97 protein-coding genes, 1 tRNA gene, 1 pseudogene and 1 riboswitch (2 of these 100 cut by a window edge) are annotated in these 115,343 nt (G+C 65.7%); of the genes and pseudogenes, 45 read left to right on the forward strand and 54 right to left on the reverse strand.

Annotated elements, in window-relative coordinates:
* The 8 genes from HWX03_RS12490 to HWX03_RS12525 form a co-directional block, all read right to left on the reverse strand.
* Positions 1-239 carry the 5' portion of a DUF1571 domain-containing protein gene (locus tag HWX03_RS12490; RefSeq protein WP_175820422.1) on the reverse strand. The gene continues 394 nt to the left of window position 1, outside the view, so 239 of the gene's 633 nt are visible here — the first part of the coding sequence; the start codon lies at positions 237-239; the stop codon falls past the left edge of the window.
* A complete protein-coding gene (locus tag HWX03_RS12495) occupies positions 236-655 on the reverse strand; it encodes a quinol oxidase (protein WP_175820423.1) in 420 nt (139 codons plus the stop codon). Before HWX03_RS12495 ends, HWX03_RS12490 begins: the two co-directional genes overlap by 4 nt.
* A gap of 26 nt (positions 656-681) precedes the next feature.
* Positions 682-1,464: an anti-sigma factor gene (locus HWX03_RS12500; RefSeq protein ID WP_175871430.1), complete on the reverse strand. Its 783-nt coding sequence runs from the start codon at positions 1,462-1,464 to the stop codon at positions 682-684.
* A complete protein-coding gene (locus HWX03_RS12505; protein ID WP_175820425.1) occupies positions 1,461-1,976 on the reverse strand; it encodes a sigma-70 family RNA polymerase sigma factor in 516 nt (171 codons plus the stop codon). Before HWX03_RS12505 ends, HWX03_RS12500 begins: the two co-directional genes overlap by 4 nt.
* Before the next feature lie 27 nt (positions 1,977-2,003).
* Positions 2,004-2,363 (reverse strand): hypothetical protein, encoded by a 360-nt coding sequence (locus tag HWX03_RS12510; protein WP_175871431.1) that lies wholly within the window; start codon positions 2,361-2,363, stop codon positions 2,004-2,006.
* Between the two features lie 323 nt (positions 2,364-2,686).
* Positions 2,687-4,522 carry a hypothetical protein gene (locus HWX03_RS12515; protein WP_175871432.1) on the reverse strand — a complete coding sequence of 612 codons (1,836 nt, stop codon included), beginning with the start codon at positions 4,520-4,522 and terminating at the stop codon, positions 2,687-2,689.
* Between the two features lie 511 nt (positions 4,523-5,033).
* The gene (locus tag HWX03_RS12520) at positions 5,034-6,278 is read right to left on the reverse strand and encodes an FAD-binding oxidoreductase (protein WP_175871433.1); all 1,245 of its coding nucleotides are present in this window, start codon (positions 6,276-6,278) and stop codon (positions 5,034-5,036) included.
* A gap of 67 nt (positions 6,279-6,345) precedes the next feature.
* The gene (locus HWX03_RS12525) at positions 6,346-7,125 is read right to left on the reverse strand and encodes an ABC transporter substrate-binding protein (RefSeq protein WP_175871434.1); all 780 of its coding nucleotides are present in this window, start codon (positions 7,123-7,125) and stop codon (positions 6,346-6,348) included.
* Between the two features lie 379 nt (positions 7,126-7,504).
* On the opposite strand from HWX03_RS12525, the gene HWX03_RS12530 reads away from it, so the two are divergent.
* The 5 genes from HWX03_RS12530 (at position 7,505) to HWX03_RS12550 (ending at position 12,843) form a co-directional block, all read left to right on the forward strand.
* On the forward strand, positions 7,505-8,479 hold the full coding sequence (locus tag HWX03_RS12530) for an ornithine cyclodeaminase family protein (protein WP_175871435.1): 975 nt from the start codon (positions 7,505-7,507) through the stop codon (positions 8,477-8,479).
* The gene (locus HWX03_RS12535) at positions 8,476-9,270 is read left to right on the forward strand and encodes a PAS domain-containing protein (RefSeq protein ID WP_175871436.1); all 795 of its coding nucleotides are present in this window, start codon (positions 8,476-8,478) and stop codon (positions 9,268-9,270) included. The genes HWX03_RS12530 and HWX03_RS12535 overlap by 4 nt, the downstream gene beginning before the upstream one ends.
* 172 nt (positions 9,271-9,442) lie before the next feature.
* On the forward strand, positions 9,443-10,174 hold the full coding sequence (locus HWX03_RS12540) for a DsbA family oxidoreductase (RefSeq protein WP_175871437.1): 732 nt from the start codon (positions 9,443-9,445) through the stop codon (positions 10,172-10,174).
* A 131-nt stretch (positions 10,175-10,305) separates the two neighbouring features.
* Positions 10,306-11,745, forward strand: a complete 1,440-nt coding sequence (locus tag HWX03_RS12545; protein ID WP_175871438.1) for a DHA2 family efflux MFS transporter permease subunit — start codon at positions 10,306-10,308, stop codon at positions 11,743-11,745.
* 309 nt (positions 11,746-12,054) lie between these two features.
* A complete protein-coding gene (locus HWX03_RS12550; RefSeq protein WP_174386917.1) occupies positions 12,055-12,843 on the forward strand; it encodes a sulfite exporter TauE/SafE family protein in 789 nt (262 codons plus the stop codon).
* A 295-nt stretch (positions 12,844-13,138) separates the two neighbouring features.
* Here the strand turns inward: HWX03_RS12550 and HWX03_RS12555 are convergent, their stop codons facing one another.
* From HWX03_RS12555 to HWX03_RS12565, 3 genes are all read right to left on the reverse strand, one after another.
* The gene (locus HWX03_RS12555; protein ID WP_175871439.1) at positions 13,139-14,974 is read right to left on the reverse strand and encodes a peptidase S1; all 1,836 of its coding nucleotides are present in this window, start codon (positions 14,972-14,974) and stop codon (positions 13,139-13,141) included.
* Between the two features lie 614 nt (positions 14,975-15,588).
* On the reverse strand, positions 15,589-17,679 hold the full coding sequence (locus tag HWX03_RS12560; protein WP_175871440.1) for a D-(-)-3-hydroxybutyrate oligomer hydrolase: 2,091 nt from the start codon (positions 17,677-17,679) through the stop codon (positions 15,589-15,591).
* A gap of 138 nt (positions 17,680-17,817) precedes the next feature.
* Entirely contained in the window at positions 17,818-18,183 is a 366-nt protein-coding gene (locus HWX03_RS12565) for a BON domain-containing protein (RefSeq protein ID WP_175871441.1), read from the reverse strand.
* 432 nt (positions 18,184-18,615) lie between these two features.
* On the opposite strand from HWX03_RS12565, the gene HWX03_RS12570 reads away from it, so the two are divergent.
* The 3 genes from HWX03_RS12570 (at position 18,616) to HWX03_RS12580 (ending at position 22,132) form a co-directional block, all read left to right on the forward strand.
* Positions 18,616-20,058 (forward strand): TAXI family TRAP transporter solute-binding subunit, encoded by a 1,443-nt coding sequence (locus tag HWX03_RS12570; RefSeq protein WP_175871442.1) that lies wholly within the window; start codon positions 18,616-18,618, stop codon positions 20,056-20,058.
* A 94-nt stretch (positions 20,059-20,152) separates the two neighbouring features.
* On the forward strand, positions 20,153-20,791 hold the full coding sequence (locus HWX03_RS12575) for a 2-hydroxychromene-2-carboxylate isomerase (protein ID WP_175871443.1): 639 nt from the start codon (positions 20,153-20,155) through the stop codon (positions 20,789-20,791).
* Between the two features lie 393 nt (positions 20,792-21,184).
* Complete coding sequence (locus HWX03_RS12580) at positions 21,185-22,132, forward strand: LysR family transcriptional regulator (protein WP_174389456.1); 948 nt, start codon at positions 21,185-21,187, stop codon at positions 22,130-22,132.
* A 78-nt stretch (positions 22,133-22,210) separates the two neighbouring features.
* Here the strand turns inward: HWX03_RS12580 and HWX03_RS12585 are convergent, their stop codons facing one another.
* The 4 genes from HWX03_RS12585 to xdhA all read right to left on the reverse strand — a co-directional run bounded on the left by HWX03_RS12585 (position 22,211) and on the right by xdhA (position 27,424).
* Positions 22,211-22,612: a nuclear transport factor 2 family protein gene (locus HWX03_RS12585; RefSeq protein WP_175871444.1), complete on the reverse strand. Its 402-nt coding sequence runs from the start codon at positions 22,610-22,612 to the stop codon at positions 22,211-22,213.
* Positions 22,613-22,714: 102 nt separating this feature from the next.
* Positions 22,715-23,383, reverse strand: coding sequence for a xanthine dehydrogenase accessory protein XdhC (xdhC, locus tag HWX03_RS12590; RefSeq protein WP_175871445.1), 669 nt, complete (start codon positions 23,381-23,383; stop codon positions 22,715-22,717).
* A 69-nt stretch (positions 23,384-23,452) separates the two neighbouring features.
* Positions 23,453-25,816, reverse strand: a complete 2,364-nt coding sequence (gene xdhB, locus HWX03_RS12595; RefSeq protein WP_175871446.1) for a xanthine dehydrogenase molybdopterin binding subunit — start codon at positions 25,814-25,816, stop codon at positions 23,453-23,455.
* Positions 25,817-25,834: 18 nt separating this feature from the next.
* Positions 25,835-27,424: a xanthine dehydrogenase small subunit gene (xdhA, locus tag HWX03_RS12600; RefSeq protein ID WP_175871447.1), complete on the reverse strand. Its 1,590-nt coding sequence runs from the start codon at positions 27,422-27,424 to the stop codon at positions 25,835-25,837.
* Positions 27,425-27,759: 335 nt separating this feature from the next.
* Here xdhA and HWX03_RS12605 point away from each other — a divergent pair, with 335 nt between their 5' ends.
* Entirely contained in the window at positions 27,760-28,974 is a 1,215-nt protein-coding gene (locus HWX03_RS12605; protein ID WP_175871448.1) for an MFS transporter, read from the forward strand.
* A gap of 38 nt (positions 28,975-29,012) precedes the next feature.
* Here HWX03_RS12605 and HWX03_RS12610 read toward each other — a convergent pair whose 3' ends face one another.
* The 3 genes from HWX03_RS12610 to HWX03_RS12620 form a co-directional block, all read right to left on the reverse strand.
* Positions 29,013-29,606 (reverse strand): RES family NAD+ phosphorylase, encoded by a 594-nt coding sequence (locus tag HWX03_RS12610; RefSeq protein ID WP_175871449.1) that lies wholly within the window; start codon positions 29,604-29,606, stop codon positions 29,013-29,015.
* Positions 29,607-29,615: 9 nt separating this feature from the next.
* Positions 29,616-30,281 carry a hypothetical protein gene (locus HWX03_RS12615; protein WP_175871450.1) on the reverse strand — a complete coding sequence of 222 codons (666 nt, stop codon included), beginning with the start codon at positions 30,279-30,281 and terminating at the stop codon, positions 29,616-29,618.
* A 115-nt stretch (positions 30,282-30,396) separates the two neighbouring features.
* A complete protein-coding gene (locus tag HWX03_RS12620) occupies positions 30,397-31,287 on the reverse strand; it encodes an EamA family transporter (RefSeq protein WP_175820447.1) in 891 nt (296 codons plus the stop codon).
* Between the two features lie 134 nt (positions 31,288-31,421).
* Between HWX03_RS12620 and HWX03_RS12625 the strand changes: the two genes are divergently transcribed.
* On the forward strand, positions 31,422-32,357 hold the full coding sequence (locus HWX03_RS12625; protein ID WP_175871451.1) for an AraC family transcriptional regulator: 936 nt from the start codon (positions 31,422-31,424) through the stop codon (positions 32,355-32,357).
* A 28-nt stretch (positions 32,358-32,385) separates the two neighbouring features.
* On the opposite strand, the gene HWX03_RS12630 is transcribed toward HWX03_RS12625, so the two are convergent.
* The gene (locus tag HWX03_RS12630) at positions 32,386-33,597 is read right to left on the reverse strand and encodes an alanine--glyoxylate aminotransferase family protein (RefSeq protein WP_175820449.1); all 1,212 of its coding nucleotides are present in this window, start codon (positions 33,595-33,597) and stop codon (positions 32,386-32,388) included.
* A 775-nt stretch (positions 33,598-34,372) separates the two neighbouring features.
* Between HWX03_RS12630 and HWX03_RS12635 the strand changes: the two genes are divergently transcribed.
* The 5 genes from HWX03_RS12635 (at position 34,373) to HWX03_RS12655 (ending at position 40,011) form a co-directional block, all read left to right on the forward strand.
* Positions 34,373-35,356, forward strand: a complete 984-nt coding sequence (locus HWX03_RS12635; RefSeq protein ID WP_175871452.1) for a LysR family transcriptional regulator — start codon at positions 34,373-34,375, stop codon at positions 35,354-35,356.
* Positions 35,357-35,386: 30 nt separating this feature from the next.
* The gene (locus HWX03_RS12640) at positions 35,387-36,385 is read left to right on the forward strand and encodes a 2-hydroxyacid dehydrogenase (RefSeq protein ID WP_175871453.1); all 999 of its coding nucleotides are present in this window, start codon (positions 35,387-35,389) and stop codon (positions 36,383-36,385) included.
* Positions 36,386-36,558: 173 nt separating this feature from the next.
* On the forward strand, positions 36,559-37,344 hold the full coding sequence (bluB, locus tag HWX03_RS12645) for a 5,6-dimethylbenzimidazole synthase (protein ID WP_175871454.1): 786 nt from the start codon (positions 36,559-36,561) through the stop codon (positions 37,342-37,344).
* A 243-nt stretch (positions 37,345-37,587) separates the two neighbouring features.
* A complete protein-coding gene (locus HWX03_RS12650; protein ID WP_174431844.1) occupies positions 37,588-38,757 on the forward strand; it encodes an MFS transporter in 1,170 nt (389 codons plus the stop codon).
* Positions 38,758-38,850: 93 nt separating this feature from the next.
* A complete protein-coding gene (locus tag HWX03_RS12655) occupies positions 38,851-40,011 on the forward strand; it encodes an MFS transporter (protein WP_175871455.1) in 1,161 nt (386 codons plus the stop codon).
* Between the two features lie 231 nt (positions 40,012-40,242).
* On the opposite strand, the gene fahA is transcribed toward HWX03_RS12655, so the two are convergent.
* From fahA to HWX03_RS12680, 5 genes are read right to left on the reverse strand one after another with little or no spacing between them, the layout of a single operon-like run.
* On the reverse strand, positions 40,243-41,547 hold the full coding sequence (fahA, locus tag HWX03_RS12660) for a fumarylacetoacetase (protein WP_175871456.1): 1,305 nt from the start codon (positions 41,545-41,547) through the stop codon (positions 40,243-40,245).
* Entirely contained in the window at positions 41,544-42,878 is a 1,335-nt protein-coding gene (hmgA, locus tag HWX03_RS12665; protein WP_175871457.1) for a homogentisate 1,2-dioxygenase, read from the reverse strand. Before hmgA ends, fahA begins: the two co-directional genes overlap by 4 nt.
* A 15-nt stretch (positions 42,879-42,893) precedes the next feature.
* Positions 42,894-44,255 (reverse strand): MFS transporter, encoded by a 1,362-nt coding sequence (locus tag HWX03_RS12670; RefSeq protein ID WP_175871458.1) that lies wholly within the window; start codon positions 44,253-44,255, stop codon positions 42,894-42,896.
* Complete coding sequence (locus HWX03_RS12675) at positions 44,252-44,482, reverse strand: DUF2783 domain-containing protein (protein WP_034206533.1); 231 nt, start codon at positions 44,480-44,482, stop codon at positions 44,252-44,254. The genes HWX03_RS12670 and HWX03_RS12675 overlap by 4 nt, the downstream gene beginning before the upstream one ends.
* 28 nt (positions 44,483-44,510) lie before the next feature.
* Positions 44,511-46,172, reverse strand: coding sequence for an FAD-dependent oxidoreductase (locus tag HWX03_RS12680; protein WP_175871459.1), 1,662 nt, complete (start codon positions 46,170-46,172; stop codon positions 44,511-44,513).
* 354 nt (positions 46,173-46,526) lie between these two features.
* On the opposite strand from HWX03_RS12680, the gene HWX03_RS12685 reads away from it, so the two are divergent.
* Positions 46,527-47,330 (forward strand): EAL domain-containing protein, encoded by an 804-nt coding sequence (locus HWX03_RS12685; RefSeq protein WP_175871460.1) that lies wholly within the window; start codon positions 46,527-46,529, stop codon positions 47,328-47,330.
* A gap of 108 nt (positions 47,331-47,438) precedes the next feature.
* Here the strand turns inward: HWX03_RS12685 and HWX03_RS12690 are convergent, their stop codons facing one another.
* Positions 47,439-47,849 carry a GFA family protein gene (locus tag HWX03_RS12690; protein ID WP_175871461.1) on the reverse strand — a complete coding sequence of 137 codons (411 nt, stop codon included), beginning with the start codon at positions 47,847-47,849 and terminating at the stop codon, positions 47,439-47,441.
* 147 nt (positions 47,850-47,996) lie between these two features.
* A complete protein-coding gene (locus HWX03_RS12695; protein ID WP_174389434.1) occupies positions 47,997-48,788 on the reverse strand; it encodes an IclR family transcriptional regulator in 792 nt (263 codons plus the stop codon).
* Between the two features lie 265 nt (positions 48,789-49,053).
* On the opposite strand from HWX03_RS12695, the gene HWX03_RS12700 reads away from it, so the two are divergent.
* A complete protein-coding gene (locus HWX03_RS12700) occupies positions 49,054-50,241 on the forward strand; it encodes an acyl-CoA dehydrogenase (protein WP_059779344.1) in 1,188 nt (395 codons plus the stop codon).
* A gap of 126 nt (positions 50,242-50,367) precedes the next feature.
* Here the strand turns inward: HWX03_RS12700 and HWX03_RS12705 are convergent, their stop codons facing one another.
* Positions 50,368-51,006 carry a peroxiredoxin gene (locus HWX03_RS12705; protein ID WP_006476788.1) on the reverse strand — a complete coding sequence of 213 codons (639 nt, stop codon included), beginning with the start codon at positions 51,004-51,006 and terminating at the stop codon, positions 50,368-50,370.
* Between the two features lie 317 nt (positions 51,007-51,323).
* On the opposite strand from HWX03_RS12705, the gene HWX03_RS12710 reads away from it, so the two are divergent.
* The 3 genes from HWX03_RS12710 (at position 51,324) to HWX03_RS12720 (ending at position 52,622) form a co-directional block, all read left to right on the forward strand.
* Positions 51,324-51,626: a YqjD family protein gene (locus HWX03_RS12710; RefSeq protein ID WP_006494044.1), complete on the forward strand. Its 303-nt coding sequence runs from the start codon at positions 51,324-51,326 to the stop codon at positions 51,624-51,626.
* A gap of 119 nt (positions 51,627-51,745) precedes the next feature.
* On the forward strand, positions 51,746-52,135 hold the full coding sequence (locus HWX03_RS12715) for a phage holin family protein (protein ID WP_175871462.1): 390 nt from the start codon (positions 51,746-51,748) through the stop codon (positions 52,133-52,135).
* A gap of 43 nt (positions 52,136-52,178) precedes the next feature.
* On the forward strand, positions 52,179-52,622 hold the full coding sequence (locus tag HWX03_RS12720) for a DUF3318 domain-containing protein (RefSeq protein WP_175820462.1): 444 nt from the start codon (positions 52,179-52,181) through the stop codon (positions 52,620-52,622).
* Positions 52,623-52,681: 59 nt separating this feature from the next.
* Here the strand turns inward: HWX03_RS12720 and HWX03_RS12725 are convergent, their stop codons facing one another.
* The 7 genes from HWX03_RS12725 to glyA form a co-directional block, all read right to left on the reverse strand.
* Positions 52,682-53,128 (reverse strand): type IV pilin protein, encoded by a 447-nt coding sequence (locus tag HWX03_RS12725; protein ID WP_175871463.1) that lies wholly within the window; start codon positions 53,126-53,128, stop codon positions 52,682-52,684.
* Positions 53,125-53,652 carry a hypothetical protein gene (locus HWX03_RS12730; protein WP_175871464.1) on the reverse strand — a complete coding sequence of 176 codons (528 nt, stop codon included), beginning with the start codon at positions 53,650-53,652 and terminating at the stop codon, positions 53,125-53,127. The genes HWX03_RS12725 and HWX03_RS12730 overlap by 4 nt, the downstream gene beginning before the upstream one ends.
* Before the next feature lie 143 nt (positions 53,653-53,795).
* Positions 53,796-54,629, reverse strand: coding sequence for a PilW family protein (locus HWX03_RS12735; RefSeq protein ID WP_175871465.1), 834 nt, complete (start codon positions 54,627-54,629; stop codon positions 53,796-53,798).
* Positions 54,619-55,020 carry a hypothetical protein gene (locus HWX03_RS12740; protein WP_175871620.1) on the reverse strand — a complete coding sequence of 134 codons (402 nt, stop codon included), beginning with the start codon at positions 55,018-55,020 and terminating at the stop codon, positions 54,619-54,621. The genes HWX03_RS12735 and HWX03_RS12740 overlap by 11 nt, the downstream gene beginning before the upstream one ends.
* Positions 55,021-55,025: 5 nt before the next feature.
* Positions 55,026-55,589 carry a GspH/FimT family pseudopilin gene (locus HWX03_RS12745; RefSeq protein ID WP_175871466.1) on the reverse strand — a complete coding sequence of 188 codons (564 nt, stop codon included), beginning with the start codon at positions 55,587-55,589 and terminating at the stop codon, positions 55,026-55,028.
* Positions 55,590-55,742: 153 nt separating this feature from the next.
* Positions 55,743-56,222 (reverse strand): transcriptional regulator NrdR, encoded by a 480-nt coding sequence (gene nrdR / locus HWX03_RS12750; RefSeq protein WP_050011738.1) that lies wholly within the window; start codon positions 56,220-56,222, stop codon positions 55,743-55,745.
* Positions 56,223-56,228: 6 nt separating this feature from the next.
* The gene (gene glyA, locus HWX03_RS12755) at positions 56,229-57,476 is read right to left on the reverse strand and encodes a serine hydroxymethyltransferase (RefSeq protein ID WP_174431851.1); all 1,248 of its coding nucleotides are present in this window, start codon (positions 57,474-57,476) and stop codon (positions 56,229-56,231) included.
* Positions 57,477-57,613: 137 nt separating this feature from the next.
* A riboswitch (ZMP/ZTP riboswitch) is annotated at positions 57,614-57,714 on the reverse strand.
* 180 nt (positions 57,715-57,894) lie between these two features.
* Here glyA and HWX03_RS12760 point away from each other — a divergent pair.
* From HWX03_RS12760 to HWX03_RS12800, 9 genes are all read left to right on the forward strand, one after another.
* Positions 57,895-58,641 (forward strand): SDR family NAD(P)-dependent oxidoreductase, encoded by a 747-nt coding sequence (locus tag HWX03_RS12760; protein ID WP_175871467.1) that lies wholly within the window; start codon positions 57,895-57,897, stop codon positions 58,639-58,641.
* Positions 58,642-58,740: 99 nt separating this feature from the next.
* Entirely contained in the window at positions 58,741-59,226 is a 486-nt protein-coding gene (gene ybgC / locus HWX03_RS12765; RefSeq protein WP_174431853.1) for a tol-pal system-associated acyl-CoA thioesterase, read from the forward strand.
* Positions 59,227-59,370: 144 nt separating this feature from the next.
* Positions 59,371-60,048 (forward strand): protein TolQ, encoded by a 678-nt coding sequence (gene tolQ / locus HWX03_RS12770; protein ID WP_027783647.1) that lies wholly within the window; start codon positions 59,371-59,373, stop codon positions 60,046-60,048.
* A gap of 10 nt (positions 60,049-60,058) precedes the next feature.
* Positions 60,059-60,508, forward strand: coding sequence for a protein TolR (gene tolR, locus HWX03_RS12775; protein WP_175871468.1), 450 nt, complete (start codon positions 60,059-60,061; stop codon positions 60,506-60,508).
* On the forward strand, positions 60,505-61,560 hold the full coding sequence (gene tolA, locus HWX03_RS12780) for a cell envelope integrity protein TolA (protein WP_175871469.1): 1,056 nt from the start codon (positions 60,505-60,507) through the stop codon (positions 61,558-61,560). The genes tolR and tolA overlap by 4 nt, the downstream gene beginning before the upstream one ends.
* Positions 61,561-61,669: 109 nt before the next feature.
* Positions 61,670-62,965, forward strand: a complete 1,296-nt coding sequence (gene tolB, locus HWX03_RS12785; protein WP_175871470.1) for a Tol-Pal system beta propeller repeat protein TolB — start codon at positions 61,670-61,672, stop codon at positions 62,963-62,965.
* 17 nt (positions 62,966-62,982) lie between these two features.
* Positions 62,983-63,495, forward strand: coding sequence for a peptidoglycan-associated lipoprotein Pal (pal, locus tag HWX03_RS12790; RefSeq protein ID WP_174389422.1), 513 nt, complete (start codon positions 62,983-62,985; stop codon positions 63,493-63,495).
* Positions 63,496-63,514: 19 nt separating this feature from the next.
* Positions 63,515-64,264: a tol-pal system protein YbgF gene (ybgF, locus tag HWX03_RS12795; RefSeq protein ID WP_085041826.1), complete on the forward strand. Its 750-nt coding sequence runs from the start codon at positions 63,515-63,517 to the stop codon at positions 64,262-64,264.
* Between the two features lie 108 nt (positions 64,265-64,372).
* Positions 64,373-64,449 (forward strand) — tRNA-Lys (locus HWX03_RS12800).
* 129 nt (positions 64,450-64,578) lie between these two features.
* On the opposite strand, the gene HWX03_RS12805 is transcribed toward HWX03_RS12800, so the two are convergent.
* The 8 genes from HWX03_RS12805 to HWX03_RS12840 form a co-directional block, all read right to left on the reverse strand.
* Positions 64,579-65,526 carry a fatty acid desaturase family protein gene (locus tag HWX03_RS12805; RefSeq protein ID WP_175871471.1) on the reverse strand — a complete coding sequence of 316 codons (948 nt, stop codon included), beginning with the start codon at positions 65,524-65,526 and terminating at the stop codon, positions 64,579-64,581.
* A complete protein-coding gene (locus HWX03_RS12810) occupies positions 65,523-66,128 on the reverse strand; it encodes a phosphatase PAP2 family protein (RefSeq protein WP_244132632.1) in 606 nt (201 codons plus the stop codon). The genes HWX03_RS12805 and HWX03_RS12810 overlap by 4 nt, the downstream gene beginning before the upstream one ends.
* A gap of 8 nt (positions 66,129-66,136) precedes the next feature.
* Positions 66,137-67,294, reverse strand: coding sequence for a hypothetical protein (locus HWX03_RS12815; RefSeq protein WP_175871621.1), 1,158 nt, complete (start codon positions 67,292-67,294; stop codon positions 66,137-66,139).
* Complete coding sequence (locus tag HWX03_RS12820; protein WP_175871473.1) at positions 67,291-68,040, reverse strand: hypothetical protein; 750 nt, start codon at positions 68,038-68,040, stop codon at positions 67,291-67,293. The genes HWX03_RS12815 and HWX03_RS12820 overlap by 4 nt, the downstream gene beginning before the upstream one ends.
* Positions 68,037-69,053 carry a hypothetical protein gene (locus tag HWX03_RS12825; protein ID WP_175871474.1) on the reverse strand — a complete coding sequence of 339 codons (1,017 nt, stop codon included), beginning with the start codon at positions 69,051-69,053 and terminating at the stop codon, positions 68,037-68,039. The genes HWX03_RS12820 and HWX03_RS12825 overlap by 4 nt, the downstream gene beginning before the upstream one ends.
* Positions 69,054-69,122: 69 nt before the next feature.
* Positions 69,123-70,187 carry a glycosyltransferase family 2 protein gene (locus tag HWX03_RS12830; protein ID WP_175871475.1) on the reverse strand — a complete coding sequence of 355 codons (1,065 nt, stop codon included), beginning with the start codon at positions 70,185-70,187 and terminating at the stop codon, positions 69,123-69,125.
* Positions 70,188-70,323: 136 nt separating this feature from the next.
* Positions 70,324-70,767: an inner membrane protein YiaA gene (gene yiaA, locus HWX03_RS12835; RefSeq protein WP_059642197.1), complete on the reverse strand. Its 444-nt coding sequence runs from the start codon at positions 70,765-70,767 to the stop codon at positions 70,324-70,326.
* Between the two features lie 103 nt (positions 70,768-70,870).
* Positions 70,871-71,818 (reverse strand): AraC family transcriptional regulator, encoded by a 948-nt coding sequence (locus HWX03_RS12840; protein WP_175871476.1) that lies wholly within the window; start codon positions 71,816-71,818, stop codon positions 70,871-70,873.
* Between the two features lie 128 nt (positions 71,819-71,946).
* Between HWX03_RS12840 and HWX03_RS12845 the strand changes: the two genes are divergently transcribed.
* The 3 genes from HWX03_RS12845 to cysC all read left to right on the forward strand — a co-directional run bounded on the left by HWX03_RS12845 (position 71,947) and on the right by cysC (position 74,613).
* Positions 71,947-72,276, forward strand: coding sequence for a carboxymuconolactone decarboxylase family protein (locus tag HWX03_RS12845; protein WP_114176220.1), 330 nt, complete (start codon positions 71,947-71,949; stop codon positions 72,274-72,276).
* A gap of 198 nt (positions 72,277-72,474) precedes the next feature.
* The gene (locus tag HWX03_RS12850; protein WP_175871622.1) at positions 72,475-73,308 is read left to right on the forward strand and encodes a class II glutamine amidotransferase; all 834 of its coding nucleotides are present in this window, start codon (positions 72,475-72,477) and stop codon (positions 73,306-73,308) included.
* A 741-nt stretch (positions 73,309-74,049) separates the two neighbouring features.
* Positions 74,050-74,613, forward strand: a complete 564-nt coding sequence (gene cysC / locus HWX03_RS12855) for an adenylyl-sulfate kinase (RefSeq protein ID WP_175871623.1) — start codon at positions 74,050-74,052, stop codon at positions 74,611-74,613.
* Between the two features lie 111 nt (positions 74,614-74,724).
* Here cysC and HWX03_RS12860 read toward each other — a convergent pair whose 3' ends face one another.
* The 7 genes from HWX03_RS12860 to HWX03_RS12890 all read right to left on the reverse strand — a co-directional run bounded on the left by HWX03_RS12860 (position 74,725) and on the right by HWX03_RS12890 (position 88,876).
* On the reverse strand, positions 74,725-75,405 hold the full coding sequence (locus HWX03_RS12860; protein WP_175871477.1) for a GNAT family N-acetyltransferase: 681 nt from the start codon (positions 75,403-75,405) through the stop codon (positions 74,725-74,727).
* Positions 75,402-76,730: an aminotransferase class I/II-fold pyridoxal phosphate-dependent enzyme gene (locus tag HWX03_RS12865; RefSeq protein WP_175871478.1), complete on the reverse strand. Its 1,329-nt coding sequence runs from the start codon at positions 76,728-76,730 to the stop codon at positions 75,402-75,404. The genes HWX03_RS12860 and HWX03_RS12865 overlap by 4 nt, the downstream gene beginning before the upstream one ends.
* 64 nt (positions 76,731-76,794) lie before the next feature.
* Positions 76,795-77,712 carry a UDP-3-O-acyl N-acetylglycosamine deacetylase gene (locus HWX03_RS12870; protein ID WP_175871479.1) on the reverse strand — a complete coding sequence of 306 codons (918 nt, stop codon included), beginning with the start codon at positions 77,710-77,712 and terminating at the stop codon, positions 76,795-76,797.
* The gene (locus HWX03_RS12875; protein ID WP_175871480.1) at positions 77,709-85,358 is read right to left on the reverse strand and encodes a type I polyketide synthase; all 7,650 of its coding nucleotides are present in this window, start codon (positions 85,356-85,358) and stop codon (positions 77,709-77,711) included. The genes HWX03_RS12870 and HWX03_RS12875 overlap by 4 nt, the downstream gene beginning before the upstream one ends.
* A 3-nt stretch (positions 85,359-85,361) precedes the next feature.
* Positions 85,362-86,888 carry an LTA synthase family protein gene (locus HWX03_RS12880; RefSeq protein ID WP_175871481.1) on the reverse strand — a complete coding sequence of 509 codons (1,527 nt, stop codon included), beginning with the start codon at positions 86,886-86,888 and terminating at the stop codon, positions 85,362-85,364.
* On the reverse strand, positions 86,889-87,674 hold the full coding sequence (locus HWX03_RS12885) for an SDR family NAD(P)-dependent oxidoreductase (RefSeq protein WP_175871482.1): 786 nt from the start codon (positions 87,672-87,674) through the stop codon (positions 86,889-86,891).
* Positions 87,675-87,676: 2 nt separating this feature from the next.
* A complete protein-coding gene (locus HWX03_RS12890) occupies positions 87,677-88,876 on the reverse strand; it encodes a capsular biosynthesis protein (RefSeq protein WP_175871483.1) in 1,200 nt (399 codons plus the stop codon).
* 630 nt (positions 88,877-89,506) lie between these two features.
* Here HWX03_RS12890 and HWX03_RS12895 point away from each other — a divergent pair.
* The 5 genes from HWX03_RS12895 (at position 89,507) to HWX03_RS12915 (ending at position 99,284) form a co-directional block, all read left to right on the forward strand.
* Entirely contained in the window at positions 89,507-90,658 is a 1,152-nt protein-coding gene (locus HWX03_RS12895; RefSeq protein ID WP_175871484.1) for a hypothetical protein, read from the forward strand.
* Between the two features lie 4 nt (positions 90,659-90,662).
* Complete coding sequence (locus HWX03_RS12900; RefSeq protein ID WP_175871485.1) at positions 90,663-91,463, forward strand: ABC transporter permease; 801 nt, start codon at positions 90,663-90,665, stop codon at positions 91,461-91,463.
* On the forward strand, positions 91,463-92,131 hold the full coding sequence (locus HWX03_RS12905; protein WP_175871486.1) for an ABC transporter ATP-binding protein: 669 nt from the start codon (positions 91,463-91,465) through the stop codon (positions 92,129-92,131). Before HWX03_RS12900 ends, HWX03_RS12905 begins: the two co-directional genes overlap by 1 nt.
* 159 nt (positions 92,132-92,290) lie before the next feature.
* Complete coding sequence (locus tag HWX03_RS12910) at positions 92,291-97,291, forward strand: glycosyltransferase (protein ID WP_175871487.1); 5,001 nt, start codon at positions 92,291-92,293, stop codon at positions 97,289-97,291.
* 79 nt (positions 97,292-97,370) lie between these two features.
* The gene (locus HWX03_RS12915) at positions 97,371-99,284 is read left to right on the forward strand and encodes an FkbM family methyltransferase (RefSeq protein ID WP_244132634.1); all 1,914 of its coding nucleotides are present in this window, start codon (positions 97,371-97,373) and stop codon (positions 99,282-99,284) included.
* A gap of 21 nt (positions 99,285-99,305) precedes the next feature.
* Here the strand turns inward: HWX03_RS12915 and HWX03_RS12920 are convergent, their stop codons facing one another.
* The 3 genes from HWX03_RS12920 to HWX03_RS12930 all read right to left on the reverse strand — a co-directional run bounded on the left by HWX03_RS12920 (position 99,306) and on the right by HWX03_RS12930 (position 103,325).
* Positions 99,306-100,688 carry a hypothetical protein gene (locus tag HWX03_RS12920; protein WP_175871488.1) on the reverse strand — a complete coding sequence of 461 codons (1,383 nt, stop codon included), beginning with the start codon at positions 100,686-100,688 and terminating at the stop codon, positions 99,306-99,308.
* A 54-nt stretch (positions 100,689-100,742) separates the two neighbouring features.
* A complete protein-coding gene (locus HWX03_RS12925; protein ID WP_175871489.1) occupies positions 100,743-102,050 on the reverse strand; it encodes a glycosyltransferase family 1 protein in 1,308 nt (435 codons plus the stop codon).
* 102 nt (positions 102,051-102,152) lie between these two features.
* The gene (locus HWX03_RS12930; protein ID WP_175871490.1) at positions 102,153-103,325 is read right to left on the reverse strand and encodes a polysaccharide biosynthesis/export family protein; all 1,173 of its coding nucleotides are present in this window, start codon (positions 103,323-103,325) and stop codon (positions 102,153-102,155) included.
* Positions 103,326-103,454: 129 nt separating this feature from the next.
* Here HWX03_RS12930 and HWX03_RS12935 point away from each other — a divergent pair, with 129 nt between their 5' ends.
* The 5 genes and pseudogenes from HWX03_RS12935 to HWX03_RS12955 all read left to right on the forward strand — a co-directional run.
* Positions 103,455-104,612, forward strand: coding sequence for a glycosyltransferase family 1 protein (locus HWX03_RS12935; RefSeq protein ID WP_175871491.1), 1,158 nt, complete (start codon positions 103,455-103,457; stop codon positions 104,610-104,612).
* 642 nt (positions 104,613-105,254) lie between these two features.
* Positions 105,255-106,655 carry a capsular biosynthesis protein gene (locus HWX03_RS12940; protein WP_347879528.1) on the forward strand — a complete coding sequence of 467 codons (1,401 nt, stop codon included), beginning with the start codon at positions 105,255-105,257 and terminating at the stop codon, positions 106,653-106,655.
* A gap of 97 nt (positions 106,656-106,752) precedes the next feature.
* Positions 106,753-108,177: a mannose-1-phosphate guanylyltransferase/mannose-6-phosphate isomerase gene (locus tag HWX03_RS12945; protein ID WP_175871493.1), complete on the forward strand. Its 1,425-nt coding sequence runs from the start codon at positions 106,753-106,755 to the stop codon at positions 108,175-108,177.
* 190 nt (positions 108,178-108,367) lie between these two features.
* Positions 108,368-109,180 carry a mechanosensitive ion channel family protein gene (locus HWX03_RS12950; RefSeq protein ID WP_175871494.1) on the forward strand — a complete coding sequence of 271 codons (813 nt, stop codon included), beginning with the start codon at positions 108,368-108,370 and terminating at the stop codon, positions 109,178-109,180.
* A 92-nt stretch (positions 109,181-109,272) separates the two neighbouring features.
* A pseudogene (locus HWX03_RS12955) lies at positions 109,273-110,630 on the forward strand (IS3 family transposase); the annotation flags it as partial.
* An 81-nt stretch (positions 110,631-110,711) separates the two neighbouring features.
* On the opposite strand, the gene HWX03_RS12960 reads toward HWX03_RS12955, so the two are convergent.
* A complete protein-coding gene (locus HWX03_RS12960; protein WP_175820499.1) occupies positions 110,712-111,395 on the reverse strand; it encodes a DedA family protein in 684 nt (227 codons plus the stop codon).
* Between the two features lie 183 nt (positions 111,396-111,578).
* Between HWX03_RS12960 and mutL the strand changes: the two genes are divergently transcribed.
* Entirely contained in the window at positions 111,579-113,591 is a 2,013-nt protein-coding gene (mutL, locus tag HWX03_RS12965; RefSeq protein ID WP_175871495.1) for a DNA mismatch repair endonuclease MutL, read from the forward strand.
* Entirely contained in the window at positions 113,588-114,562 is a 975-nt protein-coding gene (gene miaA / locus HWX03_RS12970) for a tRNA (adenosine(37)-N6)-dimethylallyltransferase MiaA (protein ID WP_175871496.1), read from the forward strand. Before mutL ends, miaA begins: the two co-directional genes overlap by 4 nt.
* Before the next feature lie 4 nt (positions 114,563-114,566).
* On the opposite strand, the gene tetR is transcribed toward miaA, so the two are convergent.
* Positions 114,567-115,199, reverse strand: a complete 633-nt coding sequence (gene tetR / locus HWX03_RS12975) for a tetracycline resistance transcriptional repressor TetR (protein WP_175871497.1) — start codon at positions 115,197-115,199, stop codon at positions 114,567-114,569.
* A 56-nt stretch (positions 115,200-115,255) separates the two neighbouring features.
* Here tetR and tet point away from each other — a divergent pair, with 56 nt between their 5' ends.
* Positions 115,256-115,343, forward strand: partial view of a Tet(A)/Tet(B)/Tet(C) family tetracycline efflux MFS transporter gene (gene tet / locus HWX03_RS12980; RefSeq protein ID WP_175871498.1) — the 5' end (the start) only. The gene runs 1,112 nt beyond the window's last position; the window shows 88 of its 1,200 coding nt (coding positions 1-88); its start codon is at positions 115,256-115,258; its stop codon lies off the right edge, out of view.

The raw sequence follows: 115,343 nt of genomic DNA on the forward strand, positions 1-115,343 counted from the left end.
TTGCCGTCGCCGGGATCGTACGCGAGCACCGCGCCGCGATGCGGCGACACGAAATCCATCCGGACGAAGCCGGGTTTCAGGTATGCGTAGCGGATTTCGGTGTGCTCGCCGTCGCGCGCCGACGACCGGATCGTCGCGCGGTACGAGCGGACGTGGTCGAAATGCGCCTGCGCGACGGTCACGGGATCGGCTGTCATGCTCGCTCCTATCAGGCTCGCGGCCAGCAACGCGGCGATCACGGCGCCGCCTCGACATCGAGCACGCCTTCCATCCCGCGCTCGCGATGGCTCCTGAAAAACAGCAGCCGGTGCGTGCAATAGTAGGCGAATCGCCCCGGCTGCATCGGCGTGAAACGAAACGTCCTCGGCGTCGTGGCGAGCTCGGTGCGTACCGTGATGCCGGCCTGCGGCGCGTCGATTTCGAAACTGTGCGGCACCACGCCGGCCTCGGCCGACACGGTCAGCTCGACCGGCGCGTGCGCGCGGACGATCACGTGGTTCGGCCGGAAGAAATAGCTGCCGCCGACGATCGCCACGCGCTGCACACCGTCCGCGTCGACCGGCACGCGCACGGGCGGGTCGCCGTCCGCTCGCGCAAGCATCGTGCCCGTGAGGAACGCCGCCAGTACGAGCCCCTTCATCATCGCCGTCTTCATCGCCTGCTCCTTGCGAGCGCCGCGCGTCATCCCTTCCACGCGTCGGTCGGGCCGCCCAGCGCACCGCATGCGTCGATCGCGAGCTCGCGCAGACGCCGTTCGTCGCCACGGCCGGACAACGCATAACCCATGCCGCGATCCGACCAGAAATACGTGTAGCGGCCATCGGCCGACATCGCCTGCGGCGCGAGGCGCCGCGTATCGTATGCGGTCATGTAAAGCGTCACGCGCGCGCCGTCCGCGCGCTGGTACATGAGCTGCGCGGCCGGCCCCGCGTCGCCGGGCAGCAACCGGCCGCCCAGCAGCGCGTAACCGTATTCGTCGAGCGACGGTGCGCGCACCGGCCGGCCGACGCGCGCCGACAGCCACGCGGCGAGATGCGCGGGATCGTTCGCACCGACTTCCACCGGATGCTCGCGGTCGGCGGCGTACACCGCGTATGCGACATCGGCGCGCGCGGCGAACGCCGGTTCGCGGCCGAACGCCGCCCACCCCGCATGCAGCGCGACACCGATCAGCAGCCCGGCCGCGAGCCCCGCGAACGCATGCGCAACGGCGCGCCAGCGCGGCGCGCGGCGCTGCACGAACAACGCGGGCGCGGCCCCCGGCAACGGAAACAGCGCCTTCAGCGCATCGCGCTGCGCGCGGTAATGCGCGAATCGTTCGGCTTCCTGCGGATCGGACTGCAGGCGCTCGAGCATCTCGCGGCGCTCGCGCCCGGACAGTTCGCCATCCAGCAACGCGGACAGCAGCTGCGCCGACGCATCGTCGTCCTGCTGGTTCGAAGGCTTGCGCGGATCGTCCATCATGGCTTCCCGATCACCCGTAACGTGGCCGTGCCGTGCGCCGACGGCGCGTCCGACAGCAAGGCGCGCATCTGCGCGCGCGCCCGCGCGAGTCGCGACATCACCGTGCCCACCGGCACGCCGAGCACCTGCGCGGCATCGCGATAGCTCAACTCCTCGAGCGCGACCAGCAGCAGCACCTCGCGCTGTTCGACCGGCAGCCGGTACAGCGCGCGCTGCACGTCCCGCAACTCCAGCCCGCCGACCTCGCCTGCCGGCGCGGCCATCGTCTGCCACGGCGCCGTCGCGTCGTCGACCGCGATCTCGTGCCGTGCGCGCAACTGGTCGATGAAGCGGTGCCGCAACAGCGTCAGCAGCCACGCGCGCAGGTTGCCGCCGTCGCGCGGCGGCCGGTTCAGCGCACGCTCGAGCGTGTCCTGCACGAGATCGTCGGCCCACGCGCGCTCGCCCGTCAGCGCACGCGCATAGCGCGTGAGATGCGGAAGCCACACCAGCAGGTCCGATTCATAGCTCATCGGGGTGCCTCGCGCGTCGCCGCGCGATCACGGCCGCGCGACGTGCCACATGCCGCCGATCCCGTCGCCGCCCGCGTCACCGGCCTTGTGGTCCATCTTCCAGCGATACAGCGGGCGGCCGCGGTACGCCCATTGCTTTTTGCCGTCGTCGCGGGCGACGAGGCTCAGCGCGCCCGACGCCTTGTCGTACGCGTCGGCGAGCGCGGGCGGCCAGTTGGCTGCGCACGCGCTGTCGCACATGCTCTTGCCCGGCGCATCGCGATCGAACACGTACAGCGTCATGTGCGCTTCGTCGACCAGTTTCCCGTCGCCCACCTGCGGCGGTTCCGCGGCCGCCGGCCGCACGATCGCCGCCGTCAGCGCGGCGGCGAACAGCATCCGTTTCATTCCCGTTCTCCTTGGCGTCGTGTCGCGACACGGTGCCGCCGGACGGGACGATCGGCTGCGTCGCGATCATTATCCCGCCGGCCGGCTGTGCCGGAACTCGGTATGTAAACGGACGGCGACGGCCGGTTATTCCATGCAGCGCCATGCCATGCCGCGACGAGCGGCCGCGATCATTCCTGCGACGAAGGAAAACGGGAAGCCCGCAATGACAACGCGGCATGACATCGCTGTCATGCTGCGTTGCGCGACCCGGGTTACACGATCCGTATTGCGCGACCGTCCGCACGACGGCCGATGCGGCGCCGTCGTGCGGTTTCGGCCGGTTACCTCGGCAGGGCGCCGGTCAGCGACTGGAGCAGCGTCGTCACCGGTGCGAGCGGGTTGTTCGGCGAACTGCTGCCCGAATGCGGCGTCACCGACAGGCTCGGCGCGGAACCGAGCGACGTGCCCACCGACGTGCCCACCGCATTGACGACCGTCGCCGTCGAGTTGGCACCCGTCGTCAGCAGCGAACCGACCGCGCCGGCCGTGCCGCCGGCCGCGTTCGCGCCCGAGCCGAGCAGGCTGCCGCCTGCCGCTGCCGTCGAACCGGCCGCACCCGACAGCGCGCCGGCCGCCTGGCCGAGCGCCGCCGGACCGGACGCGAGGGCGCCCGTCACCGAACCGAGCGCACCGGTCAGTGCGCCGGCCGGGTTGCCGCCGCCCGTCAGGCCGTTCACGAGGTTCGTGATCGGCGCGATCGGGTTGTTGCCGGCGGCGCCGGACAGCGTGCCGATCACCTGGTTCACGACGCCTTGCACCGGCGCCAGCGGGTTGGAGCCGCCGAGATTGCCGAGGGCACCCGTCACCGAGTTCAGCGCGCCCGTCAGTGCCCCGGCCGGATTGCCGCTGCCGAGCGTACCGACGACCTGGTTCACGACGCCCTGCACCGGCGCCAACGGATTCGTGCCGCCCAGTGCGCCGAGCGCGCCCGCCACCGAGCCGACCGCGTTGCCGAGGGCGCCCGTGGCCGTCCCGACCGCGTTGCTCAGCGTGCCGGCCGGGTTGCTGCCGCCGAGCGTGCCGACGACCTGGTTCACGACGCCTTGCACCGGCCCCAGCGGGGTCGTCCCGCCGAGGTTGCCGAGCGCGCCCGTCACCGAGCCGAGTGCGCCGGTCAGCGCGCCGGCCGGATTGCCGCCCGGCAGCGCGTTCTGCAGACCGTTGACGAGGTTCGTGATCGGCGTGATCGGGCTGCCGCCGCCGGCACCCGACAGCGTGCCGACGACCTGGTTCACGACGCCCTGCACCGGCGCCAGCGGGTTCGCGCCGCTGAGCGTGCCCGTCACCGAGTTCAGCGCGTTCGTCAGCGCACCGGCGGGATCGCCGTTGCCGAGCGTGCCGGCGAGCTGCGTGACGGCGCCTTGCACCGGCGCGAGCGGGCTCCCTGCACCGCCGACGTTGCCGAGCATGCCGGTGATCGTGTTGACCGCGTTGCTCAGTGCGCCGGCCGGGTTGCCGCTGCCGAGCGTGCCCGTGACCTGGTTCACGACGTTCTGGATCGGGGTGATCGGGTTCGCGCCGCCGCCGAGGTTGCCCAGGGCGCCGGTTACCGTGCCCACTGCGCCAGTCAGCGCACCCGCCGGGTTACCGCCACCGAGCGCGCCCGTTACTTGGTTCACCACACCCTGCACCGGCGCCAGCGGATTCGCGCCGCCGCCGATACCACCCAGTGCCCCCGTTGCCGTGCCAACCGCATGACTCAGCGTCCCCGTCGCCGTATTCAACGCACCGGTCAGCGCGCCTGCGGGGTTGCCGCCACCGAGCGCCCCCGTCACCTGATTCACCACGCCCTGCAACGGCGCGAGCGGCTGCACGGTGCCGCCGCCACCGCCGAGTGTGCCCGTCACCGCCCCCACGGCGCCCGACAGCACTTGCCCCGGCTCGCCGAGCGACGTCTGGATCGCCCCCGACCCGCCTGCCGTCACGGTGACCGAGCCCAGCGGCGACGTGCCCGTCGCGACCAGCCCGACCGACACGCTGTTCGTCGGCGGATTGACGATCACTTGCGGGATCGGCAGCGAATCGAGGGCCGCCGCCATCGCGGAACCCGAAGCCAGCACCCCGAACACCGTCGCGACCGACAGCGCCACACCCGTCAATTTAAAATTCTGTCCCATCGTTATTTTCCCCATCTCGGTTGGCACAACGTTGACAAAGCATGGGGACGGATTGCACGAAGCGTGCCAATTCCAGAGACCGGATTGATTCGTCCGTCCATTGACGGGCAATAACGCTTTTTTAATCGATTTCAGGCGAAATTCGCGGATTAGGGAGCTCGAATCGTCTGACGAAAAAGGTGATCGAAACGCGGATGTAACGTAACGTTTGCGAGCCCCGCGGTGACGTGTTCCGGTACATTCCGCGTAACGCCGGAACACATGGCCGGCGATGAGGCCTATGCCGTCAAAACCGCTGCCCATTACGCATTTCAGCAATATGAAAATGCATTGATAAATCGCGACTTTTCTGATTTTCTTTTATCGCGCAATTTTCTTTCTTATCGATTACGCAGATCATTTCCGATTGCATGGATTTCGATAATCCGGACAGCGGAATGAAAAACTGTGAAGAACACGCATGGCCACCGGCGCGTGCCGGTGGCCGAAACCGCATCTGCGCGCCGCAGGTTCAACCGAAGCGTGCGGGCCGGTACGGATGGGGATCGATATAGGTCGGCGCGCCCGTCATCATTTCGGCGAGCAGGCGGCCGGTCGCGGGCCCAAGCGTGAGCCCGTGATGGCAGTGGCCGAATGCGAACCACAAATGACGGTGGCGCGGCGCGGGCCCGATCACCGGACGCATGTCGGGCGTGCACGGCCGCATCCCGAGCCAGGGCTCCGGATCGAGCCGCTCGCCGAGGCCGAACGCGTCGCGCGCCAGCGGTTCGGCGCGCTCGAGTTGCACGCCGGTCGGCGGCGCGTCGCGCGGCGCGATCTCGACACCGGTCGTGAGCCGCAGGCGCCCGCCCTCCATCGGCGCGACGACGAAGCCTGCCTCGGTATCGCACACGGGCACGTTCAGCGGCGTGCGCGTCGGCCGGTAATGCATGTGATAGCCGCGCTTTGCGCGCAGCGGAATCCGGTAGCCGAGCGGCGCGAACACATGATCGGACCACGGCCCGAGCGCGACCACGGCCGAGCGCGCCGAGATCGGCCCGTGCTCGGACCCGACCTGCCAGCCGTCATCCACCTGCACGAGCGTCGTCGCGTCGCCGCGCACGAACGTGCCGCCGTCGCGCTCGAACAGCCGCGCATAGGCCTTGGTCAGCCCGCCCGGGCTCGACACGGTCTTCGGGTCCTGCCAGTGGAAGGCGCCGCAGAATGCGTCGCCGATACCGGGCTCGCGCGCGCGCAGCGCAGGCGCGTCGAGCACGGTCATCCGCAGCCCGTGCGCGTCGGCCACGCGCTGCTGCGCGCGCGCTTCCGCGTCGAACAGCGCAGGCGAACGAAACGCCTCGATCCATCCGCCGTCGTGCACGAGCGGCTGCGCGTCGGTGCGCGCGAGCAGCGCATCGTGCTCGACGACGCTCGCCGCGACGAGCGGCAGCAGGTCGCGCGCGGCGGCGGCGAGCCGCTGCGGCGACGATTCGCGCCAGAAGCGCGCGAGCCAGCCCGCATACTCGGGCAGCGCGCGGTAGTCCCAATAGAGATCGACCGAACGGTTGCACGCGTAGCGCAGCAGCGTGCCGAGCCGGCGCGGAAACGCATACGGCACGACCGACGAGCGCTCGATCAGCCCCGCATTGCCGTGGCTGGTTTCCTCGCCGGGCGCGCGCCGGTCGACGAGCGCGACGCGCAGCCCGCGATCCTGCAGATGCAGCGCCGACGACACGCCGACGATGCCGGCCCCCAGAACGATGACGTCGAAATCCATGGCTCCCCGCACTGTGTCGAGATGGGATACGCCGTGCGCCAGCCCCGCGGCCGGCACGCGGCGGCGCTTACTTCGCGATGATGTCGCGCTTGAAGTACTTCCGCGACAGCGCGCTCAGCGTGCCGTCCTGCTTCAGCGCGTCAAGCGCGCCGACGATCTTCGCCTGCAGCGCCTTGTCGTTCTTGCGCGTCCCGAAGCCGGTGCCTTCGCCGAGCGTCGCCGGATCCTTCAGCGGCTCGCCGACGATCCGGTAGTCGCGGCCGGCCGGCTTGTCGAGGAACCCGTCCTGCGCGGTCTGCGCTTCCTGCACGGCCGCGTCGAGACGCCCCGCGACGAGATCGGCGTAGATCTGGTCCTGATCCGGGTACGACACGACGGCCACGCCCGCACTGGCCCAGTGCGCCTTCAGGAAATCCTCCTGCGACGAGCCCTGCAGCACGCCGACGTGCTTGCCGCGCAGGCTCGCGACGTCGGGCTTCAGCGGCGAGCCGTGCTTCGCGACCATCACGATCGGCACCACGTAGATCGCCGGCGTGAAATCGATGCTCTGCTTGCGCTTCGCGGTGATGTTCATCGCCGAGTTGATCGCGTCGAACTTGCGCGCCTGCAGCGCCGGGATCAGCCCGTCGAACGCATTCTCGACCCACACGCACTTCATGTTCAGCTTCGCGCACACCGCGTTGCCGATGTCGACGTCGAAACCCTGCAACTGACCGGCCGGCGTCTTGCTCTCGAACGGCGGATAGGCGGCTTCGATCCCGAAGCGCAACGTGGTCTGTTCCGCATGGGCCGTGACGGCCACGCACGCGAGCGCCGCGGCGGCGCAGAGGGAAAGTTTCCAGTTCATGACGGTCCTTCTGTTCTGGATTGAGGCGATGAAGATCGGTCGCACGACGCCCTCGACCGGGCGCCGGGTTGGCATTCGATGCAGGCGGCCGCCGCATGGCGGCGTGGCGGGTTCTGCACGCGAAAATATAGACTCAAAGTCTACTATAGACTATAGGGGATACGAGGAGGTTACCCTGTTACACGACGTCGGAATTTCGTCTCTAGCTAAAAATAGCGTTGATTTCATGACGTTTTTCATGAACCCGGCAACGACACAACGTCTCGAAAAGAAAAATTCTCCCGATTTAGTTTGTCTATATTAGACTTTTCGTCCATAACAAACCCCGCCGGACATCGTCTTTCGAGACTTTCTGTCCAGCCCGAACCGGAGATGTCCGATGACGCAAACCGTCCCCACCGTGCCGCTGACCGTCGACGAAGCCGCGGTGCGCGCGGCGCTGCCGTCGCTCGACGTGCTCGGCACGCTGCGCCGCATGTTCGCGTCGCTCGCCGCGGCGCGCGCGGTGCAGCCGCCGCAGACGCTCACGCTGTTTCCCGACCAGGCCGGCGACTTCATCACGTATCTCGGCGCGCTCGCCGACGAGCAGGTGTTCGGCGCGAAGCTGTCGCCGTACGTCGTGACGGGCGGCAAACCCGACGGGAGACCTGTCGTCACCGCGTGGACCGCGCTGATGTCGATGCAGACCGGCCAGCCGCTGATGTGGTGCGACGCCGGGCTGCTGACCGTCGAACGCACGGCCGGCACGACGGCGCTCGCGGTCGACTGCCTCGCGCCGCGCGACGCGCGCCATCTCGCGATCGTCGGCGCGGGCGCGGTCGGCCTCGCGCACCTGCGGCACACGGCGGCGCTGCGCAACTGGGACACGATCCGCGTGTATTCGCCCACGCTGGCCGGCGACGCAACGCAGCAGGCGACCCTCGCCGGGCTCGACCCACGCGCACGCGCGGCGGCAAGCGTCGAAGCCTGCGTGCGCGACGCGGACGTGGTGATGCTGTGCACGTCGTCGGGCACGCCCGTACTCGGCGACGGGATGCTCACGCGCCCCGCGCTCGTCACGTCGATCAGCACGAACGTCGCGCGCGCGCACGAAATCCCGCCCGCGTGGCTGCCGGACATGGACGTCTACTGCGACTACCGGCACACGACGCCCGCGAGCGCCGGCGAGATGCAGATCGCGACGGCCGAGCACGGCTGGGATGCCGGCCGGATCGTCGGCGACCTGCCCGCGCTCGTCGCTGGCACCTGCGCGGCGCCGTCGCGCACGCGTCACGCGTTGTTCCGCTCGATCGGCCTCGGGCTCGAGGACATCGCGATCGCGCACGCGCTGTACACGCATCTGACGCGCGCATGAGCGGCACGCGCACGCGGGGCCGATACAATGGCGCAACCGCCGCGGCGGCCGCGCGCGGGCGCACGGGCATGCCGGCCCACGGTGCGCCGGCTCGCCGGCCCGACATGCCGCCCGGCTCCCGCCCACCCGAGATCGCGACACCGATGCGCAAGAAGAAATCTCCCGTCAAAGACCTGCTGCTCACCCGCTATGCGCCGATCGCCGACGGTATCGCCGCGCTGTTCTTCCCGTACGCGGAAGTCGTGATCCACGACCTGCACGACCAGACCGTGCTGTATCTCGCGAACAACCTGTCGAAGCGCGAGGTCGGCGACGATTCCGCGCTCGAGGAAATCGATCATTCCGCGCGCGAGCGCGTGATCGGCCCGTACGAGAAGCTGAACTGGGACGGCCGGCGGATGCGCTGCGTCAGCAACGTGTTGTTCGACGACGAAGGCCGGCCGGCCGGGATGATGTGCATCAACTTCAACATCGCGGTGTTCGACGAGGTGCGCGCGACGCTCGACCTGTTCATCAAGGGCGCGGGCATCGTCGCGCAGCCCGACGAGCTGTTCCGCGACGACTGGCAGGAGCGCATCAACACGTTCCTGCACGGCTGGCTGCGCGAGCGGCAGGTCGGGCTGAACGGGCTCACGCGCGAGCACCGGCGCGAGCTCGTCGAGGCGCTGTACGCGGAAGGCGCGTTCCGCGGCAAGAGCGCGGCGAACTACGTCGCGAACGTCCTCGGGATGGGGCGCGCGACGGTCTACAAGCACCTCAAGCACCTGAAGGAAACGCAGGGCGACGCGTGAGCGCGGCGCGGCGGGCGCAATCACGGTAGCCCGGTCATCGGTACCGGGCCGCCGGTTCCGCGCCCATGCTTCGCGACACGCGGCCCCTTCCGCACGGTTCCGTGGACGACGAAGCGTCGAAACATAAAGTGATATAGTCTCGGTTACACTTTTTTTGCCGCCCGGACCGCCCATGACGACCGCTCCCGCCCCGACTGCCCGCCCGACCCTGACCGTCGAAATCTGGTCCGACCTGATCTGCCCGTGGTGCTGGATCGGCAAGCGCCGCTTCGACGAGGCGCTGGCCGCGTTCGCGCACGCCGACCGCGTCGACGTCGCGCTGCGCGCGTACCGGCTGATGCCCGGCCAGCCGGTCGAGCCGGTCGAGGCGATGCTGGCTGGCAAATACCGGATGGCGCCCGCGCAGGTCGACCAGATGCTGCGCCAGGTGACCGATGCGGCCGCGAGCGTCGGGCTGCGCTACGACCTGCCGGGCACGCTCGTCGGCGACACGCTCGACGGCCACCGGCTCGTGAAGCTCGCGCAGGCGTCGGGCCTCGCGCACGCGCTGACCGAGCGGCTTTATCGCGCCTATTTCTGCGAGCACGGCTCGCTGTTCGATCATGCCGAGCTGACCGAATTCGCGGTCGAAGCCGGGCTCGAGCGCTCGGCCGTCGAAGCGGTGCTGCGCAGCGACGCGTATCGCGACGAAGTCGAAACCGACATCGCGCGCGCCGCGCAGATCGGCGGGCGCGGCGTGCCGCTGTTCGTGTTCGGCGGCCGCTACGCGGTGTCGGGCGCGCAGCCGGCCGACGCGTTCGCGCAGGCGCTCGACCGGGCGTGGCGCGACGGCATCGTCGAACTCGACGGCAGCGACGCGGCCGCCTGCGGTCCCGACGGCTGCGAACTGCCGCCACGCTCGTAGCTCATCCGCTGCACGCGCACCGGGGCCGCGCGCGCCACTACGCGACGCTCCTGCCACAAACCGGCAGGAAGCCCGCGCCGCTGACGTCTACAATGCATCCTTTCAAATAACTATCAGAAGGCTGCAGGCCCATGACCCACGGGATTCACGGCGAGAAGCGCTGGTACGCGCTGATCGTGCTCTGCCTCGGCGTGCTGATGATCGTGCTCGACAGCACGATCGTGAACGTTGCGCTGCCGTCGATCAGCACCGACCTCCACTTCACCGAAACGGCCCTCGTGTGGGTCGTCAATGCCTACCTGCTGACGTTCGGCGGCTGTCTGCTGCTCGGCGGCCGGCTCGGCGACCTGTACGGCCAGCGGCGCATGTTCCTCGCGGGCCTCGTCGTGTTCACCGTCGCGTCGCTCGCCTGCGGCCTCGCGCAATCGCAGGCGATGCTGATCGCCGCGCGCGCGGTGCAGGGGCTCGGCGGCGCGGTCGTGTCGGCCGTCTCGCTGTCGCTGATCATGAATCTCTTCACGGAACCCGGCGAACGCGCACGCGCGATGGGCGTCTACGGCTTCGTGTGCGCGGGCGGCGGCAGCATCGGCGTGCTGCTCGGCGGGCTGCTGACGAGCTCGCTGTCATGGCACTGGATCTTCCTCGTCAACCTGCCGATCGGCGTCGCGGTCTATGCGATGTGCGTCGCGCTGCTGCCGCGCATGCGTGCGCCGGCCGGCACGGCGCGGCTCGACGTCGCCGGCGCGATCACCGTGACGGCATCGCTGATGCTGGCCGTCTACGGGATCGTCGGCGGCAACGAGGCCGGCTGGCTGTCGATGCAGACCGTCGCGCTGATCGGCGCGGCCGCCGTGCTGCTCGCGCTGTTCATCGCGATCGAATCGTGCGCCGCGCATCCGCTGATGCCGCTCACGCTGTTCGCCGCGCGCAACGTTGCGCTCGCGAACGCGATCGCCGTGCTGTGGGCGGCCGCGATGTTCGCGTGGTTCTTCCTGTCCGCGCTGTACATGCAGCGCGTGCTCGGCTACGGGCCGCTGCAGGTCGGCCTCGCGTTCCTGCCGGCGAACCTGATCATGGCCGCGTTCTCGCTCGGGCTGTCGGCGCGGATCGTGATGCGCTTCGGGATTCGCGGCCCGATCACAGCCGGCCTGCTGATCGCGGCGTGCGGCCTCGCGCTGTTCTCGCGCGCGCCGGTCGACGGCGGTTTCGTGTGGCACGTGCTGCCCGGCATGACGCTGCTCGGCATCGGCGCGGGCGTCGCGTTCAATCCGGTGCTGCTCGCCGCGATGAGCGACGTCGACCCGGCCGATTCCGGGCTCGCATCGGGCATCGTCAACACGGCGTTCATGATGGGAGGCGCGCTCGGGCTCGCGGTCCTCGCGAGTCTCGCGGGCGCCCGCACCGACGCGCTCGCGGCGGCGCAGGCCGCACCGCTCGACGCGCTGAACGGCGGCTACCACGCGGCATTCGCGTTCGGCGCGGTGTTTGCAGCCGTGGCCGCGCTGATCGGTTTCGCGCTGCGGATCCGGCCGCCACGCGCGGTCGAAGGCGCCGGGCCCGCGATGCACTGACCGGCGACCGGCGAGCCGGGAACCGGCATCGGATCGGGGCGCGCATTGTCGCGCCCCTTTTTATGTGCGTCGGCCGCGCGGCATACGCGCCCGATTCGTCGTCGCTTTCGGGTCGATCACCATCGTCGGCCGCGCCCCTGTTCGAACGTCCGCTTCACGTCCCGCCGACCGTCGCCGCGCGCCCCTTCCCGGCCGATTTTTAACGCAGTCGTACATTGACGCGTCACTTTTGCGACAATGGCGGACTTTGACGCGCGCGCCGCAGCCGCCGCGCGCCGCCGCCGACCGCCGCATAACCGCCTGCTTCCGATGTCGCTTCCCCATATCGATCTGCTGTACTCCCTGTCCGGCCTGTTCGTCGGCATTCTCGTCGGCCTGACGGGCGTCGGCGGCGGTTCGTTGATGACGCCGATTCTCGTGCTGCTGTTCGGCGTCCACCCCGCGACGGCGGTCGGCACCGACCTGCTGTACGCGGCCGCAACCAAGGCCACCGGCACGCTCGTCCACGGCCTGAAAGGCTCGATCGACTGGCGTATCACGCTCCGGCTCGCGGCGGGCAGCGTGCCGGCCGCGGCGCTCACGCTGTGGTGGCTGCACACGCACGGGATGAACACGCCGGGCACCGCGCGGATGATCCAGCTCGTGCTCGGCGTTGCGCTGCTGCTCACGTCGCTCGCGCTGATCTTCCGCCCTCAATTGACCGCATTCGCCGCGCGCAACCCACTGGCGCCGAGCCCCGCGCGCACGCTGTGGTCGACCGTGCTGACGGGCGCCGTGCTCGGTGTGCTCGTGTCGATGACGTCGGTCGGCGCCGGCGCGATCGGCGTGACCGTGCTCCTGCTGCTGTATCCGCTGCTCGCGACGACCCGCATCGTCGGTTCCGACATCGCGCATGCGGTGCCGCTCACGCTGGTCGCGGGCATGGGCCACTGGCTGCTCGGCTCGGTCGACTGGTCGATGCTGCTGTCGCTGCTGCTCGGTTCGCTGCCGGGCATCGTACTCGGCAGCCTGCTGTCGGCGCGCGCGCCCGAGCGGCTGCTGCGCAACCTGCTCGCGGCGACCTTGGTCGCGGTCGGCGTGCGGCTCGTGCTGGCGTAAGCAGCCTCCTCGCTTCCAGTGAAAAACGCCGCCTTCGGCGCATGCACCTGCCTATCCTCAATAGAGGGCCTTTCATCCCCTTTTTAGGGATTAAGGGACGCGGTCACCGGTGACGCCCGCGGCGATGCGCGCTGCTCGAACACAAAAACCGATGCCCCGGGAGTCCATGACTCACGGGGCATCTTGACGAACGACAGCGACGCCATCGGCGCACACGACCCAAAGCACCGGCCCGCATTGCGCGAGTGCACTTTTTCGTCGCGTCGCGGCGGGCGGCACCCGCCGCCCGCAACGCTTACTGCCCCTGCTGCTGCAGTTTCTGCTGCTTCATCTGCTGCGTGCGCGCCTGCAGCTTCAGCACGCGCTGCAACGCGGTGCGGTTCGCGAGGATGCCGTCGTAGAAGTTGGCGAGATCGCCCTTCAGCGCGGTCCGCGACGCGTCGTTCAGGTAGATCATGTGGCCCGACGGGTAGTTCTTGATCGTCAGGTTCTGCGCCTTCAGCGTCGGATCGAGCGGCATCTGCGCGAGCGTCAGCTCCGTCTGGTGGAACGGCGTGACGGCGTCGAAATAGCCGTTCGCCGACAGCACCTTCAGGTCCGGGTTCACGCTCATCGTCGATGCCAGGTCGCCGGCCGTGTACAGCGTATTGCCGCCGCCCTTGTTCGCGCCGGTCGGGTCCGTGTGGCTGAAGTCCCAGTTGTTGAAGACCTGGTCGTTCAGGTCCACGAACGACGACGTCGACGTGTACTTGAGATCGGTGTTGATGTAGCTGTTCCACAGCACCGTGTACGCGCCGCCGACGTTCGTGATCGACGGATCGTTGCTGCCCGAGTTCGGCAGGATGTACGGCGCGATGCCCTTGCCCGTGAAGTTCGCGCGACCGTCGTACTGGCCGATCTGCGTGCCCGGCACGAGCGTGAGGAAGAACGTGTACGGCGGGTTGTCGTCCGACGACGGCACGTTGCCGAGCGCGGCCGGGTTGCCGAAGGTCTGGATCAGCGACGTCGGGTCGGTGCCGATGTACGAGCCCATCTGCTGCGCGGTCCGCAGGTTCAGGTTCAGCCGTACGTTCACGAAGCCGCCGTCCTGCGGGTTCGGCTTCTGCGCGAGCGGCGCGAGCGTGTTGTCCGCGTAGTTGCGGGCCTGGACCATGTACGCGTCGAGATCGGTCGGCGTCGGGGTGAGCGTCGTCTTCTTCCAGTAGAACGCGTCGGCCGCGAGCGTCGGGAACGTGCCCGGCGCGGACAGCGCGTTCGCGTAGTCGAGGATCGACGACTGCAGCGTGATCCCGTTCAGGTCGATGCCGTCCTCGTGCAGCACCCACGACACGACCGCGCTGCGCGCGGTGCCGTACGACTCGCCGTACAGGAACTTCGGCGAATTCCAGCGCGAGTACTTGGTCAGGTAGCGCTGGATGAAGCGGTCGATCGAGCGCGCATCCTGGTCGGTGCCCCAGAAGTCCTTGTTCTTCGCCGGCGCGATCGCCGTCGAGTAACCGGTGCCGACCGGGTTGATGAACACGAGGTCGGTGCGGTCGAGCAGGCTGTCCGGGTTGTCGAGCAGCTTGTACGGCGCGGGCGGCGTGAAGTTCGGGAACGACGACTGCAGGCGCTTCGGCCCGTACGAGCCGAGCAGCAGGTAGACCGACGACGAACCGGGGCCGCCGTTGTAGAAGAACGTGACCGGGCGCGGCTTCGACGGGTCCGGATTGTCCTGCGTGTACGCGACGTAGAACATCTTCGCGTTCGGCGCCGACGTGACCGGATCGATCGTCGTCAGGTGGCCCGTGGTGGCCGTGTACTTGATCGTCTTGCCGCCGATCGTGACCTGGCGGTGCACGACCGCGGCGCCTTCCGTCGAATCCGTGACCGCGTCGTTCGGCCCGGTGCCGTACACGTCGGTGTCGACGTACGGCTGGTCGGCCGCGGCGGCGGCCGTTGTGTCGGTGGCGGCCGACGTGCTGCCGCTGGACGTCGCGGCCGCGGTGGCGGCCGACGCGCTCGGGCTCGGCCCATCGTCGCCGCCGCACCCCGTGACGAGCAGCGCCGCGGCCGCTGCGGCGGCGAGCGGTACGCTCAAGGTCGTTCCGAATAGCGCGAAACCGTCTTTCAAGGACTTCCGTGTCGTCATTATTGCCTCTCGAACAGAACGATAAATACCGCCGGCGCAAAGGATCATTTGCGCCGGCGCTCCGCACCGGGAATGCATTCGTTATGCGATGCACTCCGAGTTTTTTACCGGATCGGTGAATACCGATCGGCACGATTTACCCCACCCATGTTTTTTGCAACCGCACAATGGAATCAATTCCATTGCCAACGACAATTCAATGATTCGCCGCAATACGGATTCATTCCGCGAATTCGCATACGCACAAAATCGACGACAAAAAGACACCCCCGCGAAGCCCGCCCGGCAACGCGCCTTCACTTCGAACAGACGAACGATCCCCGTCGGCGAGATACCGATTAATCGCGAAACGGCGATCAATCGCGACTCGATCCGATTGAATAAAATCGAAAGGATCGATTAACTAAAAGGAAAGGAATATCCTCGTATCTGGAATTTATTAAATTAAGTTAAAATACCGGCGCATAATAGGTTCAGGATTTATCGCCGTAAAGTAAGAATTTGTTACAGCGCTCGCCATTCGGATAAAAGGCCGTGCGGGACCGATTCCAGGCGACGCAAAGAAAAAAGCCGGACGGGCGTCCGGCTTGTCGGAGGCGGCGTGGCGGCCGTCGTCAGAGCGGCACGTCGATCATGCCAACGCCGACGGCAATCGCGTTCGCGCCCGGCGCGGCCGAGATCGGCGGCAAGTTCGCGCTCGTCAGCGCGGGCGCAGCGCCCGGCGTGCCGCCGCGCGGCACCGTGCGGATCACCTGCGACGGCGGCAGCGGCGCGCCGTTCTTCAGGCGCTTCCACATCAGGTTCAGCGCCTGCACGTTGTAGTAGTGAACCGGCACGAAGCGCGTGTCGAAGCCCGGAACCGACAGGAATGCGTCGAAGTGCTGGCCGTTCGTCACTTCGTAGAACACCAGCTGGCTGCGCCCCGCTTCGCTGATGCCGTTCTGCGCGACGTACGCGCGCGACGCGTGGTTCACCGGCACGAGCGCGTCGCTGCGGCCCTGCACGATGATCGCCGGCTTGCCGTGCAGGTTCGCGTTGACGCGCACCGCGTCGACGTTCGCGGGCATCCCGAGCATCCCGTTCGTCCACAGCTGGCGCAGGCACAGCGCGCCCGCGAAGCTTGCATCGGGCGTCGCGAGCCGATGGTCGACGCCCGCGCCGTTGTTGAACACGAGATTGATGCCGGCCGTCGGCGGCACGCCGTTGCCGGTACCGAACACGGCCGGCATCGGCGACGCGGCGGGCGCCGCGACCGCGCCCGTCGCCGGGTTCGTCGTCGCGAAGCTGAAGTTGCACAGGTTGTCGGTGACACGCGAGCGCGTGTACGCGTTCGCATAGGTGACCGCGATCGCGGGAATCGCCTGCGAATCCCACATCGACGCCTGCAGCAGGTCGGAATCGGCCAGATAGCCGGCCGCATGGAGCTGCGCGAGCGCGTCCGCCGCCTGGCTCTGCGTGTCGGCGCCCGCCACCAGCCCGGCCGCGGCGAGCGTCGCGCAGCGCTGCGTGCGGATCGACTGCGTGGTCGCGGCCGGCAGCGCGCTCAGGTACGGCGCGCCGGCGAGCGACGCCGATGCGGCCGCGCACGGTTCCAGCAGGTTCGCGAGCGTCGCGTAATCGGCCAGCGGCCGGCCGAACGACGGCACCGGCTGGCCGCCCGTGCGGACGACCGCATTCGGCGCCATCCGCACGTTGATCTGCGGCTCGCCGACCACGACCGCGGTAATCCAGCCCCGGTTGTCCTGCTCGGCCGCCGCGAGCGACGCGCCGCCGCCGTTGCTGACCGACGCGGCGATCGTCGTGATGTCGCCCGCGCGATAGCGCACGCCGTGACGCGCGCCGTCGATCAGCGGTCCGAACTGCTCGTTGAGCGCCCAGTACGCGAATTCGACCGACTGCAGCGTCACGCGCCCCCAGTCCTGCTCGGGATTCTGTTGCGAATGCGCGTGCTTGAACGCATAGCGGTTCGGGAAGCGGCTGTTGAACGCGGCCAGATCGCCGCTCGTCACGTTCGCGGTGAACAGGCTCGCGGTGCCGGCCAGCACTGCGTCGGCGAGCGTGCCGTCGATCAGCGTGACCGTATCGGAGCCGAGCTCGTGCGCGCCGTTGCCGCCGCCCTTGTCGTTGTAGGCCACCGCGCAGCCGCGCTTGAGCGCCCACTCGCCGGCCGCGGAAATCGCGCCGTACACGCCGCGCGAGCCGGACGACGTCGCGGTGACGATGCAGGGCTGCGCGGGATCGAAGCGGGCGGGTACCTGCACGAGCAGCGTCACGTTCTTGGCGCCGCTGCCGTCGTCGGCATACGCGAGATATTCGGTGCCGGGGATCTTGCCTTCGCCGAGCGTGTCGTTGCCGTCGAGGTCGACGTTCGGCCCCCAGAAGCGGCCGTAGCCGCCGTTCGCGCTCATGTCGACGAGCGCGCGGTAGTTCGACCAGATCGCGAGGCGGCGCAATTCGGCGCTCGTCGGCCGCGACGGATTCGCGAAGCCGGGCGCACTCGCCGCGGCGAGGCCCGTCTTCCCGAGGCCGGCCGTCAGCAGGTCGTCGCTCGCGCCGTCGTAGGCCGTCGTGCGCACGCTGCCGGACACGAAGCCGGGCAACCGGTTGCGCTCGGCCGACTCGTCGCCGTTGCAGGCGCCGAGCATCGCGACCGCGGCCAGCGCCGCTCCCCACACCATCCGCCTGCCCCACCCGAGCTTCGTCATCGCCGTCTCCTCGATATCGTTGTCGGTCCGCCGCCGCGCCGCGCGCGGCTTTCGGCCTTTGAAGCGCAAACGGGCCCCGGTATGCCGGGGCCCGCCTGGAAACGGGCGCGCGCGGCGCTCGCGCGCCGCCGCCCGGCGTTACTGCTGCTGAACCGTCAGCTTGTTCGAGACCGACGTCACGCCGTTCACGCCCTTCGCTGCCTCTTCCGCCTTGTCGATCTGTGCCTGGTCGGGCACCGTGCCCTCCAGCGAGATCGCGCCGCCCTTCGAACGCACGACGATGTTCGCCACGTCGATGCCGCCTGCCTTCGTAATGGCCTTGCGCACCGCGTAGCCGAGCTTGCGGTTCGCCTTCTTCGCGGTTTTCGCGGCGGCCTTCGGCGCGCTCGTCGCGGCCGCCGGCGCTTCCGTTGCCGCTGCGTCGCTCGACTGCGCATACACGCTGCCCGACAGACAGGCCGCCACGGCGGCGACACCCAACGCTCTCAACACGATCGACTTCATGCTATCTCCTTATCACTCCGGAACGGCCGTGCACAGTACGGCCGGATACCCCCAAAAACAGCCGGCCCGCGCGCGAACGGGCGGGACAGCCGGTGTTTTCCACGGCGATACGAGAGAGGCGGCACGGGCCGGCGGCCGGCGCACGCGACAAGCGGGCCGGCCCTACCGGGCAGCCGCCGGCCGGACGCGCCCGGTCTCATGACGTGCCGGGTCGCGCGCGATTCGGGCGCGGCTGCGTCGCACAATGTAATCCAGCGCCCGCGGAAGCGCAAAGCTTTTGACGCGACGCCCGCCCCTGCTGTCGCCGGGCAGCCGCGCGACGCCGCCCGACTCGCGCATACGCGGCGAAACCGGGTACCATCGCCGCGAGCATCCGTGTCGTCCGGTGACGACCGTCACCGATGCGTCACGCCAGCGTCATCCGCCGATCCCATGAAGCCTGCCCGCCCTCGCCCGCCGCGCCGCATCCTCGCCCGCTTCGTCGCCGTCTCGTGGCGCGACCTCGCGCTGTCGATCGGCCCGACCGTGCTGCTCGCCGGCGCGGCCGTCTGGCTCGCGGTCAAGCTGATCCAGCCGGCGCCGCCGTCCACGCTCGTGATCTCGTCCGGGCCGCCAGGCAGCACGTACTGGAACGCCGCGCAGAAATACAAGACGATCCTCGCGAAAAACGGCGTCACGCTCGACGTCCAATCGTCCGAAGGTTCCGCGCAGAACCTGGCACGGCTGTCCAACCCGAACGCGCCGGTCGACGTCGGCTTCGTGCAGAGCGGCATCGGCCCGAAGGAGCGCGACGAGCATCTCGTGTCGCTCGGCAGCATCGGCTACGTGCCGCTCGCGATCATGTACCGCGGCCCGGTCGTCGCACGCCTGTCCGACTTCAAGGGCAAGCGGCTCGCGCTCGGCGCGGAAGGCAGCGGCGCGCGCGAACTGAGCCTCGCGCTGCTGAAGATGAACGGCATCGTGCCGGGCGGCTCGACCGAGCTTTTGCCGACCGCCGGCGAGGACGCCGCGACCGCGCTGCTCGACGGCAAGATCGACGCCGCCTTCCTGTCCGGCGACTCGACGCAGATCCCGGTGATGGCGAAGCTGTTCCGCGCGCCGGGCGTGCACGTGTATTCGTTCACGCAGGCCGAGGCGTATGCGCGGCGCTTTCCGTACCTGACCGCGATCACGCTGCCGATGGGCGTCTACGATCTCGGCCGCAACCTGCCGCCCGCCGACATCCACACGGTCGCGCCGACGATCGAACTCGTCGCACGCGACGCGCTGCATCCCGCGCTGTCCGACCTGCTGATCGAGGCCGCGCGCGAAGTGCACGGCCACGCGACGATCCTGCAGCACGCGGACGAATTCCCGTCGGCCGTCACGCGCGGCTTCCCGCTGTCCGACGACGCGGCGCGGTATTACAAGTCGGGCAAGACCTTCCTGTACCGGCGGCTGCCGTTCTGGGTCGCGAGCCTCGTCGACCGGCTGCTCGTCGTGGTGGTGCCGCTGATCGTCGTGCTGATCCCCGGACTGCGGTTGGTGCCGTCGCTGTACGGCTGGCGCGTGCGCTCGCGCATCTACCGCTGGTACGGCGCACTGATCGCGCTCGAGCGCCGCGCGCTCGGCGAGCACACGGCCGAGGAGCGCGTGCAGCTGCTCGACGAGCTCGACGACATCGAGGAAGCCGTGAACCGGATGAAGATGCCGCTCGCGTACGCCGGGCAGTTCTACGTGCTGCGCGAGCACATCGGCTTCGTGCGCGAACGGCTCACCGCGCACGACCAGGATGCGCCGGCAGGCCCGCCCGGCGCCGGCAGCCCGCCGGCACGCGCGGAAACCGGCCCGCCGCCGGCCGGCGACGCCCCCCGGGCGACTCCCGGTTCCGCGTGAGCGAACGATCCGCGATCATTGCTGCATGCGCGCGCCGCCGCGTAACATGGAGGCCGCCGCCAGGCGCCGCACGCCCCACCTTCTGGAGAACGACATGACAACCGGCCTCGATACCGCCCAACCCGCCTGGTTCTTCGACTTCGTGTCGCCGTTCTCGTATCTGCTGCTCGAACAGCACGACAAATGGCCGGACGTACCGTTCAACCCCATCGCCGTCTCGCTGCCCGACCTGCAGCGCCACTGGGGGCAACGCCCGAGCGCCGACGTGCCGGCCAAACGCGTGTTCACGTACCGTCACGCGCTGTTTCGCGCGGAACAGCTCGGCATCCGCTTCAAGATGCCGCCCGCGCATCCGTTCGATTCCGACAAGGTGCTGCGCCTCGCGATCGCGCTGCGCGCCGATATCGTGACGGTGCTGGAAATGTTCCGGTTCATCTGGCGCGAAGGCAACGATCCGTCGACGCCGGAAGGCTTCGCGGCGCTGTGCGAACGCGTCGGCGTCGGGCACGGCGACGAGCTGATCGAATTCGAGGAAACGAGTGCGCAGTTGCGCCGCAATACCGACGACGCGATCGCGCTCGGCGTGTTCGGCGTGCCCACCTTCTGGATGAACAAGCAGCTGTTCTGGGGCGAGGACGCGCTGCCGATGGTGCTGTACTGCGCGCGCACGCCGAACTGGCTCGAATCGCGCGAGGTCAAGCGGATCAGCACGCTGCCGAAGGGCCGTGCGTGATGGCGTGCGTGATGGCCGGTATCACGCACGGCAACGCGCGGCTGCGGTAAGGTTACGCGTCACTAGGGTCTGTTTACATATGGAACGCGCATGCGAATGCCCGAAATCGCTCGTCCCCCAAGGGGACTTCCTTCGGGGCGTATGGCAAGGAGTGAGGAGCGCCGTTTGGCCGAGCCAAACAAGCGACGAGCGACGCCGCCATACGGGCGATTTCGGGCATTCCCGTGACATGAATTTATTAATTTGGGGTTGCCACGAGAACGGCCGCTCGCCGCGTTGTGCTCCTTGCGAATACGTCAGTATTCGCGGCGTCGCACGCCTCGCGAGCGGCCGTTCTCGTGGCAACGCATGCGCGTTCCATATGTAAACAGACCCTAGAATCACCCCCCATCGATGGAAGACGACGACCGTACCGCCTCGCTCGACATCTGGCTCGTGCGCGTGTTGCGCACGCTGCTGCTCGAGCGCAGCGTCACGCAGGCCGCGCTGCGGCTGAACCAGACCCAGCCCGCGATCAGCACCGCACTGCGCAAGCTGCGCGAGACGCTGAACGACCCGATCCTCGTGCGCGGCAAATCCGGCATGGTGCCGACCGAATACGGCGCATCGCTGCTCGAAGCCGCGTCGCGCGCGCTGCGCGAGGTCGATTTCATCGCGACGCCGCACGGCGACTTCGATCCGTCGTCCGCGCGGCGCACGTTCCGCGTCGCCGCGCCCGACTACCTGAACGATTTCTTCATGCCGACGCTGATCGAGCGCTTTCGCGATGCGGCGCCGCATGCCCATCTGGAAATCGATTCGCTGAATCCCGCGCTCGACCACGCGGGCGCGCTCGAATCGGGCGCGCTCGATCTCGTGATCGGCAACTGGCCGAAGCCCGACCCGCAGTTCGCGCGCCAGGACCTGTTTTCCGACACGATCGTGTGCCTGATGCGCGACGCACATCCGCTCGCCCGCGAGCCGCTCACGCGCGACGCGTATGCGTCGGCCGCGCACGTCGCGCCGACGCCGTACACCGGCGACAAGCGCAACGCGATCGAGATCGGCCTCGCACGCGCGCGCCTCACGCGGCGCATCGTGACGACGCTGCCGTACTTCGGAATCGTGCCGCAGGTGCTGCTGCAGTCGGACCTGATCTTCACGACGACGCGCCGCTTCGCGACGCACTATGCGCAACTGCTGCCGCTCGTCGTCGTCACGCCGCCCGTGCCGTTCCCGCGCATCAAGAGCTACCTGCTCACGCACCCGCAACCCGATCGGCCGACCGACATCGCGTGGCTGTGCGCGCTGATGCAGAGCGTGTCCGACGAGCTGACGGTCGCCCGCACGCGCAAGCGCTGACGCGCGGCCAAAGCGCAGTGCGACCGGTCAGGCAGCGCGACTGGTCAGGCAGCGCAACTGCTCAGGCAACGCGGCCGCTCAGGCCGTGCAGAAGGTTTCCTGCAGATGGGTCCAGCGCACGACGCCCGCCGCGTCGCGCGCGAACACGGCGGTCCCGCGGCGCGCGGGCAGCTCGCCCGCTGCCGCGTGCTGCGCTTCGAGATAGGTGAGCACCGCATGCGATGCGTCGGCCGCGAGCACGCGGATCTCCGACAGCGTGATGCGCAGCCCCGGCTTCGCGCCGGCCAGCTTCGCGAACAGCGCGCGCGTGCCGTCATGGTCGACCACGCGGCCGTCGGTCAGGATCATCGTGAAGTCGGCGGAAAACGCCGCGAGCAGCGCATCGAGCGCCGCCGGCGCGGTATCGACGCCGGACAGCCAGCGCTCGATGGCGACGAGGCTCGCATCGAGCGCGTCGAGATAGACGGAGTGATCGGACATGGGCGCGTGCACGGTGAGGTGAAGCGCGGCCCGCTGCCGCGCGTTGTCGTGCAGTGTAGGCAAAAACGCGCGGCCGTGCGCCGGCCGCGCGGCATCGGCGTTTTACCGCGCGCAGGACACGTCGTCGCGTGCGCGCCCGGCCGCGGCCGCCTTCGCATCGGCCACCCGCATGCCCGAGCGTGCCTGCAGCAACTCCGCGCAGACGGCCACCGCAATCGCGCCCGGCGCCTTGTCGACGATACCGGCGACGCCGATCGGACACACCATTTCGACGAGCCGCGCCGGATCGACGCCGCGCGCGGCGAGCCGGCGCTCGAACTTCACGCGCTTGGTGCGCGAGCCGATCATCCCGAAGTACGCGTAGTCGCGCCGCCGCATGATCTGCGCGGCGAGCGAGAAATCGAGCGCGTGGTTGTGCGTCATCACGAGGAAGTACGCGCCGGGCGGCGCCGCGTCGACGACGGCCTCCGGCGTGTCGGTCGGCTCCGGCTGCACGTTCGGCGGACATTCGTCCGGGAACAGCTCGTCGCGCGTGTCGACCCACTGCACGACGCACGGCAACGCACCGAGCAGCGTGACGAGCGCGTGGCCGACGTGCCCGGCGCCGAACAGCACGATGTGCATCGGCGCCGGCGCACCGGTCGCGCGGTTGCGCTGGCCGGTGCCTTGCGCGAACGCCGGCAGCTGCGACGGCGAACTGCCGCACGCGCCGTCGCATCCGGCGGCGGGCGCCTGCGACGCGGCACGCGGCGAACGAGCGGGGCCGTTCATGCCGGCCTCCGCCGGGCCGTGCCGCCGTGAGCGGGCAACGAACGAAGCAAGCGCGAAGAGCGTTTCATCTCAGCCTGCCTGGCCCGCGCGGGCCGCACGCACCGCGCCGATCGCGCGCAGGATCGACTCGCCGGTGGCCGGCGCGTCGAGCGGCGGATTCACCTGGTAGTCGCCGACCGCCGCAATCGCGTCGCGCACCGCGAAGAACACCGAGAACGGCAGCAGCAGCGGCGGCTCGCCGACGGCCTTCGAGCGGTGGATGCTGTCCTCGACGTTGCGGTTCTGGAACAGCCGCACGTTGAACTCGGGCGGCGTGTCGTTCACCGTCGGGATCTTGTACGTGGACGGCGCATGCGTCATCAGCTTGCCGCCCGGGTTCCACCACAGCTCCTCGGTCGTCAGCCAGCCCATCCCCTGGATGAACGCGCCTTCGACCTGGCCGATGTCGATCGCCGGGTTCAGCGATGCGCCGACGTCGTGCAGTGCATCGACGCGCAGCGTGCGCATCTCGCCCGTCAGCGTGTCGATCACGACTTCCGACACGGCCGCGCCGTACGAGTAGTAGTAGAACGGCCGGCCCTGCAGCTTCGATTGATCCCAGTGCAGCTTCGGCGTCGCGTAGAAACCATCCGACCACAGCTGCACGCGCGCGAGGTACGCCTTCGCGATCACTTCGCCGAACGGCACGCTCGCGCCGCCGATCCACACGAAGTCGTTGCCGAACTTCACGTCGGCCGCCTCGACCTTGCCGTCGCCGAACTGCTTCGCCGCGAACACCGCGATCCGCTCGCGCAACTGGCGCGCCGCATCCTGCGCGGCCTTGCCGTTCAGGTCCGAGCCCGTCGACGCGGCCGTCGCGGACGTGTTCGCGACCTTGCTCGTATCGGTCGCGGTCACGCGGATCCGGCCGAAGCGGATGCCGAGCTCGTGCGCGACCACCTGCGCGACCTTCGTGTTGAGCCCCTGCCCCATCTCTGTGCCGCCGTGGTTCACGAGCACCGAGCCGTCCGTGTAGATGTGCACCAGCGCGCCGGCCTGGTTGAAGTGCGTGACGTTGAACGCGATGCCGAACTTCACCGGCGTGAGCGCGATGCCCTTCTTCAGCACCGTGTTGCGTGCGTTGAAGGCACGCACGCCCGCGCGCCGCGCGCGGTAGTCGCTCGTCGTCTCGAGTTCGCCGAGCAGCTCCTCAAGCACGTTGTCCTCGACCGTCTGCCCGTACGGCGTCACGTTGCGTTCGGTCTTGCCGTACAGGTTCGCGTAGCGCACGTCGAGCGGATCGCGGTCGAGCGCGCGCGCGACGTCGTCGAGGATGTATTCGATCGCGAACGCGCCCTGCGGGCCGCCGAAGCCGCGGAACGCGGTGTTCGACTGCGTGTTGGTCTTGCCGCAGTAGCCGGCGATGTCGACGTCGCCGAGCCAGTACGCGTTGTCGAAGTGGCACACCGCGCGCGTCATCACCGGGCCCGACAGGTCGGCCGAGAAGCCGCAGCGCGACGTCATCTCGAGCGCGACGCCGTCGATGCGGCCGTCGTCGTCGTAGCCGACGTCGAAGCGGTAATGGAAGTCGTGCCGCTTGCCGGTGATCATCATGTCGTCGTCGCGGTCCGGACGCAGCTTCACCGGGCAGAGCAGCTTCCACGCGGCGAGCGCCGCGCAGCACGCGAACAGGCCCGACTGCGATTCCTTGCCGCCGAACCCGCCGCCCATCCGGCGGCATTCGACCAGCACGTTGTGCGACGCGACGCCGAGCACGTGCGCGACCAGGTGCTGCATCTCGCTCGGGTGCTGCGTCGAGCAATACACGTGCATTCCGTCGTCGTCCTTCGGCACCGCGTACGCGATCTGCCCCTCCAGGTAGAACTGCTCCTGCCCGCCGAGCAGCATCTCGCCCGACTCGCGGTGTGGCGCGACGGCGAGCCGCGCGGCCGCATCGCCGCGCGCGAGCTTCAGCGGCGGGATCACGTAGGTTTCGGCCTTGCGCGCTTCCTGCGCGGTCAGGATCGCGGGCAGTTCCTCGTAGTCGACCTGCGCGCGGCGCGCGGCGAGCCGCGCGGTTTCATGCGACGTCGCGACGACGATGAACATCGGCTGGCCGACGAACTGCACGACGCCCTTCGCGAGCACCGGATCGTCGTGGATGATCGGGCCGCAATCGTTGACGCCCGGGATGTCGTCGGCCGTGAACACGGCGACCACGCCCGGCGTCGCGCGCACCGCGTCGAAGTTCATCGACACGATCTTCGCGTGCGGCTTCGCCGACAACCCGAGCGCCGCGTGCAGCGTGCCGGCGACGATCGGAATGTCGTCGGTGTAGGTGGCGCGCCCGCTCACGTGCAGGTGGGCGGATTCGTGCGCGCGCGACACGTGCACCTGCGCGGTGTCGGCCTGCGGGTCGAGGGTGCTGAGGAACGGTTCTGCTTGCTGGTTCATGTTCGGGGTTCTCCGTCTTCAGACGCGCGCCGAGACATCGGCAACTTCGGCGGCCACTTCACGCACGTTCAGGGCTTGCGGCGGCAGCGGATCGTGCGGGCGCGTCTCCAGCCAGAATCGATACATCAGGTTCTTCGCGGTATCGAGGCGATACGTGCTCGTCGCGCGCATGTCGGACAGCGGCTGGTAGTCGCGCTCGAGCGCCTGCATCGCAGCCTGCGCGGTGGCTTCGTGCCACTGCGCGCCATCGAGCACGGCTTCTGTATTCGCGGCGCGCTTCGGCGTCGCGGCCATCCCGCCGAACGCGATGCGCGGCTCGCGGATCGTGTCGCCGTCCGCGATGAACGCGAACGCCGCGCACACGGCCGAGATGTCCGAATCGAACCGCTTCGACAGCTTGTACGTGCGGAACCGCAGCTTTTCGCGTGCGCCGGTGCGGGTCGGCACCTTCACGCCGACGACGAATTCGTGCGGCGCCATGTCCTTCTGCTGGTAGCCCGTGTAGAGCGCCTCGAGCGGCAGCTCGCGCACCGTCTCGCCGCCGCGCAGCACGACGCGCGCGCCGAGCGCGATCAGGCCCGGCATCGAATCGCCGATCGGCGAGCCGTTCGCGACGTTGCCGCCCATCGTCCCCGCGTTGCGGATCGGCACCGACGCGAAGCGCTTCCACATCTCGGTCAGCTCCGGATACGTGCCGGCCAGCGCCGCATAGGCCTTCTCGACCGTCACGCCCGCGCCGATCTCGATCCAGTCGTCGCCGTGCACGACCTGCTGCAGTTCGGCGATCTGGCCGACGTAGATCAGGTCGTCGAGCCGGCGCATCTGCTTGGTGACCCACAGGCCGATGTCGGTACTGCCCGCGAGAATGCGCGCGTCGGGACGCTCGACCTTCAGCGCGGCCAGCGCGTCGAGCGTGCGCGGCGCCGCGAAGCGCGCGCCGTCGGCCGTCGTGTAGTCGAACGTGTCGTCGCGCTTCAGCGACGCGAGCGTGCGGGCGAGCGCGGCCGTGTCGACCGGCGCGGCCGGCTGCGGCGCGCCTTCGCCGGTCGCGCCTTCGCCGGTCGCACCTTCGCCGGCCGCATCAAACATCCGCACCGCCGCATCGACGATCGGGCGATAGCCGGTGCAGCGGCACAGGTTGCCCGTCAGCGCATCGGCGATCTCGGTGCGCGTCGGCACGTCCTTCGCCTTCGCGCACGCACTGCCGCAGCCTTCGTGGCCGTGCTTCTCGTACAGCGCCCACATCGACATCACGAAGCCGGGCGTGCAGAACCCGCATTGCGAACCGTGGCAATCGACCATCGCCTGCTGCACCGGATGCAGCGCGCCGTCCGGCTGGCGCAGGTCCTCGACCGTCAGGAGCGCCTTGCCGTCGAGCGTCGGCAGGAACTGGATGCACGCGTTGACGGCCTTGAACTCGACCGCGCCGGCGTCGGTCAGCTCGCCGACGACGACCGTGCACGCGCCGCAGTCGCCTTCCGCGCAGCCTTCCTTGGTGCCGGTGCAATGCGCGTCCTCGCGCAGGTATTGCAGCACGGTGCGGGTGACGTCCGCGCCGCTGACTTCGCGGATCGCGTGACGATGGTAGAAGCGGATCGGCTCACTCATGTCTCGGTGTTTCTTCAAATTGGGGGCAAGGCGGCCTGCGCGGAGCGCTCGACCGACGTTTTTCCGACAGTTTGCACGCTATCACCGTCAAATTCCGCAACCCATAGCCCATCACGCATGCGGCTCATATAACTGCCGCGATATGCGCGCCCGGCCGGCCGACGCCCTTGTCGCACGGTGCGCGCCGTCCGTTCCCGGCGCCGCAACCAGCGGTGATCTTCACGAACGGGGCGCGGTTAACTAAACGGTACCTGCGTGAAAACCGGTTCCATGGGAAAATCCCGATTCCCTTTTCCGCCGTTTTTCCGTCCGTTCCGCTCTTTCGTTCCGACCCCATGTCAACCGATTCCGCCATACCGCCGCGCAGCGGGTTCGCGATCACGCTGCAAATCGTGTCCGTCGTCTGCTTCACGTTCATCTGCTACCTGACCATCGGCCTGCCGCTCGCGGTGCTGCCGGGCTTCGTCCATGACGACCTCGGCTTTTCCGCGATCGTCGCGGGCGGCGCGATCAGCGTCCAGTACTTCGCGACGCTCGCGTCGCGGCCGCTCGCCGGGCGCCTCGCCGATACGCTCGGGCCAAAGCAGACGGTGCTGCGCGGGCTGGTCGGCTGCGGCGTGTCGGGCGTGCTGCTGCTCGTCGCGCTGCTGCTCGCGCACTGGCCGGTCGCGAGCCTCGTGCTGCTGATCGCGAGCCGGCTCGTGCTCGGCGTCGGCGAAAGCCTGTGCGGCACCGGCGCGATCCTGTGGGGCATCGGCCGAGTCGGCGTCGCACACAACGCGAAGGTGATCTCGTGGAACGGCATCGCGACCTACGGCGCGCTCGCGCTCGGCGCACCGGTCGGCGTCGCGATCGCGCATACGCTGAATCCGGCGCTGATCGGCGTGATCGTGATCGCGCTGGCCGCGCTCGGCTTCTACCTCGCCCGCCTGATCGCTTCGGTGCCGCTCGTGCACGGCGAGCGGATGTCGTATGCGAGCGTGTTCACGCGCGTGCTGCCGCACGGCCTCGGTCTCGCGCTCGGTTCGGCCGGCTTCGGCTCGATCGCCACGTTCGTCACGCTGTACTACGCGGCGCGCCACTGGCCGAACGCCGCGCTGTCGCTGACCGTGTTCGGCACGCTGTTCATCGGCGCGCGCCTGCTGTTCGCGAACACGATCAAGACTCACGGCGGCTTCCGCGTCGCGATCGTGTCATTCGCGTTCGAATGCGCGGGCCTCGTGCTGCTGTGGCTCGCGCCCGTGCCGCACGTCGCGCTCGTCGGCGCGGCACTGACGGGCTTCGGCTTCGCGCTGATCTTCCCGGCGCTCGGCGTCGAGGCCGTCGCGCTCGTGCCGCCCGCGAGCCGCGGCGCGGCACTGTCCGCGTATTCGGTATTCCTCGACCTGTCGCTCGGCATCACCGGCCCGCTCGCCGGCTATGTCGCGGGCGCGTTCGGCTATCCGCAGGTGTTCCTGTTCGCGGCGGTGGCGGCGGCGGCGGGCGTCGCGCTGTCGATGGTGCTGTACCAGCGGCAGGCGCGCGTGGCCGGGAGCGGCGCGGCGGCGTGAGGGGCGGAAGAGGCGCGTTGGCGCACGCGCAACGCGCGTCAACGCAGCAGCACGTTGAAGTCCCGCAATACGCGGGCCGCATCGGGGTGACGCCTGAACGGAACGGCGTTCCCGAGCGAGAGCTTGGGCTCGGCACGATCGAAGAGCACAAGCGCTTCCGATGTGTTGAGATGGCGCGACATGTACAAGAATCCGTCGACGCGACGGGGATGCCGGTGGACGGCAAGCGACCACTGTTGCGGCACGTCGTACGGCACGATGGTCGACAACGCGCCGTCGCCTCCGAGGTTTTTCAGCGGCAAGCCGTGCAGGACCGCCACGGTCAGCGGCGCACCGTCAAATGAAAGTGCGTGGCGATCGAGTTCGGTCGTCACGAGCGGAAAACCGCCCAGCACCAGATCGGCGACTTCGTCATGCAGCACCGTCTCGGCGAATGCGCAATGCAGATCAAAGCCGAAATAACTGGTGCCGTACCGCCGCCGCTTGCGCGGATCGTCGAAGCGATTGCCGCCCGACTTCCCGAAGTAAGGCTCGCCGGTCGCATATCGCGAGAGGCGCACCAGCGTTGCTGGCGCGACCTCGCGGACGACGAGCGTCGCGCTCGCGAAATGTTCGCCCGGTGCCGTCAGCAAGCGCGACTCCTAGCGTTCGCGGAACGCCGCGGCGGCACGTTCGACATCGTCGAGCTTGCCACGCGACAGCGCGACGAGCGGGGTGACGTTGCCCAGCGACGCCTTCGGCGTCGTGAAGAACTGCCATTTGCTCCAGCCGGGCAAGTCGCCAAGACACTGCGTGACCCGCCCCAGCGTCTTGCGGTCGACGTCTCCCGCCAGATAGAAAGCCGGATAGTACTGTGCGGCGCCGACCTCGACCGCGAAAATGCGCCCCGACGCGACCGCCTTGCTCAGCGCCTGCCGCGTCATGCCGAGCCCCGTCCACGTCTGCGCGGCGGACAGCAACCGGCCATCGGCAACCAGCACGCGCCGTTCGGCCTGCACCTGCCGCTCGAGATCGGCGACGCCGGCATCCGGGCGTGCAGCCGTCTCCCGCTTCTGCCGGCCGGACGGCTGCCTGTCGCGTGTCGCGGCAGCGGCGATGCCGAAGGTGATCGTGCCGGCCAGATCGATGACCTGCGCGATGCCCACCTTGAACAGGTGCCCCAGTTGCTCGTCCGACAGCGCGAGCAGCGCGCGGGCGCGATCGGGACCGAGCATGGTCGCGGCGCCGACCGCGCTGCGCAGCGCCTCCTCCGTCTCGACATCGAGAACCGCAGCCGCGCCTTCGAGCCCATGAGCTTGCGTGACCATCCTGACCTCCTGATCCAACCGGAGAATCAAGCGTAGCCCTGAATCGAAACCAAGTCAACCATGTCAACCATTCCGATCGACTTTCCGAGCGTCCCGTATCGCCGTCGGTATTGCGTCACGCCGTCCGCAAAAACAACCGCCGCGTCAGATCGAACGCGACGAGATTGCCAGCCACCACGAGCAGCAGCCCGATCACCGCGAGCGGCGACCACTGGTAGCCCTCGAACACCGTCGACACGGCCAGCGCGACGATCGGGAACAGCACCGTGCAGTATGCGGCGCGCTCCGGCCCGATCCGGCCGACGAGCATCAGGTATGCGGTAAAGCCGATCACCGAGCCCGGCACGGCCAGGTACACGAGCGCACCGAGATAGCGCGGGCTCATGTCGAGCGTGAACGGCATCCCGGCCACCGCGCTGCCGACGGTCAGGATCGCCGCGCCGATCAGCATCGCCCAGCCGTTGGTCGCGAGCGGGTGCAGCCCCATCGACTGCATCCGGCTCGACAGCAGGTTGCCCGCCGAGAAGCACATCGTGCCGGCGAACGCGATCGCGAGCCCAATCCACGTCGCGTGGTCGTCGAGATGGCCGGCCATCTGCTGCCAGAACAGGCATGCGATGCCGGCCAGGCCGAGCAGCGCGCCGGCGATCGCCGACGGCCGCAGCGGGCGGCCCATGAACAGCCGGCCGTTGATCGAGTTCAGCAGCGGCGCAGTCGAGAAGATCACCGCGACGAGCCCGCTCGGCACGACCAGTTCCGCATAGTAGAAGCACAGGAAATTCAGGCAGAACAGCGCGAAGCCCTGCGCGACGAGAAAGCGCCACGCTTCGCGCGGCGGGCGCACCGGCCGGCGCATCACGCGCAGCAGCGCGAACAGCACGGCGGCCGCGAGCCAGAAGCGCCACGCGATCGACACGGGCGGCGGCACCGAGCCGAGCTGCCACTTGATCGCGATCCAGGTGGTGCCCCAGATCAGCACGGTGACGAAATACAGCGACAAGTTCATGGCGGCCATCCGGACAATCGGGTGAATCGGGATCCCGACTATGCCGCCGCACCGCGCGTGCCGATTGTCCGGAATTGCGGTCTTTTTCGGGACGCCGCACGCGGCGCCGCGCGCCCGCTTATACTCGGCGCACCATGAGTCTCTCCCTCTGCGCCCCGCCCATCGACCGCGCCGCCGCCCTGGCCGGCGGCGATCTGCCGTTCGGCCTGCAGTCGGTCTGCCGCACGCTCGCCGACGCGAACGCGACGCTCGAGCGCTTCGCGTGGCTCGGCGACCATCTCGCGATCGCCGAATGGACGCGGATCACCGACGAAAGCGAGACGGTCTACGAGCAGCCCGGCCACCACACGCTGTCGTGCTACCTCGACGGCGGCTACCGGACCGAGCGCCAGCGCGTGCCGCGCTACGGCGCGCCGAGCCTGCTGTGCGCGTTGCCGGGCGACCATGAATCGCGCTGGTGGGTGCGTGGCGAAATGCATTTCATCCACCTGTATTTCCTGCCCGAACACTTCACGCAGCGCGCGATCCGCGAGCTCGATCGCGAGCCGCGCGAACTGAAGCTCGCCGACCGCACCTATTTCGAGGATGCGCGCGTCGCCGCGCTGCTGCGCTCGCTCGCGCTCGACGGCTGGGACGATGCCGACGACCGGCTGCGCGTGAACGAAACCGCGCATGACGTGCTGAGCCTGCTGCTGCGCGGCCAGAGCACGACGCGCACCGACACGTCGTTCCGCGGCGGGCTCGCGCCGGCCGTGCGCCGCCGCGTGCGCGACTACATCGACACCTACCTGACGCAACCGCTGACGCTCGGCGAACTCGCGGAGGTCGCCGCGCTGTCCGAATACCACTTCTCGCGGATGTTCCGGCTGTCGTTCGGCCGCGCGCCGCACGCATGGGTGGCCGAGCAACGGCTCGCCCGGGCCCGCGAGCTGCTGCGTACGACGGCGCTGCCGCTCGCGCAAATCGCGGCCGACTGCGGCTACGCGAACGCCGGCCACTTCAGCCATCGCTTTCGCGACGCGCACGGCACGACGCCGAATACGTACCGGCGCGCGATGCAGGGCCGCTGAGCGCGGTCCTTTTCCTCGCTGCTTCCGCTTACGCGCCGCGCCGCGACAGTTCCTGTTCGAGCGCCGCGACGCCGGCCGGCAGGTCGACCGGCACCTTCAGGTCGACCATCGTGCGGCCGAACGCATGCAGCGTGCGGAACAGGTTGTGTTCGCGGCACTGCTCGCCCATCTGCCCGATCCGCACGATCGGCAAGCCGAACGAACCCGAGATCTCGACCTGGTACTGCTTCGAGATATGGCCGCAGACCATCCCCGGCGTGAGCCCCTCCGGCGTCTCGATCCCGACCACCGAATTGAGCCGGCAGTCCTTCGGCGCATACAGCTTGAGCCCCATCGCTTCGACGCCCGCCTGCAGCGCCAGCGAGCAGCGCAGGTGGCGCGCGAAGCGGCTTTCGAGCGTCTCCGCGCAGACGAGCCGCAGCGCCTCGTGCAGCGCGAGCACGCCCGACACGGGCGCCGTGTAGTGATAGCCGGCGTTGTGCCAGAAGTTCTCCGCGAGCGCCATGTCGAGGCACCAGTGCGCATTCGGCTCGGGGCGATTCTTCATGCGCTCCCACGCGGCATCGGAGAACGCGATCAGCGACACGCCCGGGATCGACGACAGCCCCTTCTGGCCGCCGGTGATCACCGCGTCGATGCCCCACGCATCCATCTCGAGCGGCATCGTCGACAGCGTGCACACCGCGTCGACGACCACCAGCGCGCCGGCCGCCTTCGCGAGCGCGGCGATGTCGCGCAGGTCGCGGTTCCATACGGTGTTCGACGTCTCGCCCTGCACGATCGTGACGATCTCGGGCCGCTCGCGCGCGATCGCGTCGGCGATCTCGTCGAGGCTCGCGACCGCGCGGTCGGCCACTTCGAGCGTCGCGACGTCGGCGCCGACGCGCGTGGCCATCTCGGCCATCCGCGCGCTGAAGAAGCCGTTGCGGATCGACAGCACGCGCGTGCCGCGCCATGCGAGGTTCGAGATCGCCATTTCCATCGCGGCCGAACCGGGGCCCGCGACGCCGAGCACCCACTTCGTGCGGGTCTGGAACACGTAGCGCGCCATCTCCTTTACCTGCTCGATGATCTTCGCCATCGTCGCGCCGAGGTGGTTGATCACGATCGTGTTCGCCTTGGCCACGGCGGCCGGGATCGGAACCGGGCCGGCCCCCATCATCAGCAGCGGTTCTTCGGGCAGGATCGCGTCGAGCGGCACGACGACGGGACAGGGAATCGGCGAATAATCGATGGACATGGCTGGAAAAAGATGAGGAAAGGAAGTACTCGGACGCCCGTGGCACGGCGCCCGTAGCACGGCGCCCGTGGCACGCGCGGCGAACTAATCGATCATTCCGTGTTCCGCCGCCTCGCGCAAGAGGCACGCACGTCCGGACAGCGCGAAGCTGGCCCGGTCGCCGGACCGGGCCAGCCGGCCGCGCACCGCTCGCGCCATGACCTGCCGGATTGAAAAGGGATTGCCCGCCGGTTCCGAAACGGCGCCATTCGGGTTCCCCCCCGCACGATTTTCTCCGCCAATATCAGCGGCGATTCGCGGAAACCGGCGGTTCAGCCCGATTCTCGGATCGAACGAAATGGACCGGCCACCTGATACAAATCACGGCGCGAATTCGATACACAAAATCCGAACGTGGAAAAAACATCCACTATTGCGGCGCGTATTGGGGAGCGACTCCGAAATTGCCGCGTCACGGCTAGCACGAATTTCTCCCAACCAATTGATTTAAATAAGCAAACTTCGCCGCATCGGCGCATATTCCAATACCGCGTCGGTTTTGCCCGGCAGGTCCTTGCTGCGCTGCAGCGTTAAACTGGTACTCGCGATTTCGATTTTATGCAAGCCGCCCGTTTTCTCAGGTTGACGGATATCGGTTCTGTATTTAACAATTGTCTACGGAATCGAAATTCGATTTTCGATACGAGGGAGAGCTGGGGCCGCGCAATGCGCTTTCGACGTGGCGCGGCGATAAATCACAACCAAAATCAATCAACCGGGCCAGAATACGCAAGCTATGAACCAGATTCAGACCGTGCGTGTATTCGTCTGCGTCGCCGAACAGCAAAGCTTTCGGCGCGCGGCGCACCATCTCGGCGTGTCCAATGCGCTCGTCACGCGTTCGATCGCGATGCTCGAGGGCCACCTGAACACACGGCTGATCCATCGCACCACGCGCAACCTGTCGCTCACCGAGGCCGGCGTGCGCTACCTCGATGGTTGCCGTGCGCTGCTCGAGGAATTCGACCACCTCGAATCGTCCGTCGCGCATGCGGTGCGCGAACCGGCCGGCACGCTGCGCGTCGTCGCGTCGGGGCTGCTGTCGCCGCTCGCGCTGACGCCGCTCGTCAGCAGCTTCCGGCAACGCTACCCGGAGCTGCGCGTGCAGCTGACCGTCGCCGAAGGGCCGCTCGACGTGCTCGATTCAGGCTACGACGTCGGCATCGTCACCGGCACCCGGCTCGACGGCAGCCCGTCGCTGATCGGCCATGCCCTCGCGCCGAACCCGTTCGTCGCGTGCGCGGCGCCCGCCTATCTCGACCGCCGCGGCGAGCCGCGCGTGCCCGACGACCTGCCGGGCCACGACTGGGTCACGCTCGCGCCGCACCAGCACGCGCCGACGTGGCAACTGGTCGGCCACGACGGCGTCGCCCATTCGGTCACGGTGCGCCCGGCCTGCACGGTCAACCAGCTCGCGCTCGTGCAGGCGGCGGCCGTGGCCGGCGCCGGCATCGCGGTGCTGCCCGAGCCGTGCGTGGCCGACGCGCTCAACCACGGCACGCTCGTGCGGCTGATGGCCGGCTACCGGATCGACGATCCCGACGCGCAGTTGTCGCTCGTCTACCCGAACCGCCAGTACGTGCCGGCCCGTACGCGCAGCTTCGTCGAGCACGCGCTCGAGCACTTCAGCGCGCCGGCCGGCCGCGAGCGGGCGGACTACGGCTTCCTGCGGCCGGTGCGCGGGCCCGACCACGCCGACATCGTCACGGGCCTGCAGTAAACTGCGCGCGTCAGCCATCGGAGGCGCAGCGTGCGCGTGATCCTGTTCAGCAGCCGGCAGTACGACGACGATTCATTCACCGCCGCCAACCGGCAGTTCGGCTATCGGCTGCACTTCCAGCCGTCGCACCTCGACGCGGAAACCGCGATCCTCGCGCACGGCTATGACGTCGTCTGCCCGTTCGTCAACGACACCGTCGACGCGGCCGTGCTCGAACGGCTCGCCGACGGCGGCACACGGCTGATCGCGCTGCGCTCGGCGGGCTTCAACCATGTCGACCTCGGCGCCGCCGAACGGCTCGGCATCACGGTCGTACGCGTGCCCGCGTATTCGCCGCATGCGGTCGCCGAGCACGCGGTCGCGCTGATCCTCGCGCTCAACCGCCGCCTGCCGCGCGCGGTCGCCCGCACGCGCGAAGGCGACTTCTCGCTGAACGGCCTGCTCGGCTTCGACCTGCACGGCAAGACCGTCGGCGTGATCGGCACCGGCATCATCGGCAGCGTGTTCGCGAAGATCATGATGGGCTTCGGGATGCACGTGCTCGCGCACTCGGTGCCGCCGTACGACGACGAGCTGATCGCGTTCGGCGCGCGCTACGTCGAGCTCGACGAACTGCTGCATCACGCCGACATCGTCAGCCTGCATTGCCCGCTGCTGCCGTCGACGCACCACCTGATCAACGAACGGACGCTCGCGCGGATGAAGCACGGCGCGATGCTGATCAACACCGGGCGCGGCGGCCTCGTCGATGCGCAGGCACTGGTCGACGCGCTCAAGAGCGGCCAGCTCGGCCATCTCGGGCTCGACGTGTACGAGGAGGAAAGCGGGCTGTTCTTCGAGGATCACTCCGACCTGCCGCTGCAGGACGACGTGCTCGCGCGCCTGCTGACGTTCCCGAACGTGATCGTCACGTCGCACCAGGCATTCTTCACGCGCGAGGCACTGGCCGAGATCGCACACACGACGCTGCTGAACATCGAGGCATGGCATGCGGGCGCGCCGCAGAACGTCGTGACGACAAACCGCTGAAAAACAGCACATTTGACGGCTGGCAGCGCATCCGCAATCGTTTGCTTGTGTCTGTTGCTGCACACCGCACCTGCCTTCATCAACAATTCAGTGCATTGTTTCGAATGAAGTAACGTTTCGTGCGCGCCGTCTGTTATCGTTGCGCCGACGTCCTTCCCCTGCCTTTGCCGCTCATGCGTTTCGACGATTCCGACATCGCCGCCGTCTACCGCGCCATCTTCGAACGGCGCGACATGCGCCACTTCACGCCGGCGCCCGTCGATCCGGCCGTGCTCGCGCGGCTGCTGCGCGCGGCGCACCACGCGCCGAGCGTCGGCTTCATGCAGCCGTGGCGCTTCATCCGCATCACCGATCCCACGCTGCGCACCTCCATTCACGCGCTGGTCGAGGCCGAGCGCCGCGCGACCGCCGACGCGCTCGGCGAGCGCCAGGACGCATTCATGCGGCTGAAGGTCGAAGGCGTGCGCGAATGCGGCGAGCTGCTGGTCGTCGCGCTCGCCGACGGCCGCGAACGCCACGTATTCGGCCGCCGCACGCTGCCGGAGATGGATCTGGCCTCCGCCGCGTGCGCGATCCAGAACATGTGGCTCGCGGCGCGCGCGGAAGGGCTCGGGATGGGCTGGGTGTCGTTGTTCGACGTCGATGCGCTGCGCACGCTGCTGCGGATGCCCGACGGCGCGAAGCCGATCGCCGTGCTGTGCGTCGGGCACGTCGAGGCGTTCTACGCGAAGCCAATGCTCGAAGAGGAACGCTGGGCCGCGCGAATGCCGATCGAGGCCTGCCTGTTCGAGAACGGCTGGGACGATCCGGCCGTGATCGACGCCGCCGCCGGATCGCCTTCGTCGTCTGCGGACACGGGCGCGGAACCGGGCGCAAACGCGCCACGCACATCGAACGCCAGCGCCGACCCGGCGCGATCCGCCGCGCTCCCCGACGGCTCGCCCGAACGCATCGTCTGAAGCCGCGGCCCGGCAGCCGCCATCGCGCCGCCCCGACGAATTCGCGTCCGCAGACCACCGCCGAATCCCACCATGTGAGCTTCCCGCCCGCCCCGCCCGTCGCACGCCGGCAACACCCGTTTTGGCCCCAAGCATAGGGGTTTTCACTGAAGTAGAATCGCGGCTGACGTTCGCCTCACCGACCGCCCGTCCCGCGCATCCTGCGCCTGGCTCGCGCGGCATCTTTTCCCCGAGCCTACCGCGATGCCCTTGCCTCTTTTCGCCCTTGCCGTCGCCGCATTTGGAATCGGTACCACCGAATTCGTGATCATGGGCCTGCTGCCGAACGTCGCGCGCGACCTCGGCGTGTCGATCCCGGCCGCCGGGATGCTCGTGTCGGGCTACGCGCTCGGCGTGACGATCGGCGCGCCGATCCTCGCGATCGTCACCGCGAAGATGCCGCGCAAGCGTGCGCTGATGGGCCTGATCGGGCTGTTCATCGCCGGCAACCTGTTCTGCGCGATCGCGCCCGGCTACACGGTGCTGATGGCCGCGCGCGTCGTCACCGCGTTCTGCCACGGTGCGTTCTTCGGCATCGGCTCGGTGGTCGCGAGCAACCTCGTCGCGCCGAACCGCCGCGCGCAGGCGATCGCGCTGATGTTCACCGGCCTCACGCTCGCGAACGTACTCGGCGTGCCACTCGGCACCGCGCTCGGCCAGGCGTTCGGCTGGCGCGCGACGTTCTGGGCCGTCACCGGCATCGGCCTCGCCGCGGCCGCCGCGCTCGCGGTCTGCCTGCCGAAAAACCTCGCGATGCCCGACACCAGCATCACGCGCGAATTCAGCGTGCTGAAGCACCCGCAGGTGCTGATGGTGCTCGGCATCAGCGTGCTCGCGTCCGCGAGCCTGTTCAGCGTGTTCACGTACATCACGCCGATCCTCGAGGACGTGACGGGCTTCTCGCCGCGGCAGGTCACCTACGTGCTGCTGCTGTTCGGCCTCGGCCTGACGGTCGGCGGCACGCTCGGCGGCAAGCTCGCCGACTGGCGCCGGATGCCGTCGCTGATCGCGACGCTCGCGCTGATCGGTATCGTCCTCGCGCTGTTCGCGGGCACGATGCATCTGCCGTTCGCCGCGCTCGCGACGATTTTCGTGTGGGGCATCCTCGCGTTCGCGATCGTGCCGCCGCTGCAGATCATGATCGTCGATCGCGCGAGCGACGCGCCGAACCTCGCGTCGACGCTGAACCAGGGCGCGTTCAATCTCGGCAACGCGACCGGCGCGTGGCTCGGCGGGATGGCGATCGGCTCCGGCGTGTCGCTCGTGAGCCTGCCGTGGGTCGGCGTCGCGATGGCCGTCGCGGCGCTCGCGCTCACGCTGTGGTCGGCGTCGCTCGAACGCCGCCCGGTGGCCGTGCCGACCGAGTACGTGTAACGCGACCCTGCCGCGATCGTTGCGTACACAACTCCATTCAAACCTGATGGCCTTCATGGACCTTTCTACGGTCGCGGTGTAGCATCGCGGCCGATGAAAGCCATTCTCAATCGCGATTTCCTCGCGCTGATCCTGAGCGTCGCGGTCGTCGGCCTCGGCACCGGCGCCACGCTGCCGCTTACCGCACTCGCGCTGACCGAAGCCGGACACGGCACCAACGTCGTCGGCATGCTGACCGCCGCGCAGGCCCTCGGCGGTCTCGCGATCGTCCCGTTCGTCACCGCGCTCGCGCGGCACATCGGCTCGCGCCGCGCGATCGTCGTGTCGGTCGTGCTGCTCGCGGCGGCCACCGCGCTGATGCAGTTCACGTCGAACCTGATCCTGTGGGGCGTGCTGCGGGTGCTGTGCGGCGCCGCGCTGATGCTGCTGTTCACGATCGGCGAAGCATGGGTCAACCAGCTCGCCGACGATTCGACGCGCGGCCGCGTCGTCGCGATCTACGCGACCAATTTCACGCTGTTCCAGATGGCCGGCCCGGTGCTCGTCAGCCAGATCGCCGGCGCGACGAGCATCCGCTTCGCGCTGTGCGGCGCGCTGTTCCTGCTCGCGCTGCCGACGCTCGCGACGATCCGCCGTGCGCCGCTCGCCGGCGACGACGCGCATCACGAAGCGCACGGCCGCTGGCTCGACGTGCTGCCGCGCATGCCCGCGCTGATCATCGGCACCGGCTTCTTCGCGCTGTTCGATACGCTTGCGCTGTCGCTGCTGCCGCTCTACGCGATGGATCACGGCGTCGCGAGCGCGACCGCCGTGCTGCTCGCGTCGATCATGCTGTTCGGCGATACCGCGATGCAGTTCCCGATCGGCTGGCTCGCGGACAAGCTCGGCCGTGAACGCGTGCACCTCGGCGCCGGCTGGATCGTGCTGGGCGGCCTGCCGCTGCTGCCGTTCGTCATCGCGAACCCGTGGCTGTGCTGGCCGCTGCTGTTCGTACTCGGCGCGGCGGCCGGCAGCATCTATACGCTGTCGCTCGTCGCGTGCGGCGAGCGTTTCCGCGGTGCGGCGCTCGTCACCGCGAGCTCGTTGGTATCAGCGTCGTGGAGCGCCGCGAGCTTCGGCGGCCCGCTGGTTGCAGGCGCGTTGATGGAGCAACTGGGCAGCAACGCGCTGGTCGGCGTACTGGTCGCCTGCGTCGCCGCATTCGTCGCAGCCGCGTTGTGGGAACGACGCGGCGCGGTGCAACGCGCGGTCTGATGCAGATTGGCGTTGGCGTTGGCGTTGGCGTTGGCGTTGGCGTTGGCGTTGGCGTTGGCGTTGGCGTTGGCGTTGGCGTTGGCGCGCAGCATCATGCACCGATACGTATCGGCCCGCTCGTGCCCATCTTCCGGTAAGCGAAAACGGCCCGCGCAATGCGGGCCGCCCTGTCCTTCCGGACTACGCGTGATCTACGCGTGACCTACACGTGATGTTTCGCGCTGCGATCCGTCACGCACTCCGCGCCGGCAAAATCTTGCCCGCACACGTGCCGAAGCCAACGCGATAGCCGTCGCCCTGGCACCAGCCGGCGAGCGTCAGCTCGTCGCCGTCCTCGATGAACGTGCGGCTGCCGCCGCCGTTCAGCGCGACCGGCTCCTTGCCGTTCCACGTCAGCTCGAGCAGGCTGCCGAACGAATCCTTCGTCGGCCCGCTGATCGTGCCCGAGCCCATCAGGTCGCCCACGCGCGTGTTGCAGCCGGCGACCGTGTGATGCGCCAACTGCTGCGCCATCGTCCAGTACATGTGCTTGAAGTTGGTCCGGCAAATCGACGTCGTCTCGGCGGCACCCTCCGCGCGCAGCGTCACTTCGAGCGCGATGTCGAACGCATGCTTGCCCGCATGCTGCAGATACGCGAGCGGCTGCGGCGACTGTTCCGGCTGCGCGACGCGGAACGGTTCGAGCGCGTCGAGCGTGACGATCCACGGCGAGATCGTCGTCGCGAAGCCCTTCGAGTTGAACGGCCCGAGCGGCACGTATTCCCACTGCTGGATGTCGCGCGCGCTCCAGTCGTTCAGCAGCACCATCCCGAAGATATGCGCTTCCGCGTCCTCGCACGCGATCGGTTCGCCGAGCGCGTTGCCCTTGCCGACGATGAAGCCCGTTTCCAGTTCGATGTCGAGCTTGCGGCACGCGCCGAACACCGGGCGCTCCTGGTCGGGCAGCTTCAGTTGCCCGTTCGGGCGCCGCACCGGCGTGCCGCTCACGACCACCGACGACGCACGGCCGTTGTAGCCGATCGGCATCTCCGACCAGTTCGGCAGCAGCGCATTCTTCGGATCCCGGAACATCGAGCCGACGTTGGTCGCGTGCTCCTTCGACGAATAGAAATCGGTGTAGCCGGGAATGTCGACCGGCAAATGCAGCGTCGCGTCGCGCTGCGCGACGAGCACCTGCGCGCGCAGCGCCGCGTCGTCACGCAGCCGCGCGTTGTCGTGCGAAAACAGCGCCGACAGTTGCACGCGCACGCTGCGCCACGCGTCGCGACCGAGCGCGATGAACGCGTTGAGCGTCGGCGCGGCGAACGCATCGGCGCCGGCCGGCAGCGTCAGGAGGCCCGCACGCGCGAGCGCGGCGAGGTCGACGATCTGGTCGCCGAGCGCGACGCCCGCACGGCGCGCGCCCTGCTTCGCATCGCTGAAGATCCCGAACGGCAGGTTCTGGATCGGGAAATCGCAGGCGGGATCGTTCGCCGTGTCGAGCCAGCTCTTGCGGGCCGGGTCGAGCGCCGCGCGCCAGTCTTGGGTATCGCTCATCGTTGCTCCGGATTGAAGTGTTTCTTGATGCCTTGCCAGCATTCGAAGTAATCGGCCTGCAGCTGCGCGGTGTCGAGCGCGTAGCGCGTCGGCCGGATCAGCGTGCGGGTCTCGAACATGAACGCCATCGTCGCGTCGACCTTGTGCGGCTTCGTCGTGTCGCTCGCGGATGCCTTCTCGAACGTATCCGCATCGGGCCCGTGGCCCGACATGCAGTTGTGCAGGCTCGCGCCGCCCGGCACGAAGCCTTCGGCCTTCGCGTCGTACGCGCCGTGCACGAGCCCCATGAACTCGCTCGCGACGTTGCGGTGGAACCACGGCGGGCGGAACGTATCCTCGGCCGCGAGCCAGCGCGGCGGGAAGATCACGAAGTCGATCGTGTCGACGCCCGGCGTGTCGCTCTGCGCCTGCAGCACGAGGAAGATCGACGGATCCGGATGGTCGAAGCTGATCGAGCCGATCGTGTTGAACAGACGCAGGTCGTATTTGACCGGTGCGTAGTTGCCGTGCCACGCGACGACGTCGAGCGGCGAATGGCCGATGTCCGCGCGCCACAGGCGGCCGTTCAGCTTCGCGATCAACTCGAACGCGCCTTCGCGGTCTTCGTAGGCGGCCTGCGGCGTCAGGAAGTCGCGCGGGTTCGCGAGCCCGTTCGAGCCGATCGGGCCGAGATCCGGCAGGCGCAGCAGCGCGCCGAAGTTTTCGCAGATATAGCCGCGCGCGTCGCCGTCCGGCAGCGCGACGGCAAACCGCACACCGCGCGGGATCACCGCGATCTCGAACGGCTCGACGTCGAGCCGGCCGAATTCGGTCGCGATGAACAGGCGCCCCTGCTGCGGCACGATCAGCAGCTCGCCGTCCGCGCTATAGAAGAAGCGGTCCTGCATCGAGCAGTTCGCCGCGTACAGGTGGATCGCGCAGCCGTTCATCGCGGCGGCCGAGCCGTTGCCGGCCATCGTCACGAGGCCGTCGACGAAATCGGTCGGCTCGACCGGCATCGGGAGCGGATCCCAGCGCAACTGGTTCGGCGGCGTCGGCGGCACATCGGCCGAATCGCCGAATTCCGACACGAGCCGCTGCGGGCCCGCATACGGCTCGAACGGCCGGTGCACGGCAGCCGGGCGAATCCGGTACAGCCACGAGCGGCGGTTGTGGCCGCGCGGCGCGGTAAACGCGGTGCCCGACAGCTGCTCCGCGTACAGCCCGTACGGCGCACGCTGCGGCGAGTTGCGGCCGTGCGGCAGCGCGCCGGGCAGCGCCTCGGTCGCGAATTCGTTCGCGAAACCGCTCAGGTAGCCGGCGGTCGCCGGTTTCGACAGGTCAAGCGTCATCGTTTCCTTTCTCCATCAATTCAGGGCGGCGTTCGGCGCCTGCGCGCCGCTGCGCCGCGTCACACCGGCCAGGCCCAGCACGAACAGCGCCGAGCACAGCACGGGCACCGCGGCGGCATGGAACAGCGCGCCGTTGGCCCAGTTGAGCGCAATCAGTTGCCCGCCGACGAGCGGCCCGAGCACCGAGCCGATCCGGCCGATGCCGAGGCTCCAGCCGATGCCGGTCGAGCGCAGCGACGTCGGGTAATACTGGCCCGCGAGCGCGTTCACGGCCGGCTGTCCGCCGACCACGCAGAACCCGCCCGCGAACACGACGACCAGCAGCCACGGCAGCGCGTGCGCGACCGAGCCGATCAGCCCCACCGACACGGCGGCACAGGCGAAGCACGCGAACAGCACGCGCACGAAGCCGTAACGTTCGATGAACCAGCCGAGCGACAGCGTGCCGATCACGCCGCCCGTCTGCAGCACGGTGCCGACGATCACCGCCGTGCCCGGCGAATAACCCGCGTCGCGCATCACGGTCGGCAGCCAGTTCGACAGAAAGTACAGATCGATCAGGTTCATGAAGCTGATCGCCCACAGCAGCAGCGTGACCGGCAGGCGGCCATGGCGGAACAGCTCGGCGACCGGCGCGCCGCTCACGGCGCGCTCGCGCACGACGAGCCGCGTATTCGCATCGATGCCGGCTTCCGGCGCGAACCGCGCGAGCCAGTCGCGCGCCTGCGCGTCGCGCCCTTTCAGCACCAGGAACTGCAGCGACTCGGGCAGCCGCGCGAGCATCGCGATCGTCAGCACGAGCGGCACCGCGCCGCCGACGAAGAACACCGAGCGCCAGCCGAGCGCCGGAATCAGCGCCGCGCTGATGAAGCCGCCGAGCGCCGCGCCGAGCGTGAACCCGCACGACACGATCATCATCCGCTTCACGCGATGCGCGGCCGGGCTGAACTCGCCGACCAGCGCCATCGCGTTCGGCATGATGCAGCCGAGGCCGAGACCAGTAATGAAGCGCAACGCCATCAGCATGGGAATCGAGCCCGCGAACGGCGTCGCGAGCATCGTCACCGCGAAGAACAGCGTCGAGCCGATCAGCACCGGGCGCCGGCCGATCCGGTCGGCCAGCACCGACAGCCCGAGTGCACCGAGCAGCATCCCGAACAGGCTCGCGCTGAACACGGGCCCCAGCGCCTGCTTCGGCACGCCCCATTCGGCGATCACGCTCGGTGCGACGTAGCCCATCGCCTGCGCATCGAAACCGTCGATCACGAGGCACAGCCCGCACAGCATCAGCAGCATCCAGTGAAAACCCGGGCGATGGGTCTCGTCGATCACGCGCTCGACTTCGAGCACGCGTGCGTCGGCCGGCGCCGCGCTCATTGCGCGACCTCGGCGGCCGGATGCACGGGCGGCGTCACGCCCTGACGCGCGAGCGCCATCGCTTCGCGCAGCACGTCGGCGTCGCCGACCTGGTTCGCGAGCAACAGGATCAGCTTCGCGTTGACGAGCTGGCTGTCGGCGTCCGACAGGTCGCGATGCATGTCGATCAGCGCTTCGTAGAACGCGTCCGGATCGGCCAGGCGCGGGCGGGTATCGAGTGGGGGCATGACGGTGTCTCCGGTGTCTTTATCGTATTCAGCGTGCGCAGGTCGCGCGCGCCAGTGCGTCGGCGATCGCCTGACGGTCGAGCGTGCGCGTGCGTGCGCAGACGTGCTGGTCGGGACGCAGCAGGTAGAACGTGCCGGGCTGCGCGTCGTAGCGCCGCGCGGCGAGCCCGTCGACGTCCTCCACGACGTCGACGCCGGCCACCGGCTGCGCGTGCCCGGCCGGCACGACGAGCACCGGCCGTACTGGCAGCGCGAGACCGTCGACGGCCTGCGCCAGCGCGGCCGCGTCGCCCGGCAAGCCGAACAGCACGCCGGTGAAGCCGCCGCGCAGATGCTGCAGCAGCCAGCCCGACGCGCCCTGCACACGCACCGGCGCATCGGCCGCCGCCGCGCCCGGCCGCATCGCGCACGCGAAGGCGTCGCCGCCGCGGTCCGGCGTGTTCAGCGGCGAATCGGCCAGCACGGCCGGCACCGACAGGCGGCCGCTGTTCACCAGCTTGCGCGCGAACGCGCAGTCGCGCGCGAGCTTCAGCGTCGCATCGCGGAACACGCGCGACACCGCGCTCTTCGGCGTGATGAAGTCGGTCGAGCGCGTCGAGTTGCGGATGTTCTCGTCGGCCGCGAACTCGCGCTCGCTCGCATACGTATCGAGCAGGCTGTCGGCGGAACGACCGTCGAGCACCAGCTTCAGCTTCCATGCGAGGTTGTCCGCGTCCTGCACGCCGCTGTTCGCGCCGCGCGCGCCGAACGGCGACACGCCGTGCGCGGAATCGCCCGCGAACAGCACGCGGCCGTGACGGAACGTCTCCATCCGCTGGCAGCGGAACGTGTAGACGCTCACCCACTCGAGCTCGAACTCGACGTCCGGCCCGAGCAGCGCGCGCACGCGCGGGATCACGCGCTCCGGCTGCTTCTCGGCGACGGGGTCGGCATCCCAGCCGAGCTGGAAGTCGATGCGCCACACGTTGTCCGGCTGACGGTGCAGCAGCACCGACTGGTTGCGGTGAAACGGCGGATCGAACCAGAACCAGCGTTCGGTTGGAAACTCCGCCTTCATCTTCACGTCGGCGATCAGGAAGCGGTCCTTGAACGTGCGGCCGCGGCTTTCGAGGCCCATCGCCGCGCGCATCGGGCTGCGCGAGCCGTCGGCCGCGATCACGTACTGTGCGCGCAGCGTCGCGATGCCGTCCGGCGTCTCGATCGTCAGCACCGCGTGTTCGGCCGACTGTTCGACGCCCGTCACCTTGTGCTTCCAGCGGATGTCGATGTTCGGCAGCTCGAACGCGCGATCGGCCAGATAGCCTTCGACGTAGTACTGCTGCAGGTTGATGAACGCGGGCCGCGCATGCCCTTCCTCGGGCAGCAGGTCGAACGCGTAAAGCTGCTCGTCCTGCAGGAACACCTTGCCGACGTGCCAGCTCACGCCCTTGTCGACGAAGCGCTCGCCGCAGCCGAGCCGGTCGAAGATCTCGAGCGTGCGCTTCGCGAAGCAGATCGCGCGCGAGCCGGTCGACAGCGTGTCGTCGTCGTCGAGCAGCACGACCGGCACGCCCTGCTGCGCGAGGTCGATCGCGGCCGCGAGGCCCACCGGGCCTGCGCCGACGACGATCACCGGGTGGACGGCCGCATCGTGCGCGCGGGCGCGGTACTCGAACTTCAGCGTCTGGTAATCGATGCTCATGGTCGCCATCCGCTCCTCAACCCCGCCGTGCGCGCACCGCCGCGCCCGTCGTCCCGTCCGTCTCCTGCCGGCGCGCCTGCCCGCCTGTCCTGTCAACCGCCACGTCTCGCTCCTTGCTTCCTGTTGATTCGTGAACGGCGCCGTTTCGCGGCGCCCGCCTGCCGCATTTCTTGATCGGCGACAAATCCTTGGATTTACGAATAGTAAAACCAATTACGAATAGTGAAATCAACGTAAACCCTAGGTGTTCGCTCGGGGACGGGATAACCATATGAGTGAAACGCCGAGCCGAGCGCTGCGCGCGCTGCTAATATCAAGTCAACGAGGCGGCCCTTTCGGCCGCCATTTTTCCTTCTCACGCCGATGATTCCGCCTACCATCCCCGAGCTGGTCACCCGTGCCGGGCAATTGCCGTATCTGCGGGAGCACCTCACGCTTGCCGAAGGCGGCACCGCGTGCGCGAATCTGCCCGAGCGCACGCTCGCCAGCGCGTACGAGCCGATCTACGACGTGACGATGCCCGGCGCGCCGCAATCGACGTCGTTCGCCGATGCGATCGAGCGCTACGGCGACGAGCTCGGCTTCCAGGCCGTCACCCTCGTCACGGGCACGCAGCACGATCCGGTCGACGCGGCCGTCGACGACCAGACGCTGGTCGCGATCGACCGCCTGTCACGCGCGCTGCACGCGATCAATTTCTTCGGGGCGCAGCGCCACGGGCTGCTGTTCCTGCGCGTGCACGAGCGGCTGCTCAAGAGCGTGAAGTACGACCACGGCAAGCATTTCTCGTCGGTGCTGCAGCGCTTCGGGCTGCCGCCCGAGCGGATCGTGATCGAGCTGCCGGCGGTCGCGGTCGCCCACAAGACGTTCCTCGGCTACCTGACGCGCAGCTACCAGCATCACGGCTTCAAGGTTGCGGACAAGCTGCCCGACCCGGGCCGCATCCTCGCGGTCGAATCGGAAATGGCGCGCCCCGACTACATCAAGATGGATGCGGACATCGCGTTGCGCGACGGGATGGTCAAGGCGCTCGTCGCCTATGCGCAGCGCGTGCGGATTCCGCTGATCTTCGACGGCGTCGTCGACGAGACGCAGTGCGAGCTACTGCGCCAGCACGACGTGCGGTTCATGCAGGGGCCGGTGTTTGCGAAGGTCGTGACGGCCTGAGCGATTGGCGGGGAAGGCGCGCAGGGAGCGGCGCGCCGGAGGTCGGGCGGACGTCGTGATGTTTGGGGGATGGGGCCGCCTCGCGCGACCCAGGCCGATGGTTACCGCCTACGCCCTTCCGCCATCGTCGTACTTGGGCAGATCGTCGCCGATCTCGACACCCGGGAAACGATCCCGATACCAGACGTGCCATGCCGGACGCAGCCGCGATGGTTCGTCGAGCGTCGCATAATTGATCTCGACCGTCTGCGGCGCGTCGGAGAGCCGGTATTCGAGCTGCGCGCCGCAACGGCCGCAGAAGCGCCGCTCGCCCCACGCGCTCGATGCGTAGACGGTCGGTTCGCCCTGCAGGTATTCGAATGCGCCGATCGGCACCGATGCCGACGCAACAACCGCCGCGCCGGTCGTGCGCTGGCAGAGCCGGCAGTGGCAGAAGCCGGCATCGGTAGGGACGTCGGCGATACGGTAGCGGATCGCGCCGCACGCGCATCCGCCTTCCATCGGTTCGGGGTGCGCCATGGCAAACCTCGTCGTCGGGAAGCAGGCGAACGATGATGAGCGCGGTTCGTCCGTCGCGCAATACGCAACGGCGCCGCGCCGCCTCCGCTTCCACACCCGGCACGAACGAACCGGTTGCCGCGCGACGACAACATCCGCGCTCGTTGCTCAGACCGTCTGCCCGAGCCGCTGCGCGAGCGCCTTCAGTTGCGGCCCGACCTGCGTGCGAAACACGCCCTCGTCCATCGACGACGCGGGGCCGCTGCAGCTCAGGATTAGCCAGCGCCCCTCGCGCGGCTCGCGAAACGGCACGGCCGCCGCGTTCACGTCCATGTGCCACGCGCGGAACGAATAGCAGCAACCGCCCGTCGAGAACTCGGCCACCGCGTGCTGCGCGGCGGCGACGAGCGCATCGGCGTCGGCCGCGCCGCCCGCCGCGCGGTGCAGCTCGGCATAGAGCGCGCGGCGCACGTCCTCCGGCTGCACGGCCAGGTACGCGCGCCCCATCGAGCTCGTCAGCATCGACAGCCGCGAACCGGGCGCGAGCCCGAGCGTCAACGCGGTCTCGCTGCGGATCGTCTCCAGGTAGATCATGTCGAGCCCGTCGCGGCAGCCGAGCGACACGGCCGCGCCGATCTCGCGCGCAAGCGCCTGCATGTGCGGCCGCGCGAGATCGATCGTCCCCGAGCCCGACAGCAGCGCGTAGCCGAGCGACAGCACGCCGGCGTCCAGCGCATACTTTCCGAGCGTCTCGTCGTAGCGCAGATAGCCGAGCACCGTCAGCGTATAGGCGAGCCGGTTCACCGTCGCCTTCGGCAGGCCCGTGCGTTCCGCGAAATCGCGATTGCCCAGCATCGTCTCGCCGGGCCGGAAGGCGCGCAGCAGGTCGAGCCCGCGCGCGAGCGCGACGACGAACTTGCGCTCGTCGATCGTGGTGTCGTCGATGGTTGAAAGTGTCATCCGGTGCTACACTGGGTTCGATTTGCAAAACATTGTTCCGCAGAGCGGAACGCAAGTCAAGCGAACTTCAGGCATCAGCCCGGAGCAAGCGCTGAAGCGCGGCCTCTGCCCGACCGAAAGGCACGGGTGTGGAGTCAGCGCCGAGGCGCGCACTCCGACCGACCGTAAAGCATGGGGCCCAGCAAGCGCTAACTCGGGCCGACCGCGAAGCATGGGACCAGAGTAAGCGCTGAAGCGCCAACTCTGACCGACAGGAGATGAGACGATGAGTGCTGCAACTTTTCATTGGGACGATCCGCTGCTGCTCGACCAGCAACTGACCGAAGAAGAGCGAATGGTCCGCGATGCCGCGCAGGCGTACGCACAGGACAAGCTCGCGCCGCGCGTCACCGAAGCGTTCCGCCACGAACGCACCGACGCGGCCATCTTTCGCGAGATGGGCGAGGTCGGCCTGCTCGGCCCGACGATTCCCGAGGAATACGGCGGCCCCGGCCTCAACTACGTGAGCTACGGGCTGATCGCGCGCGAAGTCGAGCGCGTCGATTCGGGCTACCGGTCGATGATGTCCGTGCAGTCGTCGCTCGTGATGGTGCCGATCCACGAATTCGGCTCCGACGCGCAGAAGCAGAAATATCTGCCGAAGCTCGCGACCGGCGAATGGATCGGCTGCTTCGGCCTGACCGAGCCGAATCACGGCTCCGATCCGGGCAGCATGGTCACGCGCGCGAAGAAGGTGCCGGGCGGCTACTCGCTGTCCGGCGCGAAGATGTGGATCACCAACTCGCCGATCGCCGACGTGTTCGTCGTGTGGGCGAAGCTGGAAGAGAACGGCAAGGACGCGATCCGCGGCTTCATCCTCGAAAAGGGCTGGAAGGGCCTGTCAGCGCCGGCGATCCACGGCAAGGTCGGGCTGCGCGCATCGATCACCGGCGAGATCGTCCTCGACGAGGTGTTCGTGCCCGAAGAGAACCTGATGCCGAACGTGAGCGGCCTGCGCGGCCCGTTCACCTGCCTGAACTCGGCGCGCTACGGGATCGCGTGGGGCGCGCTCGGCGCCGCCGAGTCCTGCTGGCACACCGCGCGCCAGTACGTGCTCGACCGCCAGCAGTTCGGCCGGCCGCTCGCCGCGAACCAGTTGATCCAGAAGAAGCTCGCCGACATGCAGACCGAAATCACGCTCGGCCTGCAGGGCGTGCTGCGCCTCGGCCGGATGAAGGACGAAGGCACGGCCGCCGTCGAGATCACGTCGATCATGAAGCGCAATTCGTGCGGCAAGGCGCTCGACATCGCCCGCCTCGCGCGCGACATGCTCGGCGGCAACGGCATCTCCGACGAATTCGGCGTCGCGCGCCACCTCGTGAACCTCGAAGTGGTCAACACGTACGAAGGCACGCACGACATCCACGCGCTGATCCTCGGCCGCGCGCAGACGGGCATCCAGGCATTCTTCTGATGATCCGGCCATGACGCACGCGGCAGCGATGCCGCGCAAGCGCCCGCCGCCAGGTAAAAGGCCCGCCCGGCATCGCTGCCGGACGGGCCTTTTTTCACCGGAGCCGCGGCTCCGCGCCGCCGATGCTTACTTGTTCGGCTGCGGCGTCAGGCGCAGATACGGACGCACCGCATTGAAGCCCTTCGGGAAGCGCTTCTTCAGCTCTTCGGGATCCTGCAGCGACGGCACGATCACGACGTCGTCGCCGTCCTTCCAGTTGCCGGGCGTCGCGACCTTGTAATTGTCGGTCAGTTGCAGCGAATCGATCACGCGCAGCACTTCGTCGAAGTTGCGCCCCGTGCTGGCCGGATAGGTGATCGTGAGCCGCACCTTCTTGTTCGGGTCGATCACGAACAGCGAACGCACCGTCAGCGTTTCGTTCGCGTTCGGGTGAATCATGTCGTACAGCTGCGACACCTTGCGGTCCGCGTCGGCGATGATCGGGAAGCCCACGACCGTCGACTGCGTTTCGTTGATGTCGTTGATCCAGCCCTTGTGCGATTCGACGCCGTCGACCGACAGCGCGATCACCTTCACGTTGCGTTTCTCGAATTCGCCCTTCAGCTTCGAGGTCAGCCCAAGTTCGGTCGTGCACACCGGCGTGTAGTCGGCCGGATGGGAGAACAGCACGCCCCAGCTGTTGCCGAGCCACTCGTGAAACTTGATGGTGCCCAGGCTCGATTCCTGCTCGAAATCCGGTGCGATGTCACCAAGACGCAGACTCATGATGTTCCCTCCTCGAACGATGCTGGTTGAAACCGCGCGCCGGACAGCGCGGGGCAGTCCATCAGCTTACGGGAAGCAATGGGTCGTGCGAACGATTATTCCGTTTGATATTCATACTTTTTTGTCATTTTTACCCGGCATCGTGACAGGACGGAGGGCTGCAGGGGAAACTTTTCAATCCTTTGCCGCTCTGTTCATGATTACAAGTCGTTTACCATGCAACCTTGCACTGCCGCCGTGTTTCTTCCCGGCTCGCCAGCAGGCAGGGGTTTCGCTACGATGTGAACCTGCAGCATGACAGCACGAAGGGAGTTGCAATGTCGGAAATCAACAAGGAGAAACTGATGTCGGATATCAAAACCGTTCTCTCGGACGCCGAAGACCTGCTCAAGCAAGCGGCGAGCAGCACGGGCGACCGTGCGGCCGAACTGCGCGAGAAGGCCATGTCTCGCCTGAAGCAGGCCAAGGAAAAGGCGGCCGACGTCCAGGTCGTCGTGGTCGAGAAAGGCAAGAAGGCCGCGCGCGCGACCGACGACTACGTGCACGAGCATCCGTGGACGTCGATCGGCGTGGCCGCCGGCGTAGGCGTGCTGATCGGCCTGCTGATCAACCGCAAGTAACGCGCTTGGCGCCGTTTCGTCCCGCAGGCCGCGTCGCGCGGCCTGCGGGCGTCGAAGCCAGCCGGCCTGCGCCGGCGGCTTTGTCCTAGCTGCTTACTGCACGCGCAAGCATCTCATCCATGACGACAGACACCCCCTCGCAGCCGTCCGGTCAAGGACCGCTGCGCCGCCTCGTCGACTCCGCCATCGGCCTTCTGCAGACGCGCCTCGAACTGGTGGGCATCGAGCTTGCCGAGGAGAAGGAGCGCCTGATGGGCGTGCTGTTCCTCGGACTCGCCGCGATGATGCTCGCGACGATGGCACTCATCAGCCTGACCGTGCTGATCGCGATCGCGTTCTGGGATACCTATCGCTGGCAGGCGCTCGCCGCGATCACCGCGCTGTATGCCGTTGGCGGCATCGTATGCGCGCTGAAGGCGCGCTCGGGCCTGCGCGACGCGCCGACCGTGTTCGAGGCGACGCTCGCCGAACTCGAGAAAGACCGCGACCTGTTCCGCGGCAAGCCGTGAACGCCCTCGCGCTCATCCCTCCCACCTACTTCGCCGACGCGCCATGAGCCAGAACATCACGGGCAATCCATCCCGCTCCCATTCGTCGCGATCGAACTGGAGCGCGTCGCAGCACCGCGCGCTCCGCAAGGAATTGCTGATCCTGCGATCCGAAGTCGAGCGGCTCGAACTCGCGGAAGCCGCCGCCGAAATGCGCCATGCCGTCACGCGCTTCAGTTGGCTCAAGGTGTTCATCCCCGGCCTGTCCTCCCACAGGTTCGGCCAGTCGGCCAAGAACCTGAACGCAAGCCTCGGCCAGCTCGTCAACCAGTATCCGATGCTGAGTTCGCTCGCGTCGCTCGTGCTGGCGAAACCCATTCGCTCGCTGCTGCGCGCGAGTGCGGGCCCCGCGTTGAAGTGGGGCACGCTCGGCTTCGCCGCATGGGAGGTCTACCGGATCTGGAAGCAGTCCCGCGACGAGCGCGGGCTCGACGCACACGACGACTGACCGTCGGCATCCCGCGCGCACGGCCATGGGCCGCTGCGCGCCCTCCTTGCGTTGCAAGCTCAGCGCACACCCCAACAGACAGCGCCCGGCTCGTCGGCGCCATCGCTTCCTGCATTGCCTTTCGTCCCGTCCGAGCGCAGCGTGAACGTGCCGCATGCATCGTCGCGCATCGGACCGGTGTCGAGCGGCGTCGCCGCCAGCTCATAGCTCACCGGTGAATCGTCACCGTCCGGCCGCCCGAGCGTCAACCGATACACGGCATGCCCGTCCGGCGGCGCGTGCGCGAGCGCGTCCGGCAATGCCGCAGGCGGCGCACCGTCCAGCGTTTCAAGATATTGGGCCGCACGGTACAGCGCGGACACCGCCGACGCACGGTGAACACGCACGACATGCTCGCGATACGACGGGATACCCCACCCGGCCAGCACCGCGACGATCGCGAGCACGATCATCAGCTCGATCAGCGTAAATCCGGCCGCTCGGCACATGGGCACGCGGCCGTTCATCGAAGCACCGCCGCGACACGACGCCAGCGCAGCACGACGATATGGCCGTCGCGTATCGCGACCTGGTGTTGCAGCCACACGGCGCTCGACGCATGCGCGCCGACGCCACGCGCGGTGACCAGGTAAGCGCGGTCGCCGGGCTGCCCTGCCGGACGCCGCCACGCCTCGATCAGGCATCGCGGCGGTTGCGCGGCCGTCGGCCAACCGGCGAATGGCGCGAACGCTTCGGTGGTCGCCAGCGGCGGCATGCGCCGCCATGCGTCAGGCTCCGCGTGCGATTCGCTTTCGTTCAGATACGGCGCCGAACCGCGCAGCAATCGCCGGGTGCACGCGGCAAGCGCGGCATCGGCCGCGTGGAATGCGATCAGCCGATCCGACAATGCGCGGGTGCGGCGCGACTCCGTCAATGCGGCGTCGAACCATGTGCCGGTCAGTGCCGCGATCGCTGCGCCGACCGCGATCACCGCGGGCAACGCAAGGCCCGCATCGCGACGCCAGCCGCGGCGGGTTGAGCGCAAACGCATAGGCGGCTCGCGCGCGCTCGCCGCCGAAACGCCGGCGCATGCTGTCAGCTGCCGGTCGCCGCCGCTCGCGACGATGCGCTCATGCGCGCGGCCTGCGTCAACGCATCGCGAGATGTCGTCCCGCGCGTACGGCGCTGCTCCGCTCATCTCACCACCTCGCTTGCCCGAGTTGCATCCTGCAACGCAGCGTCGGATGCGAGCGCGACGTTCCGCAACGCGACGATGCGATCGAGCGTCAAACGTGCGCGGCCGTCCGGTGCAACGGCGACGCGCCCGTCGCAGTCGACATGCCGCGTCAGCCCGCGCATCGGCTCGCCGCGCGCCCGCACGCAGACATGCACGGCCACGACCGCGCGCCAGTCGTCGGCACGCATCGCATCGGCGTCGACGAACTGCGTGGCGCCGCGACGCAAATAACGCATGCGCAACTGATCGATCCCCGCCACGACGGGCTGCGGCGTGCCCGGCCGGCCGCTTCCCTCGCAATACAGTTCGGGCTCGCCCGTCGACGGGCTGACATGCGCATCGAAGCGATTCTCCACCGGCGCAGGTTCGCCCGGCTCGCCGACACCCTGCCCGAGGCAATCCGATGCTTGGCCGCTCACCGTCGTCCACGTCGATACGGCATCGCCGACATATCGGACCAGCAACGCGTCGGACGACAAACGCGCAGGCTCGCAGCGCACCTGTGCGCCGCTACCGCGCACGCGCGCCGTCGAACACCCGAACACCGGCGGCAACGACGATGCCGCTTCGGCATCGAGCGGCCGGAATCCCGCCATCTGGATCTGCTGACCGATCAGCATCAGCGCGGTAGCGGCCGCGTCGCGCATCCTGAACCCGTCTTCCGCGCGACGCTGCGCAATGCGCTGCGCGTGGTACAGCGCACCGGCCGCCGCGAGCACGAGGAGCCCGACGGTCATCGCAATCAGCACTTCGAGCAGCGTATGCCCACGCGTACCGCGATCAGCGTTCATCGCCTGCCCTGTCCCGAAACGGCATCCGGACACACGATGGCGGCTGCGTCGACGCCCCCACCACATCACAGCGCAGCGGCGCGCCCCCATTGCCGCCACGCCAGCGGACAACCGCGTAGCGGACGCCGCCCGGCCCACCATCGAGCGTCATCGCGCCACCCGGCAACGATACAGCCGCGAGCGCCGCGAGGCCGTCATCGGCCGCCGCGGCGGCATGCAGACGCTCGATACGCGCGTCGGCCAGCCACAGCGCGCGTTCGCGCCAGATCGTCGCGCGCTGCGCACGTGCCATCGCGAGCTGGCTGCCGACCACTGCCAGCATCACGGTGGCGAGCAGCGCGATGGCCAGCGTCGCCTCGATCAACGACGTACCGCGCATGGCATGGCGCATGGCGATCACGCCGCGTCGCAGCGGCCGGCGACCATCCGCGCGCGGCCGCCTGCCGCAATCCGCACGCAACGCGATGTGCGCGCGTCGTCGGCGCCGGGCACGCTGCGCCGCGGACGCAATTCGAAACGCCGGATTCCGCCGATCGATTGACCGACCGGCGGTGCGAACGCCAACTCATGCGCGGCGCCCGCGACGACCACTTCGGCATCGCGCGGGTAGCGTCGCAGCACGCGCGACTGCCCGTCGACCTGCCCGCTGACGATCCAGTCGCACGACCATTCGGCCGGATCGCAGCGCTCACCGGCACGCAGACAGGCGCCGTCGCGTCCGGCGCGGCACAGCGTGACGCGCGCGCCGAGACGCGTTGCCTCGGCACGCGCAAACGACAGCGCACCGAGCAGCGCGCGCGAGCGGGCATCCACGCGTTCGCGCATGCGCCACTGGTCGAACGTGGGCACCGCATAGAGCGCGAGCCCCGCCGCCAGCGACATGGCGACCATCAGCTCGACGAGCGTGAATCCGCCCGGTCGTTGCACCACATTCTTCAAGGATTGAGCGCCCCGTTCCATCGCAATCGTCCTCCGTCACGGTGATGCGACGACTGTAGCGACGTGTGCGGACGCGCGCCATTTGCCGAACGGCCGACTGGCGACATGCGATCGCAGCCGACACAATCGGCGCGAATCGAACCAACGGAGCAGACGATGAACGAACGCAGCGCGTCAGCGCTTACGTGGGGTCTTGGCGGGAGAGGCGCGACGGAATTCTTCGATCACGTCGGCAAATTCGGAAACGTCCTCGAACTGGCGATACACCGATGCGAAGCGGACATAGGCAATCGTATCGAGGCCGCGCAACTCGTTCATCACGAGTTCGCCCAGCTTCTCGCTACGCACTTCACGCTCGCCAGTCGCGAGCAGTTGATATTCGATGCGGGCGACCGCCGCGTCGATCGCGTCGGCGGCAACCGGCCGCTTGCGCAGCGCGAGTTGCATGCTGGCGACGATCTTGCGACGGTCGAATTCCGTGCGGCTGCCGTCCTTCTTCACGACGAACGGCAGGGACAACTCGACCCGCTCGTACGTCGTGAAGCGCTTGTCGCAAGCCGAGCAGCGACGGCGCCGCCGAATCGCGGCGCCATCTTCGGACACGCGCGAGTCGACGACCTGCGTGTCGTCATGCCGGCAGAACGGGCAGCGCATCGGCGATCAGCGGTAGACCGGGAAACGCTTGGTCAGCTCGGCGACCTGCACGCGCACGCGCTCGATCGTCGCTGCGTCTTCCGGGTTCTCCAGCACGTCGGCAATCAGGTTGCCCACCTGCTCGGCTTCCGCCGGCCCGAAACCGCGCGTCGTCATCGCCGGCGAACCGAGGCGCACGCCGCTCGTCACGAACGGCTTTTCCGGGTCGTTCGGGATCGCGTTCTTGTTCACCGTGATGTGCGCCGCGCCGAGCGCCGCTTCCGCTGCCTTGCCCGTGATGTTCTTCGCGCGCAGGTCGACCAGCATCACGTGGCTTTCCGTGCGGCCCGACACGATCCGCAGCCCGCGCTTGACCAGCGTTTCGGCCAGCACGCGTGCGTTCTCGACGACCTTCTGCTGATATTCCTTGAACTCCGGCGACAGCGCTTCCTTGAACGCCACTGCCTTCGCCGCGATCACGTGCATCAGCGGGCCGCCCTGGATCCCCGGGAAGATCGCCGAGTTGATCGGCTTCTCGTACTCGGCCTTCATCAGGATCACGCCGCCGCGCGGGCCGCGCAGGCTCTTGTGCGTCGTCGTCGTCACGAAATCCGCGTGCGGCACCGGGTTCGGGTACACGCCCGCCGCGATCAGGCCCGCGTAGTGCGCCATGTCGACCATCAGGTACGCGCCCACCGACTTCGCGATCTTCGCCAGACGCTCGAAATCGATCTTCAGCGCGAACGCCGACGCGCCCGCGACGATCAGCTTCGGCTTGTGTTCCTGCGCGAGCTGCTCGGCCGCGTCGTAGTCGATGTCTTCGTTTTCGTTCAGGCCGTAGCTCACCACGTTGAACCACTTGCCCGACATGTTCACCGGCGAGCCGTGCGTCAGGTGGCCGCCGTGCGCGAGGCTCATGCCCATGATCGTGTCGCCCGGCTTGAGCATCGCGAAGAACACGCCCTGGTTCGCCTGCGAACCCGAGTTCGGCTGCACGTTCGCGGCTTCCGCGCCGAACAGCTGCTTCACACGGTCGATCGCCAGTTGCTCGACCACGTCGACGTACTCGCAGCCGCCGTAGTAGCGCTTGCCCGGATACCCTTCCGCGTACTTGTTCGTGAGCTGCGAACCCTGCGCGGCCATCACGGCCGGGCTCGTGTAGTTTTCCGACGCGATCAGCTCGATGTGATCTTCCTGGCGGCGGTTTTCCTGCTCGATCGCTGCAAAGATTTCGGGATCGACGTTCGCGATGGTGCTTTGGGCTCTGTCAAACATACGGTTTCCGTTAAGTGTGTACAGGTTGACCGGAGTGGCCAAGTACGGTGCGCTGCTGGCGAGACCAGCTCGACGTGGCGGAAGAATCCGTATGACGCGAGGCAGGACAGCCACCAGCGATGCACGCGACGGCGCACAACGGCTGCCCAGGCGAACGGCAAAAACGGCGCCCCGCGCTTCACGGTGGGATGCTCCACCTTGAACCCGAAGGGTTCTATCGCCAGTCACGCAGGGGTGATGAGCGCATTAGTGTATTGGATGCGTCATGAATAGGCAACCGCACGGCAGTGCGCCCGAATCAATGGGGGCCAGATTCTACGCGCCCGTGCCGAAACGCTTTGCCGCCTTGCCGCGGTGCGGCATTCTCAGTAGGCTTGCGGGATTCCACCCGCTATTACGTTACCGACCAGGAGCAGCAATGATCGTGTTCGTCACAGGCGCGTCCGCCGGCTTCGGCGCCGCCATCTCCCGTGCCTTCGTCAAGGGCGGCCATCGCGTCGTCGCCACCGCACGCCGCAAGGATCGTCTCGATGCGCTCGCGGCCGAACTCGGCGACGCGCTGCTGCCGTTCGAGCTCGACGTGCGCGACCGCGCGGCCGTCGAAGCCGTGCCGGCCGCCCTTCCCGCCGAATTCGCCGCGCTCGACGTGCTCGTCAACAACGCCGGTCTCGCACTCGGCGTCGAGCCTGCCCACAAGGCGAGCCTCGACGAATGGCGGACGATGATCGACACGAACTGCGCGGGCCTCGTCACCGTCACGCACGCGCTGCTGCCCGGCATGGTCGAGCGCGGTCGCGGCCATATCTTCAATATCGGTTCGGTTGCGGGTTCGTACCCTTATGCGGGCGGGAACGTCTACGGCGCGACGAAGGCTTTCGTCAGGCAATTCAGCCTGAACCTGCGCGCCGACCTGCTCGGTACGCCGTTGCGCGTCACCGACATCGAGCCGGGCCTGTGCGGCGGCACCGAGTTCTCGAACGTCCGCTATCGCGGCGACGACGCGAAGGCGGCGAACGTCTACAACAATGTGCAGCCGCTGATGCCCGAGGACATCGCCGATACGATCTACTGGATCGCGACGCGCCCGGCGTACGTCAACGTCAACACGATCGAGCTGATGCCGGTCGCGCAGGCGCCCGGCGGCCCGACCGTCCACCGCGGCTGAAGCCTCGCGGGCCCGGCCCCCGGCCGGCCCGCGGTATGCTACGGCGCACTACATTCCGTTACGAATCGGTTACGAATCCGGTCTTTGCCTTCCGGTAGAATGCGCGCCATGACTCAGCCTACCCGCTCCCCGGAAGCGCCGTCCGGCTTTACCTGGCCGGTGCGCGTGTACTACGAGGATACCGATGCAGGCGGCATCGTCTTCTATGCCAACTACCTGAAGTTCTTCGAGCGCGCCCGCACCGAGTGGCTTCGCGCATGCGGCGTCGACCAGCGTCGGCTCGCCGACGATACCGGTGCGATCTTCATCGTGCGCAGCACGTCGCTCGACTACCGCGCGCCGGCGCGACTCGACGACACGCTGACGATCACGAACCGGCCCGGACGCATCGGCCGCGCGTCGGTGGAATTCACGCAGGAAGCCTGGTGTGGCGACACGCTGCTCGTGGCCGGGCACATCCGCCTCGGCTGCGTCGACCGTCACGGCATTCGGCCCGCGGCCATCCCGCCGGCCGTGCTCGACGCGCTGCACCGCGGGCCCGTCATCGACGCCGGGCAACCTGATTTGTCAACGAAGCTCGCATGAGCACCGTTTAGACAAAGCCTATGAACTTGCCGTTCTGATTCGATACTAAGCAAGGTTCGGCGTCAGGCATGGCCGGCGCGCCGCGCCGCACGCACACCGGACGCCCTTGCGGGGCACCCGCGAAGGCACGTTACTCAAACCTCTATGAATACTGCTCAAGACCTGTCGATCATTTCCCTCGTGCTCAACGCGAGCGTGCTGGCCCAGGCCGTGATGGGACTGCTGCTGCTGCTGTCGCTGATGTCGTGGACCTTCATCTTCCGCAAGTGGTTCGCGATCCGCCGCGCGCGCGCGCAGACCGAACGCTTCGAGAAGGATTTCTGGTCGGGCGGCGACCTGCAGGCGCTGTACCAGAGCGCAGCCAACAACCGCCATACGATCGGCGCCCTCGAGCGGATCTTCGAATCGGGGATGCGCGAATTCCTGAAGGCGAAGGAAAAGCGCCTCAGCGATCCGGGCCTCGTGCTCGACGGTGCCCGCCGCGCGATGCGCGCGTCGTTCCAGCGTGAAATGGACGTGCTCGAAGCCAACCTCGCGTTCCTCGCGTCGGTCGGCTCGGTCAGCCCGTACATCGGTCTGTTCGGCACGGTCTGGGGGATCATGAATTCGTTCCGCGGCCTCGCGAACGTGCAGCAGGCCACGCTCGCGAACGTCGCGCCGGGCATCGCCGAGGCGCTGGTCGCCACCGCGATCGGCCTGTTCGCCGCGATTCCGGCGGTGGTCGCGTACAACCGCTACGCGCACGACATCGACCGCCTCGCGATCCGCTTCGAGACCTTCATCGAAGAGTTCTCGAACATCCTGCAGCGTCAGGCCCAGTAAGGAGCGCGCCATGGCAGGAAGCCCCATCCGATCCAGCATGCGCGGCGGCCGCTCGCGCCGCGCAATGGCCGACATCAACGTCGTGCCGTACATCGACGTGATGCTGGTGCTGCTCGTGATCTTCATGGTCACCGCACCGCTCGTCGCCCCGTCGATCATCAACCTGCCGACCGTCGGCAATGCCGCACCGCAGGAGCAGACGCCGCCCGTCGTCGTCAACATCAAGGCCAACCGCACGATGAGCGTCAAGTACAAGGGCGACTCGGGCGCGACCCAGGAAGACACGATGACGAAGGCCGAGCTCGACAGCTTCATCTCGGCCCGGCAGGCCGATCACCCTGACCAGCCGGTCGTGATCGCAGCCGACAAGACCGTGCAGTACGATGCCGTCATGACCGTGATGTCCGATCTGAAGGCGCGCGGCGTCAAGCGCGTCGGCCTCCTCGTCAAATCGCAATGAACCGGCAGCAATCCACGCGCAGATCCGCGTACCCGCTCCAGCCTCCTCGCGAGCGCGGGACGTGGCGCGCGTTCGCGCTCGCCGCGCTGATGCACGTGCTGCTCGCGCTGTTCCTCTATCACGGCGTGCAGTGGCAGAACAGCACGCCGGCCGGCGCCGAAGCCGAGCTGTGGACCGAAGTGCCCGACGTCCCCGCGCCGCGGCCCGTCGTCACGCCCACGCCGCCCGCGAAGGTCGCGCCGCCCCCTCCGCCGGTGCGCGACGAACAGGCCGACATCGCGCTGCAGCAGAAGAAGCGTCAGCAGGAAGCGGTCGCGCGCGAAGCGCTGCTCGAGCAGCAGCGCCGCGCGCAGCAACTGAAGGCCCAGCAGGAAGAGGAAGCCCGGCGCGCGCAGCTCGCCGCGCAACAGGCCGCCGCGCTCGCCGCACAGAAAGCCGCGGAACGCGACAAGCAGAAGCAGGCCGACAAGCTCAAGCAACAGCAGCTCGCCGAGCAGCAGAAGCTCGAACAGCAGAAACTCCAGCAGCAAAAGCAGGCGCAGCTCGAAGCGCAGCAGGCGGCGAAGGCGAAGGCCGACTCGGCCGCGAAGGCAAAGGCGGAAGCGCAGGCCAAGGCGAAGGCCGAAGCCGCGGCGCACGCGAAGGCCAATGCGGCGGCGAACGCGAAGCTCGACCGCGAGCGCAACGCGCGCCTCGCACAGATGCAGGGGCTGTCCGGCGCCGGTGAAGGCGGCGGCGAAGGCCTCGCGAAAAGTGGCACCGGCACGGGCTCCGGCGGCAATGCCGCCACGCCCGGCTATGCCGACAAGGTGCGCCGCCGCGTCAAGCCGAACATCGTTTGGGGCGGCGAGCGGGCAGGCCTGACCACCGTCGTCAAGATTCGGTGCACGCCGTCCGGTGACGTATTGAGCGCATCGGTCTCCCGCTCGAGCGGGAATTCGGGGTGGGATCAAGCCGTGGTCAGTGCGATCCACGCATCGGTCCCGTTGCCGCCCGATTCTAACGGTCGTACCCCGTCTGACATTACGATTACCTTCAAGGCGGCGGAGTGAAACGAAATGCGCTTACACTCCGGGCGTCGCTGTCAGATGGGAACGAATCGGGTATTTTTACTGTCTCTGCCGTTGCGCAGCGATCCAAGCCATACGGGAAGCAAGAAGCATGAGTTTGATGACAAAGCTAGGTTTCAGGGCACTCGTGGCCTCGTGTCTGATCACGGCGGGCAGCGCCGCTAACGCCCAGGTCAACGTGCTGATCACCGGTGTCGGGTCGACCCAGTTCCCCATTGCCACCGCGAACTTCACGAACGAGGCGAACCTGCCGCAGCAGGTCACGTCGATCGTCCGTGCCGACCTCGCCCGCAGCGGCAAATTCACCAACATCGACGCCGGCAGCACGCCCGTGCCCGAGACCGCATCGGTCGATCTCGGCGCCTGGAAGGCCAAGGGCGCGAACGCGTTCGTCGCCGGCAGCGTGAACCGCGAGGCGAACGGCCAGTACAAGGTCAACTTCATCCTGTACGACACCGTGAAGCAGCAAAGCCTCGGCGGCCTGTCGCTGACGGCTACCGACACCACGCTGCGCACGGCCGGTCACAAGATCGCCGACTACATCTACCAGAAGCTGCTCGGCGTGCGCGGCGTTTTCGCCACGCGCCTGTCGTACGTGATCAAGACCGGCAACCGCTACCAGTTGCAGATTTCCGATTCGGACGGCCAGAACGCGCGCATCGCGCTGTCGAGCACCGAACCGATCATCTCGCCGGCCTGGTCGCCGAGCGGCACGAAGGTCGCATACGTGTCGTTCGAACGCAAGAAGCCGATCGTCTACATCCACGACCTGCCGACCGGCCGCCGCTACATGGTCTCCGACCAGAAGGGCAACAACAGCGCACCGGCGTGGTCGCCGGACAGCAACACGCTTGCCGTCGCGCTGTCGCTGACGGGCAATACGCAAATCTATACGGTCAACGCGAACGGCGGCGGCCTGCGCCGTCTCACGCAGAGCAGCTCGATCGACACCGAACCGTTCTACTCACCGGACGGCCGCTGGATCTACTTCACGAGCGATCGCGGCGGTGCGCCGCAGATCTACCGGATGCCCGCGCAGGGTGAAAGCGCCGGCTCGGCACAACGCGTGACCTTCACCGGCAGCTACAACACGAGCCCGCGTATCAGCCCGGACGGCAAGCTGCTCGCCTACATCTCCCGCACGGGTGGGGGCTTCAAGCTGTACGTTCAGGATCTGCAATCTGGCGCGGCGAACGCCATCACGAATACCAATCGCGACGAGTCGCCGAGCTTCGCGGCAAACGGCCAGTATCTTCTGTACGCTACCCAGTCGGGTGGTCGCAATGTTCTGGCTGCAGTGCCCTCCGACGGCAGCGCGCCGCCGCAGATCCTGTCCGTCCAGGGCGGCTCCGTTCGCGAGCCGTCGTGGGGGCCCTTCATGCAATGACCACAAGGAGAGTAACCATGATGTCGAATAAAGCTCGTCTGGCCCTGGCCGTGATGATGATCAGTGCGCTCGCAGCGTGCAAGTCGGGCGTGAAGCTCGACGACAAGGCGAACAACGCGGGTGCGATGAGCACGCAGCCGAGCGCCGACAACGTCGCGCAAGTGAACGTCGATCCGCTGAACGACCCGAACAGCCCGCTCGCGAAGCGCAGCATCTACTTCGACTTCGACAGCTATTCGGTCAAGGACGAGTATCAGCCGCTGATGCAGCAACACGCTCAGTACCTGAAGAGCCATCCGCAGCGCCACGTGCTGATCCAGGGCAACACCGACGAACGCGGCACGAGCGAGTACAACCTCGCGCTGGGCCAGAAGCGTGCGGAAGCCGTCCGTCGCGCAATGGCCCTGCTCGGCGTGAACGATTCGCAGATGGAAGCCGTGAGCCTCGGCAAGGAAAAGCCGCAGGCAACGGGTCACGACGAAGCATCGTGGGCGCAGAACCGTCGCGCCGACCTCGTCTACCAACAGTAAGTAACGGAAGAATCGCCGTATGACGCACCGTGTAACCTGGCTGCGCGCAGCCGCAACCTTCTGCGTCGTCGGCGCGGCGTGGTCGGCCGCGCCGGCGCACGCCGGCGTGTTCGACGACAACGAAGCGCGCCGCGCCGTGCTCGACCTGCGCAGCAAGACCGACAACCTGGCGAGCCAGTTGTCCGCCGCCCAGCGTACGATCCTCGATCAATCCGGCCGTCTCGACCAGTTGAACCAGCAGGTCGCGACGCTGCGCGGCGAGAACGAGGATCTGACGAACCGGCTGACGACGCTCGAGCGGCAGCAGAAGGAGTACTACCAGGATCTCGACACGCGGCTCAAGAAGTTCGAGCCGCAGCAGGCGACGATCGATGGTGTCGAAGGCACCGTGCAGCCGGGTGAAACGGATGCGCTCAGCGCGGCGCAGCAGCAGTTCCGCAACGGCAACTTCAAGGCGGCGGCGGCTTCGTTCCGCGCGTTCATCGCGAAGTATCCGCAGAGCCCCTATCAACCGACCGCGCAGTACTGGTACGGCAATGCGCAATACGCGCTGCGCGACTACCGCGGTTCGACCGCGACGTGGCAAGGGATCGTCAGCAAGTTCCCGCAGCACCCGCGCGCGGCCGACGCCCTCGTGGCGATCGGCACGAACCAGCTCGAGCAAGGCCAGAAGGCGGCCGCGAAGAAGACGTTCGAGCAGGTCGTGTCGCAGTACGCCGGGTCGAACGCGGCGCAGACGGCGCAGGGCAAGCTCGAAACCATCAAATAATTATCGTGACGGGTTGTTGACAGTCCTGCAACCCGTCGCTATAATCTTTTGCTCTTTAGGTCGTTGCCCAAGTTGTTGAAGCAACGAACCGACCGGTTTCAAGAACGTGGGGTGGTAACTCAGTTGGTTAGAGTATCTGACTTTTAATCAGAGAGTCGAGGGTTCGAGTCCCTCCCACCCTACCAACTATCTTCGATAGTGCAAAAAAGCCTCCCTCGCGGAGGCTTTTTTGCGTCTGTCGCCTGGCCGGTCGAGCTTGAATGCTCGACGATGCTCGCCACACACTCGGTCGCGCGCGACTTGATCCCGGCCGATCACCGCACACTCACATCCCACAGCACCGCACCATATCCCGAATACAAATTGCCGTCAGGCAGCAGCTTCCGCCGCGCGAGTTGCCGGTGCACGACCGGCAGGTTATGGAACGGCATCCGCGTGAACAGATGATGTTCGATATGGAAATGAATCGCGTGCGGGCCAAACAGGAACGTCTGCCACGAACGCCGGACGATCGTGCGTGCGTTGCGGCTCTGGTCCGCGCCAGCCGGCAGCCCCGCGTGCTCGAAGATCGCGCGCACCTGCCCGGCGAGCGGCAACAATGTGACGGACGGCACGATCCACAACGCGACGTACAGCAGCGGATGTCCGGCCAGCGCGAGCGCGCCGAACAGCGTGCCATTGCCGGCCAGCATCGACGCGATCTCCCACGCCGCATACGCACGCGATTTTTCGACCTTCGGCAACGCATGCGCGAACGCGCCGCGCGCGAGCTTCACGACGCTCGTCACGTAGCCGATCCCGCATGCGTACGCGAGCAGGCGGATGATCAATCGCCCGCGCGTCACCGGATAGTCGTGCACGCCGAACAGCAGCGCGACGGGGTCATCCGACTGCATCGGCGCGCGATGGTGCTTCAGATGGCCGGCCCGATACGTGCGCAGCGACAGCCATAGCGGCCCGGCCGCGAGCAGTTGCCCGAGCACGTCGTTGACGCGCCGGTTCCGCGCGAGCAACCCGTGCGCCCCTTCGTGCATCATGACCGCGAGCGCGAGCTGGCTGCGCGCGATCACGATCGCCGCGCATGCGTAGGCAAGCGGATGCGCAAACGCGATCGCAGCGGCAAACGCGGCGGCAATCATCAGCCAGTCACCCGCCAGCGCCCCGCCGACACGCGCCGCGCTCACGCGAAACAGCACGGGATCGGGCACGAACCGCGCGAGCCCGAGGTTCGATCCGGCGCGGTGAACCTGCGTCTCGGTCACGCGAGCCTCCTGCGCAGCGAATGCCGCTCGACCCACAGCGCACTGACCGTCGCGAGCGCGACCCCACCCAGCACGTCGGCGACCGTATGCTGCTTGAGCGTCAGCGTCGACGCGCAGATCAGCAGCCCGATCGCCGCCGCGACGATCCGGCGCCGGTCCGCCAGCATCCGGCACGCCAGACACGTGACCGCAACATGCAGGCTGGGGAAGCCGTTGGCCGCAAGATCGAGCTGCCACATACGCGCAAGACGCCGACGCACGAATGCATTGCCGATCTCCGCGATGTCGGGCCGCGGCACGGCTTCCGGAAACAACAGGAAGCAGGCCACGCCGAGCACGAACGCGATCAGCACGGCCTCCCTGAACGCGGCGAACGCAGACGGCCGCGCATACGCGGCGAGCGCAATCACGAACGGAAAGAACGCGACATAGACGAACCACGACCACGCGATGAACGGAATCCGCGCATCGATCGCCGTGGCCAGCACGTAGCGAGGCGCGACGCCGCGCTCCAGCAGAAAGAAGATCGCGAGGCCCGCGACGATGCCGAATGTCGCGGCCACCATCTGCCGGACCTCGGGCCGGCGATCGTCATGCAACATTCGCGTATTCATCGCGGCGCCGGTGCCTCGCATCGGGTTTCCGCCTCGGCCGCCCGCGCATGCGGACACAACGCGAGGAGGTGCGATGCCCACGCGTCGACACGCGCACGCGCATGCTCGCGGCCCGCGAGCGTCCCCGCCGGCGTACCGGGATCGCGCATCAGTTCGATCGACGCCTGCCCGACCTCGCGCCGGAATGCCGCCGCATCGCCCCGCCATGTGACGACACGGTGCACGAGTTGCAGCCGTGCCGCGCGCGCGGCGTTGCTTGCCTGTTCGGGCTGATCGGTCTGCACGAGCAGGATCGGGCGGCGATACACGCGCGCGATCGACAGCGCGGCCATGCCGGGCGCCGACACGATCAGCGGCGCATGCGCGGCGCGCGTCGGCCAGTCGGCGTCGACGCCGGTCCAGCCGTCGTGCCCGGCGTAGCCCTCGCCCACGCAGTGTGCGGCGAGCCCCGCGTCGCGCATGCCGGCCGACAGTGCATCGGCGAGCGCGACGTCGCGGAAGTGCGGATTCAGATAAACGGCCGCGGCAGCGGGTTCCGGCGCCAACAGCTCGGCGACGATCGGCACCGGCGTCGGCAGCCGGCGATGCCGGTGCGAGCACGGCGCGTCGTCGGCGAAGTCGTACGCGAAATCGTGCTCGATACGGCCCAGCGCCGAATCGATCTGCCAGTCGACGATCCGCGCGAAAGCGCGCGCCAGCACACGCGGCAGCCGTGCATCGAAATTCGCGGTCAGCGCGCGGCGCAGGCTGCCGCCATACACGTGAACGACGCGACGCCGCCATCCCGGCACCGCGCCCATGCACAGCAGCGCCGGATGAAACGAGTCGTTGACCACGAGATCCGAGTCGCGAACGATTGCACGCAGCCGCGCGATGTCGCGCAGCATGCGGGTGGGCCGGAACACGTAGTGCGCGACATTGCGATCGGTCGCGTCACGCAGCATGTTCTGCCGCTCGTCGAACTGCACCGCGTAGTGCCTCGACAGCACGGCCGCGTCGATGCCGAACGCGGCGAGGAACGCCTGCCCGGCATCGGAGGTCGTCAGCACGTCGACCTGCGCGCCGGCCGCGCGCAACGCATGCACGAGCAGTTGCGCGCGCATCAGATGGCCGCGCGCGTCGGCCGTCGCGAGATAGACGATGCGCGGCATCATGCGCGCGGACGAAGCGACTGGATCCACCCGGCCGCGTACATCGCCAGCGCGCCCGTCACGCCGAAACCGGCTTCGATCGCGCGGATCTCGTCCAGCAACGCGGCGAGCGACGCGGCCTCGGACGGCTCGACGAGGCGACGCAGCGTATCGGCGCAAAGCCGGACGTGCCGCGTCTCGTCGGCGAGCACGCGCGACAGCAACGGATACAGCGGATGCGCGTCGCCGATCGTCGCGCAGTGGCGCGCGAGCACGCGCATCGCCATCTGTTCCGCGCACAGGCCGGTCGCATACGCGGGCACGAGTACGCCTTGCGCGAAATGCGGCGCGTAGCGCTGCGCGAGCCGGCGCCATCGCATGATCTTGCGCCGGCTCAGCCAGTCGGGTGCGTGCGGCCCGGTCGACGCGTCGATGCCGCGCCGGCGCAGCGCATCGGCAAACGCGGCCGCGTGGCGACGCTCGTCCGCGAGATGCTGCTCGATGCGCGGTGCAAGCCAGTCCGGCGGCTGTCCGGTCCAGTCCTCGTGCAGCGCGCACTCGGTCGCTTCTTCACCGATCAGGTACATGCGCAGCATCCAGCGCTCGCCATGCAGGCTGCGATGCAGTTGCCGGATCGCCGCCCGCTTGATGCGATCGACGAGATACGCGCGCATCCGCGCCGTACCGCGCGGCGCGGGCGCATCGAGACAGTCGAAGCGCTCGCCGTGTGCGGCCTGCGACGACGCAGGTAGCTCGCCTGTCGTGGTCATGCCGGCTCGCCCCGTGTCGATGAAGATTGCGTCGCAGCGGCGGCTGAAGCAGCCGGGTCGCGACGCCAGCCGAGAATCAGGCCGACGAAGCTTTCCTGCATGAATGCATGCGCGGAGGCGGCCGCGCCCGCGAAGGCTTCCTCGCGGCCGTTCACGCGCAGATAGCCGCTGCCGTCGCGTGCGCCGAACTCGATCCGGTCGTTCTTCCGAAAGCCGCGTTCGCGCACGTCTTTCACGAGTGCGCTGCCGTCGAGGCCGAACAGGAACAGCTCGCGCTGTGCGACCCACACCGGGATGTGATTGCTCAGCGCATCGAAGCGGATCGACCACGTACCGGACGCGAGCGCACGATCGATATCGGCATCGCGCGGCGCATTCGACGTGAAGCTCGCGCGCGCGACCGCCTTCGTCAGGCCGCCGACACCGAGCGCGATCGTGATGTCATCCGCGGACGGTTGCTTCGGATCGGTCGCACGCACTTTCACGAGATGGCGCGCCAGCCGCGATGCGAGCGACGGATGCGCAAACAGCGCGAGCGTTTCGTCCGGCGTGAGCACGTCGCGCTCGCGATCGCCCTCCTTCACGCGCACGCGATATGGATCGATCCGCACATCGGTGAACTTGCCGCGCACGGGCGCGTGGACGTACACATCACGATCCCATTTCGTGCCGTCGCGACGCAGCAGAACGTGCACGCTCAACGGCACGCGCCGCCCGTCGGCATCGACGCCCGTGCCTTGCAGCAGCACGTCGCCGAGCACGTCCTTCGTGCGACGGTTCGCATCGCTCGAGAAAACGATCGCGTGCGCATCGGTATCGATGCTCGCGTGGACGTCGGGCGCATCGAGCGCGACACGATTGCAGTCCGACGCGGCCGCATTCGCGAACGGGCAGCCGCTTTGCGACGTGAAGTGATAAATCCCGCGCCCCGCATGATCGACCGGTGCGGCATGGGCGCCAACGCCGGCGGCAAACAGGGCGAGACAGGCAACGCGGGTGGCGAGTGAGGGCATGGTCGTCGTCGGAAGGGAATCAGGATGTCGAAGTGTCGTGGCCGCGCCGCCGCGATGCACGGCGCCGTTTCAATGACGGTGATAGGACAGCGCGTCGAGATCGCGCCGGGCCGACGCGCGTCCCGTGAGCCCGAAACCGCGCGCGAGCGCGCCGAGCGTATCGACGGCGGACGCGGCGATCGTGACGCCGACCGCCGCGAGATAGCGAACGGCGCCCAGTTGCGGCAACTGCTGGCGATTCAGTGCGCGCAGGCTGTAGCCGAGCCGCATCGCCATCACGCAGAACGGGCCGAGCGGGCCGCTGCGACCGAGCCACTGCCATTGACGCGGCAGGTACGCGTTCACGAGATACGGCGTCAGCCCGATGCTGTCCTCGCCGCGCATCCAGCGCAGCTTCAGCGATTCGCGATGCGTGTCCGGTAGCCGATGCTCGGTGTGCGCGGCCGGCGCGAATTCGACGGCCACGCCGGCCGCCTGCATCCGCAGCCCCATCACCTGGCAATGCGCGCGATAGACGCCGTCGAGCGGCTCGTAGCGGAACTGCGCGAACACGTCGCGCCGGAACGCGACGTTGTTCGCGTAGAAATTGCGCGTTGCGCCGTCGCGCAGCGGGCTCGGGAAGTACATGAAATCGATTGACGTCAACGCGATGCCGAGCACGTTGGGCGCGTAGCTGGTCCGCCCCGCCACCGCGACGGGCGCGTCGCCCGCGTCGCGTGCGAACGGCGCGAGCAGGTGCTCGAGCCAATCGTCGGCCGGCCGGCAATCGGCGTCGCCGAATACGACGATGTCGCAGCGATCGGCATCGACGCGATCGAAGCCGTCGTTCTTTGCATCGTAGTAGCCGGTGCTCGCACCGATCTCGACGAAGTCGATCGGGCGGCCGGCCAGCGCGGCGATTTCCGCGCACGCGTCGGCGGGCAGGCCGTCGTGCGTGATGATCCATTGCGCCAGTGCGGCCGGCGGCACGGTCTGTCTCGACAGCGCCGTCACGAGGCGTTTCAGGCTGTCGACGGCCTGCACGACGCCCGCGCCGCCGCGCAGGTTGTTGGTCTCCAGCACAAGCGCGGCACGCGCGGCCACGGAACGGGCGGCCGTGCGCGTCCGCGCTGCGGTTTCAGTGAAGTTCGGCATCCGGAATATCTCCATCGTCATGCGCGACGGCATGGACGAAACGAAAGGACGGCTCCCGCAGCACGCCGGCGAATGCGGCCACCGCGGACATCGTCGCGCAACGGGCGGCCTCGGCGGGCGCCCGTTGCACGTGCCGTCACTCCTGGATCGACGGCGCGGAATCGGCGTCGGTATAGCGCGGCTTCGCATTCTGCAAGTCGCGCGTGTTCTTCTGCACGGCCACCGAGCCGAACAGCGCGAGCACGAACGACATCGCGTAAAAGCCCTTCTCGCTCAACTGCAGCGTCGCGTTGAAAAGGCCGACGATCAGCAGCGCGATCGACAGCAGCAACGCGATCCAGCTGAGGCCGTAGTAGATGCCGGTGACGGGAATGCCTTCCGCGCGGTCGCGCACGCTCTTCTGCAGCGAGATCGCCGCATAGAGGCCGAACACCAGCACGGTGAAGTAGTAGCCCTTCTCGTTGAGCTGCATGCCGGCGTTCCAGAGCCCGATCAGGAAGGCCGCGAAACCGGCGAGCAGCGCGGCCCACGACGCGGCCACGAACGCGAACGACGGTTGCTGGATGGTGGTCTGGTTCATTGCTTTGCCCTCTCTTTCTTGTTGTTCGAAATCGTTTTGGTAGAACTGCGTTTTGCGCATGGTAGCAGCTTTGGCGCGCGTCACGACGGGCGTGCTTGCATGCTCACGTTTCGCGCCGCGCGCGCCGCCAGCGCCCCGGCGTCGTGCCGAGCACCGCGCGAAATGCCTTGCCGAACGCGGCTTCGGACTGGTAGCCGACCGCCTGCCCGATCTCTGCCTGCCCGCGCTGCGTGTCCTGCAGCAGCGCGCACGCATGCATCATCCGGATCTGCGCGATGAATGCGCCGACGCTCATCCCGGCCTTCTCGCGGAAATGCCGCGCGTAGGTCGCGCGCGACATCGCCGCCGCGGCGCCGAGCGATTCGACCGTCCACGGCTGCGCCGGCGTCTGCAGCACGGCCTGCACCGACGGGCCGAGGCGCGCATCGGCCGCGAGCGCAAGCCAGCCGGACGGCACGCGCGCGCCGCGGCCGTATGCGCGCAGTGCATACGCGAGCAGCGCCTGCCCGAGCGCGTTCACGATCGCGCCGGCGCCCGGCTGCACGTTCGACGCCTCGGTACGCAGCACGCTCGTCAGCAGTTGCAGCGGCGCGGCCCCCGATGCGTCGCGCAACCCGACGTGCAGCACCTGCGGCAGCGTGCGCATCAGCAGTTCGCCCGCGCCGCGCGCATAGACGAACCGTCCGCAGAGCAGATCCACGCTCGCGCTGCCCGGTTCGGCCGGATCGAGATTCGACTTGACCGGCAGCACCGCGCCATCGCCGGCGCCCGAATCGCGCAGCGGCACGAGCGGCTTCGATCGGCTGCCCGCTGCGTCGAGCAGGTCGTGCGCGCCGCCCGCGGGCAGCAGCACGAAATCGCCGTCGGCGAGTTGCAGCGTGCGTCCGTCGGCGGCACGCAGCCGGCAGGTTCCGGCCAGCACCAGATGGAACGCCGCCTCGCCGGGCGGCAGCGGGTCGTGCGGCATCGCGAACGGGCCGTCGAGCAGGCAGCGCACGTCGAGCTCGACATGGCTGCGACCCAGCGACAGCAGTTGACTCAACGCATCCATGAGACGATTGCGCTAAAAATTGACACTCTAGCGTATCGAAACCCTCAGCGCGAGCGATCAGAATAGCCTTGCATCGCCCGAGTCGCGGCGCCCGCCGCCCTCCTCACTCTTCTCGACAAGGACGCATCATGCTGAACTGGAACGAATACCGGAAGGAACTCTCGACGCGTATCGGCGACATCGCCAAGCTGTCGCCCGATACGCTGGCCGGCTACAAGGCGCTGTCCGGCGCGGGCGCCAAGACCGGCCATCTCGACGCGAAGACGCGCGAGCTGATCGCGCTCGCGGTGGCCGTCACGACGCGCTGCGACGGCTGTATCGCCGTGCATACGGCCGAAGCCGCCAAGCATGGCGCGACCAGGGAGGAAGTGGCGGAAGCGCTCGGCGTCGCGATTGCGCTGAATGCGGGCGCGGCGCTGGTCTATTCGGCGCGTGTGATGGACGCGCTCGGCGACTGAACCGGCGCGGTGCGGCACCGCTCTCGTGCCGCACCGCGCCGAACTGCCGCGTTGCATGACACCCGGCCGCGTGGCCGGGCGGTTGCGCTTCGCGCGTACGGCCTGCGATGTATGAAGATTGCGGGTGATTTGCTTGGACGCGGCAACGGCGCAGAGTCGGCTACCATGCGCGAACGATACATCGTGAAGGAGCGCTCCATGTGCCGCTGGCTCGCCTATACGGGTAATCCGATCCATCTGGAAACCGTGCTGTTCCGCGCGAAGCATTCGCTGATCGACCAGAGCCTGCATTCGGAGCTGGGCGCCACGACCACCAACGGCGACGGCTTCGGCATCGGCTGGTACGGGCATCCCGACGAACTCCCGTTCCGCTATCGCTCCGTGCATCCCGCATGGAACGACCGCAACCTGCGCGAAGCCGCGCGTGCGATCCGCTCGCGGATGTTCATCGCACACATTCGCGCGGCGACCGACACGCCCGTGCAGGAAACCAACTGCCATCCGTTCCGCCACGGCCGCTGGCTGTTCGCGCACAACGGGCTGATCCGCGACTTCCACAAGCTGCGCCGCGACCTGACGATGAAGGTCGATCCCGCGCTGTTCCCGACGCTCGAAGGCTCGACCGACTCCGAGCTGATGTTCCGCCTCGCGCTGACGTACGGTCTCGAGCAGGCGCCGCTGCCGGCGCTCGAACGGATGGTCGGCGTGGTGGAGGAAACCGCCGCGCGGCATCGCGTCGCCGATCCGCTCAACATGACGATCTGCGCAACCGATGGCGAACGGATCGTCGCGGTGCGTTACTCGAGCGAACGGCAATCGCGCTCGCTGTTCCACAGCACGTCGTTCAAGCACCTGCACGCGCTGTATCCGCATAACCCGCGTATCGCCGAAGCCGGCGATGATGCGTTCATGGTCGTGTCGGAGCCGCTCGTCGACCTGCGCGGTGCGTGGGAGGAAGTGCCGGAGGGGATGGCGATCGTCGCGCACGGCGCCGATGTGCAGCAGCGGCCGTTCGGGCCGCGGCACAAGTGACATGCCGCAGTCCTGACGAAATCGAGCGCATTCAGGTGTCGAATACTTCGGCGCGATACGGCAATCGCGGCGATCCGGTTTTGAGGGACCAGCGCTCGGTACTGCTGAATCAATCGAAAGCGATACGAATCATCGCCCGACAAATACGATCGGGCAACACGCCTCGGATAACTCCCCAATTTGATAATGAGTGCCGGAATCGCTTGACGAAAGCAGACTCCGCGCACTACTGCGATTTTCGCCGAATAAAAAGTTAATACTCTTGCGATTTCATTCCGACCAGGCGCCCAGGACGATAATCGAACACGGTCCGGAACATATGTACGAGGAATGCTGCGACACATCGACGGACAGCCGTCACCCTTCTTCCAACGATTCCGGCGCAAATCGTTCGGGCCCATTGCCCTCATGGCACCGGGCCCGATCGGGACGTACCGCAAATTCAGCGCGGCGATGAAACGGGGGGCGATATTCTACTCATCTTGCACCCCGTCGGCGACACGCGCTCATTTCGAATTATTACGACGAATCGGCAATCATTACCGAGCAGATAGTGTTCGCACGCCGTCGCGCCGCCTGACGGTGACGGCCTTATTCCTGATTAAAATATTCAAGTTACAAATTTTGAAAAGGAACGTTACAATCCGCCGACGGATGAATCCGCATCACAATAAAGTACGACGCAGTTACTGGCACAGCGACTCCGAGATGACTCAAGATCTCCAAAATTCTCTCCCTGTCATGCTGACGGGCAATCAATCCGTGCTTTCCAGCATGAAGCAGGACCACGCCTTCGTGGTATGGCTCACCGGTGTCTCCGGTGCCGGCAAATCGACGCTCTCGAACCTGCTGAAGGAACAACTCGATGCGCGCGGCCTGCGGACCTTTCTGCTGGACGGCGACCAGCTTCGCGAAGGATTGAATCAGGACCTGGGATTCAGCGACACGGATCGCCACGAGAACATTCGTCGGACGGCCGAGGTCGCGCGCCTGATGGTGGATGCCGGGCTCGTCGTCATCGTTGCGCTGATCTCGCCGTTCCGGGAGGCACGCGCCAAAGCACGCGCACGTTTTCCGCAGGGCATGTTTTTCGAAGTCTTTGTCGACGTTGCGCTGGATGTGGCCGAAGCGCGCGACCCCAAGGGGCTGTATGCGCTGGCAAGGCAAGGGACCATTCGGCAGTTCACCGGCATCGAATCGACCTATGAAAAGCCGGTATCGCCCGACGTGCATGTGCGCACGGGCGAAGCAAGCGCGCTGGAATGCGTGCACGCGATCATGCAGAAATTACCGTTGAACGGCTGATACTGGCGCGACCACCGGCTCGTCTGCGCCTCTACTACCCTCATCTGTTTCTGCGCGCTATTGTGGCGAGCGACGGCTGAACTGTCCGCCTTACGCCACACCGGCCCACTGTCATGGTTGGCCGCGACGACCCAACCGCATCCGGATCGAATCAAGCTCACCCGGCAACCTGCGCGAACGCGCGCGCCGCCGCGGCAGCGCGGCGAACCCGAGGCGTTCGTACAGCGCGCGGGCGCGCACGTTGCGCGTCAGCACGTCGAGCACGACGTCACGGCTGTCATCGGCCGGCAACGCGCCGGTATCCAGCGCATCGCGAAACAGCGCGCTGAAAATGCCCGTCCCGCGCCGGCGTTCATCCGTCGCGCAATGCGCGACGAGGATCTGCGAACGCTTCGGCGCCGGGAGTTCCGTTTCGAGGATCAGCCCGCGCAGCAACTGGCTGATCGTGCGGCGCACGCCGAAGAAGCGTGCGAGCGCCCACACGATGTGCACGTCGTCGAACGTCGTCCGCTGCCCGTCGTGAATCGCCATCACCGCGAGCACCGTGCCATCGTCGGCGACTGCGACGCGATGCCGGCGCCACGAGAAGCGTCCGTGGCGCGACCGGAACGCCTGCTGCAGGAAAGCGATGCGGCGCGCGTCGCTTTCACCGAGAAAGAAGCCGAATTCGGCCACGCCGGACGCAAACACGAGCGGCCCGCACGCGGCCGCGTCATCCGCATCGGCCGCGCGAAACCGCGCCGGTTCGCCGGCGTGCGGAACCGCTTGCGCGACCTCGACAGCCTGCGTCACGCGCCGCGCCCCGCGAGGCGCGACAACACGCCAACCGCCCGGCTGATCTGCTCCGGCTCGTGCGTCGAGCAGATGAAAAAGCGCAGGCGCGCGGCCTTTTCCTCGACGGCCGGATAGAAGATCGGCTGCACGTTGATCCCTTCGTCGAACATCGCATTCGCCCACTGCGCGGCCTTCAGCGAGCTGCCCGTGATCACCGGCACGACCGCATACCCGGCGCTCGTGCCCGTATTCAGCCCGGCGGCACGCGCCTCGGTCAGGAACTGCCGCCCGCGCGCCTGCAGTTGCGCGACGCGCTCCGGCTCGGCCTGCAGGCGTTCGAGCGCGGCCAGCGACGCTGCGGCGAGCGTCGGCGCGAGGCCGACGCTGTACAGGAAACCCGGCGCCAGATGGCGCAGCATGTCGACGAGCGGCTGACAGCCGGCGATGAAACCGCCGCAGCCGGCCAGCGTCTTGCTCATCGTGCCCATCCACATGTCGACCTGGTCGGGCGCGACGCCGCCATGCTCGCGAATGCCCTTGCCGGTCGCGCCGAGCACGCCGAGCGAATGCGCCTCGTCGACCAGCAGGAACGCCCCGTGGCGCGTCTTCACGTCGACGAAGCGCTGCAGATCGGGGAAATCGCCGTCCATGCTGTACAGCCCTTCGATCGCGATCAGCACGTGCCGGTATTCGCGGCGCACGCGCGACAGCAGCTCGTCGAGCGCCTGCCAGTCGTTGTGCGCGAAGCTCAGCCGCTTCGCGCCGCTCAACTGCGCGCCCTGCACGATGCTGTTGTGTGCGAGCGCATCGTGGACGATCAAGTCGCCCGGGCCGAACAGCGCGCCGATCACGGTCACGTTGGTCGCGTGACCGCTCACGAACGCGACGCAATCGTCGGTCTCGTAGAACGCGGCCAGCGCACGCTCGAGCTCGCGCTGCACCGGGCGCTCGCCCGCGACCATCCGGCTCGCCGAGGCCGACGTCCCGTAGCGGTCGATCGCGGCTTTCGCGCGCGCGGACACCGCCGGATCGCCGGCCAGGCCCAGATAGTTGTAGTTCGCGAAGTTCAGGTATTCGCGGCCGCCGATCTGCGTGGTCGCCCCGGCGACGCCGTCGTGCACGCGGAAAAACGGCGAGTCGACCCGCAATTTCTCGCCCATCTCACGCATGATCCGGACCTGCTGATACTGCGGCATCGATTCGAAGCGGCTGCGCGCCGACGCGGTCTGCGTAGCGGGCGTGCCGGGCACGCCGGGCGCCGCCGCGGCGTCGGTCGCGCGCTCCAGTTGCCGTTTCAGCGCTTTCGCCGCCAGTTGCTGGCGAAGATGCTCTCCCAGTGCCATTGCTTCCTTCGCTGTATCTCGAAAAGGCGCTATGTTACGCCGCGTATTTTTAAAAAGCGTGGTGTCACGCGTCGGAAAACTCGGCCCACTGCCACGCATCCGGCGCGGCCAGCAACGCATCGACCAGCCGGAAATTCATCTCGTGGCTCGGCCGCAGCGCGCTCACGCGGGCAAGCAGCGGCGCGCCGGCCAGCGCGAGATCGCCGACCAGGTCGAGCACGCGATGCCGGACGAATTCCTCCGGCAGCCGCATCCCGCCCAGCACGCGATTGCCGACGATCGACGCGGTGCACGACGGCCGCGCGCCGCGCAGGATCGGCACGCCGCGCAGATAGCCGGCGACGATCGCCGGCACGGCCCACTTCACGCGCCCGTACGAGCGCGACGGCGCGATGTCGGTCGCGAATGCGGCCGGCGTCAGCGCGCCGTCCCAGTGCATGTCGCCGAAGCCGCGCAGGTCGTTGCGCACGCTCAGTTCGTAACGCGGCGCCGGCTCGATCCGCATCTCGCGCCGCTGGTCGCCATCGCCGTCCGTGACGACGACCGGCCGCAGCACGCGGATGAAGCGTTTCGGCGCATCGAGCGCGACGCGGCCGCACGCGCGGATCGCGTCGACCCACGGCGTGGCGCTGCCGTCGAGAATCGGTACCTCTTCCGCATCGAGCTCGACGATCGCGTGATCGATCTCGCACGCGAGCAGCGACGCGAGCAGATGCTCGACCGTGCGCACGCCGACGCCGTCGGCATTGCGCAGCATCGTGCAGAGCGGCTGCGCGCGGCGCAGCGCGGGATCGACCGGCAGCGTCGCGAGCGTACGCCCCTGCTCGAACCGACGAAACACGATGCCTGTCACGCCGTCGTCCGGACGCGCGGGCAGAATCCGCACGCTGACCCGGCGCCCCGTATGCAAGCCGTGCCCGTCGATCGTCAGCGGGCGCGCCAGCGTGCCCTGATGCGTCGCCCAGCCGGTCGGCGCGCTCACCGCGCCACCTCCAGCGACGGCGACGGCGACGGCGACGCCTGGCCGGCAACCGGCGCCGGCCGCGTATCGAGCATCGCACGCGCTTCGCCGTCGATCGCATGCTTCGCGGCGAGCGCCGCGACGGCCTCGTGCGCAGCATCGGTCGCCGACGCGGCATCGGAGCCGGCATCGGCCGACGCGCCGATCGAATCGACGATGCGCGCGGCCAGCGTCGTCACCGACGCCCCTTCGGCGATCGCCATCACCGACAGCTTGACCTCGAACGCCTCCTCGACCGCGAGGCCGAGCTCCATCCCCATCAGCGAATCCATGCCCATGTCGAGCACCGACTTGTCGAGCGCGATGCGGTCGGGCGTCATGTGCAGAATCCGCGCGATCTGCGCTTGCAGCGTCCGCGCCACCAGCGCGATGGCTTCGTCGCGCGGCAGCGCGAGCACCTCTTCACGCAGCTGCGTGCCGCCGTCGCGCGCATCGCCGCCCTTCGCCTGCGATTGCAGCAGCGCATACCGGCGCGCCTTCGCGGCCGGCATCCCGCGCGCCACCGCGTGCCAGTCGAGCCGCACCACGGCTTCGCCGGCCGCACCCGCGACCAGCACGCGCTCGAGCGCGGCCATCGCCTCGTCGGACGTGATCGACGCCCCGCCGATCCGCGACTGCAACGCTTCGCGCGTATCGGCGTGGCGTGCGAGGAAACCGACGTCCTCGAGCGGCCCCCAGGCCATGAACGTGCCGGGCAAGCCTGCCGCACGACGATGTTCGACCAGCGCCTCGAGGAAGCTGTTGGCCGCAACGTAGTTCGATTGCCCCGGATTGCCGAGATAGGTCGTCGCCGACGAATACACGACGAACAGGTCGAGCGGCAGCCCGCGCGTCGCGCGATGCAGATTCCATGCACCCGCCACCTTCGGCGCGAGCACCGCGGCCATCCGCGCATCGTCGAGATTGCGCACGAGGCCGTCGTCGATCGACATCGCGGAATGCAGCACGCCCTTCAGCGGATGGGCACGCCTGACGATAGCGGCAATCATCGCATCGACTGCCGCGGCATCGGTCACATCGCACGACACGACATCGACGATGACGCCGAGCGTATCGCGCCAGCGCGCAACCTCCTCGCGCGCCGCGGCGGCGAGTTCGCCGGAACGGCTCGCCAGCGTCAGCCGGCGTGCACCGTGCTCGACCATCCAGCGCGCGCTCGCGAAGCCCAGGCCACCCGTGCCGCCGACCACCAGGTATGCGCCATGCGAATCGAGCGCGAGCGCTTCTGCCCGCGCGACGCCGCGCGTCGGCGCGGGCGTGCCGGACGGATAGGTCACCAGCACCTTGCCGATCTGGCGCGCCTGCTGCATGTAGCGGAACGCGTCCTCGGCCCGCTCGGCGGGAAACGCGCGATACGGCAGCGGATACAGCACGCCTGCCGCAAACAGCGCCATCACTTCGCCGAACAGGCGCGCGGTCAGCTCCGGCAACGCGCCCATCAACTGGTCGGCGTCGATACCGAAATAGCTGATGTTATTGCGGAACGGCCGCAGCCCGATATGGCTATTTTCGTAGAAATCGCGTTTGCCGAGTTCGAGGAAACGGCCGAACGGACGCAGCGTATCGATGCTGCGCACCATCGCCTCGCCGGCGAGCGAATTCAGCACGATGTCGATGCCCTCGCCGCCCGTCATCGCGCGAATCTCGTCCGCGAACGCCAGGCTGCGCGAATCGAGCACGTGATCGGCGCCGAGCAGGCGCACGAACTCGCGCTTCTCGTCGCTGCCGGCCGTCGCGAACACTTCCGCGCCGAAGTGGCGCGCGAGCTGGATCGCGGCGATCCCGACGCCGCCCGCGCCGCCATGCACGAGCACGCGCTCGCCGCGGCGCAGCCGCGCGAGTTCGACGAGCGCGTAGTACGCGGTGAAGAACGTGGTCGGCACGGTCGCCGCTTCCTCGAACGACAGACGCTCGGGTTTCAGTGCGATGGCCTGCGCGCGCGTCCTGACACGCGTCGCGAACGACGCCGGCGCGAAGCCGAGCATCGCATCGCCCGGTGCGAATTCCGTTACCGCACGGCCCACCCGGACGACGCGGCCGGACAGTTCCATGCCGATCGTCGCGCCCGCGAAGCCGGTCTCGACCGCTTCATCGGACAGCAGCCCCATCGCATACATCACGTCGCGGAAATTCAGGCCGGTGGCAACCGGCTCGATTTCCACCTCGTCGTCGCCGAGCGCACTTTCCGGCAACGCGAACCATTCGAGATTGCGCAATGAGCCCGGTGCGTCGAACGCGAGCACCGACGCGCGTGCCATCGCGCCGTCGCTGCGCGCCGCGGCCTGCGCGGCCGTCAGCATGCGCGGCACCAGGCGCCCGTGTGCGCTCAGCACGACTTCTTCCTCGACCGCCGCGCCGGTCAGCTCGCGAATCAGCGCATCGGGAATCCCGTCCGCCGCGCGATCGACGTCGATCAGGCGGCATGCGAGTTCGGGATGCTCGTTCGCCAGCACGCGACCGAGGCCCCACAGCGTCGCCTGTTCCGGGTGCGCATGCGCGGCCCCGGCGAACGGCGCGCCGCCGCGCGTGACGACGGTCAGCCGCGTGGCCGCATTCGGCTGCGCGCCGAGCGCGCGCACGAGCGCCGCCAGCGCGATCACGCCGTGACGCAGCGCGGCCATCAGGCCGTCTCCCGTCGTCGTATCAGCGAGCGGCGTCTCCGGCGCGCAGAACACGACATGCGCCGGTTGCCCGGCCGGCAACGACGCGATCGCGTCGGCCGCATGCGTGACGTCGACGATATCGGCCGGATAGCCCGCGTGCGCGAGCGCATCGGCCAGCCGGCCGCCGAAACCGCCAGCCGCATCCGGTGCGTGCATCACGAGCCATTGTTCGCTGCGGGCGAGCGTATCGAGATCGCTCGCGTCGCTGCCGCGGTGCGCGGCCGCGGTGCTCGCCGGGTTGCGCGCGATGACGAACGTCGGTGTGCCGTCCAGATCGAGCGACTGCTCGACATGCCGCACGACGTCGACGTAGCCCGCGCGTGCGAGCGCCGCCTCGAGATCCGCCGGTGCCAGCGGCGCAGGCAGATCGACACCCGTCGACGCAGGTTGCGCGCCGAACACGATGTCGGAGAAGCGGCCGCGACGCGGCTCCGCCAGCAGCAGCAAGCCGCCCGGCGCCAGCCACGATCGCATCGCGTTCAGCGCATCGGCCGCGTCGTGACGGCCGCTCAGCGCGCGGTTCGCGACGATCAGGTCGTACGGCCCGGCTTCGTCGGCGGACAGCGACAGCCGTTCGCCCGGCTGCAGCGCCACCGTGCGCACCATGGCTTGCGCATCCGTATCGAACCCGGCCAGTTGTCCGGCCGTCGCGGCGATGGTGTGATCGCAGCGCGCGGCGGCGAGATGCATACCGAGCGTCTGCAGCACGTCGCCGTCCGTCGCGGCCAGTTCGAGCACGCGCAGCCGGCGCGCCGGCTGCCACGCGTCGACCGCCTGCTCGACGCCGGCCGCGAGCAGCGCATGCACGTGCTGCCAGGTCGGCGACGCGGCAAGCAGCTGCTCGACCAGGCTGTGCCCGGTCGGCGACAGCCAGCGCGCGTCGTCCTTCGCGCCGCTCAGCACGTCGGGCAGCGCCGCGCCGCAATGGGCGAGCAGCGTCAGCTCGGCCACGTGCCCCGGCGATTCGGCCAGCAGCCCGCGCCACAGATCGTCGAGCGGCGGCAGCGTCGCGCACGCCGCGTCGTCGCGTACCAGACGCGCGCCGTCACGAGCGGCAAGACCGTCCTCGACGAGCATGTCGGCCAGACGCGCGGCCAGCGCCCCCCGCTCCGGTGCGGGCTGCCACGTGCCGGCGAATGCGCCGAGCGCATCGAACGCGCGGAGCACGTACAGGCTTGCCAGCACGTCGAGCAGCGGCAGGATTTCGGTCAAATGCTGCGTGCGGCGGCCGTCGAGCCCTGCGGCATCGACGCGCGCGACGGCTTGCGCAAGCAGCGCGTCGGGGGTGGGCAACGCGGCCGCGTCGACGTCGTTCGGCAACGGCATCTCTTCGAGGCGGTAGACGAAACGCGAAGGCAGGTTCTGGCGGCGGCCGACGAGGTCCACGCGCCGAAACCGGCAGCCGCCGAGCCGCGCGACGATCGCGCCTTGCGCATCGAGGAATTCGAAATGCGCGACGATCGAATGCGGGCTGCGCCGGTCGACCCGCGCGAGCACGCGGACGACTGTGTCGCCGCGCAGGTAGTCGACCCGGCCGATCTGCACCGGCACGTAAGCCGGATGCTCGCCATCGCGCGCATGCTCGGCAAGCAACGCGAACAGCGGATGAAACCCGCTGTCCATCAGCGCCGGATGCAGCAGATAGGCGGACAGCGCCCGTGCGTCCCCGCACGCGGCCGGCGCGGCGACGTCGGCGAGCGCGGCGTCCTCGGCCGCTGCAACCCGCACGGTACGCACCCAGCGGAACGCCGGCCCGTAGCCGAGGCCGATCGCCGCGGTATTCGCATACAGCGTATCGCCGTCGGCGGCCGGCAGCGCGAGCAGGTGCTCGAGCGCAGCGGCCGGCACGATGCTCGCGGCGCCGAGCGCGTTGCCGCTTTCGAGCATCCGCCCCGTCACGTTCAGCGTCCATGCGCCGTCGGACATCCGGTCGCGCGTCTCGATCGTGAACGTCGCGGTGCGCGGCTCGATCACGAGCCGGAACAGCTTCGCCTGCTGCGGCTGGAACACGACCGGCGTGCGGATCTCGACGTTTTCGAGCGCCGCATCCGGCGTATCGAAGAAGGCGCGCGCCGCGGCGAGCGCCATTTCCACGTAGCCGGCCCCCGGGAACGCCACGCCGCCGTCGACGACGTGATCGGCCAGCATCGGCAGCTTCGCCGGATCGAGCTGGTTTTCCCAGCCGAATGCGTGTTCGTGCAGCCGATAGCCGAGCAGCGGATGCTCGCGGCGGCGATTGACGAGACCGTAGCCTTCGACGGTCGGCGTCAGCCAGAAGCGGTCGCGCTGCCACGGATAGGACGGCAATGCCGCCCGCGATGCGCCGGGCGCGAAGCGGTCGGGATCGACGCTCGCGCCATGCGCGATCGCTGCGAGAATCGCTTGCCGCAGCGTCGCCGCGCTGCCGTGATCGCGCTTGAGCGTCGGCAGCACCGCGCCGGTCACGCCGGCGGCCGCGAACGCCTGCTTCACGTACGTGCGCAGGATCGAATGCGGCGAGACTTCGATGAACAGCCGGACGCCCTGCTCGATCAGGTGCGCGATACCGTCGCCGAAGCGCACCGGCTCGCGGATATTGCGCCACCAGTAGCGCGCGTCGAGTTCGTTGCCGGCCAGCGGGCCGCCGGTCACCGTCGACACGAATGCGCCGTTGCCCGGTTGCGGCCGCAGGCTGGCCAGTTCGGCCAGTACCACCGGCTCGATGCGGTCCATGTGGCTGCTGTGGAACGCATAGTCGAGATCGAGCATCTGGAAGAACTTGCCACTGCCGCGCAGCGCCGCTTCCAGCGCTTGCAAGCCCTGCAGCTCGCCCGCGAGCGTTACAGCATCGGGGCTGTTGATGCCGGCCACCTCGACCCGGCGCGCCAGCCCGTGGCGCGCGATCAGCTCGCGCGCCGCCGCCTCGCCGATGCCGACGGCCGCCATCCGGCCGCTGCCGCGCGTCATCGCCTGCGCGCGGCTGCGGATCTTGATCACGCGAACCGCGTCGGCGAGCGACAGCGCACCCGTCACCCACGCCGCGGCAATTTCGCCGACGCTGTGGCCGATCGCTGCGTCGTAGCACATGCCGCGCGCGTCGATCACGCGGATCATGCCGACTTGGATCGCGAACAGCAGCGGCTGCGCGTTCTCCGTCGCGGCGAGCCATTCGGCGCCCGCGCCGGCCAGCCATTCCGCGCTCGGGCCGCCGCGCATCACGTCGACGAGCGACGGGCTGCCATCCGCGCACCACAGCGCGTCGACTTCGTCGAGCGCCGCACGGAAAACCGCGTTCTCCGCATAGAGTTCGTTGCCCATCCCGACCCACTGGCAACCGTTGCCCGAGAACACGAGCGCGGCGCGCAGCGCGTCCGCGGGCGCCTGGCCGGTTGCGACGCAGGCCGGCAGGCCTTCCTGCGCCGGCTGGGACAGTGCTGCAAGCGCCGCACGGCCTTCGGTCACGTCGGCCGGCGCGACGATCGCGCGATGTTCGAGCCACTGGCGGCGACGTGCGGCCGCAGCGGCAAGCGCCTGCCAGTCGCCGCCGTTATCGAGCGTGGCCAAATAGCGGCCTGCGAGCGCCGCGAGCGCATTCGCGCTGCGCGCGGTCAGGACGAGCGGGGACAGCTGCGCTTGAGTCGGCTCGGGCGCTCCCGTCGACGCGTCGTTTGCGACCGGTGCCTCGGTCAGCACGACGTGTGCGTTCGTTCCGCCGAAGCCGAACGAATTGACGCCGACCGTCAGCGGCGCGCCGCCCGCGTCGAGCGGCATGTAACGATCGACGACGCGCAGACGCCCGCCGTCGAAATCGATCCCGGGATTGGGCGTGACGAAGTGCAGCGAGCGCGGCACCGCGCGATGCTTCAGGCACAGCACGGCCTTCAGCAGGCCGGCCATCCCGGATGCCGTTTCGAGGTGGCCGATGTTGGTCTTCACCGAACCGATCAGCAACGGACGATCGGCCGGGCGTTCGCCCGCCACGACGTCGATCAGCGCGCGCGCCTCGATCGGATCGCCGACCGCCGTGCCGGTGCCGTGCGCCTCGAGATAGGCGAGCGACTGCGGATCGATGCCGGCGCGCGCATACACGCTGCGCAGCAGCGACGCCTGCGCGGCCGCGCCCGGCACGCTGATCCCGCCCGGCGAGTGGCCGACCGAGTTCACGCCGGAGCCGGCGACCACTGCGTGGATCGTGTCGCCGTCGGCCAGCGCGCGATCGAGCGGCTTGAGCAGCACGAATGCGCCGCCTTCCGAGCGTACGTAGCCATCGCCGGTCGCGTCGAATGCGCGGCAACGGCCGCGCGGCGACAGCATCGACGCCTTGGAGAAACTGACGAAGCCGAACGGGTGCAGCAGCAGGTTGACGCCGCCCGCGAGCGCGACGTCGGCTTCGCCGGACTGCAGTGCCTTGACGGCTTGATGGAGTGCGACGAGCGACGACGAGCAGGCCGTGTCGACCGACATGCTCGGGCCGCGCAGGTCGAAGAGGTAGGACACGCGGTTCGACGCGATGCTGAGCGTATTGCCGGTCGCCGAATACGGATCGATCACGTTCAGATCGTCCATGTTGCGGTTGCCGTAATCCATGCTGGCCGCGCCGACGAAGACGCCGCAGTTGCTGCCGCGCATGTCGGCCGGGCGCACGCCCGCGTCCTCGAACGCTTCCCATGCGAGTTCGAGCAGCAGGCGCTGCTGCGGATCCATCTGGGCCGCTTCGCGCGGGGAAATGCCGAAGAACGCGGCGTCGAAGCCGGCGACGTTGTCGAGCACGCCGGCCGCGAACGTATAGCTCTTGCCCGGTTCGCGCTTGGACGGGTGCTGGTAGAAATCGGTGCCGAGGCGGTCGGCGGGGATTTCGGTCACTGCGTCGCGTTCGTCGCGCAGCAGTTGCCAGAAGTCGCCAAGATTGTTTGCGCTCCCGGGAAACCGACAAGCCACCCCAATTATTGCAATCTTACTGTTCATCTTTTATGTCGCTTTCTCGGATGCGTGCGGTTCTTCCGCGCGATTTCCGTCATCTTGTACCACATGCAGCAGCGCCGCCCCAAGCTCTTCGGCTGCCAAATTCCGGCATTCGGGAGTGTCTGTGCCGTAATTTCGCCAAATGAAGTAGTCGCTGGTTTGCGGAGAAACGCCCAGCTTATCGAATACGTGAGGTAACGCGGGAACGTGATCGCCGTAAAAGCAAACGACTGTTTCACGATCGCTGGCGCGTAAATGATCGAGCAAGCGCCCGATCATTGCGTCGGCGTTTTCAATGTGCCGCAAGTAGGCTGTCAGGTCGCGCCACGATGGGTCTTCGCCGAGAGTATGCCTTGAACACGATTCTCCCGGTAATACCTGCTCGAGGTGCAGTGGGCCGTGGTTTTCCATCGTCATCGCGAAGATGAAGCGCTGCGCGCTTCCGGGTTCGTCCAATACATCGATGACAGCATCCAGCACGGCCGAATCCGCAATATAGGGGCCGGCTCGGGGCGAATCGGAAAAATATTCGATATCCAGGAATTTGCCGAATCCGAGCAACGGAAAAACCCTGTTTCTTCCGAAGAAGTCTGCATAGTACGGATGAATCGCGACAGTCGTGTAACCACCGCGCTGAAACCAAGCTGCGATCGTTGTGCACGCGCGCCGCACGAAAGCGTAAGGATAGAAGCGGGCGTAGCCGAGACGCGCAGGCGTCAGTCCGCTCAGCATCGCAAACTCTGTACGCATCGTATTCGCGCCCCAGGCCGGCACGAACAGTTCGCCGTGGTAGCAGGATTCCCGACGCGCGATATCCAAATGACGGTAGTTCGCGGGACCGATCTCTGTGCCGAGGCGCCGCGCGTCAAAATACGACTCGCTCTGAATCACGATCACGTCAGGGCCCGCAGTCGGCGCGCCCGATGCGAACGGACCTGTCCGGGCAGCCTGTTCGAATGCGCGCAGCGTCGCGGGACGCAGGCCATTCAGCAGATACGCGACGAATACTGCAAAAAATCCATGCCGCCGCTGGTCTGAGCCGGCATCCAGCGTAAGCGGCAAGCGTGCTGCCAACCAACAGGTCGCGACCGCGGACGCCACGAGGAGCACCATCACCAGCGAGAACGCCCCGTCGGACGGTCGCTCAGCAAAGAAGCCGCTCAGTAGCGCCGTGACGCCAATCACGATTCCGATTACCTTGCCGACGCTCAGAAACGGCAGGTACAACCGGGGATGGGCGAACAACTGACTGAACAGACTCAAATCGGTAAAAACAAACGGCTCGCGCAGCGACTCATATTTTGCATTGCTAACAAGTGCCAGCAGTGCAAGAATTGCAAGTGCAGCACATGCGGAAAGAACTGGCCGCGCGGTAATGAGCAAGACTAGCGCTCCGATGAATGTCAAAGCAGCTAGATGAAGGCCGATCGCTTCGGGCGGGCGGCGCGCCCCTGCACGAGGTAACGCCAATCGCTCGAGCAAAAACGACGCTGTAACCGCGAACGTGGCAATCGCCGCCGGCGACACTGTCAACTAAATCTCCTTGTGAGGCAGATAGGAAAGCCTGTCCAGAATGACATCGGCCACCCGGGCAGGCAATATCGACAACAACCGCATGCCAACGGCGAGCGCCATAGGGAATGCGATCTCCGCCCGACGCTTGTCCACTTTGCCCCGAATATACCGAGCAGCACGTTCTGCGCTCCACATGAACGGTTTGTCGCCTGGAAAAACGTCGCTCATCGCTGTTCGGACGAAACCGGGAAACACAAGAGAAATTGCAATGCCTTCCCGCACAAGCAGCGGTCGCACCGAGTCCGCATAGGCCCGAACCGCTGACTTGCTTGCACAATATGCCGGCGAGACAGCCATTCCGCGGAACGCGGCAAGCGAACTGATCATTGCAATCTGTCCACTTCTTCGCGTGCGCATCCGCTCTATGACAGGGAGTGCACAGTGAACGACGCCGAAAAAGTTGGTATTCACAATCGCCGCTGTGCGCTCCAACCCTTCCCAATCGCGTGCCGAAGCAAGCGTACTTGCCACGCCAGCATTTGAGATCAATAAGTCGATCGGAGCGAAATCGTCAAAAGCGCACAACCAATCGGCCGTGGCAGTTGCATCCCGAACGTCGACGCGACCGATGCGCGTCGAAGCACCACGAGCGTGGCACTCGCGCGCCACGGCCTCTAGTCGCTCGTCATCGCGTCCAATCAGACCCAATACAATGCCCGGCGCTGCATACTCGAGGGCGAGTGCACGCCCTAACCCGTTGCTTGCCCCAGTGATTACAATGTTCTTCGACACCGAGCTACTCATCTCTAAGCCTCAAGCCGTGACACGGCACCGCGAATCGCCCGTTCGATCCCTGTACGGGTATAGAAGTCACCATTAACTTGTGTATGATGAATGACGTAGTCGAGAAATGCTTGGTAAAGCTCACGATCAGGCTCGAGTTCAGCTTGCCAAAAATCATCAAGACTACCTTGCCAGGTCAACCCCGGCATATCGTAGATCGCCTGTCCTAAAGCAATTAGTGGCCGCCGATGATGAAGGGCTGACAAACCAACCGTACTGTTCACGACGATCACGCCGCACGCATACTCGAGCAAAGTCGGCAAGTGCCCCGCGTCGATGAAGGTAACGCGGTCGGTGATCCCCAATTCCTGCGCGAGCAGAAGCGCATGGCGCCGATGATCGATTAGCCCCGTATCTAATGGGTGATTCTTGACCACGAGACGGACATTTGAATCGGCATGAGCAGCGAATGAGCGTAGTACTTGCTCGACCGCCGGCCGGGTTCCGCCAAATGGGGAATGCACAACGAGTTGAGCATCCGAATTGAGTTGCAGCGGGAACAAGAAGTAACCGCCAGTTGCGCGAAGCAGTTGATCCGTTACCCGGCCTGCATCACGCTCAAACCCGCGCTGCGCAAGCGTGCGCCAAGCGAGCCCGGCATACTCTACGAATCCGTTATGCGGCCGATGACTGCGATAGTACGGGAATCGACGTAAAAATAGCGTGTTGGCACCACGATAGGCGATATCGTGAAAAGCGCGCTCACGAAGGTTATAGCCGGTCGGCGCGGCAGGCGGACTCGCTGGCGTCTCCTTGCGTCGGTCACGATACCAGTCTGGATCCCGAGGCAACAGGGAGCGACCATTGACCCCATGGCGCTCCAGCGTCAGCCAGTGCGGCCGCACATAGCCCTCTTCGAAGACATGCACGCGTACGCCCGCCTTCTGCGCCATCGCGTGCGCGGGTACATGAACCTCGCGACAATCGCCGAACATCAGCACATCGGTGAAGCCGCCTCGTCCGATTACGTCCGAATACCATGCCGGCAGTTCGTCAAGGCGCTCCCCATAATTCATCGCATGGCGGGCAGGCCCTCCGTATAGAAGATCCCCTCCACAAAAATTGACCTTCTGTACTGCATGGCCGCGCGCACGCAAAGCCTCGGCCAGCTTGGAAAAAAAAGGGGAGGCCGTACCCTGAAGGGCAAGATATGAGCGACGCATGAAAGAATGTTGCGAGCTGTGTGGACACACAAGAAACCGAGACGCTTTCGCCTCTCACGGCATCCACACTATAGATATGAACCGGACGTGGAAATCACACGAGCGCCACCGCTAGCAATTATCGCATTCGACAGCACCAAAAACATTAGCGCGAACAAAATCGTGAACCGAAGCACAAATGCGGTGACGCACGTCACATGACATCGCTATAATAGCGCCCCGCGCTGCCCTCCCCTCCCCCCCCCGGCCCCCGCCATCAAGCCCGCCCAGATCCAACAACACCGTCGACCGGCGCGCATACGCCTCAGATCCACCCCACTGCAACCACCCGAATCCAGCCCGCTTAATCGCGAAGCCGCTTGCAAGCCTTACCACTCACATTCGAAAAAATTACACAAATGACGCCGTTGAGTCAGGTGCGAAAAACCACACCCCGATGGCGCAAAATTACGGGTCTGGCTATAATCACTCGCCCGAATTTCGGTGTGAACGTCGTCTGCCAGAGGTGCAGCGGCACGAGCGCTGGGTCGCGAAGCAATCCCTGCGCTGGTAGCGCAATACCCTTGACGGTGGACGCGAGCGGCGCCCCCGGCATCCCAAGATCTTTGGCAATTGAGTTTGGACAAGACGTTGAAAACGCTATCGGAAAAGTATTCGGCGTCGCTAGGCGGCAACGATAAAGGTGTAGTGGCGCGGCTCAAACGAATCAACACATTGTTTGCCCTTACCGTTCTGGCCCCGACCATCATCGCCACGGCCTACTACGGTCTCATCGCGTCGGACATCTATGTTTCCGAATCTCGGTTTGTCGTCCGCAGCCCGCAGCGCCAAAGCCAGACAAGCCTTCTCAGTTCTCTGCTGCAAGGTACCGGCGCGGCCCGCGCGCAAGACGACACATACTCGGTAGTCGATTACATTCGGTCCCGCGACGCACTGCGCGAGCTGAATCGGGACAACTATATCCTTGACGCCTACAGCCAGCACGGCGACGTAATCAGCCGCTTTTCACGTTACTTCGACGATAGTTTCGAAGCGCTGTGGCGCTACTACGGCAAACGAGTCGTCTCCGTCGATCTGGATTCGACGTCGGCAATCACAACCCTACAAGTACGCTCGTATACCGCAAGAGATTCGCAGAAGATCAACGAAGACCTGATTGCGATGAGCGAGCGCCTTGTTAATCGCATGAATCAGCGCGCGGCGGCAGATACGGTCAAATTTGCACAGCAGCAAGTAGATTCTGCAACGACAAAAGCGAAAGATGCGGCCGCAACCGTAGCAGCCTATCGCAACTCTTTTTCTGTTTTTGACCCGGAACGCCAGTCCGCTTTGCAGTTGCAGCAAATCACCGGTCTGCAGAATCAGTTGCTCACGGCCCAAAACCAGCTCATCCAGCTTCAGTCAATCGCTCCGCAGAACCCCCAGATTCCTGTGCTGAAGACGAATATTCAGACGCTGGAAAAACAAATCGCGAATACAACCGTCGGCGTCGCCGGAAGCAAAGATTCCCTTTCCGCGAAGGCCGCCAATTACGCACGCCTGCAACTCGATGCTCAATTTGCCGATCGCCAACTGGATGCGGCAATGACCGCTCTTCAAAATGCAAGAGTGGAAGCAAATCGCAAGCAGCTGTATCTTGAACGTCTTGTCGAACCCAACAGGCCTGATGTAGCGATCGAACCCAAACGTATACGCGGCATTGTTACTGTGTTTGTGCTCGGCATTGTAGCTTGGGCATCGCTCAGCCTGCTGATTGCAAGCGTGCGCGAACACCAGCACTGACGTCATGTCGTCTCCTCAGCCATATCCTTCGCTGCTTACCTCGCTCAAAATCCAGATGCGAGTAGTTTTCGCGCTAACCATGCGCGAAATCATTACGCGCTACGGTCGTCACAATATTGGTTTCGCATGGCTGTTTGCAGAACCAATGTTGTTCACGGTCGGTATCGCCGCACTTTGGAACCTACTACACGAGACGGGACAGGGACACGAGATCAACGTGACGGCCTTTGCGGTCACAAGCTATTCCACGGTCTTGGTCTGGCGTAACACAATTGGACGATGCACGTTGGCTGTCGAGCCTAACGCGGCCTTGCTGTTCCATCGCAATGTTCGCGTTATCGACCTGTTTTTCGCGCGCATCGCACTGGAGATTATCGGTACAACGCTATCGATGTTGGTGTTGACCAGCACACTGATCGCGATAGGGATAATCGACCCACCCGCCGATATCCTGAACATGGCAGCTGGCTGGGTGTTGTTATGCTGGTACTCGGCCGCACTTGGCCTGCTGATCGGCGGACTGTGCGAATACAGCGAGCTTGTCGAAAGGCTCTGGCACCCGATTTCCTACTTCCAGCTTCCCGTATCCGGCGCCTTCGTTATGGCGAGTTGGCTTCCTCCAAGTCTGCGTGACATCGCAATGTTGTTTCCCGCGCCGAACTGTGTGGAATTGTTTCGCTATGGTTACTTCGGCTCACAGATTACGCCATACTACGACGTTCCCTATACGATCATGGTCTGCGCTTTCCTCACGTGGATCGGACTTGCGGTTGTGAGAGACGTGTCGACGAGAGTGGAACACTGATGTTAAATCTTCAAGACGTGTCGAAACACTACAGCACACGCAATGGCAAACGGTTAATTCTCGACCATATCAATCTTACAATCGAGCCGTCCGAACGCATCGGCATCCTCGGGCGCAACGGCGCGGGCAAATCGACGCTGATCCGTCTGATCAGCGGCTCCGAATTACCGACTTCAGGTACTATCGAGCGAACAATGAGTGTGTCTTGGCCGCTCGCCTTTTCAGGTGGATTTCAAGGAAGCTTGACAGGTCTCGACAATCTGCGATTCGCCTGCCGAATCTACGGTGCATCTTACGAGAATGCCCTACCTTTCGTGGAAAGCTTCACCGAACTGGGAACGTATCTGCGAGAGCCGGTGAAGAAATATTCGAGCGGCATGCTGGCGCGACTTGCGTTCGCAATGTCGATGGCGATTGAATTCGATTGCTTTTTGATCGATGAGGTTATCGCCGTCGGTGACGCACGTTTTCGCGACAAATGTCATCAGGAACTGTTTGAAAAACGTCGCGATCGCGCGATGATCATGGTGTCACACGATCCCCATACTATCCGCGAACACTGCACGCGCGCCTGTGTACTTGAAAAAGGGGTGCTGCGTGAGTTCCTGGATGTAGATTCGGCGTTTGCTTTCTATCACGAAATCACGGGACAACCGATTCACTCGTAAGTTTGGCCTGCCTTCTTTGGTCGAACATGTGCCGCATCGTCAGATGTACTCGACACGATAACGGGTATGCTGACATTTCATTTGTCGCCGTTGTGCGTTAGACAACGCCCCCGAGCAACACTATCGCAAATCCGATCACGCACGCATTGGAGCTCTACCGTGATTTTCAAGAAGCGCAAAACTGACGCACCCACAGAATCGGATCGGGCGTCGCAAGCCGACAACGTCAACGTAGTGACATATGACGTTACTACTGAAGGGTTTCAATCATCCTCGGCGATAATCCACGAGAATGATCCGGCTGTTGACGAGCTCGTACGTGACCTGATCGAAGATGCGAAGCGTCGCGCACACACGGGCGCCATCAAGGAGCTGTGTCAAGAATATTTGAAGCATGAGAGCTATCGGATTGCACGGCGAATTCTCGACCTCGCGAAAAACGCATTCCCGAATGACGCGAGCGTGCATGAACTTCTGGCACGCGCGTGTCACTTCCTCGGTGATCACCCTGCTGAAGCAGACGCCTGGCATCACGCCGCTGAATTGACGGATCGGGTCGAATTCAAGGTCTGCGAAGCACATGCCCGGATGCGTACCAGCGATTTCACACGAGCCGAGACCATTCTCCAGGCAGTCTCCAGCGATGGCATCGCTCGTTTCGATGTTGCCGCCGGCCTTGCGGAATGCGCGTACCGCCGCCACGATCTGATGCGCGCTTTCGAGTACTGGACGCGTGCGGCGGAACTCGATCCCGAAGATTTGAATGCTTCATTGCAGCGAACCAATGTCCTGATTGAAATGGGAGACTTGCGTACAGCCGAAGCCATTATCGACGACGTGCAGGAAAGGTGGCCGGGCTCGGCGCTCGTTGCGGAAACGAAGGCGCGCGTGCTGAAAAGCCGCGCCGATTATCCCGCGGCGCTCGAGTTCAGCCAGCTCGCCGTCGTTATGGATTCGTCACCCAATCTGTATTTGACCCATGCAAGTGTCTTGTTGGCGCTCGGTCGCGCAGATGACGCATGCCAAACACTACGACAAGCGCTCGCACGGCAGCCTCGAGATACGAGTGTGCTTGCCATGCTCGCTGAATGCGAAGAGGCTGCTGGTCGCCGCTCGATAGCGTTGGCAACCTGGCGCGGCTTGCTGCACTTTCAACCCGACTTTGTTCGAGCACACATTGAGACGGCCAGGTTGGAAAATGTCGGGCGTTCCGCACAGGATTACCGCGACGCATTGCTGAAGATTGCCGGACGCTATCCGCTGGCAGCAGAGCCTCTCGTGGCGGTGGCCGATATTGCACGCGACGCACGTCAACAAACAGAAGTCGCGTCGCTCTGGAACAGAATACTGACGATCTCGCCTGGTCGCAAAGAATTCTGGCTACGGTGTGCAGCGGCCTTGCGCGAGTGCAACAAACTCGACGACGCAGAAACGATGGTGTGGCGCGCACTCGAACGTTTTCCGGAGGATCGCGATCTTCTGGAGGACGCTCTCGACCTGAGTACTGGCCTGGAACATCAGGGCCGGGCGGTCGAAGCCGGTCGGCGCCTGACTGCGTTGCTGCGCCGCACTAGCGGCGACGAGCCGGGATCACCCGATATGGGCAATCCCCTGTTCAACGCATACACTCGCCTGACGTGGCTGCATTTCAACGTAGGCGACTTCAAGAATTCCCGCGCGGTATGCGAAGAAATCGCGGAAATCTGGCCGAATTGCGCGTTCTATCTCGAACTGCGGGCGATGATGTCGATCCGGGAGCGTAACTGGCAGGATGCGCTCGACTCCGCGCGTACCTACAATTACCTGTTCCCACACTACCCGCGTGGCATTGAACTCGAATACGAAGCATTGCTTGGCGCCCGAGAATTCAATGCTGCAGCAGATCTGCTTACTCGCGAAGATCTCGCAATGCGCTTCCCCGAGTGGACTAGCCGATTCGCAGCGTGGCGCGACGCGGTTCGCTCCATTCGCTCTCCTGTACAGCCTGCCGATACCCGTCTCGTGCTGGACGTGACGAGCCTCGCAACCGTTGTTGCCGCATCTGCTGCACCCGGCGGGATTGAGCGCACGATCGTCGAAGTCGTACTGGAATTGTTCGAGAGCTGGAAGGGCAACCTTGTACTCGTGAATTGGAAAACGATCGCCGTCGAAGTCGACCAGACGGATTTCACGTCGGCTATCTTCCCATCGAGCTTCGGCGAAACATCACAGCAAAAAGTCAATCCGTTCGTCCAGCGTACCCTCACGAAGGGAGAGAAAGCGTTCGAATCGAGCCCGCACGATATCGTCGTTATTCTCGGCTCGGCTTGGCACTACGATGCAAATAACGCGATTCTCAACGAATACAAGCGAGCCGGATCGCGTGTCGCAATATACATCCACGATCTGTTGCAGCTGTACTATCCAACGCTCGTCAGCGAAAAATGGGCGGCCATTTTCCGCTACTGGATTGGGCCTGCCCTCGACCAGGCTGATCTGGTGATGGTCAACTCAAACCACTCCGGACGAGAAATTCAGCAGTTCTGCGCCGAAACCGGCCGCCAGCCGATCGAAACCATCAAGGTCGAACTCGGCGACGATTATCGTTGCCTGCCGCGGAAACAACGTGTCGACGAGGCAAAAGTCGCGTCCGTTCTTCGTCTCGCGAAAAGTGCTGGCTACGCCATGTTCGTGTCAGCACTTGGCAAACGCAAGAATCACGGATTCCTCGTCCGCGCGTGGGACAGACTGCGCAAGATGAGCGGTGAGGATTGTCCGACGCTCGTGTTCGTCGGCTCGCCAGGCGATGGTATGACCGCAATCGAGGCAGAACTTCGCGCAACGCAATATGCCGGTGGCAAGGTTGTCCTCTTGCACAATGTCGATGATGCGAGTCTGGACAAGCTCTACGATAATTGCTTATTCACCGTGTTCCCAAGTCTGTGCGAAGGTTGGGGGTTACCTATTGCTGAAGCCTTGTCTCACGGGAAAGTTTGTCTCGCATCGGCGACAACATCAATGCCGGAAGTCGGTGGAGATTGCGCGGACTATTTCTCACCGACCGACGAAGATGCATTCATTGCTCTGGTGACCCAATATGTCTACGATCATTTGAAGCGCACCGAGCGCGAAGCGTATATCCGCGAGCACTACCAACGTCGGAAATGGAGCGCCACGACCGAGCATATCGTCTCGTTAGTCGATGCGCGCCTGCTTGCATCGGGCGGCAAGCCGGTCCTGCCAATTCCGAGAACAACTCAAATTGCAGGCATCATTCAGGTATGCGCGAGCTACGGAAAACAATGCGGTATCGCTAGCTACACATCGCACGTCGCAGCCGCAATGCGGGGACAAGGTAGGGACGCCGTGATCGTACGCGGGGTCGATGAATGTGAGCCGTATCTGGCGACGGGTCGCTACGGCTATGTATTCGTGCAGCATGAATACGGGCTGTATGATTCCTTCAATCCGTCTCTTGCCGGACCAGATACGACTGGAGAATTGATCGAGCGACTCGAAGACTACGCAGAGCGTTACCCGAACGTCAGATCTGCTGTCGTGATGCACACGATTGACATGAATAAGCCCGATCTACGTGAGCGCAGTCAAATGTTGTTTAACTCGACTATTCCTGTCGTTACTCTGAGCAGTGCCGCTGCACGCAATACCCGGGCAATATTCGTTGAGCACGGCATTCATGTGGCGTCACCGATCGTTCCAGTTGAAGCCTCCGCCCGTGCTGAAGCAAATGCTCTAACCGTATCGTCCTTCGGCTTCCTGTCCCCTCATAAACGCATTGATCGGATTCTCCAGGCGTGTGTCGAGTCGAATAGTCGTCTTGTCGCCAACTTCGCATGTGATTCCGCTGAGCGGGCACAGCGAGCTCGAGAATTGGTCGCGAGTATGGGTGTTGCCGGCAAGGTCACTTTTGACTTCCAAACCGACGAGGAAATTCTCGCAACGTTGCGCTCGGGGGATGTCGTGTATTTCCCGCAAGGCCCGATTTCTTATTGGGCAACTACCGGCTCCGCTCGTGTCGCGATGACGGCCGACCGGCCGGTCGTCACCTCCCCGGAAGACCAGTTCGAGGACATGGCCCCAGGCGTCGTTTTTGCGACCGATGCCGATTTGCCGACCGTTCTTCGCAGATTGTCGAATCCAACCTACTATGCGCAAGTTCTTGGCCGGTTAAGGGCGTTTCGTGACGAAAACACGATTGATGCGGTCTATCGCGACGCCTTGGCTGTGTTGAATACTGAAAATCGTGCCGGTCGCATTCCGAGTGCAGGATCTGCAATCAACGTATCAGATCTACTCGCGCTCCCGGTACGCACTGCGGTAAAGGCGCTCTATACGTCTCAGTTCGATCGGCAACCCACGTCGACCGAACTCGAATCGTTCGAAGCTACGGAAGGCGCATCCGACGATATTCGACTAGCGGCGATTTTTGGTGCTGCTTGCAATGCGCTCACGCAGGGACGCTCACTTGATCTCGCAGTTGATCCCACTCATGCAGCTCTGCTCGCGAGCTCCGAACTCTCCGCTATAGACGGCAACCGACTCGTCAGCGCACTTTCGCTACTGTTACTCGACCAAGCTGACTTCATTGATACGGCTATGCTGTCCATCGCCAAGCGTCGTCCGTCCGATTTCGAACGCACGGAGCTGGATGCTATGCCTACCGATGACATCGCGGCACGAATGTCTGTTTTGCGCGCAATCGTACGTATTGCAAATAAGACACGCGCAACCCGCAGTGCAGTCGGCGACTTGCAAGCGCATCTGTATCTCCAGGCGCCGGTTCCCGGTCAAATCCAGCATTCGCGACGCCGTTATCATCTGTCGGAATTGTGTACGTATCCTGCTGTCTATCGTGCGATCGCGGTTTATCGCAAGCTCTTCAAACGCGACCCGTCACTTGAGGAGCATCTTGCGTTGTCGTCGCTCGACTCATATGAAGCTATCGATCGAATCAGTCAGTTGGCGACTACGGCTGATGCAATTCATGTGGTCGATAACATCCCCGATCGCGCTGGCTGGTTGACGACAATGCAGCGTGTACGGTCTATGCTCGAGGAAATTGGCGATACAGAGGCCGACGAAATGACCGGCGAGAACCTCTGCTCGCTCGAGAAGCGACGATTGTCGCGTGCATTCCCGAGCTTTGTACTGCTCACCTGAACCTCCATCGTGCGCGCGAATCCATCGCGCGCACGATGTTGATCATGGGCGATTCAATCCTGGGCACAGAAGATACTCCGTGTCCGAAGACAATATTTCCGCGAACCAGCCACATCGCGCTGCTTTGCTACTACTGGTGCCTCCCGCGAAATATGAATTGCGATCGCACCGCTCCATTTCTATGAAGCTGATTCTCCACATTGGCACAGAGAAGACGGGAAGTTCTTCACTGCAACTCACGCTAGCACACCAACGAGACCGCCTCGCTGCTCAAGGCGTGTGGTACTCGCGAGTGCTAGGCGAATACGCTCATCGCAAGCTGTCGCTCTATGGGAGGGACCCGCTACATGTGATGACGGACGACCGACTTACCGCATTCGGCGTGCAAAATTCGCAACAGTACGCATCGCTTTGCGCGTCAATTGAAAGCGATCTAGAGAGCGACGTCGAAGCAGCCCTCGCCCGTAACTGCCGATACTTTGTCGTCAGTTGCGAATATTTCAGTAGCTTGTATCGCAATACAGATGAAACGACTCGACTTGCCGATATGCTATATCGGCATTTTGACGAAATCGAGATCGTTTGCTTTATTCGACCTCAGCTCGACGTGCTGATTTCCCGAGTATCAACACTCGCCTGCGATGGGATCGAAATCGATGAATCGATGATCCACGATCTCGCCGAAGACGAACAGTATTTCAATTTCGACCTCCTGCTTGATCGATGGGCAAATAGTTTCGGTCGAGAAGCTATTAAACCCGTTCCTTATAAGCGGAATCGCGATACGCTCGCATATCTCGCGGACACGATCGGCATTCAGATTGAATCGATTGGACTCGAACGCATCAACCAGTCTATTGACGTCGAATCGATTGCACTGCTGAACGCGACTCGCCTATCGGGTAGCACGCTCGAATCGGTCGCTACTTATCTCAAGGACTTCGGCGCCACAAACAAGCTCAGTTTGTCGCACTCCGGTCAAGAGAGGCTGCAATTAAAATTCGAAGCGAGCAACTTGGCACTTTGTTCGAAATGGCCGACGATCGCACCGGAGGACCTGCAACCAAACGATGTGGCGAACAATGATGCCGGAAATCTCCATTTACTCACTGCAGCAGATCGATTCGCACCGCAGCTTCGCTACGTGCTCGAACGCTTTCAGACCGAAACGGCTTCACGCACTCGCCGGCATACCTTCGTCCGTGCATACGACCTCACGCTAGCCATTCCGGAAGGGCACTTTGCAGCCCGCTATCTTCAAGACGGGGGACTCTTTCGACCGCGATTTATTCCCGTGTTCGAGCGATTGCTGCAGAACGGTCACGTGGTCATCGACGTTGGCGCCAATATCGGTTTCTTCAGTTTGCTTGCGGCACGACGCGTTGGGCCGACCGGGCGAATCATCGCCTTTGACCCGAGTGCCAAGGCGCTCTCCGCACTGTTACACGCATCCGGTATCAACAATCTGCCCAATATCGAGGTGCACAACGCCGCGTTGTACGAGCGATTCGAGACGTTGGCAATCGTCCACAACCTAGCATCGACCAACTGTGTCGTAAAGCCAGTTCACGCAATACCGAGTCATTCGATTGACTACTCACAACTCGATCTCGTTTCCGCAATGCCGGCCGACGCTGCGCTCTACGATCTCACACGCTGCGATCTCGTGAAAGTCGCAGTAGGTGGCAACGAACTTCCCGTCATGCGCGGTGCGCGAAGATTACTCGATCGATTTAAACCTGTCGTCTTGTCGGAGTATTCCCCTGCTTATCAAGCCGACGTCTCGGACGCTACGCCTGATGCCTACTGGCAAGTTTTCGCCGAACTCGGTTACCGCTGCCATCTAATCGGCGCGGAGGGTCAATATGAAACCATGGCGGATTTATCGCAATTGCTCGAACGTTACGATGCGGAAGAACGAGCGTGTGGAGGCGTGACTCACCTTGAGCTTTGCTTCGACCATCCAGCCTCGTCATTGCGACTCGTCGAATAAACGTCAGTATGCGCATGACGCTTAGAGATCCGCTTCCGTTGTCGTCGCCTCGAGTTCCGAGGCTTCCCGCTGGCGTCCTGCGGCAACGAGTTTCGTACTAAGCTGGGAACCAATTGACTGAATCCAGTTCTTATCGAAACGATGCACATGCGCAAAATGCTGGAACAAACCTATCGTCCACGATCCATGGCGTTCGGCGCTGGCCAAGAGCAGCGACCGAGCGTAATGCTGAGACCCGTTGCGAATATCCGCGCGCAGTTGGCGCACCGAAATCGGCGCACCTTCGATTAGATCGCGAATCAACGTGCTGAGCCGGCGACATTCGAATAGTGCAGTTGCACTGGGATGCCCCGAAAAAGGCAGTGCGATATCGTCGTGATTCGGGAACACAAATTTCAGGCACTCTACATGGCGTCGATCAGACGCCATCCTTGAGTCGTAAATGAAGTACGCGTGCTGCCGGAAAGGTTCACGCCACCTATGCGAATAGCCCATACGATGACGCACGTCGCGCCATCGATCCTCGAATGATGTATCTGCCGGCCTCGGAGAGTATTGCGGACTGATTGCAATAACTTTATCCACACCGAGCGCCTGAGCAAAATACAACGCAGCGTACGCCCCCATACTCGAACCATACGAAATACGTCGACTATACCCTTTGAGCAACGTACGACAGTAATGCTCGACCATACCGGTAGTGATGTCCTGATACCAAATATTGCGCTTCGGTTTAAAGCACAGTACGTCCAACCCTAGGGATGAGAAGTAATCTTCCCCGAATCCCGGTCTCTCGAAGCCAACATAATCAAACGGCTGGAACGTAACAATAATGGTATCTGAACCAACAGACGTTAGTTCGGCAATCGTCTCTTCATTATCAAAAATCACTCGTTTGCGGCGCTGGCTATTAGCTTCCGTAGACACGAGCTTTGTCACGCTAATCCGGTCAATAGCCACCGTCGAGTGTGCGTCAACATGTGTGCGAATTTCGAGATCTTGACAAGGCACGTCGAGAGTGAAAATCAGGTTCCGAACCAACCCTCGACCTGACGTGCTCGCTTCGATTTGGGCCACCACGTGCTTTCCAAGATCGACGGTCACCTCGACAAGACATATGCCACCATCGGCGATCGCCCCCTCACCGTCAATATCGACGCGATATCGCCCCTTTTCCAAGGCTAAATACGGCCCGTAGGTCAACCAACCCGCGGCGCCTGATGAGACGAGCCGACCGCCTTTAAAGGTACCAACGACCGACATGATCTGTTGTTCAGCCGCCGGCAATGAGCAAATCGTCTCGGTAGCCAACACAGGCGTGGTTGTGGTTGCGATCCCATTCGGCTCGCCCGATCGATTACCACCGAACAACTTTGCCGCTCGCCTCAAAAACATCATTGACATCTTGCCTCTATCGAAATATCTCGAAACGACCGCTCGCTCGGGCCGATATGAACATTAAGGCAATATGCGGTTATACATTGCCTGCAGGCGATCGGTATAGGCTGCTGAATCGAACATTTGAGCACGTGCGGCTCCACTTACTGAGAGCTGAACTCGCAACTCAGCGTCCTGTTCAAGCTGACGCAAGCCATGAGCAATCGAGTTCACGTCGTAAGGATCGACAATTACGCTAGCGTCTCCAGCGATTTCCGGCAGCGAACCGCCTGTCGAACATAACGTAGGTGTACCAAGCTGCATGGCTTCGAGGATCGGTAGGCCAAACCCCTCGTATAGCGACGGAAACACCACCGCCTTGGCCGCGCGAATAAGGCTGATCAGGAATGAGCGCGGCGTGTAGTCGAACACATGAATTCGACGCTTCAAATCGGGGCGCTGCTTCAGCATCGCGTTAATGAGCTTCATTTCCTCGTCGGCCTTCCAGGCCAGCGAACCAACAATGACCAGTTGCGTGTTCAATCGCGCAGAGAGAAACGCCTCGACCAGACGCCCAACATTCTTCTTCGGCTCAATTGCACCGAAGAACAAGAAATAACTTCGGGGCTCCAGTCCAAAAATCCCCTCGACCTCAAGTTCAGCGTCGTGCAGACTCTTGTCAGCGGCTACGTCGCTTGTATCAACGGCCTGATAGGTGTTGCTGATGTGTTGCTCTGATGTACCGAACAATTCAATAATATCTGTCTTGGAACGCTCCGATACCGTGCAGATGTGAGCACTCGTTTCGAGACAAGACTTGATCAATCGGTAGTAATAGCGCTTATTGTCGAGAGTGGTATACGGCAACCGCAGCGGTACCAGGTCGTGAATCGTATAGATGTTAGGCACACCTTCTACGCGAATAGGTAGTGGGTATGTCCAATGCATCACGTCCGGTTTTTGTGGAAGACGAATCGTGAGGAACTTCCCATAGCGCCGGAAATGCGCCCTCGCAACAGAGAAGAGATCCGTCACATTCCAGATGTCGGACTCTCTCGGTAACCGCTCCGCAAAGCGGGCAGTCTCTACCTTCCCAGAGACTGATATGGAACTAGCCTCATAGCCGAACGGAGCCGAAAGTGTCGACTTTACGTAAGACACGGCAGTCGAGAGCAGCTTGCGATTCGGCGTTGTTCCGCCAAGATAGTCGAAGAATGAAATCTCGCGCAGCAACGGGAGCAGTTTCGGCGAAATGGGGGCGCCATACAGTGTCTGGGTGCGCCCCCCCATCTGACTCACGTGATTCGCGAGATTGCGCGCATAGGTGGCGACGCCCGTTCCGCGTTGAAGCGCAAGATTGTGTCCGTCGATAGCAACAACTTTATTCATTGAAACGGGTCACAATGTAGATATCTTGATCAGATGGCCAGCGCATGGGCCGCTCGACCGTACATAGCGACGGCCGACATCCGGCGCGATGGGCGTACACCACTATTTGAAATTTTGGACGCCGGTGACGACCGGATAGGCGACCGAAAACACAAGATTCAGCACCTTTTGAATTTCGGTAACTGGTGCATTCGAGACGTAGAGCAGATCCTTGTTATCCACCATGAAACTCTGTGCGACGAAGAAGGCATTCGGATCGCGCAAGTTCACTCGATAAATAACTGGGACCTTGCCGTTGGCCGTAGTTCGGACAGGTGAATTGGGCCATGTAATCGCATTCTGGTCTTCCAGTCGAAAAATAAACACGCCCTGTGCATCCGAACGCGAATCCTCCAATCCTCCAGCCCTCGCCAACGCTTGCGCCAGTGTGATTCCCTGCGCCTCGAAGTTAATTTCTTGATTCTTGCCGGTAGCCCCAAGCGCCGTAAAGCTATAGGGCTGATATAGCGCTGTCACGACATCGCCGGCTCGCAACACGACGTTTTGGCGAGGATCTCGGATGATCGCTTCCAGCGGCTGCGAAACGACGGTGGTACCCCGCGTAACCTGTATCGTCACTTTATTGATCGACTCGCGCACCCCCCCTGCGGTCGCCAACGCGTCAAGTAGGCGCTCACCGCGCGCCGTCAGCTGCATCCTGTTGCTGGCAGCGACATCGCCGACGATGGTCACATACGACGTCACATTCTTGGCCAGTTTGACAAGAACTTGCGGGTCGTGAGCCATGCCGCGTAGCCTTGTAGCGATACGCTCCTGCAATTGTGAGGGCGTACTGCCGGCCGCCTTGACCGCGCCGACAAAAGGCACATTTATATTGCCATCAGCGTCGATCATCTGATCCGGCAGGACCGTAACCCGCGTGCCATTCACGCCACTAGCCGACTCAACCTGCTGGCCCGCACCGAACAAAGCCGCGGGCGGCGCCTCCCAAATCGACACAGAGACGGTATCGCCAGTCCCGAGTTGCTGCTGGAATTCTGTCCCTCCACCAAGTGTCGAAAAAAAGTCAGCTTGCTTGCGATCTGCATACAGCTGGCGTGCAACTTCATCCGTTACATCGACGATCTGAATGCCGGAAGCGTTATTCCGGGCCTGCCCGGCACTATCGATCTGAGCTCTACTTGGCCCCGACGTCGGAATTGCAGAACAGCCGGCAAGCCACACGGCGCCGCAGCAGAGCAATCGCCCACCGATACCTCGAAACAAATGCAGCATTTTTGACACACGAGATTGAGTTCGGCGCAAATTGTCTCACGTAGTCCATTAGAATGAAGCGCAGAAGCAAAAAAACCACGCTCGAAGCGCGGACGCGTCTCGATCGACTAGCACACAAATGTAACAGCAGTGTTGAATATCTTCCTCGACGTCTCCCGCCTCATGACGCGCTTGTACGACGGACTGCGCCCCACCGGGGTCGATCGCGTCGGGTTAGCTTACATCCAGCGCTACGGAGCAAACGCGCGTGCCGTGCTGAGTGAGCGGGGCTTCTGTTCCATTTTGTCCGCCGCGGATACGCGTGAGACGTTCGACCTACTACTTTCTCCATCGAAAATCGACCGCTGGGCAATACGCAAAATTGTAGCGCGTGCATGCGTGCAGAGCGTCTCGAGACGGCCAACGAACGGCGGCATATTGCTTCATACCAGTCACAACGGCATGGAATATGGACGTTACTATGACGCTCTGGCGCGTCGAAATATTCGTCCCGTCTTCTTGATTCACGATTTGATTCCCGTAACTCACGCGGAATTTTGTCGCCCTGGAGTCGACGCTCTGCATCGCCATAGGATCGATACTGCGCTGCGACGTGCCGCTGGACTAATCGCGAACTCCAATGCCACCTTTGAGAGCCTTTTAACGGAGGCAGCAAGAGCGGGGATAACAACACCTCCACCCACTGTAGTCGCGCGCCTTGCGCCGGGCCCCGTAGAGCGCTTGTCATCGCCGCCCCCCATCGATGAGCCGTATTTCGTGATGCTCGGCACGATCGAGCCTCGCAAGAACCACTGGTTCATTCTTCATGTCTGGCGGCGCCTTGCTGAACAGATGGGTGACAACGCGCCCAAACTTGTCATTATCGGTCGACGCGGCTGGGAATGCGAAAACGTTATAGATATGCTTGAACGCTGTGAGCCGTTGCGCCGAGTAGTCATCGAAGAGTCGGATTGCAGCGATATGCAACTCAACGCGTGGCTGCAGCACGCGCGCGCGTTGTTGTTTCCTTCTTTCGTCGAAGGTTACGGTATGCCGCTTGTGGAAGCTTTGGGCCTTGGTGTACCGGTAATCGCAAGTGACTTGCCTGTATTTCACGAAATTGCATCTGATTTCCCCACTTATCTCGATCCGCTCGATGGACCGGCTTGGTATGCAAATATCCGCGCCTATATGGAATATGGCAGCCCCGAGCGTCACCGTCAGATTCAAAGAATTGCTAGCTTCCGCACGCCGACATGGAACGAACATTTCGAGCAAGTTGATGACTTTCTCGATGCGTTACATTAAATGACGCCTCCATCACACTCCTATCCCACGCCGACGACCGCTCGCGAATTCGATGTGCGTTCGATAGCTCGTGGCAGACGACTGATCGGATGGATGACCGGTAAGTCGCCGCTGATCTGGGTAGACACGTTGGTGGGTCGCATTGTGGCTCGCTTGGCACTCGTCGTCGGAGCCGCCATGCAGCCGACATATCCCGGACCGATACTTGGGCACCGCAAGCAACATGCACCGCCGCTTTCCTGGTTTGCGTGCTCTGGCGACTACATCTCTCGCGGCGGACTCGTTGCTGCGCTAGAGTCGCGATTTATGCGCTCGTCCGATACCACGTCAAACGAGCACATAGACGATGCGATTGCACGCGTTCTCTCTACAGATGCTCTACATATCCGTGATCGCATCGCCGCACTGCCGCAGCAATGGCACGCCTTACGTGCCACCCCACGAGTCGTTTTACTGGACGAGCGTGCGACGACTCACACTGACTACTGTACGTCGCATGTCACCCGAAGTGCAGCATTCACGGAGATGGTGGCCACCGCAAGTTGCTCCCATCCCGGCGCTCAATTCTGGCTATTGAGATCGGCAGACTCCGGCTACGGCACCTGGCTGTCAACCCAAACGACACTGCCTCCGAATACGACCTTGCTCGAAGTCGACCACTCACTATACGAAATGCTCGACCGAATAGATGCGCTATATGTCGTCGGTGCCTCGGAAGGTATGGCCGCTCTATTGGCAGGCATTTCAACTCACGTATTTGGAACTCCTTATTATGCGGGCTGGGGCCTCACTCGCGACTATGCGAGGATGCCGGAACGTACAGCGCGACCCACGCGCAACACGTTCTTCCACGTAGTGTTTCAACAGCTTGCCGGTTATCTCGATTCGAGCACCGGTCAGCCTGGTTCGCTGGACACGGCGCTGGATAGTGTCGCCCTGCAGCACTCAGTCGCTACCCGCTTCGCCGACTTGACGGCGGTCGCCGCAATACGCTTTCAGTGGTGGAAGCGCCCATATGCCGCTCCTTACCTGCGTGCCGGCGGCTGCAACTTACGGTGGGTTGGAAAAACCGGTGACGTCGGCTCCGACGAGACCGCTGCCGTTTGGGGCGGCCGCGCAGCAGACGGTTTGCCCGCCGGCACTCGCGTGGTTCGTATAGAGGACGGCTTTCTGCACTCGGCGGGCTTAGGCTCAGACATGTCTGCGCCGTATAGTCAGGTGCTCGATTTTCAGGGAATCTACTTCGACGCCACCCGGCCGAGCGATTTGACCACGATACTCAATACGGCGAAATTCGACGAACAGGAACTCGAACGCGCAGCAGCGCTGCGTCACGCTATCGTGCGATCCGGGCTGACCAAATACAATCTTGGCCGGCGCGCTCCCACCTGGCGAGCCCCTTTCGGACGACGTATTGCATTGGTTGCCGGCCAGGTTGCAGACGACGCTTCAATCCGATTGGGAACCGGAAGTATCGCAACAACCGAGGCTTTGCTTAAGGAGGTGCGCTCGCGCTATCCCGACGCGTTCATCGTATATAAGCCGCACCCTGACGTGATGTCCGGAAACAGGCACGGTGTCATCGATGGCGCGAGACTCGCTGACATCGTCGACGACCAAGCTGACCTCGTATCGCTCGTCAACGCAGTTGACGAAGTCCATACGCTATCTTCATTGACCGGCTTCGAAGCATTGTTACATGGTAGAGAAGTTCACACCTATGGCCTGCCGTTCTATGCAGGCTGGGGATTAACCCACGACGCGCTTCGTCAGCCCTGGAGAGCCCGCACGCTGACGCTCGACATGCTGACAGCTGGCGTATTGCTCCGGTATCCAATTTATTGGGACTGGGACCTTGCATTATTCACCAGCCCCGAGGCGGTCGTTCTCCGGTTATCGCAGATGGCCAATCGCCCTCTTGGTGAAATTCGCAAGAACCGCAAACGCCCGTTCGTCAAAGCAGCACGCTGGACCCGCAATGTGCTTTGGCATGCGCTGTGGCACTGCCAGCGCCAACCTAACAGCAATTCCCGACCGAGGTAGCGCAGGCAGGCATCAAAGGCTTCCGACGACGCATTTCACCCTTTCCTCTATGTCAGTCGAAAACTGATGTCAGAGGTATTTCAACTAGAGGCATCCTATGATTTATCCGGTCATCCTATGCGGTGGTAGCGGCACTCGGCTCTGGCCGATGTCACGCGGTGGCTATCCCAAACAGTACCTGAAGCTCACGGGGAACGATACGCTCGTGCAGCAGACTGCGCTGCGCCTGTGCGGCATACCGGACGCGATTGCCCCAATCGTTGTCACGAACAACGAGCAACGCTTCTTGGTTGCGGAACAACTTCGACAGATCGGCGTCGTGCCGTCTTCGATCGTGCTGGAGCCGGTCGCTCGCAATACGGCACCGGCGATAGCGATCGCCGCGCTGCTGGCCCAGCAGAGCAACCCTGATGCACTGTTGCTAGTACTGCCGTCCGACCATGTCATTCAGAACGAAGCGGCCTTTGTAGCGACAACCGCAGAAGCGGCAACGATTGCCAAGCAGGGGCACCTCGTCACCTTCGGCATCAAACCAGCCGAGCCGCACACAGGTTATGGCTATATCCGTCGCGGCCTGCCCGTCGCCGACGGTATTTCGGCGTTTCAAGTCGACACGTTCGTCGAAAAACCCGACGCCCCGACGGCCGAGCGCTTCCTCAGCGACGGCAATTACTACTGGAACAGCGGCATGTTCATGCTGAAGGCGTCCACGTACATGGAGGAATTGCATCGCCATGCACCGGAGATCGCCCGCCACGCAGAACTTGCGTTCGAATCCGCCAAGCGGGACAACGACTTCCTCCGTCTCGACGCCGAAGCATTCGCAGCCTGTCCCAACGTCTCGATCGACTATGCGGTGATGGAAAAGACCGAACGTGCGGCTGTTGTTGAAGCCGCCGACCTCGGCTGGAACGACATCGGGTCGTGGAGCGCACTCGCGGACATTGCGGACGCCGACGATCAAGGCAACGCGCTGATCGGCGACATCTTCACCGACTCGGTGAAGAACTCATATATCCGCGCCGAACACCGCATGGTTGCCGCCCTCGGCCTCGACAACATCGTGATCGTGGAAACGGCCGACGCCGTGCTCGTCGCGCATCGCGACAAGGCCCAGGACGTCAAGAAAATCGTCGAATGGCTGAACGCCTCCGGCCGCCACGAATCGGTCACGCACCGCCGTGTCGTGCGCCCGTGGGGCTCGTACGAAGGCATCGACCAGGGCGACCGCTTCCAGGTCAAGCGCATCATCGTGAATCCCGGCGCGCAGCTGAGCCTGCAGATGCACCATCACCGCGCCGAACACTGGATCGTCGTGAAGGGCACGGCGATGGTCACGAACGGCGACAAGGAAATCATGCTGACCGAGAACCAGTCGACCTACATCCCGCTCGGCGCAACCCACCGACTGACGAACCCCGGCAAGATTCCGCTCGAACTGATCGAGGTCCAGTCGGGCGCGTATCTCGGCGAGGACGACATCGTCCGCTTCGAAGACACCTACGGACGCGCAGCGAAGTAAGCGACTCGACACCCGGCGCGCGCCACGACAGGCCGCGCCCCAAACGGGCAGCACGCACCCACGTCCTGCCCGTTTTTCATTACGTCAACCAATGTCAGCCCGGTTGCCCGCCCCTCACAGGTCAGGTTATAAAAGCGCCACCCATTCCGGTGCATGCGCCGCCCTTTTACCCCTTGACTTTGGAGAACGCATGATCGATCTCGCCACCGCCCAGCAATTCCTGATGACCCGCGGCCTCGACTTCGGCCTCAACCTCCTCGCCGCGATCGTCTTATGGTTCATCGGCCGCTGGGCGATCCGCATCGGTACCCGCCTGCTCGGCAAGGTCGTTCGCCGCAGCGGCAAGGTCGACCCGACGCTCACCGATTACCTGACCTCCGTCGTCGGCGTGCTGCTGACGATCCTGCTGATCCTCGCGATCCTGCAGATCTTCGGCGTGCAGACCACCTCGTTCGCCGCGTTGCTCGCCGGCCTCGGCCTCGCGATCGGTACCGCCTGGGGCGGCTTGCTCGCGCATTTCGCCGCCGGCGTATTCATGCAGGTGCTGCGCCCGTTCAAGATCGGCGACGTGATCAGCGCGGGCGGCGTCACGGGCACCGTGAAGGAGCTCGGCCTGTTCGGCACGACGATCATCACCGCCGACAACATCGTGACGATCGTCGGCAACAACAAGATCTTCTCGGACAACATCGCGAACTACAGCGCAACGTCGCATCGCCGTGTCGACCTGACCGCGAAAATCGCGAACAGCGTCGATGCCGTCGACGCGATCAACCGTCTGAAGGCGTCGATCCAGCAGATCCCGAACGTGCTGACCAACCCGGCACCGGACGTCGGCGTGCTGCAGTTCACGCCGGAAGGCCCGCTGCTGTTCGTGCGCCCGTCCACGCAGCCCGAAAACTACTGGCAGGTGTACTGCGACACCAACCGCGTGATCCTCGAAACGTTCCGCGACGCGCAGTACCCGACACCCGAAACACCGGTCGCGCATCGCAGCGCGTAACGCGCAACAGCCGCAACGGACGAAAAAAAGCGTGGCACTCGTGAACTGCACCCCAAAAGTTGGACACCGATCCAACCTTTGGGGTGTTTTTCATGACGAAGTACGACGAGCAATTCAAGCAACGGGTTGTCAACGCGTATCTGAGTGGCGATATTGGTTTTGACGCACTGGCAGCCCGTCACGCAATCCATCCCGGAATGCTGCAGCGTTGGGTTGCGGCGTATCGCGCGCATGGCCGTGCGGGACTGCAGAGCAAATACAGCAGCTACGACGCACAGTTCAAGCTGCGGGTGTTGCAGCACATGCGGCGCGATGAGCTGTCCCTGCGTGAAGTCTCGGCGCTGTATGACATTCGTGATGCGGGTAGCGTGGCCCGCTGGGCGCGTCTGTATGATGAGGGCGGTATAAACGCTTTGACGCCCCGGCCGCGAGGGCGCTCCCGAAAGATGGCCACATCACTTCCACCCAAACCTACCGAAGCCGGCGCACTGGACGAGCGCACGCGTGAGGAATTGCTCAAGGAAAACGAGTATCTGCGCGCGGAGGTGGCCTACCTAAAAAAGCTCGATGCGCTGCTGGCCAAGAAGCAGGCAGCGCAAAAGAAAAAACGCAAATAGTGCGCGAGCTCAGGCAGCATCATCCGGTAGCGGCACTGCTGAAGGTGGCCGGTTTGGCGCGCAGCACGTTCTATTACCAGCTCGGGACGCTGAACGCCGACGATTGCCGCGCCGATCTGAAGGCGAAGATCCGGGCGGTGTTCGAGCATCACAAGGGTCGCTACGGCTATCGACGCGTCACGGCTGCCATCCGGCAAGCCGGGCATCTCGTCAACCACAAGGCCGTGCAACGGCTGATGCAGCAATTGCAACTGAAGTCCCTGGTGCGCCCGAAGAAATACCGTTCCTGGCGAGGTGAGGTCGGTCAAGCCGCGCCCAATCTGCTGCAACGCCAGTTCAGTGCCACGCAAGCCAACCAGAAGTGGGTAACGGATGTGACGGAATTCAATGTCGGCGGCCAGAAGCTGTATCTGTCGCCGGTGATGGACCTGTACAACGGCGAGATCGTGGCTTACCAGATGGATCGACATCCGAGCTTCGAGTTGGTCAGCGGCATGCTGAAGAAGGCGCTGGCCAAACTCCGACGCAAGGACAAACCGTTATTGCATTCGGATCAAGGCTGGCAATACCGGATGCCGGCGTTTCGCCGGCAACTGAAGAAACGCAAACTGACCCAGAGCATGTCCCGCAAGGGCAACTGCCTCGACAATGCCGCGATGGAAAGCTTCTTCGGTACGCTCAAGTCCGAGTGCTACAAGGGACATCGTTTCACTTGCGTGGACCATTTGCGCGACACACCCGACCACTACATCCACTACTACAACCACGAACGCATCAAGCTCAAATTGAAAGGGCTGAGTCCGGTGCAATACAGAACTCAGCCCTCGGGCGCCCAGCCCTCTCTACTGTCCAACTTTGCGGGGTCAGTTCATCGCCACGCTTTTTTACTGCGCAGAACAGGAAGAAGCCCGCGCTCAGCGCCCGCCCGCCTTCGGCGTCCCATCCGACCGTCGCCCGCGCACGAGCTTCCACACCGCGCCCAGCGCGACCGGCACGATCGCCGCGCCGATCCCGACCAGCACGATCACGTTCAGGTACTGGCGGATGAACGGGATATTGCCGAAGAAATAGCCGAGCAGCACGAGCAGCAGCACCCAGAGCAGCGCGCCGAGCACGTTGAACAACTGAAAGCGCGCGACGCTCATCGACGACGCACCCGCGACGAACGGCGCAAACGTGCGCACGACCGGAATGAAGCGGGCGAGCACGATCGTCTTGCCGCCGTGCTTGTCGTAGAACGAGTGGGTCTTCTGCAGCGCGGCGCGATCGAGGAACCGCTCGAGCACCGGGATATGCGTATTGAACACCTTCGGGCCGACCCAGCGGCCGATCAGGTAGTTCACGGTGTTGCCGGCAATCGCCGCGACGAGCAGCAGCGCGATCAGCGCGCCGACGTTCATTTCGCCCGTCGCCGCGAACGCGCCGCCGATGAACAGCAGCGAATCGCCGGGCAGGAACGGGAACACGACGAGCCCCGTCTCGCAGAACACGATCAGGAACAGGACGAGATAGACCCATGCGCCGTACTGCCGGATGAAATCGCCGAGGAAAGCATCGATATGCAGGACAAGGTTGACGAAATGAAGCAGCGTATCCAAATGCAATTCCTCGAAGGCGATGGGGCCGGAACGGCCGGAACAGGCCAGAGATGGCCGAGGCGCCCGCCAGCCAAGGCGGCGCGCGCAACGGGGTGATGATACCGAAACTACCTTAAGGCTCCGTGAAAAAACGTAACGGCCGGCCGCCCCGGCACGCGTTCGCGGCCTCGCTATAATTCGGCCATGTCCGATATCACCGAAACGGCCGCGGGCGCCGCACCCGCCCCCGCCGCGCGCCCGCTGCGCGCGATCCAGCCCCTGCCCGACCAGTTGATCAGCCAGATCGCCGCCGGCGAGGTCGTCGAACGCCCGGCGTCGGTCGTCAAGGAACTGCTCGAGAACGCGATGGACGCGGGCGCGACGACGCTGCGCATCGTGCTGGAAGAAGGCGGCGTCAAGCGCATCTCGATCACCGACGATGGCTGCGGGATTCCGCCCGATGAACTGGCGCTCGCGCTGATGCGCCACGCGACCAGCAAGATCCGCTCGCTCGAGGAGCTCGAGGCGGTCGCGACGCTCGGGTTCCGCGGCGAAGCACTCGCGTCGATCGCATCGGTCGCCGAGATGTCGATCACGAGCCGGACGGCCGATGCCGCGCACGCGATGAAGATCGATGCGCACACAGGCGTGCTGTCGCCCGCCGCCGGCTCGATCGGCACGACGATCGAGGTACGCGAGCTGTACTTCAACACGCCCGCGCGGCGCAAGTTCCTGAAGAGCGAGCAGACGGAATTCGGCCACTGCCTGGAAATGATCCGCCGCGCGGCGCTCGCGCGGCCGGACGTCGCGATCTCGGTGCTGCACAACGGCAAGGCCGTCGAGCACTGGAATGCGACCGAGCCCGCGCAGCGCGTCGCGAAGATCCTCGGCGACAGCTTCGCGACCGCGCACCTGCCGCTCGACGAGCAGGCCGGCCCGCTCGCCGTGTACGGCTGCGCCGGCCTGCCGACCGCGAGCCGCGGGCGCGCCGATCAGCAGTATTTCTTCGTGAACGGCCGCTTCGTGCGCGACAAACTGCTGACGCACGCGGTGCGCGCGGCCTACGAGGACGTGCTGCATGGCGACCGTTACCCGTCGTACGTGCTGTTCCTCGACCTGCCGCCCGAAGCCGTCGACGTGAACGTGCATCCGTCGAAGATCGAAGTACGGTTCCGCGATTCGCGCTCGATCCACCAGTACGTGTTCCATGCGGTCCAGCGGGCGCTCGCGCGCCATGCGGGTGCGTCGCCGGAAACCACCGCGGGCGGCCATGCCGCGCATCTCGAACCCGCGCCGCGCGGGCCCGCATCGTTCCTCGACACGCCGCTCGGCCAGAGCCCGGGCGCCGCGACCGGCGGCAGCGGCGGCAGCGGCGGTATCGGCGGCAGCGGCTTCTCATCGCCGTCGTCATCCTCGTCGACCGGCAACACGTGGATGCGCCAGGCGCGGATGACGCAGGGCACGCTGCCCGTCGCGCAGCCGCTCGCGCTCTACGATGCGCTGTTCGGCCGCAAGGACAGCGGCGCGGGCACGCCGGACGGCACGACGCTCATCGCCCGCGATACGGCCGACGCGCCGGTCGCGCCGCTGCCGGGCTTCGCCGCGTCGCCGCTCGCCGCCAGCGCGCACGACGAGCAGCCGCTCGGCTTCGCGCTCGGCCAGATCCACGGCATCTACGTGCTTGCGCAGAATGCGTACGGCCTCGTGATCGTCGACATGCACGCGGCGCACGAGCGGATCCTGTACGAACAGTTCAAGAACGCGCTCGCCGACCGCACGGTCGCCGTGCAGTCGCTGCTGCTGCCGATCTCGATGACGGCCACACCGGTCGAGATCGGCACGGTCGAGGAGGAACGTGACACGCTCGAATCGCTCGGCTTCGACCTCGCGGTGCTGTCGCCGACGACGCTCGCGATCCGTGCGGTGCCGGCGCTGCTGAAGGATGCGGACCTGCAGTCGCTCGCGCGCGCGGTGCTCGCCGACCTGCACGCGTTCGGCGGTTCGCGCGTGCTCACCGAGCGCCAGCACGAGCTGCTCGGCACGCTCGCGTGCCATCACGCGGTGCGCGCAAACCGGCGCCTGACGCTCGACGAGATGAACGCGCTGCTGCGCCAGATGGAGGCGACCGAGCGCGCGGACCAGTGCAATCATGGCCGGCCGACCTGGTATCAGCTCACGCTGAACGATCTCGACCGTCTCTTCATGCGCGGGCAATGAGCGCTTCTTCGCAGTCCAGCCCGACGACGATCGCCTGCCTGCTCGGCCCCACCGCTTCCGGCAAGACGGCCGCGGCGCTGGCGCTCGCCGCGCGCCGCCCGATCGAGATCGTCAGCGTCGATTCGGCGCTCGTCTACCGCGACATGGATATCGGCACCGCGAAACCGTCGCGCGACGAACGCGCTAGCGTGCCGCATCACCTGATCGACATCATCGACCCGGCCGACGCGTATTCGGCCGCGGAATTCCGCGCGGACACGCTGCGGCTGATCGGCGAGATCGTCGCGCGCGGCCGCACGCCGCTGCTCGCGGGCGGCACGATGCTGTACTACAAGGCGCTGACGCAAGGGCTCAGCGACCTGCCGGGCGCCGACCCGGAGGTTCGCGCGGCACTCGACGCCGACGCCGCGCGCGACGGCTGGCCCGCGCTGCACGCGCGACTCGCGCAAGTCGATCCCGACACGGCCGCGCGGCTCGCGCCGAACGATTCGCAGCGGATCCAGCGCGCACTGGAAATCTTCATGCTGAGCGGGCAGCCGATGTCGGCGCTGCTCGCCGCGCCGCGCCGCACGGACGATGCGGCCGCCGCGTACCGCTTCGTACCGGTCGCGCTCGAGCCGTCGGACCGCGCGGTGCTGCACGCACGGATCGCGCAGCGCTTCGACGCAATGCTCGATGCGGGCTTCATCGACGAAGTCGAACGGCTGCGGCGCCGCGACGATCTCCATCCCGACCTGCCGTCGATGCGTTGCGTCGGCTACCGGCAGGCGTGGGAATTCCTCGACGGCGACACCGACTACCGGACGATGCGCGACAAGGGCATTTTCGCGACACGCCAGCTGTGCAAGCGCCAGATCACGTGGCTGCGCGCGATGCCGGAGCGGATCGTGGTCGACTGCATCGCGCCGGATGCGACGGCCCGCGCGCTCGACGCGCTCGAACGCGTCCTCGACGGCCGGACGCCGGGCTGACGCGTCAGCCCGCCCGACGCGCCGCGAGGCGCGCGCGGGCGCCGTCGACGATCCATGCGATGCCGCGCTCGAACGCCTCGTCGGCGCTGCGCTCGCGCAGTGCGGCCCAGCCTTTCGCGAACCGCGGATACTCGGCCGCGTCCGGCAGCAGCGCATCGGCGTCGCCGTCCGGCGCCGCCTGCTCTTCCAGCACCCATCCGACCACGAAGCGGCCGATCGCGACCATCACGTCGACCGCTTCGTCCGGCGTGAACCCCGCGTCGCCGAGCAGCGTGACCTTGCGTTCGATCGAGCTGAAATGCAGCGCGCGCGGCCGCGTGCCGGCGTGCAGGCGCGCACCGTCGCGATAGGCGAGCAGCGCGCGGCGAAAACTGCGCGCATTCTCCGCGAGCCATGCGTCCCATACGTCGCCCGGCTGCGGCAGCGACGCACCGTGACGCTCGAGCATGATCGCCTCGGCCATCGCGTCGAGCAGCTCGGCCTTGTTCCTGAAATGCCAGTACAGCGTCGGCGACTGCACGCCGAGCCGCTCGGCAAGCCGCCGCGTCGACAGCCCGTCGATCCCCACCTCATCCAGCAATTCGAGCGCCGCGCGCAATACCGTGTCGCGCGTCAGCCGCGCGCCTGTGTCCTTCATCTCTATCACCGATAGGGAAACTGTGGAATACTTCGCACTCTATCATCGATAGAGTGATGCTCTTGAATCCGTCCCTGATTGCCATCCTGGCCACGGTCCTGCTCGACGCGATCGGCGTCGGGATCGTGATGCCGATCCTGCCCG

The organism is Burkholderia sp. BCC0397, from assembly GCF_902832865.1.
Lineage (GTDB): Bacteria > Pseudomonadota > Gammaproteobacteria > Burkholderiales > Burkholderiaceae > Burkholderia.

Coding starts and splice junctions, on each gene's coding strand:
- tetR (WP_175871497.1), bottom strand. CDS start 115,199: ATGAAGGACACAGGCGCGCGGCTGACGCGCGACACGGTATTGCGCGCG.
- HWX03_RS12505 (WP_175820425.1), bottom strand. CDS start 1,976: ATGAGCTATGAATCGGACCTGCTGGTGTGGCTTCCGCATCTCACGCGC.
- HWX03_RS12495 (WP_175820423.1), bottom strand. CDS start 655: ATGAAGACGGCGATGATGAAGGGGCTCGTACTGGCGGCGTTCCTCACG.
- HWX03_RS12620 (WP_175820447.1), bottom strand. CDS start 31,287: ATGAACTTGTCGCTGTATTTCGTCACCGTGCTGATCTGGGGCACCACC.
- ybgF (WP_085041826.1), top strand. CDS start 63,515: ATGACGCACCGTGTAACCTGGCTGCGCGCAGCCGCAACCTTCTGCGTC.
- mutL (WP_175871495.1), top strand. CDS start 111,579: ATGTCCGATATCACCGAAACGGCCGCGGGCGCCGCACCCGCCCCCGCC.
- HWX03_RS12745 (WP_175871466.1), bottom strand. CDS start 55,589: ATGGAACGGGGCGCTCAATCCTTGAAGAATGTGGTGCAACGACCGGGC.
- xdhC (WP_175871445.1), bottom strand. CDS start 23,383: ATGAACGGCCCCGCTCGTTCGCCGCGTGCCGCGTCGCAGGCGCCCGCC.
- tolA (WP_175871469.1), top strand. CDS start 60,505: ATGAACCGGCAGCAATCCACGCGCAGATCCGCGTACCCGCTCCAGCCT.
- glyA (WP_174431851.1), bottom strand. CDS start 57,476: ATGTTTGACAGAGCCCAAAGCACCATCGCGAACGTCGATCCCGAAATC.
- HWX03_RS12515 (WP_175871432.1), bottom strand. CDS start 4,522: ATGGGACAGAATTTTAAATTGACGGGTGTGGCGCTGTCGGTCGCGACG.
- HWX03_RS12760 (WP_175871467.1), top strand. CDS start 57,895: ATGATCGTGTTCGTCACAGGCGCGTCCGCCGGCTTCGGCGCCGCCATC.
- HWX03_RS12930 (WP_175871490.1), bottom strand. CDS start 103,325: ATGCTGCATTTGTTTCGAGGTATCGGTGGGCGATTGCTCTGCTGCGGC.
- HWX03_RS12920 (WP_175871488.1), bottom strand. CDS start 100,688: ATGTCAATGATGTTTTTGAGGCGAGCGGCAAAGTTGTTCGGTGGTAAT.
- HWX03_RS12510 (WP_175871431.1), bottom strand. CDS start 2,363: ATGAAACGGATGCTGTTCGCCGCCGCGCTGACGGCGGCGATCGTGCGG.
- HWX03_RS12850 (WP_175871622.1), top strand. CDS start 72,475: ATGTGCCGCTGGCTCGCCTATACGGGTAATCCGATCCATCTGGAAACC.
- HWX03_RS12875 (WP_175871480.1), bottom strand. CDS start 85,358: ATGAACAGTAAGATTGCAATAATTGGGGTGGCTTGTCGGTTTCCCGGG.
- HWX03_RS12950 (WP_175871494.1), top strand. CDS start 108,368: ATGATCGATCTCGCCACCGCCCAGCAATTCCTGATGACCCGCGGCCTC.
- HWX03_RS12845 (WP_114176220.1), top strand. CDS start 71,947: ATGCTGAACTGGAACGAATACCGGAAGGAACTCTCGACGCGTATCGGC.
- yiaA (WP_059642197.1), bottom strand. CDS start 70,767: ATGAACCAGACCACCATCCAGCAACCGTCGTTCGCGTTCGTGGCCGCG.
- HWX03_RS12550 (WP_174386917.1), top strand. CDS start 12,055: ATGTCGCTTCCCCATATCGATCTGCTGTACTCCCTGTCCGGCCTGTTC.
- HWX03_RS12725 (WP_175871463.1), bottom strand. CDS start 53,128: ATGAACGGCCGCGTGCCCATGTGCCGAGCGGCCGGATTTACGCTGATC.
- HWX03_RS12735 (WP_175871465.1), bottom strand. CDS start 54,629: ATGAACGCTGATCGCGGTACGCGTGGGCATACGCTGCTCGAAGTGCTG.
- HWX03_RS12830 (WP_175871475.1), bottom strand. CDS start 70,187: ATGCCGAACTTCACTGAAACCGCAGCGCGGACGCGCACGGCCGCCCGT.
- HWX03_RS12730 (WP_175871464.1), bottom strand. CDS start 53,652: ATGCGTTTGCGCTCAACCCGCCGCGGCTGGCGTCGCGATGCGGGCCTT.
- HWX03_RS12540 (WP_175871437.1), top strand. CDS start 9,443: ATGACGACCGCTCCCGCCCCGACTGCCCGCCCGACCCTGACCGTCGAA.
- HWX03_RS12700 (WP_059779344.1), top strand. CDS start 49,054: ATGAGTGCTGCAACTTTTCATTGGGACGATCCGCTGCTGCTCGACCAG.
- HWX03_RS12585 (WP_175871444.1), bottom strand. CDS start 22,612: ATGTCCGATCACTCCGTCTATCTCGACGCGCTCGATGCGAGCCTCGTC.
- HWX03_RS12670 (WP_175871458.1), bottom strand. CDS start 44,255: ATGAGCGCGGCGCCGGCCGACGCACGCGTGCTCGAAGTCGAGCGCGTG.
- HWX03_RS12560 (WP_175871440.1), bottom strand. CDS start 17,679: ATGACGAAGCTCGGGTGGGGCAGGCGGATGGTGTGGGGAGCGGCGCTG.
- HWX03_RS12825 (WP_175871474.1), bottom strand. CDS start 69,053: ATGCCCTCACTCGCCACCCGCGTTGCCTGTCTCGCCCTGTTTGCCGCC.
- HWX03_RS12690 (WP_175871461.1), bottom strand. CDS start 47,849: ATGGCGCACCCCGAACCGATGGAAGGCGGATGCGCGTGCGGCGCGATC.
- HWX03_RS12710 (WP_006494044.1), top strand. CDS start 51,324: ATGTCGGAAATCAACAAGGAGAAACTGATGTCGGATATCAAAACCGTT.
- HWX03_RS12715 (WP_175871462.1), top strand. CDS start 51,746: ATGACGACAGACACCCCCTCGCAGCCGTCCGGTCAAGGACCGCTGCGC.
- hmgA (WP_175871457.1), bottom strand. CDS start 42,878: ATGACGCTTGACCTGTCGAAACCGGCGACCGCCGGCTACCTGAGCGGT.
- HWX03_RS12685 (WP_175871460.1), top strand. CDS start 46,527: ATGATTCCGCCTACCATCCCCGAGCTGGTCACCCGTGCCGGGCAATTG.
- HWX03_RS12890 (WP_175871483.1), bottom strand. CDS start 88,876: ATGCGTCGCTCATATCTTGCCCTTCAGGGTACGGCCTCCCCTTTTTTT.
- HWX03_RS12615 (WP_175871450.1), bottom strand. CDS start 30,281: ATGGTCACGCAAGCTCATGGGCTCGAAGGCGCGGCTGCGGTTCTCGAT.
- HWX03_RS12500 (WP_175871430.1), bottom strand. CDS start 1,464: ATGATGGACGATCCGCGCAAGCCTTCGAACCAGCAGGACGACGATGCG.
- fahA (WP_175871456.1), bottom strand. CDS start 41,547: ATGAGCGATACCCAAGACTGGCGCGCGGCGCTCGACCCGGCCCGCAAG.
- HWX03_RS12945 (WP_175871493.1), top strand. CDS start 106,753: ATGATTTATCCGGTCATCCTATGCGGTGGTAGCGGCACTCGGCTCTGG.
- HWX03_RS12680 (WP_175871459.1), bottom strand. CDS start 46,172: ATGGCGACCATGAGCATCGATTACCAGACGCTGAAGTTCGAGTACCGC.
- HWX03_RS12555 (WP_175871439.1), bottom strand. CDS start 14,974: ATGACGACACGGAAGTCCTTGAAAGACGGTTTCGCGCTATTCGGAACG.
- HWX03_RS12630 (WP_175820449.1), bottom strand. CDS start 33,597: ATGTCCATCGATTATTCGCCGATTCCCTGTCCCGTCGTCGTGCCGCTC.
- HWX03_RS12885 (WP_175871482.1), bottom strand. CDS start 87,674: ATGAGTAGCTCGGTGTCGAAGAACATTGTAATCACTGGGGCAAGCAAC.
- tolQ (WP_027783647.1), top strand. CDS start 59,371: ATGAATACTGCTCAAGACCTGTCGATCATTTCCCTCGTGCTCAACGCG.
- HWX03_RS12545 (WP_175871438.1), top strand. CDS start 10,306: ATGACCCACGGGATTCACGGCGAGAAGCGCTGGTACGCGCTGATCGTG.
- HWX03_RS12925 (WP_175871489.1), bottom strand. CDS start 102,050: ATGAATAAAGTTGTTGCTATCGACGGACACAATCTTGCGCTTCAACGC.
- HWX03_RS12695 (WP_174389434.1), bottom strand. CDS start 48,788: ATGACACTTTCAACCATCGACGACACCACGATCGACGAGCGCAAGTTC.
- HWX03_RS12605 (WP_175871448.1), top strand. CDS start 27,760: ATGTCAACCGATTCCGCCATACCGCCGCGCAGCGGGTTCGCGATCACG.
- HWX03_RS12815 (WP_175871621.1), bottom strand. CDS start 67,294: ATGATGCCGCGCATCGTCTATCTCGCGACGGCCGACGCGCGCGGCCAT.
- miaA (WP_175871496.1), top strand. CDS start 113,588: ATGAGCGCTTCTTCGCAGTCCAGCCCGACGACGATCGCCTGCCTGCTC.
- HWX03_RS12720 (WP_175820462.1), top strand. CDS start 52,179: ATGAGCCAGAACATCACGGGCAATCCATCCCGCTCCCATTCGTCGCGA.
- HWX03_RS12865 (WP_175871478.1), bottom strand. CDS start 76,730: ATGGCACTGGGAGAGCATCTTCGCCAGCAACTGGCGGCGAAAGCGCTG.
- tolB (WP_175871470.1), top strand. CDS start 61,670: ATGAGTTTGATGACAAAGCTAGGTTTCAGGGCACTCGTGGCCTCGTGT.
- xdhA (WP_175871447.1), bottom strand. CDS start 27,424: ATGAGTGAGCCGATCCGCTTCTACCATCGTCACGCGATCCGCGAAGTC.
- HWX03_RS12900 (WP_175871485.1), top strand. CDS start 90,663: ATGTCGTCTCCTCAGCCATATCCTTCGCTGCTTACCTCGCTCAAAATC.
- HWX03_RS12565 (WP_175871441.1), bottom strand. CDS start 18,183: ATGAAGTCGATCGTGTTGAGAGCGTTGGGTGTCGCCGCCGTGGCGGCC.
- HWX03_RS12840 (WP_175871476.1), bottom strand. CDS start 71,818: ATGGATGCGTTGAGTCAACTGCTGTCGCTGGGTCGCAGCCATGTCGAG.
- xdhB (WP_175871446.1), bottom strand. CDS start 25,816: ATGAACCAGCAAGCAGAACCGTTCCTCAGCACCCTCGACCCGCAGGCC.
- cysC (WP_175871623.1), top strand. CDS start 74,050: ATGCTGACGGGCAATCAATCCGTGCTTTCCAGCATGAAGCAGGACCAC.
- nrdR (WP_050011738.1), bottom strand. CDS start 56,222: ATGCGCTGCCCGTTCTGCCGGCATGACGACACGCAGGTCGTCGACTCG.
- HWX03_RS12655 (WP_175871455.1), top strand. CDS start 38,851: ATGAAAGCCATTCTCAATCGCGATTTCCTCGCGCTGATCCTGAGCGTC.
- tolR (WP_175871468.1), top strand. CDS start 60,059: ATGGCAGGAAGCCCCATCCGATCCAGCATGCGCGGCGGCCGCTCGCGC.
- HWX03_RS12740 (WP_175871620.1), bottom strand. CDS start 55,020: ATGCGCCATGCCATGCGCGGTACGTCGTTGATCGAGGCGACGCTGGCC.
- HWX03_RS12905 (WP_175871486.1), top strand. CDS start 91,463: ATGTTAAATCTTCAAGACGTGTCGAAACACTACAGCACACGCAATGGC.
- HWX03_RS12820 (WP_175871473.1), bottom strand. CDS start 68,040: ATGACCACGACAGGCGAGCTACCTGCGTCGTCGCAGGCCGCACACGGC.
- HWX03_RS12535 (WP_175871436.1), top strand. CDS start 8,476: ATGAGCGGCACGCGCACGCGGGGCCGATACAATGGCGCAACCGCCGCG.
- HWX03_RS12570 (WP_175871442.1), top strand. CDS start 18,616: ATGAAGCCTGCCCGCCCTCGCCCGCCGCGCCGCATCCTCGCCCGCTTC.
- HWX03_RS12675 (WP_034206533.1), bottom strand. CDS start 44,482: ATGCCCCCACTCGATACCCGCCCGCGCCTGGCCGATCCGGACGCGTTC.
- HWX03_RS12635 (WP_175871452.1), top strand. CDS start 34,373: ATGAACCAGATTCAGACCGTGCGTGTATTCGTCTGCGTCGCCGAACAG.
- HWX03_RS12810 (WP_244132632.1), bottom strand. CDS start 66,128: ATGTTGCATGACGATCGCCGGCCCGAGGTCCGGCAGATGGTGGCCGCG.
- bluB (WP_175871454.1), top strand. CDS start 36,559: ATGCGTTTCGACGATTCCGACATCGCCGCCGTCTACCGCGCCATCTTC.
- pal (WP_174389422.1), top strand. CDS start 62,983: ATGATGTCGAATAAAGCTCGTCTGGCCCTGGCCGTGATGATGATCAGT.
- ybgC (WP_174431853.1), top strand. CDS start 58,741: ATGCGCGCCATGACTCAGCCTACCCGCTCCCCGGAAGCGCCGTCCGGC.
- HWX03_RS12525 (WP_175871434.1), bottom strand. CDS start 7,125: ATGAACTGGAAACTTTCCCTCTGCGCCGCCGCGGCGCTCGCGTGCGTG.
- HWX03_RS12520 (WP_175871433.1), bottom strand. CDS start 6,278: ATGGATTTCGACGTCATCGTTCTGGGGGCCGGCATCGTCGGCGTGTCG.
- HWX03_RS12580 (WP_174389456.1), top strand. CDS start 21,185: ATGGAAGACGACGACCGTACCGCCTCGCTCGACATCTGGCTCGTGCGC.
- HWX03_RS12625 (WP_175871451.1), top strand. CDS start 31,422: ATGAGTCTCTCCCTCTGCGCCCCGCCCATCGACCGCGCCGCCGCCCTG.
- HWX03_RS12705 (WP_006476788.1), bottom strand. CDS start 51,006: ATGAGTCTGCGTCTTGGTGACATCGCACCGGATTTCGAGCAGGAATCG.
- HWX03_RS12575 (WP_175871443.1), top strand. CDS start 20,153: ATGACAACCGGCCTCGATACCGCCCAACCCGCCTGGTTCTTCGACTTC.
- HWX03_RS12650 (WP_174431844.1), top strand. CDS start 37,588: ATGCCCTTGCCTCTTTTCGCCCTTGCCGTCGCCGCATTTGGAATCGGT.
- HWX03_RS12530 (WP_175871435.1), top strand. CDS start 7,505: ATGACGCAAACCGTCCCCACCGTGCCGCTGACCGTCGACGAAGCCGCG.